Source organism: Bradyrhizobium retamae (genome assembly GCF_001440415.1).
In the GTDB taxonomy this organism is placed as follows: domain Bacteria; phylum Pseudomonadota; class Alphaproteobacteria; order Rhizobiales; family Xanthobacteraceae; genus Bradyrhizobium; species Bradyrhizobium retamae.
The window spans coordinates 1-83,408 of record NZ_LLYA01000161.1 but is presented as its reverse complement, the minus strand read 5'-3'; the positions used below and the strand labels follow the sequence as shown (position 1 = coordinate 83,408).

87 protein-coding genes, 2 tRNA genes and 2 pseudogenes are annotated in these 83,408 nt (G+C 62.2%); 38 read left to right on the top strand and 53 right to left on the bottom strand.

Annotated elements, in window-relative coordinates; all coding sequences use genetic code 11:
- Positions 1 to 133 (bottom strand): annotated as a pseudogene (locus CQ13_RS45795) (isovaleryl-CoA dehydrogenase); the annotation flags it as partial.
- Positions 134 to 318: 185 nt separating this feature from the next.
- Between CQ13_RS45795 and CQ13_RS22590 the strand changes: the two are divergent.
- Complete coding sequence (locus CQ13_RS22590) at positions 319 to 987, top strand: TetR/AcrR family transcriptional regulator (RefSeq protein ID WP_057845034.1); 669 nt, start codon at positions 319 to 321, stop codon at positions 985 to 987.
- 7 nt (positions 988 to 994) lie between these two features.
- Entirely contained in the window at positions 995 to 1,492 is a 498-nt protein-coding gene (locus tag CQ13_RS22585; RefSeq protein ID WP_057845045.1) for an Lrp/AsnC family transcriptional regulator, read from the top strand.
- A gap of 54 nt (positions 1,493 to 1,546) precedes the next feature.
- Here CQ13_RS22585 and CQ13_RS22580 read toward each other — a convergent pair whose 3' ends face one another.
- Positions 1,547 to 1,852, bottom strand: a complete 306-nt coding sequence (locus CQ13_RS22580; protein WP_057845033.1) for an ETC complex I subunit — start codon at positions 1,850 to 1,852, stop codon at positions 1,547 to 1,549.
- 229 nt (positions 1,853 to 2,081) lie between these two features.
- On the opposite strand from CQ13_RS22580, the gene CQ13_RS22575 reads away from it, so the two are divergent.
- Complete coding sequence (locus CQ13_RS22575; protein ID WP_057845032.1) at positions 2,082 to 3,227, top strand: OpgC domain-containing protein; 1,146 nt, start codon at positions 2,082 to 2,084, stop codon at positions 3,225 to 3,227.
- 30 nt (positions 3,228 to 3,257) lie between these two features.
- Here the strand turns inward: CQ13_RS22575 and CQ13_RS22570 are convergent, their stop codons facing one another.
- The 4 genes from CQ13_RS22570 to CQ13_RS22550 form a co-directional block, all read right to left on the bottom strand.
- On the bottom strand, positions 3,258 to 5,075 hold the full coding sequence (locus CQ13_RS22570; protein ID WP_057845031.1) for a carbamoyltransferase family protein: 1,818 nt from the start codon (positions 5,073 to 5,075) through the stop codon (positions 3,258 to 3,260).
- A 760-nt stretch (positions 5,076 to 5,835) separates the two neighbouring features.
- Positions 5,836 to 6,936 carry an amidohydrolase family protein gene (locus CQ13_RS22560; RefSeq protein WP_063800121.1) on the bottom strand — a complete coding sequence of 367 codons (1,101 nt, stop codon included), beginning with the start codon at positions 6,934 to 6,936 and terminating at the stop codon, positions 5,836 to 5,838.
- Between the two features lie 40 nt (positions 6,937 to 6,976).
- Positions 6,977 to 7,753, bottom strand: coding sequence for a cyclase family protein (locus CQ13_RS22555; protein ID WP_057845029.1), 777 nt, complete (start codon positions 7,751 to 7,753; stop codon positions 6,977 to 6,979).
- 47 nt (positions 7,754 to 7,800) lie between these two features.
- Positions 7,801 to 8,784, bottom strand: coding sequence for a fumarylacetoacetate hydrolase family protein (locus CQ13_RS22550; RefSeq protein ID WP_057845028.1), 984 nt, complete (start codon positions 8,782 to 8,784; stop codon positions 7,801 to 7,803).
- 87 nt (positions 8,785 to 8,871) lie between these two features.
- On the opposite strand from CQ13_RS22550, the gene CQ13_RS22545 reads away from it, so the two are divergent.
- The 5 genes from CQ13_RS22545 (at position 8,872) to CQ13_RS22525 (ending at position 12,837) form a co-directional block, all read left to right on the top strand.
- Entirely contained in the window at positions 8,872 to 9,795 is a 924-nt protein-coding gene (locus CQ13_RS22545; RefSeq protein ID WP_245309262.1) for an ABC transporter substrate-binding protein, read from the top strand.
- Between the two features lie 11 nt (positions 9,796 to 9,806).
- Entirely contained in the window at positions 9,807 to 10,505 is a 699-nt protein-coding gene (locus CQ13_RS22540; RefSeq protein ID WP_057845027.1) for a GntR family transcriptional regulator, read from the top strand.
- A gap of 3 nt (positions 10,506 to 10,508) precedes the next feature.
- Positions 10,509 to 11,312 (top strand): ABC transporter ATP-binding protein, encoded by an 804-nt coding sequence (locus CQ13_RS22535; RefSeq protein ID WP_057845026.1) that lies wholly within the window; start codon positions 10,509 to 10,511, stop codon positions 11,310 to 11,312.
- Complete coding sequence (locus CQ13_RS22530) at positions 11,309 to 12,073, top strand: ABC transporter permease (protein ID WP_057845025.1); 765 nt, start codon at positions 11,309 to 11,311, stop codon at positions 12,071 to 12,073. Before CQ13_RS22535 ends, CQ13_RS22530 begins: the two co-directional genes overlap by 4 nt.
- A gap of 137 nt (positions 12,074 to 12,210) precedes the next feature.
- The gene (locus CQ13_RS22525) at positions 12,211 to 12,837 is read left to right on the top strand and encodes an ABC transporter permease (protein ID WP_245309261.1); all 627 of its coding nucleotides are present in this window, start codon (positions 12,211 to 12,213) and stop codon (positions 12,835 to 12,837) included.
- Between the two features lie 24 nt (positions 12,838 to 12,861).
- On the opposite strand, the gene CQ13_RS22520 is transcribed toward CQ13_RS22525, so the two are convergent.
- From CQ13_RS22520 to CQ13_RS22485, 8 genes are all read right to left on the bottom strand, one after another.
- Complete coding sequence (locus CQ13_RS22520; protein ID WP_156433808.1) at positions 12,862 to 13,053, bottom strand: hypothetical protein; 192 nt, start codon at positions 13,051 to 13,053, stop codon at positions 12,862 to 12,864.
- 125 nt (positions 13,054 to 13,178) lie between these two features.
- Entirely contained in the window at positions 13,179 to 13,403 is a 225-nt protein-coding gene (locus tag CQ13_RS22515; RefSeq protein WP_057845023.1) for a hypothetical protein, read from the bottom strand.
- A 214-nt stretch (positions 13,404 to 13,617) separates the two neighbouring features.
- Complete coding sequence (locus CQ13_RS22510) at positions 13,618 to 14,160, bottom strand: CAP domain-containing protein (RefSeq protein WP_430649708.1); 543 nt, start codon at positions 14,158 to 14,160, stop codon at positions 13,618 to 13,620.
- A gap of 118 nt (positions 14,161 to 14,278) precedes the next feature.
- Positions 14,279 to 14,355: transfer RNA gene (locus CQ13_RS22505), tRNA-Pro, on the bottom strand.
- 62 nt (positions 14,356 to 14,417) lie between these two features.
- Positions 14,418 to 14,918, bottom strand: a complete 501-nt coding sequence (locus CQ13_RS22500; RefSeq protein WP_430649707.1) for a DUF192 domain-containing protein — start codon at positions 14,916 to 14,918, stop codon at positions 14,418 to 14,420.
- A gap of 130 nt (positions 14,919 to 15,048) precedes the next feature.
- Positions 15,049 to 15,714 carry a cold-shock protein gene (locus CQ13_RS22495; protein WP_057845021.1) on the bottom strand — a complete coding sequence of 222 codons (666 nt, stop codon included), beginning with the start codon at positions 15,712 to 15,714 and terminating at the stop codon, positions 15,049 to 15,051.
- 198 nt (positions 15,715 to 15,912) lie between these two features.
- Positions 15,913 to 16,674 carry an SIR2 family NAD-dependent protein deacylase gene (locus tag CQ13_RS22490; protein ID WP_057845020.1) on the bottom strand — a complete coding sequence of 254 codons (762 nt, stop codon included), beginning with the start codon at positions 16,672 to 16,674 and terminating at the stop codon, positions 15,913 to 15,915.
- Positions 16,675 to 16,842: 168 nt separating this feature from the next.
- On the bottom strand, positions 16,843 to 17,082 hold the full coding sequence (locus CQ13_RS22485; protein ID WP_057845019.1) for a hypothetical protein: 240 nt from the start codon (positions 17,080 to 17,082) through the stop codon (positions 16,843 to 16,845).
- Between the two features lie 38 nt (positions 17,083 to 17,120).
- Between CQ13_RS22485 and CQ13_RS22480 the strand changes: the two genes are divergently transcribed.
- The 3 genes from CQ13_RS22480 (at position 17,121) to CQ13_RS22475 (ending at position 18,584) form a co-directional block, all read left to right on the top strand.
- The gene (locus CQ13_RS22480; protein ID WP_057845018.1) at positions 17,121 to 17,423 is read left to right on the top strand and encodes a hypothetical protein; all 303 of its coding nucleotides are present in this window, start codon (positions 17,121 to 17,123) and stop codon (positions 17,421 to 17,423) included.
- Positions 17,424 to 18,006: 583 nt separating this feature from the next.
- Positions 18,007 to 18,249 carry a hypothetical protein gene (locus tag CQ13_RS44520; RefSeq protein ID WP_197427394.1) on the top strand — a complete coding sequence of 81 codons (243 nt, stop codon included), beginning with the start codon at positions 18,007 to 18,009 and terminating at the stop codon, positions 18,247 to 18,249.
- Positions 18,250 to 18,389: 140 nt separating this feature from the next.
- Complete coding sequence (locus CQ13_RS22475) at positions 18,390 to 18,584, top strand: hypothetical protein (protein ID WP_057845017.1); 195 nt, start codon at positions 18,390 to 18,392, stop codon at positions 18,582 to 18,584.
- 58 nt (positions 18,585 to 18,642) lie between these two features.
- Here CQ13_RS22475 and CQ13_RS22470 read toward each other — a convergent pair whose 3' ends face one another.
- Complete coding sequence (locus CQ13_RS22470; RefSeq protein ID WP_057845016.1) at positions 18,643 to 18,828, bottom strand: hypothetical protein; 186 nt, start codon at positions 18,826 to 18,828, stop codon at positions 18,643 to 18,645.
- Between the two features lie 137 nt (positions 18,829 to 18,965).
- Positions 18,966 to 19,121, bottom strand: a complete 156-nt coding sequence (locus CQ13_RS43230) for a hypothetical protein (protein WP_156433807.1) — start codon at positions 19,119 to 19,121, stop codon at positions 18,966 to 18,968.
- Between the two features lie 244 nt (positions 19,122 to 19,365).
- On the opposite strand from CQ13_RS43230, the gene CQ13_RS41310 reads away from it, so the two are divergent.
- Positions 19,366 to 19,524 carry a Flp family type IVb pilin gene (locus CQ13_RS41310; RefSeq protein ID WP_082637580.1) on the top strand — a complete coding sequence of 53 codons (159 nt, stop codon included), beginning with the start codon at positions 19,366 to 19,368 and terminating at the stop codon, positions 19,522 to 19,524.
- A 216-nt stretch (positions 19,525 to 19,740) separates the two neighbouring features.
- Here the strand turns inward: CQ13_RS41310 and CQ13_RS43225 are convergent, their stop codons facing one another.
- Complete coding sequence (locus CQ13_RS43225; RefSeq protein ID WP_156433806.1) at positions 19,741 to 19,878, bottom strand: hypothetical protein; 138 nt, start codon at positions 19,876 to 19,878, stop codon at positions 19,741 to 19,743.
- Positions 19,879 to 20,145: 267 nt separating this feature from the next.
- Between CQ13_RS43225 and CQ13_RS22465 the strand changes: the two genes are divergently transcribed.
- Both CQ13_RS22465 and CQ13_RS22460 read left to right on the top strand, forming a co-directional pair.
- The gene (locus CQ13_RS22465) at positions 20,146 to 20,598 is read left to right on the top strand and encodes a VOC family protein (protein ID WP_028346213.1); all 453 of its coding nucleotides are present in this window, start codon (positions 20,146 to 20,148) and stop codon (positions 20,596 to 20,598) included.
- A 357-nt stretch (positions 20,599 to 20,955) separates the two neighbouring features.
- Positions 20,956 to 21,615 carry a glutathione S-transferase family protein gene (locus tag CQ13_RS22460; protein WP_245309260.1) on the top strand — a complete coding sequence of 220 codons (660 nt, stop codon included), beginning with the start codon at positions 20,956 to 20,958 and terminating at the stop codon, positions 21,613 to 21,615.
- A 12-nt stretch (positions 21,616 to 21,627) separates the two neighbouring features.
- Here CQ13_RS22460 and CQ13_RS22455 read toward each other — a convergent pair whose 3' ends face one another.
- The gene (locus tag CQ13_RS22455; protein WP_197427392.1) at positions 21,628 to 21,858 is read right to left on the bottom strand and encodes a porin; all 231 of its coding nucleotides are present in this window, start codon (positions 21,856 to 21,858) and stop codon (positions 21,628 to 21,630) included.
- Positions 21,859 to 21,927: 69 nt separating this feature from the next.
- Positions 21,928 to 22,188: a PilZ domain-containing protein gene (locus CQ13_RS22450; RefSeq protein ID WP_057845013.1), complete on the bottom strand. Its 261-nt coding sequence runs from the start codon at positions 22,186 to 22,188 to the stop codon at positions 21,928 to 21,930.
- Positions 22,189 to 22,440: 252 nt separating this feature from the next.
- Between CQ13_RS22450 and CQ13_RS22445 the strand changes: the two genes are divergently transcribed.
- Positions 22,441 to 22,515, top strand: a tRNA-Glu gene (locus CQ13_RS22445).
- 698 nt (positions 22,516 to 23,213) lie between these two features.
- Here the strand turns inward: CQ13_RS22445 and CQ13_RS43220 are convergent.
- Entirely contained in the window at positions 23,214 to 23,375 is a 162-nt protein-coding gene (locus CQ13_RS43220) for a hypothetical protein (protein WP_156433805.1), read from the bottom strand.
- A 66-nt stretch (positions 23,376 to 23,441) separates the two neighbouring features.
- On the opposite strand from CQ13_RS43220, the gene CQ13_RS22440 reads away from it, so the two are divergent.
- From CQ13_RS22440 to CQ13_RS22405, 8 genes are all read left to right on the top strand, one after another.
- Positions 23,442 to 24,674, top strand: coding sequence for a Zn-dependent hydrolase (locus CQ13_RS22440; protein ID WP_057845012.1), 1,233 nt, complete (start codon positions 23,442 to 23,444; stop codon positions 24,672 to 24,674).
- Between the two features lie 18 nt (positions 24,675 to 24,692).
- Entirely contained in the window at positions 24,693 to 25,907 is a 1,215-nt protein-coding gene (locus tag CQ13_RS22435) for an MFS transporter (RefSeq protein ID WP_057845011.1), read from the top strand.
- A gap of 109 nt (positions 25,908 to 26,016) precedes the next feature.
- Complete coding sequence (locus tag CQ13_RS22430; protein ID WP_057845010.1) at positions 26,017 to 27,060, top strand: PrsW family glutamic-type intramembrane protease; 1,044 nt, start codon at positions 26,017 to 26,019, stop codon at positions 27,058 to 27,060.
- A gap of 107 nt (positions 27,061 to 27,167) precedes the next feature.
- Positions 27,168 to 27,746 (top strand): HdeD family acid-resistance protein, encoded by a 579-nt coding sequence (locus tag CQ13_RS22425; protein WP_057845009.1) that lies wholly within the window; start codon positions 27,168 to 27,170, stop codon positions 27,744 to 27,746.
- Between the two features lie 221 nt (positions 27,747 to 27,967).
- Positions 27,968 to 29,056, top strand: coding sequence for a 3-deoxy-7-phosphoheptulonate synthase (locus CQ13_RS22420; RefSeq protein WP_057845008.1), 1,089 nt, complete (start codon positions 27,968 to 27,970; stop codon positions 29,054 to 29,056).
- A gap of 213 nt (positions 29,057 to 29,269) precedes the next feature.
- On the top strand, positions 29,270 to 29,521 hold the full coding sequence (locus CQ13_RS22415; RefSeq protein WP_057845007.1) for a hypothetical protein: 252 nt from the start codon (positions 29,270 to 29,272) through the stop codon (positions 29,519 to 29,521).
- A gap of 717 nt (positions 29,522 to 30,238) precedes the next feature.
- The gene (locus CQ13_RS43215; RefSeq protein ID WP_156433804.1) at positions 30,239 to 30,415 is read left to right on the top strand and encodes a hypothetical protein; all 177 of its coding nucleotides are present in this window, start codon (positions 30,239 to 30,241) and stop codon (positions 30,413 to 30,415) included.
- Positions 30,416 to 31,352: 937 nt separating this feature from the next.
- Entirely contained in the window at positions 31,353 to 31,544 is a 192-nt protein-coding gene (locus CQ13_RS22405; protein ID WP_035725866.1) for a hypothetical protein, read from the top strand.
- A 557-nt stretch (positions 31,545 to 32,101) separates the two neighbouring features.
- On the opposite strand, the gene CQ13_RS22400 is transcribed toward CQ13_RS22405, so the two are convergent.
- From CQ13_RS22400 to epmA, 3 genes are all read right to left on the bottom strand, one after another.
- Positions 32,102 to 32,353: a hypothetical protein gene (locus CQ13_RS22400; RefSeq protein WP_057845005.1), complete on the bottom strand. Its 252-nt coding sequence runs from the start codon at positions 32,351 to 32,353 to the stop codon at positions 32,102 to 32,104.
- A gap of 247 nt (positions 32,354 to 32,600) precedes the next feature.
- Positions 32,601 to 33,692, bottom strand: a complete 1,092-nt coding sequence (locus CQ13_RS22395; protein WP_057845004.1) for a lysine-2,3-aminomutase-like protein — start codon at positions 33,690 to 33,692, stop codon at positions 32,601 to 32,603.
- A complete protein-coding gene (gene epmA / locus CQ13_RS22390) occupies positions 33,689 to 34,741 on the bottom strand; it encodes an EF-P lysine aminoacylase EpmA (RefSeq protein WP_057845041.1) in 1,053 nt (350 codons plus the stop codon). Before epmA ends, CQ13_RS22395 begins: the two co-directional genes overlap by 4 nt.
- Positions 34,742 to 35,215: 474 nt before the next feature.
- Between epmA and efp the strand changes: the two genes are divergently transcribed.
- Positions 35,216 to 35,782, top strand: a complete 567-nt coding sequence (efp, locus tag CQ13_RS22385) for an elongation factor P (RefSeq protein ID WP_057845040.1) — start codon at positions 35,216 to 35,218, stop codon at positions 35,780 to 35,782.
- A gap of 142 nt (positions 35,783 to 35,924) precedes the next feature.
- Positions 35,925 to 37,424, top strand: a complete 1,500-nt coding sequence (locus CQ13_RS22380) for a M23 family metallopeptidase (protein ID WP_430649706.1) — start codon at positions 35,925 to 35,927, stop codon at positions 37,422 to 37,424.
- Between the two features lie 129 nt (positions 37,425 to 37,553).
- On the opposite strand, the gene CQ13_RS22375 is transcribed toward CQ13_RS22380, so the two are convergent.
- Entirely contained in the window at positions 37,554 to 38,018 is a 465-nt protein-coding gene (locus tag CQ13_RS22375) for a carboxymuconolactone decarboxylase family protein (RefSeq protein WP_057845002.1), read from the bottom strand.
- A gap of 165 nt (positions 38,019 to 38,183) precedes the next feature.
- On the opposite strand from CQ13_RS22375, the gene CQ13_RS22370 reads away from it, so the two are divergent.
- Entirely contained in the window at positions 38,184 to 39,416 is a 1,233-nt protein-coding gene (locus tag CQ13_RS22370) for a lytic murein transglycosylase (protein ID WP_057845001.1), read from the top strand.
- Positions 39,417 to 39,471: 55 nt separating this feature from the next.
- On the opposite strand, the gene CQ13_RS22365 is transcribed toward CQ13_RS22370, so the two are convergent.
- The gene (locus CQ13_RS22365) at positions 39,472 to 40,233 is read right to left on the bottom strand and encodes an FMN-dependent NADH-azoreductase (protein WP_245309259.1); all 762 of its coding nucleotides are present in this window, start codon (positions 40,231 to 40,233) and stop codon (positions 39,472 to 39,474) included.
- A 37-nt stretch (positions 40,234 to 40,270) separates the two neighbouring features.
- Between CQ13_RS22365 and CQ13_RS22360 the strand changes: the two genes are divergently transcribed.
- Entirely contained in the window at positions 40,271 to 41,167 is an 897-nt protein-coding gene (locus tag CQ13_RS22360) for a LysR substrate-binding domain-containing protein (RefSeq protein WP_057845000.1), read from the top strand.
- Positions 41,168 to 41,213: 46 nt separating this feature from the next.
- Here the strand turns inward: CQ13_RS22360 and CQ13_RS22355 are convergent, their stop codons facing one another.
- Together CQ13_RS22355 and recJ are read right to left on the bottom strand one after the other, a co-directional pair.
- Complete coding sequence (locus CQ13_RS22355) at positions 41,214 to 42,023, bottom strand: SDR family NAD(P)-dependent oxidoreductase (RefSeq protein ID WP_057844999.1); 810 nt, start codon at positions 42,021 to 42,023, stop codon at positions 41,214 to 41,216.
- Between the two features lie 33 nt (positions 42,024 to 42,056).
- Positions 42,057 to 43,898: a single-stranded-DNA-specific exonuclease RecJ gene (gene recJ / locus CQ13_RS22350; protein WP_057844998.1), complete on the bottom strand. Its 1,842-nt coding sequence runs from the start codon at positions 43,896 to 43,898 to the stop codon at positions 42,057 to 42,059.
- A 305-nt stretch (positions 43,899 to 44,203) separates the two neighbouring features.
- On the opposite strand from recJ, the gene CQ13_RS22345 reads away from it, so the two are divergent.
- Positions 44,204 to 45,298 carry a methyl-accepting chemotaxis protein gene (locus tag CQ13_RS22345; RefSeq protein ID WP_057845038.1) on the top strand — a complete coding sequence of 365 codons (1,095 nt, stop codon included), beginning with the start codon at positions 44,204 to 44,206 and terminating at the stop codon, positions 45,296 to 45,298.
- Between the two features lie 3 nt (positions 45,299 to 45,301).
- On the opposite strand, the gene CQ13_RS22340 is transcribed toward CQ13_RS22345, so the two are convergent.
- The 5 genes from CQ13_RS22340 to CQ13_RS22320 form a co-directional block, all read right to left on the bottom strand.
- Positions 45,302 to 46,021 (bottom strand): haloacid dehalogenase type II, encoded by a 720-nt coding sequence (locus CQ13_RS22340; protein WP_057844997.1) that lies wholly within the window; start codon positions 46,019 to 46,021, stop codon positions 45,302 to 45,304.
- Between the two features lie 122 nt (positions 46,022 to 46,143).
- Positions 46,144 to 47,142, bottom strand: a complete 999-nt coding sequence (glpX, locus tag CQ13_RS22335) for a class II fructose-bisphosphatase (protein ID WP_057844996.1) — start codon at positions 47,140 to 47,142, stop codon at positions 46,144 to 46,146.
- Between the two features lie 75 nt (positions 47,143 to 47,217).
- Complete coding sequence (locus tag CQ13_RS22330) at positions 47,218 to 48,537, bottom strand: homoserine dehydrogenase (RefSeq protein WP_057844995.1); 1,320 nt, start codon at positions 48,535 to 48,537, stop codon at positions 47,218 to 47,220.
- 27 nt (positions 48,538 to 48,564) lie between these two features.
- The gene (locus CQ13_RS22325) at positions 48,565 to 49,785 is read right to left on the bottom strand and encodes an LL-diaminopimelate aminotransferase (protein WP_057844994.1); all 1,221 of its coding nucleotides are present in this window, start codon (positions 49,783 to 49,785) and stop codon (positions 48,565 to 48,567) included.
- A 262-nt stretch (positions 49,786 to 50,047) separates the two neighbouring features.
- Complete coding sequence (locus tag CQ13_RS22320; protein ID WP_057844993.1) at positions 50,048 to 50,341, bottom strand: hypothetical protein; 294 nt, start codon at positions 50,339 to 50,341, stop codon at positions 50,048 to 50,050.
- Positions 50,342 to 50,633: 292 nt separating this feature from the next.
- Between CQ13_RS22320 and CQ13_RS22315 the strand changes: the two genes are divergently transcribed.
- Positions 50,634 to 52,439: a PHA/PHB synthase family protein gene (locus CQ13_RS22315; protein WP_057844992.1), complete on the top strand. Its 1,806-nt coding sequence runs from the start codon at positions 50,634 to 50,636 to the stop codon at positions 52,437 to 52,439.
- Positions 52,440 to 52,520: 81 nt separating this feature from the next.
- Positions 52,521 to 52,919: an MAPEG family protein gene (locus CQ13_RS22310; RefSeq protein ID WP_057845037.1), complete on the top strand. Its 399-nt coding sequence runs from the start codon at positions 52,521 to 52,523 to the stop codon at positions 52,917 to 52,919.
- Between the two features lie 78 nt (positions 52,920 to 52,997).
- Here CQ13_RS22310 and CQ13_RS22305 read toward each other — a convergent pair whose 3' ends face one another.
- From CQ13_RS22305 to CQ13_RS22280, 6 genes and pseudogenes are all read right to left on the bottom strand, one after another.
- On the bottom strand, positions 52,998 to 54,413 hold the full coding sequence (locus CQ13_RS22305; RefSeq protein WP_057845036.1) for an outer membrane protein: 1,416 nt from the start codon (positions 54,411 to 54,413) through the stop codon (positions 52,998 to 53,000).
- Positions 54,414 to 54,587: 174 nt separating this feature from the next.
- Positions 54,588 to 55,181 (bottom strand): annotated as a pseudogene (locus CQ13_RS22300) (class I SAM-dependent methyltransferase).
- 11 nt (positions 55,182 to 55,192) lie between these two features.
- The gene (gene argC / locus CQ13_RS22295; protein ID WP_057844991.1) at positions 55,193 to 56,245 is read right to left on the bottom strand and encodes an N-acetyl-gamma-glutamyl-phosphate reductase; all 1,053 of its coding nucleotides are present in this window, start codon (positions 56,243 to 56,245) and stop codon (positions 55,193 to 55,195) included.
- The gene (locus tag CQ13_RS22290) at positions 56,245 to 56,931 is read right to left on the bottom strand and encodes an FMN-binding negative transcriptional regulator (protein WP_057844990.1); all 687 of its coding nucleotides are present in this window, start codon (positions 56,929 to 56,931) and stop codon (positions 56,245 to 56,247) included. The genes argC and CQ13_RS22290 overlap by 1 nt, the downstream gene beginning before the upstream one ends.
- A gap of 243 nt (positions 56,932 to 57,174) precedes the next feature.
- On the bottom strand, positions 57,175 to 58,164 hold the full coding sequence (locus tag CQ13_RS22285; protein WP_057844989.1) for an MBL fold metallo-hydrolase: 990 nt from the start codon (positions 58,162 to 58,164) through the stop codon (positions 57,175 to 57,177).
- A gap of 194 nt (positions 58,165 to 58,358) precedes the next feature.
- Positions 58,359 to 58,889: a DedA family protein gene (locus CQ13_RS22280; RefSeq protein ID WP_057844988.1), complete on the bottom strand. Its 531-nt coding sequence runs from the start codon at positions 58,887 to 58,889 to the stop codon at positions 58,359 to 58,361.
- A gap of 367 nt (positions 58,890 to 59,256) precedes the next feature.
- Between CQ13_RS22280 and parE the strand changes: the two genes are divergently transcribed.
- From parE to CQ13_RS22260, 4 genes are all read left to right on the top strand, one after another.
- The gene (parE, locus tag CQ13_RS22275) at positions 59,257 to 61,311 is read left to right on the top strand and encodes a DNA topoisomerase IV subunit B (protein WP_057844987.1); all 2,055 of its coding nucleotides are present in this window, start codon (positions 59,257 to 59,259) and stop codon (positions 61,309 to 61,311) included.
- 221 nt (positions 61,312 to 61,532) lie between these two features.
- Positions 61,533 to 62,333: an outer membrane protein gene (locus CQ13_RS22270; RefSeq protein ID WP_057844986.1), complete on the top strand. Its 801-nt coding sequence runs from the start codon at positions 61,533 to 61,535 to the stop codon at positions 62,331 to 62,333.
- Between the two features lie 310 nt (positions 62,334 to 62,643).
- Positions 62,644 to 62,829: a hypothetical protein gene (locus CQ13_RS22265; protein ID WP_057844985.1), complete on the top strand. Its 186-nt coding sequence runs from the start codon at positions 62,644 to 62,646 to the stop codon at positions 62,827 to 62,829.
- Between the two features lie 149 nt (positions 62,830 to 62,978).
- Positions 62,979 to 63,749 (top strand): SDR family NAD(P)-dependent oxidoreductase, encoded by a 771-nt coding sequence (locus CQ13_RS22260; RefSeq protein ID WP_057844984.1) that lies wholly within the window; start codon positions 62,979 to 62,981, stop codon positions 63,747 to 63,749.
- Between the two features lie 92 nt (positions 63,750 to 63,841).
- Here the strand turns inward: CQ13_RS22260 and CQ13_RS22255 are convergent, their stop codons facing one another.
- From CQ13_RS22255 to CQ13_RS22245, 3 genes are all read right to left on the bottom strand, one after another.
- Positions 63,842 to 64,627: an outer membrane protein gene (locus CQ13_RS22255; RefSeq protein WP_057844983.1), complete on the bottom strand. Its 786-nt coding sequence runs from the start codon at positions 64,625 to 64,627 to the stop codon at positions 63,842 to 63,844.
- Positions 64,628 to 64,813: 186 nt separating this feature from the next.
- Positions 64,814 to 66,070 (bottom strand): FAD-dependent oxidoreductase, encoded by a 1,257-nt coding sequence (locus CQ13_RS22250; protein WP_082637579.1) that lies wholly within the window; start codon positions 66,068 to 66,070, stop codon positions 64,814 to 64,816.
- 93 nt (positions 66,071 to 66,163) lie between these two features.
- Positions 66,164 to 67,660, bottom strand: coding sequence for a caspase family protein (locus CQ13_RS22245; RefSeq protein ID WP_057844981.1), 1,497 nt, complete (start codon positions 67,658 to 67,660; stop codon positions 66,164 to 66,166).
- Between the two features lie 384 nt (positions 67,661 to 68,044).
- Between CQ13_RS22245 and CQ13_RS22240 the strand changes: the two genes are divergently transcribed.
- Both CQ13_RS22240 and CQ13_RS22235 read left to right on the top strand, forming a co-directional pair.
- On the top strand, positions 68,045 to 69,529 hold the full coding sequence (locus tag CQ13_RS22240; RefSeq protein WP_057844980.1) for a DEAD/DEAH box helicase: 1,485 nt from the start codon (positions 68,045 to 68,047) through the stop codon (positions 69,527 to 69,529).
- Positions 69,530 to 69,655: 126 nt separating this feature from the next.
- A complete protein-coding gene (locus tag CQ13_RS22235; protein WP_057844979.1) occupies positions 69,656 to 70,726 on the top strand; it encodes a GGDEF domain-containing protein in 1,071 nt (356 codons plus the stop codon).
- 4 nt (positions 70,727 to 70,730) lie between these two features.
- Here the strand turns inward: CQ13_RS22235 and CQ13_RS22230 are convergent, their stop codons facing one another.
- The 10 genes from CQ13_RS22230 to CQ13_RS22185 all read right to left on the bottom strand — a co-directional run bounded on the left by CQ13_RS22230 (position 70,731) and on the right by CQ13_RS22185 (position 78,912).
- Entirely contained in the window at positions 70,731 to 71,165 is a 435-nt protein-coding gene (locus CQ13_RS22230) for a TfoX/Sxy family protein (protein ID WP_057844978.1), read from the bottom strand.
- 26 nt (positions 71,166 to 71,191) lie between these two features.
- On the bottom strand, positions 71,192 to 71,578 hold the full coding sequence (locus CQ13_RS22225; RefSeq protein ID WP_057844977.1) for a HesB/IscA family protein: 387 nt from the start codon (positions 71,576 to 71,578) through the stop codon (positions 71,192 to 71,194).
- Between the two features lie 129 nt (positions 71,579 to 71,707).
- Positions 71,708 to 72,121, bottom strand: coding sequence for a VOC family protein (locus CQ13_RS22220; RefSeq protein WP_057844976.1), 414 nt, complete (start codon positions 72,119 to 72,121; stop codon positions 71,708 to 71,710).
- Between the two features lie 9 nt (positions 72,122 to 72,130).
- Complete coding sequence (locus CQ13_RS22215; protein WP_028346267.1) at positions 72,131 to 72,502, bottom strand: SUF system Fe-S cluster assembly protein; 372 nt, start codon at positions 72,500 to 72,502, stop codon at positions 72,131 to 72,133.
- Positions 72,499 to 73,746, bottom strand: coding sequence for a cysteine desulfurase (locus CQ13_RS22210; protein WP_057844975.1), 1,248 nt, complete (start codon positions 73,744 to 73,746; stop codon positions 72,499 to 72,501). The genes CQ13_RS22215 and CQ13_RS22210 overlap by 4 nt, the downstream gene beginning before the upstream one ends.
- Positions 73,743 to 75,068, bottom strand: a complete 1,326-nt coding sequence (gene sufD, locus CQ13_RS22205; RefSeq protein WP_057844974.1) for a Fe-S cluster assembly protein SufD — start codon at positions 75,066 to 75,068, stop codon at positions 73,743 to 73,745. The genes CQ13_RS22210 and sufD overlap by 4 nt, the downstream gene beginning before the upstream one ends.
- A gap of 17 nt (positions 75,069 to 75,085) precedes the next feature.
- The gene (gene sufC / locus CQ13_RS22200; RefSeq protein WP_057844973.1) at positions 75,086 to 75,838 is read right to left on the bottom strand and encodes a Fe-S cluster assembly ATPase SufC; all 753 of its coding nucleotides are present in this window, start codon (positions 75,836 to 75,838) and stop codon (positions 75,086 to 75,088) included.
- Positions 75,839 to 75,861: 23 nt separating this feature from the next.
- Positions 75,862 to 76,191 (bottom strand): hypothetical protein, encoded by a 330-nt coding sequence (locus tag CQ13_RS22195; RefSeq protein ID WP_057844972.1) that lies wholly within the window; start codon positions 76,189 to 76,191, stop codon positions 75,862 to 75,864.
- Positions 76,188 to 77,669 carry a Fe-S cluster assembly protein SufB gene (gene sufB, locus CQ13_RS22190; RefSeq protein ID WP_057844971.1) on the bottom strand — a complete coding sequence of 494 codons (1,482 nt, stop codon included), beginning with the start codon at positions 77,667 to 77,669 and terminating at the stop codon, positions 76,188 to 76,190. The genes CQ13_RS22195 and sufB overlap by 4 nt, the downstream gene beginning before the upstream one ends.
- An 88-nt stretch (positions 77,670 to 77,757) precedes the next feature.
- The gene (locus CQ13_RS22185) at positions 77,758 to 78,912 is read right to left on the bottom strand and encodes a cysteine desulfurase family protein (protein ID WP_057844970.1); all 1,155 of its coding nucleotides are present in this window, start codon (positions 78,910 to 78,912) and stop codon (positions 77,758 to 77,760) included.
- Positions 78,913 to 79,189: 277 nt separating this feature from the next.
- On the opposite strand from CQ13_RS22185, the gene CQ13_RS22180 reads away from it, so the two are divergent.
- Complete coding sequence (locus tag CQ13_RS22180; RefSeq protein WP_025589847.1) at positions 79,190 to 79,837, top strand: alpha/beta hydrolase; 648 nt, start codon at positions 79,190 to 79,192, stop codon at positions 79,835 to 79,837.
- Positions 79,838 to 80,028: 191 nt separating this feature from the next.
- Here the strand turns inward: CQ13_RS22180 and CQ13_RS22175 are convergent, their stop codons facing one another.
- Positions 80,029 to 80,709 carry a glutathione S-transferase family protein gene (locus tag CQ13_RS22175; protein ID WP_057845035.1) on the bottom strand — a complete coding sequence of 227 codons (681 nt, stop codon included), beginning with the start codon at positions 80,707 to 80,709 and terminating at the stop codon, positions 80,029 to 80,031.
- Positions 80,710 to 80,826: 117 nt separating this feature from the next.
- The gene (locus CQ13_RS22170) at positions 80,827 to 81,927 is read right to left on the bottom strand and encodes an anhydro-N-acetylmuramic acid kinase (protein WP_057844969.1); all 1,101 of its coding nucleotides are present in this window, start codon (positions 81,925 to 81,927) and stop codon (positions 80,827 to 80,829) included.
- Positions 81,928 to 82,103: 176 nt separating this feature from the next.
- On the opposite strand from CQ13_RS22170, the gene tyrS reads away from it, so the two are divergent.
- Complete coding sequence (tyrS, locus tag CQ13_RS22165) at positions 82,104 to 83,357, top strand: tyrosine--tRNA ligase (RefSeq protein WP_057844968.1); 1,254 nt, start codon at positions 82,104 to 82,106, stop codon at positions 83,355 to 83,357.
- Positions 83,358 to 83,408: the final 51 nt, after the last annotated feature.

Here is an 83,408-nt window from a genome sequence, read left to right as displayed (position 1 = left end):
ACTGATTGCTGCGGTCGATTTCGGCGGCGCGCGGGGCGATCTCGTTCTGCGAAAACGCATGCACCGTCTCGCGGATCGCGTCAGCCGTCTCGCCGAGGTCGAAGTTGAGAAGCAGCGCCCTGTTTGAGGCCATTGTTCCACCCTTGCATTTCTTCGAATTAAACGATCATACGTTTTTTTAATATTCCCGCAAGCGGGACATGTCGAGGCTCAAATGAACGCCGCAGCCGATTGAAATTACTATACTTTCGTGCCAAGATTATACGGCCGCTTGCTCGTTTCCAGAAGCGGCGAACACCCTCCAATCTCAGAGGCCCCATGGCGCGGACGATCGGCTCACACGGCCCCAAGACGATGGAGGCGATCCGCAAAGCCGGGCTGCGCCTGATCTTCGAGCACGGCTACGCGGCGATGAGCCTGCGCCAGCTTGCGGCCGAAGTCGGTGTCCAGTCGGGCTCGCTCTACAACCACATCTCGACCAAGCAGGAATTGCTGTTCGTCCTGATACGGGACCACATCAACGAGCTGCTGCGCCAGCTCGATCGCGCCCTGCAGGGGAAACAGGGGCCGGCCGACAAGCTTCGTGCCTTCGTCGCGTTTCACGTCAGCTACCACATGACCAAGAAGCGCGAAGTCTTCATCGCCAATTCCGAGCTGCGAAGCCTGGAGCCGAAGAACTACGAGGAAATCGTGGCGCTGCGCGGCGCCTATGAGCGGCGGCTTGCGGAAATTCTCACCGAGGGTGTCACGCAAGGCGAGTTCGAGGTCGTTGACATCCAGGTGGCGACGTTTGCGATCCTGTCACTCCTGACCGGCCTCACTGCCTGGTACCGGCCCGGCGGGCGGCTCACCAAGGAGGCGATCGTCGCCGCCCATGAGAAGCTGGTACTATCGGGCGTCGCTCCTGGCGCGACGCCTGCGCGGGCGCAAACCAAGCGCGCGCCCTCCCCTGATGTTACGGCTCGCGGCAGGCCGGAGGGCGGATGAGGTGCCGATGACAGAACGTCAACCCCTCGACGAATTCGACTTGAAAATCCTGTCTGAGTTGCAGAAGGACGGACGCATCCGCAACAACGAACTGGCGGACAGGGTCGGCCTCTCGGAGCCCCCGTGCCGGCGGCGCGTTCGGTCCTTGCGCGAGCGCGGCTATGTCAGCGCCATCCGAGCCACGCTCGACGAAAAGCTGCTTGGTTACGAGGTTATTTCCTACGTATTGATTCAGTTGCAGAGCCAGGCTCAGACGACGTTGCAGGCGTTCGAAAAATCGATCACGGCAATACCGCTGGTCCAGCAGAGCTGGCGCATTTCGGGCGACGCCGATTATCTGCTCAAATGCGTGGCGCGAAACGTCGAAGGCATGCACCAGCAGCTTCTGCAATTTTCAGCGATGCCCGAGGTCCGCAATATCAGAACCTTCCCGGTGCTAGGCGTCGCCAAGAATGCGCCGCTGCCCATATCCCCAAATCCGGCGACATCCGACCCGGCACCATAGCCTCGCCCGCAACGCGGCCGCGTCGCGACCGAAAAGCGTGCCGGCCAGGCTCTCTCAGTGGGTCCACGGCTCGCCGCGCTTGAAGGCGAAATTGTCAGCGTAAGCGGCCGGCCGGCGCACCGAATCCTTGGGCTCGATCACCTGGTAGGCGATGCCCTTGCGCTCGCAATAGGCGATCGCATCTTCCTTGGTGTCGAAGCGCAAGGTGAGCTGCTGCTTCATGTCGGAGGACGAGGTCCAGCCCATCAGCGGCTCGATCGCCTGCGGCTGCTCGGGCTCGTAGTCGAGCTGCCATTCCTGGGCCGTGGCCCTTCCCGATTGCATCGCGTTCTTGGCAGGCTTGAAAATGCGGGCGGTCATCGGATGGTCGGGTCCTCAAGCGATATGCGACATGGAAGCGTTTGGTGGAAACGGCCGGGATAGTATAGAGACACCTTTCAGGAATTTGATCGGTGATTCCGGAAGCCCGGATGTACCATTTCCGTACCGGTATAGTCATTATGCCGTACTGTGACAATCCAGGGCCATCCGGCGCCCGGGACCCGGTCTTGCGGCGCGATCTTCCCGAAAGCATCACGAAGCGGCACCCATGAAAATCAACGCCACCCTGCCCGACAAAGGACGCGACCTCCGGCTCGACCTGTTTCGCGGGGTCGCGAACTGGTGGATCTATCTGGATCATATCCCGGATAACGTCGTAAACTGGATCACCGTCCGCAATTACGGGTTCAGCGACGCCGCCGACCTGTTCGTCTTCATTTCCGGCTATACCGCCTCGTTTGTCTATGCGCGGATGATGCTCGAACGCGGCTTCATTGTCGGCGCCACGCGGCTGACCAAGCGGGTCTGGCAGCTCTATGTCGCCCACATCATCCTGTTCGTGATCTATATCGCCTCAATCAGCTACCTCGCCTTGCGCTTTGGCGACTCGGAGCTGGTCAACGATTTCAACGTCGCTGTCCTGGTCGACAATGCGACCGAAACGCTGCGGCAGGGATTGTTCCTCAAGTTCAAGCCGGTCAATCTCGACGTGCTGCCGCTCTACATCGTGCTGATGGGGCTGTTCCCACCGGTGCTGTGGATCATGCTGCGGCAGCCCAATTGGACTCTGGCGGCCGCGATCGTGCTGTGGCTGGTGTCACGGCAGACCGGATGGAACCTGTCCGCCTACCCGGTCGGCACCTGGTACTTCAACCCGTTCGCCTGGCAGTTGCTGTTCGTGTTCGGCGCATGGTGCGCGCTCGGCGGCGCCCGCAAGAACATGCACATCATCAACGCGCCGGTCACGCTGTATGTGTGCATCGCCTATCTGCTCTTGGCGCTGGTCATGACCATGGCCGGCAGGTTTCCGACGTTCGGCGAGCTGTTCCCGCAGTGGCTCTATTCGATGTTCAACCCGAACGACAAGACCAACCTCGCGCCCTACCGCTTCCTGCACTTCGTGGCGATCGTGATTTTGGTGATCCGCTTCGTGCCGAAGGAATGGCCGGGGCTGGAGTGGAAGATATTCGATCCGCTGGTGGTCTGCGGCCAGCAGTCGCTCGCCGTGTTCTGCGTCGGCGTGTTCCTGTCGTTCGTCGGGCACTTCGAGCTGTCGATGAGCTCCGGCTCGCTGTTCGCGCAGATCTTCGTCAGCGTGACCGGCATCGCCATCATGACCATCGTGGCCTATTACATTTCCTGGTCGAAGCGGCAGGACAAGCCGCTGAAGCCGGCAGCGCCGAAAGCCGCCTGAGCGGCTTTCCACTGAACCGCGGCAGTTGGTTCAGGCCGGTTGCGCGGTCGATGCCACCAGCGTTCGCACGTCGGTGTAGATATTGACCAGCGGTGCGACCACCTTGTGCATCGCGTTCTTCGATACGATCGTGTCGTGCATGACGAGATGATCGACGCCGGTGGTCAGAAAGCAGTTCACGGCATCCTGCGGCGTTTCCACGATGGGCTCGCCCTTGATGTTGAATGAGGTGTTGATCAGCACGGGAACGTCGGTCAAGGCCTCGAATTCCTTCAGCAGGCGGTAGAGCATCGGATTGGTTTCTTCGCGCACGGTCTGGACGCGTGCAGTGCCATCGACATGCACGATCGCCGGGATCTTGTCGCGCCATTCAGGGCGAACCGGCTTGGCGATCAGCATGAAGGGCGAGTCCTCCTCGCCTTCAAAGATTTCCTTCATGCGCTCGGCCAGCACGATCGGCGCGAACGGCCGGAACGCCTGCCGGTGCTTCACGCGGCTGTTGAGGATGTCCTTCATCTCGGGCTTGCGTGGATCGGCCAGCAGGCTGCGGTTGCCGAGCGCGCGCGGCCCGAATTCCGAACGGTTCTGAAACCAGCCGATCACCTTCTGGTCGGCGAGCAGTTTGGCGCTGTCGCGGCAGACATTCTCACTTCTGACGGCATCGACCTGGATTCGCACCAGAAACTTCTTTAACTCCTTCGCGGCATCCTGGTCGCTGTAGCGCCTGCCGACATAGGCGTGATCCATTACGAAGGCGCGGCGTTGCTTCAGGATTTCGAGCCAGCCGTAGTAGGCGCAGCCGATTGCAATGCCGTCATCGCCGGCCGCCGGCTGGACCCAGACGTTCTCGAAGCCGGCTTCGCGGGCGACGCGCCCGTTCGCCACGCAATTCAGTGCAACGCCGCCGGCCATGCAGAGGTTCTTCGCGCCGGTGGTTTCGCGCAACCAGCGGGCGCGCGCCAGCAGCACGTTCTCGGTGTCGTCCTGCGTGCGCCAGGCCAGGTCTTCCCAGTGCCGCATCGCGGGGTGTTTTTCCCAGTTGCCGGCGACGTCGAGGACATAAGGTTGCTTGAAGTCGGTGGCGTTCCAGTGCGGCACCCGCAGCTTGCCATCGTCGGTCAGTTCGAGCAGATGCTTGACCTGGTCGCGGCGGCCATAAGGCGCCAGTCCCATCAGCTCGCCGCACTTGTTCCAGTCGCCGAAGATGTAGGTCGAGGCGCGGCTGTAGAGCGCGCCGAGCCCGGGCATGGTGTAGAATTCGTCGCTGAGGAAGCCGCGGTCCGGCTCCATCCAGACCTTCTTCAGGCACTCGAGCGTCGTCCCGTTGAACCTGTAATAACTTTCGGATTCTCGTGCCAGCGCTGTCGCCGTGTCGCTGGCGGGAAACGATTCCATGACGTCGGACCGGTAGCTGCCGACGCCATCGACGATCATCACGACGCCATCCCCGAACGGCGACACCGCGAACGCGCTGTAGGCGTGCGCGAGATGATGAGAGATCGTGACCACCTTGTCCGAATGTTTCAGATACAGCGGATGCTTGGCCGCCTCGTCGCGCTCGAACTCCGGCAGGAAGCCCGGCGCGTCGAAATAGACCAGCCGCTCTTCCATTTCCGAAACCGGCAGGATGTAGCAATTGCGCACCACCAGATCGACGTCGTCGAGCGTAATGCCTTCGGCTTCGAGGCAATAATCGATCACTTCCTTGTAGAAGCCCGAGGCGTGCTTGGCCCGCGTGATCCGCTCCTTGGCGATCGCAAACGCAATGGCGCCGTCGCGCAGCAGGCAGGCGCTGACATCATGGTCATAGGTGTTCAGACCAAGGACATAAGTGTGTTTTTTTGGCATGGGTACTCGTCAGGAGAGGGTCGTCTTGCGCTGAAAAATGGAGATCGTGTCGACATCAAGTCCTTGGCGTGGCCTTGCGGATTTTTTCAATCGAGGTTCTGCAGCGCACCATCCTAAGTGTTCATCCAACATTCAGGAAGATGAATGCGCGCCGCAGGAATCTGCAGCAAAACCACCGTAACTTGACCTTACCTGCCCTTCTCAATAAAGTCCCAACAGCTCGAAAGAACCTTATGAAAATATTGTGTTAGCGCATCTGAACGGAAAGCATTCTCGCGCGTCTAAGTGAGATAGTGCGGAAGTCCAGGTGTTTCGGAAGTGACCGGGAGATTCTCGAATGGCTAAACGCTACAATATCCTGACCCGCTGTCTTGCAGCGCTGGCTTTGTTATTCGTCTACGTGGCCAGCACGTCTGCGATTCTGGTGGGTGCGACGACCACGTCAGCAGAAGCGCAACGAGGCAGAGGTAGAGGCAGAGGTTATGGTCGCGGTTACGGTCGCGGCTACGCGCGTGGTTATGGCCGGGGTCGGGGCTATGGCCGGGGTTATGGCTTCTATGGCGCGCCCCTCGTTGTTCGCCCGGGTCCGCGCTGCTATTGGAATCCCTACGGCGTCCGCGTCTGCAGGTGGTGATTTAGGCTCGATCGCCGTCGCCTTAGACGGGACCGGAGATAAGATAGAGGCGCACCGGAAAGCCGGTGCGCCTCTTCTTTTTTTAACGAATCGTTCCGCGACGCGACGAGAGCCTCGGCTCCCAAACTAGCTTGCAAGCCGCGGCAGCAGCTTGAGCGCATTCCCCCGCTCGATCGCCGCCATCTGCTCCTCCGTGAACACACCCGCCTCGCGCAGCCCCTTCACATGGTCGATGCCGGTCCGATACGGAAAATCCGTTCCGAACACGATCTGCGACGGCGGAATGATCGCCGCCAGCGCCGACATCGCACCACGGTTGGATGTTTGCGCGGTGTCGTAGAAGAAGCGCTTGAGCTCAGTGAGCGTGCCGTCGGGCACCGTCTCCTTGGCCTTCGGCGCCAGCAGAGGGTGCCGCACGAAGCGCTCGATCAGGAACGGCATCGTTCCGCCGGCGTGCGAGAATATCCATCGGATGTCGGGAAACCGCCGCGCATTGCCGGAGAAGACGATGTCGGCGATCGTGCGCGTCGTGTCGGTGCCGAACTCGATCATGACGGGCGGCTGCGTCGGCGCCAGGTTCACGCAGCAATTGGCCGCGGTGGGATGGGTGTAGACCAGCGCCTTGCGGCGATTGAGTTCCTCCATGACCGGCAAGAACAGCGGATCTCCGAGCCACTTGTCGCCGTAGCTCGTCATCAAGGCGATGCCGTCGGCCTTGAGCGTGTCGAGCGCATAGGCGAGCTCGCGCAGGCTGCCTTCGGCGTCGGTGAGCGGCAGCATCGCGAAATTGCCGAACCGCCCCGGATAATCCGCGACCAGCTTTGCGGCATATTCGTTCGACTCGCGGCAAAGCCTTCGTGCCGTATCGCCTTTGGTGAAATTGACCGCGGGCGTGGTGACGGACAGCATCGCAGTGGCGATGCCGGCCTTGTCCATATCGGCGAGCGATTTCTCGATCGTCCAGTTCTTCATCAAGGGATCGCCGAAGCCGCTGTCGTTCGACGCGGTCACGTAGGTTGGCGGCGAGAGATGATGGTGAACGTCGATCCGGAACGGCTTTGCGTCGGCAGTTTGTGCCCGTGCCTGCTGGCCGCCACCGACCGCCGTCGTCAGGGCCAGCGCGCCGGCACCGAGCATGAAGCCACGCCGGCTTGGTGCGGCGAATGGCTGATACGATTGACCACAGCAGAAGCATCCCCGCAGCGGGGCCGTGCGCAAATCCGTCATTCGTTCTCTCCCCGATCTTGCTTGTTGTTGCGGGCAGCCTTCAGCCGTCGAGAATGGCGACCGCGCGGGTCCAGCCGGCGGATGCGCGCTCGATCTTCACCGGGAAGCACGACACCATGAAGCCAGTCGACGGCAATTGTTCGAGATTGTGCAGCTTCTCGAGGTGGCAATAGCCGATGTGGCGCCCGGCCTTGTGGCCTTCCCAGATCAGGCTGGCGTCCTTCGTCTCGGCATATTTCTTCGCGGTGTAGACGAACGGCGCATCCCAGCTCCAGCCGTCGATGCCGGTCAGGCGCACGCCGCGCTCCAATAGATACATCGTCGCCTCGTAGCCCATGCCGCAGCCGGAGGTGACGTAGTCCTGCCGCCCGTATTTTGCGCCGGCGCTGGTATTGACCACGACGATCTCAAGCGGCGACAGCGTATGGCCGATGCGCTTCAATTCCGCTTCGACATCCTTGGCGGTGGCGACGTAGCCATCCGGCAAATGCCGGAAGTCGAGTTTCACACCCGGCTGAAAGCACCATTCCAGCGGCACCTCGTCGATGGTCCATGAACGCTCGCCGCGGTTCATGGTGGGATGGAAATGCCAGGGCGCATCCAGATGCGTGCCGTTGTGGGTGGAGAGCGATACCTGCTCCACCGCCCAGCCCTGGCCATCAGGCAGATCTTCCGCCTTCAACCCTTCGAAGAACTGCAGCATCCGCGGCAGGCCTTGCTGGTGATCAATGTACTGGATGGTCGGGTGGTTGCCGGGCGGATCGGCCGGCACGTCGTTTTGCAGGGGGACGGAAATGTCGATCAATCTACGCGCCATGGCGGTTCCTCGCTGGATGTTCTTTTGTGTAGCGTGGTCGCAAACGGCTATTGCCGCTCGACCCGGTTCTTCAAGATGCCGATCTTTTCGACTTCGAGTTCGATGGTGTCGCCATGTTCGAGATACCAGCCGAGTTCGAGCCCGCATCCATTGCCGACGGTGCCGGATCCGATGAATTCGCCGGGCATCAGGGTCTCGTCCTTGCTGACATGGGCGATGATCTCCTCGAATGAGAATAGCATGCCCTCGGTCACCCCTTGCGAGCGCGTCTCACCGTTGACGCGCGCTTCCATCTTCAATTTGTAGGGATCGCCGATATCGTCTGGCGTCACGATCCACGGGCCCATCACGTTGCCGCCATCAAAGCTCTTGCCTTTCGCCGGGCCTAGCCGTCCTTCCATCTCAATGCGCTGGGCATCGCGTGCGGAAAAGTCATTGAAGATCGTGTAGCCAAAGATGTGGTCTTTGGCCTTGGCGGCGGAGATGTTGGCACCCTTGTTCCTGGTGATGACGCCGAATTCGAGCTCATAGTCCATCACCTGGCTGTAGCGCGGCCACTTCACCGTGGTGTTGGTGCCGCGCACGCTGAAGCGGTTTGTGATGTAGTAGATCGGCTGCTTGCGATAGACCTCCGGCAGTTCGCCGAGCGGCTCGGCCTCGATCCGCGCCAGCTCGGCCATGTCGCCCTTGGCGCGTGCGGCCAGCTTGAGCTGCCCGCGGGGGGCCTGCAGGATATGCAGCGGAAATGACATGCCGTCCCGCATCTGTCGCGGCACCGGGACCGGCGCGAGAATCTCAGTGGCATCCACCGATACTGAAAGGCTCTCGTCCTCGCCGTGTTTGTCGAACACCTTCGCAGCCTGTTCGAGCGCGGCGTCACCGGTATCGATGAGCGCCAGCATCGAAGCGAAGGCAGGACTGGCATCTCCGTTGCGGCTGGCCGCTGCCGCGAGATCAAAGAGCAGCCTATCGCCGCTATGCACGATGGCGACCTTTTCCTGACCGCCCGACTTGATTGTTGCGAGTTTCACCTGACGCCCTCTTGTTTTCAGATGAAATATATGATCAAAAAAAATATCGATAAACAAGACAGAAAAATGTGTCATGGGGAGATTGTCGTGAAAAAGGTCCTAGCCGCCCTTGCGGTCAGCGTGGCGCTGACCGGCACCGCCTTTGCGCAAGCCAAGATCCAGGTCGGCTGCACGGCGACTTCGGATTGCGCCTCGGCAATGATCGCGATCGACGAAGGCATTTTCAGAAAGCACGGCCTTGAGGTCGAGATGACGCCGATCGGCATCAACTCGAACATCCCGGCGGCGATCCTGTCGAATTCGATTCAGATTGGCGGGCCGACCTCAACGGTGTTTTTGCAGGCCGTCGACGGCGGGCTCGATCTGGTCGCTATTGCGGGTGCTACCATCATGAGCCCGGTGTCGAACGGCAACATCACCGCGTTCGTCCGCAACGGCATCACCATCAAGGAGCCGAAGGATTTCGCCGGCAAGAAGGTCGGCGCGCCCGGGCTGAATGCCTTCCTGCACGTATTGTTCGTGAAGTGGCTCGTGGAGAAAGGCGTCGACCCCAAGAGCGTCAATTTCGTCGAGGTCACCTTCCCGACCATGGCCGATATCATCAAATCCGGCGGCGTCGATGCCGTGCTGACCGCCGAACCGTTCGTGACCCGCATGACCAATGCCGGCCTCGGATCGGTCGGCGCACGCTACGCGGTCGAACTGGCGCGCACCGATCCCATCATCTTCTACGCTGCGTCACGCGAATGGGCTGACAAGAACGCCGCGGCGATCAAGAAATTCCGTGACGCGATCGCCGAGTCCGCCGTCATCGTCAACAACGACCGCGAAAAGGCATCGAACTCGATTGCCAAGTTCACCAAGCAGCCGATCGAACTGGTCAAGGCGACGCCGCCGAACCGCTCCGAACCGGCGCTGAAGCCCGAGCAGCTCTCTTGGTGGATCGAGGTGATGTCGTCGCAGAAGATGCTGCAATCCAAGCTCGACACATCGAAGCTGGTCATGAAATAGCAGATTGCGCGATGCCTGCTTCCGAACGCCAACTGAACCGACCGCTAGCCGAGGCCGCTACCTTGAGCGAGCGCGCGGCCATGCTGGTCGAGCAGGACATCCTTGCCGGCCATCTGGCGCCGGGATCGCGGCTCGGCATCGTCGACCTCGTGCAGCGCTACGAGATCGGCGCCACCCCCTTGCGCGAGGGCCTGTCACGGCTGATGTCGCGGGGACTGATCGTCGGCATCGGACAGCGCGGCTTCCGCGTCGCCGACGTTAGCCGCGAGGATCTGCTCGACATCACCACGATGCGCACGGCGGTCGAGGTCGAGGCCATCCGTTTGGCGATCATCCATGGCGACGATGCCTGGGAAGCCGGTATCGTCAGCGCATTGCACCAGATGCGCCGCCACATCGAGCGGACCGGCGATGAATTCCGCGAGGGCGCAGAGGATTTCGACCGGCTGCACAAGGGCTTTCACACCGCCTTGCTGGCGGCGTGCGGCTCGAAGCGTTTGCTGGCAGCCCATTCCGATCTCTACGACCAGGCCTACCGCTACCGCCGCGTGATGATGCGTTCCGTCGACAGCGGCAAGAAATTCGTGCGCGCGCATCAATTGCTGGCCGATCGGGCGATCGAGCGCGATATTCCCGGCTCGCAGGCAATGCTGGAAGCGCATCTGCGCTCCACCCTCAATTTCGTCTATCCTCCCGGCAGCGAGAGTTGAACCATGGCAAGCGCCGCAAAACGCCTCGAAGCCGTATCCGGCACCCCTGCGTCGCAGATCGCATTTGACGGAGTGACGCTTGTACTCGGCGGCAAAACCATCATCGAAAATCTGAGCCTGGGGGTGCCGCCCGGCGAATTCCTCTGCATCGTCGGCGCCTCTGGTTGCGGCAAGACCACGGCGCTGCGGCTGGCCGCAGGCCTTTACCAGCCGACCAGCGGCAAGGTGAATTTCGACGGCCAGCCGATGCACGAGCCGCGTCGCGAGATCGCGATCGTGTTCCAGGACTACGGCAAGGCGCTGCTGCCGTGGCGCACCGCGGCGGGCAATGTCTCGCTGGCGCTGGAAGCGGGCGGCATGCCGTCAGCCGAGCGCCTTGCCCGCATCGAGGAACTTTTGCGCACGGTCGGCCTGCCCGGCCATGCCGGCAAATACCCGTCAGAAATGTCAGGCGGCATGCAGCAGCGCCTGCAGATCGCCCGCTGCCTGGCGCAGGAGCCGAAGACGCTTCTGATGGACGAGCCGTTCGGCGCGCTGGATGCGATGACGCGGCAGGGACTGCAGGATGAGGTATTATCGCTGGTGGCAGCCAGCGGCGCTACTGTGATCTTCGTGACCCACGACCTCGACGAAGCCATCTATCTTGGCGACCGCATCATCGGCCTGCTGCCGCATCCGGGACGGATCGGCATCGAGCTTTCGGTCAACCTCCCGCGCCCGCGCGATCAATTGTCGACCCGCGAGCATCCGGAATTCCTGCGACTGCGGCGGCAATTGTTCGATTTCATCAAGGCCACCGAGCAGTGACGGCGAATTCCGCCAAGGCGCTCGTTCTGCCGCTCGCCGTGCTGGTGGCGTTCGAAATCTGGGCACGCGCCACCCATCTGCAGAGCGACAGCCTTGCGCCGCCGAGCGAGATCGTGATGGCGCTGTTCGGCGCCTTCGCCGATCTCTCGATTCTGGCGGCGACGCGCGACACGCTGTTTTCAGCTTTCGCAGGCCTTGCGATCGGCACCACCATCGGCTTGGCGTTCGGCATCGCCTTCGGGATTTCAGATACGCTCGATCGACTGATGGAAGTAACGGTCGAGGCCATCAGGCCGATTCCCTCGATTGCGCTGCTGCCGATCGCGCTGATCGCGCTCGGCTTCGGCTACCGCATGGAGATCGTGATCGTGGCGTTCGCCTGCGTCTGGCCGGTTCTGATCCTGTCGCGCGCGGCGGTGCGCAGCATCGAGCCGCGGCTGATGGAGGTGGCGCGGGCGTTGCGGCTGCCGCCGGCGCAGCGGGTCTGGAAGATCATCATCCCGGCGGCGCTGCCGCGGATCTTCGTCGCGTTCCGCCTGTCGGCCGGCATCGCGCTGATCGTCGCCGTGACGGTCGAAATCGCGATCAACCCGCTGGGCCTCGGCGCCGGCATCATGCTGGCGCAGCAGGCGCTGCGCCCGGACCTGATGCTGGCCTATCTGGTCTGGATCGGCGTCATCGGCTACGCACTGAATATCCTGCTGGTCGTCGCCCAGATCCGCCTGTTCGGCCGCGCCGCGTTGAGCGGAGACAGCGCATGATCGGGCCCCGGCAGGAACACCGGCGAGACCAGTTTTAAATTGGCGATCAATTGCCATAGCGCGACGAACCCGGCCGCAACCGCAAAGCTCGCCACGCGCCACAGGATGGCCGCGCGGTTCATGCCTGGGCCTCGCTGGTGCGCGGGTTTTCCTCCGGCGATCTCTGGAGCAAGCTCGCCGGCACGCTCGAACACATGGCCTATGGCTGGCTCGCCGCCTCCATTGCCGGCATCGCGATCGGCGCGATCATCGGATCGTCGCGCAGGATGCGGACCTATGTCGCGCCGTCGCTGGAGTTCTTACGGCCGCTGCCGGTCTCGGCGATCATTCCGGTGGCGATCGCCATGCTGGGGCTGACCCAGGCGATGGCGCTGTTCGTGATCGCCTTCGGTGCGATCTGGCCGATCATGCTGGCGACCATCCATGGTTTTGCGGCGGTCGAGCCGCGGCTCTACGAGGTCGCGCGGTCGCTGCAGATGTCACGCCTCGCCGTGATCTTCAAGATCGCGCTGCCCTCCGCCAGCCCCGACATTCTCGCTGGGATGCGCCTCAGCCTGACGGTGGCGCTGATCCTGTCGGTGGTCTGTGAAATTCTGGCCGGCCTCGACGGGCTCGGCCATTGGGTTCTGCTGTCAGCCCGCGCGTTCCGCTCGGCCGACCTGTTCGCCGGTGTCATCCTGCTTGGCGTCACCGGTTACGTGACGTCGGTGGCGATGTCGCTAGCGGAGCACAGACTGCTGGCGTGGCAAGCGGCGCAACGGTGATCGCCGGCAGCCGAGCAGTTGCGGCTACGTGTCTGCGACAGGCCGAGCCGAAACCTCCGGCTTCTTCGACGCCGTCATAAGGCGCCGCCAACCACGTCCGACCCAGCGCCACAACGCCCGGAGACTGAAGGTGACGAGCACCTCATGGTGCCGCATCCCCTTGCCGCCCTTGACCAGCCCGAGATCGCGAATGATGCAGTACGTCCCGCTGCTCATGCGGGCGAACTTCGCATCTCGGAAATGATTGCGCACACGCGACAACATGCACGCAGCATGCACCGCGGATCGATTTCGTCAATCTTGACGGCCGTCGAATCAACCTCGCCGGGATACGAAAGCCGTCAGACCGTTGCGTTGTTGTTGCGTTCGCAGATGCGATACAGTTGCGCGGTCCGAACCGGCACGCGCCCCAGCACCGCGCGCCGCTCGTTCATGCGCTCGCTCGGCGAATCCGGCTGCGCAAAGCACTCAAGGATCTGAATGCGGATTTCCTCCGCGAGCGGGCCTTCGACCCGACGCATGCGATTCCAGAGCCGGATGATTTCGCGTTGCTTCTCGACATCCATTGGTCACCTCCGAAGAACGACCAAAAGGAACATAACAGGAACGAAATTGCAAGCCACGAATTCGCGGCGATGTCACAAGTCATGAAAGCGAAATTGCAGTATCGAAAGGTCGCGCGCACGCGCAGGCGTTATCGACAATGGCGTCCGCCACGCCTCGCATAAACCATCGCTGAGCGCCGCGGAAGGCAGCCACTCCGATATCTCGATTTCAACTCTAAATGCAAAGGCCGAGAATCTTCAGTCGGCAAGCCTCAGCCGCGCCCGATTTGGACTTCGCAGCGTTTGCCTGCTTTGAATCCTTCGGCGAACTCTTTGGCGAACTCTTCGGCGCCTTGGGACGCTCATAGTCGCCTGCGATCACCATGGCCCAGTACGTACGACCGGTCCGCGCGCTTTTCACGCTGGCAACACCTACGCGCGTCGCACCGGGCAACAGGAGGTTCTTCCGGTGCCCGGACGAATTGATCCACTGGTCGAGGGTCTTGGGAAAACCGTCGTAGCCGTACGCAATGTTCTCTGCGGCCCGGCCTGCGCCCGCCGGGCCGACACGCGTATTGAACCGGCCAAGGACATCGTGATCCAGTTTGTCCTTTGCGGCCATCGCCTCGGCTTGATCGTGTGCAATCCGTGTGAGAGTCGCATCCAGGGTTACGCGCTTCTGCCCGTGCTTTAGCCGAAAATCAGAAATCATCTGCGCGGGATTGGCCGCCGCCGGCCGGCTCGCGGCGGCGGCAAAACAAATCACCAGCCCCAGCAAAAGGGCCTGCCGCACCAGAATGACTGTCTTCCTACCAGCCACAACTGTTCCCCTGCCCCTTTCGAATTGTGCTGGGAAGATTCAATCCGAAAAAGACGTCGCAAGTCATTGATTTTATTGGTCGGGGCATCAGGATTCGAACCTGAGACCTGCAGTACCCAAAACTGCCGCGCTACCAGGCTGCGCTATACCCCGATCTGACGCTGGAAATGCTCGATACACGCTAAACCCGCAGCCATCAAGGCGATGGAAACCGGTCAGCGCTTGTTGAACAGCGGGTGGGCCACCCGGTCGCCGGGCTGAATGCCGTATTTTTGCGCCGTGCCGGCAATCACTTCCAGGACCCCCCTGGCAAGTCCGCCCGAGGAGATGATCTTGGTGGAGAGCGGCTCGGTGTTCTCAGCGATTCGCAGGATGCGGCCGTCGGCGCGGATGAAGATCATGTCGAGCGGGATGTAGGTGTTCTTCATCCACATCGAGATCTGCTGCTCCGGCGAGAAATCGAACAGCATGCCTTTGCCGTCGGGAAGCTCTTTTCGGTACATCAGCCCCTGAGTCTTCTCCTCCTCCGTCGTCGCCATCTCGACCAGGAACACGCGAACGCCTGACTTGGTGGCGATCTCGAGCGGCTGAACGCTCGCGGCCTGCGCGGCAGGATTGGCGCAGAGGATGAAGAGCACAGCAGACGCAGCGGCCAGCGACGACGTCACCAGGCGGCCCGGGATGCGAAGCCGCGCAACCATCAAAGCGAAATTCATCAAAGCACTCACGCCGGATATCTCAGGAGAAATTGCCGGGAACCCTAACCGGAGAATTGCGGCAAATGCCAGAGGCCGCCGCGCTGAGGCGCGACGGCCGGCTCACGTTTGCGTCAGTGGTACGGCAGTATCAATGCGACGACAGCGCCGACGGGCCGGTCTCCGGATGAATTTCCGCCGCCATCATGCCCTTGGATCCGGGCCCGTAGCGCACCAGCACGTACTGGCCCGGCCGCAGTTCGGTCATGCCGAAGCGGCGCAGCGTTTCCATGTGGACGAAGATGTCAGGCGTGCCCTCGCCGCAGGTCAGGAAGCCGAAACCGCGCAGCCGGTTGAACCATTTGACCTGGGCCCGCTCCAGACCGCTGGTCGGCGTAACGCTGACATGAGTCCGCGGCGGCAGCATCTGCGCCGGATGGATCGCGGTGGACTCGTCCATCGAGACGATCCGGAACGCCTGATAGCCCTTGGCGCGCTGCACGCATTCGACCACCACCCGCGCGCCCTCATAGGCGGTCTGGTAGCCGTCGCGCCTGAGCACGGTGACGTGTAGCAGCACATCGGGCCAGCCATTGTCCGGCACGATGAAACCGTAACCTTTCGAAGCATCGAACCATTTGATGATGCCCGATATTTCGACAAGGTTAGCTGCGGCATCGCCGAGCCCCGACAGCGCGTCCGCCGCCGGATCGCGCTGTGCGCCGGCTGCGTATTCACCCGGTCCAAGCCTGTTCTGCCCTGTCCCGCCTGTCGGCGGCCCCCCGAGCTTCTTGGACCCAAATTCGTCCGACCCCATGACCCCGGACCTCACACTTCAAAAAGCGGTCCACTGTCGCCGTAGCGGACCGGAACACGCGCCCTATCATGACCATCATGATAACGCAGCGCGAATCTCTCGAATCAAAGATAACACTCCCGACTGTGGCGCATAGCTAAAAAACAATTTGGCCGAGAACTATAAACAGGCTTGCAACGGCCACGAATCAATTGGCGATCAATTGCCTACGAACGGTCCGAGCGTTTCTCCGATGTCGTGACGGATGACAAGATCGGCCACGTCGTCCTGTTCCGTGCTCTCATTATTGATGATCACGAGCTTCGCGCCGCAGTTCTTGGCCATCAGCGGAAAACCTGCGGCGGGCCAAACAACTAGCGACGATCCGACTGCAAGGAACAGGTCGCAATGCTGGGCCAGTTCGGTAGCGCGGCGCATCGCGTCTTCCGGCATCGCCTGTCCGAACGAGATCGTGGCCGTCTTTACCGGCTCGTCGCAGATAGTACAGTCGGGTGCGCTGCCGGCTTCCTCGAAACGCTGCTTTACCCAAAGAAGATCATAGGCATGTCCGCAGCCGATGCAGCGGGCATAAGTCGTGTTGCCGTGCAGTTCGATCACGTCATCGGCCCTGAAGCCTGATACCTGGTGCAAATTGTCGATGTTCTGGGTGATGATCGCCGGCGTCTTACCGGCTTTGTAGAGCGAGGCCAGCGCGCGATGCCCGCGGCCGGGCCTGGCCGCGGCAAAGGTTGCCTCCATCGCAAAGCGTCGCCGCCAGGCCTCGGCCCGCGCGTCGGCGCTTGCAACGAATTCGTCGAACGCGATCGGGCGGTTGCGCGTCCAGAGGCCGCCCGGGGAGCGGAAATCCGGAATGCCGCATTCAGTGGAAATGCCGGCTCCGGTAAAGGGAACGACACATGCGGCTTCGGCAATCATGTTGCCGAGCTGCTCGACGCCGCTGCGCAAATCCTTGGCGATCACCGCTGATATTTCCGAATTGTTGGGCCGCGCGGATTATAGCACGGTCGTTCGGATTGCCAGACCGATGCGCGCTGCCGGGCAGCGCCGCACGCAGCCTCCGGCAAGGCGGCCTTATCAAGCCGCCTTATGCCGCGCCGCCTTGTAACACCGGCGCGTTATGCTGCCTCATCATGCTGCCTTGGCCACCGATTCCTTCGGCTCCTTGGCTTCTTCCGACTTCTTCGCCTTGGGCACGGGTGCGCTTTCCGTCTTCTTCACCGGTAGCTTGCCGTATTGCGCAAGCTTTTCCAGTTCCGCTTCGAGTTCGGCGCGGCGTGCAGCGACTTTTTCAAACAACTTGTCGGTGGCGTGCTCGCGCAGGCCTGCGAGTTCTTCGATGCTCAATGAATCCAAATCGATCTTTGCCATTGGAACCTCCCGTTTGTCTTTCGCTAACGGGAACCCGCATGAGCGACAAGAATGCGGCACACCTTATCCACCGCCTTCGCTTCAGGCGGCGCGATCACAAGGCTTCCCCATTCATGCCCCATTCGCGCGCGCCAATCATGGCGGGGCGCGAATCAAACAACAAACGGATGGCGATGACGGAGAAGGAAGAAAGACTCGCGCGCGACCGTGCCGAAATAGCAGCACGCGTCGCGAGCTTCAGGAAAACCCAGCAGAAGTTCGAACGCGAGCGCAAAGAATATTACGAAACGACCTTGGCCAACGCGCTGAATGGATCCAGCCGGTCCACGCTCTGGCGTTGAAGCGGAACGGCAACAGCACTGCAAAAACTGCCCGGCATCCTCTCGTTATCGCCGACGAATACGGCGCGCGAAGCCAGCCGGAGAATTCCGCAACGGCAGGAACGAAGCCAGTGCACGACGTTTTTCTATAAGTGCAGCAACCTTGCGAGAGGTGAAGCACGAATAACCCCGCCTACATCGTCGGATGTGGGCGGGTTTTCGTTACCGAGCGGATGCTGTGGCCGCGCGCGCGATCGCGAGCCATGCGATCGGGCAAGTCTGATCGTCGGATTGCGCGGGGAACTAATGGGGCCCTTGCGGAGTTTCGGCGCAGGGAAAAGGTGCGTTCATGCCTGCATGGATGGAAATTCTGATCAATGTGATCGGCTATGCCGGCTTCGTTGTCATCGCGACCTATCATAAATCGCCGAGCGAAAAATTAGGCGAAAAATTTCCGGACCGCTGACGGTTGAGTCCTCGCGTTTCTGGTCTGCGCTTCGAAAACAGCCATGCTGGCGGCCGCACGGGCGCTCACAGTTCGGCCTTCATCCATCGCAGCGGAGAAGACTCCCTTTGTTCTCCTGGAACGAACAGGGGGTGCGTCTTGAGCACGATTGCCTTCTTAAGATACCGTTACTCGTCCTCCCCGGCCGTCGAACCTTTTTGGTGCAGCCCGTACCTATCTAAAAAAGGTGCTGCGATGACCCAGGCCGACCACTATCGAGAACAATCCGACAGAGCCCGACGGCTTGCCGAAGCCGTCAAGGATCCGGAAGCTTCGAAGAAATTGATCGAGATGGCCGAGGAATTCCGCCTCTATGCCGAGCGACTGGAACAGATGCATTAGCGCGATTGCGCGGGGCATGCAGGCATAGAGACTTTAAGCTTCTGTTTACCTCTTTGCACTGTAGCATCCGGCCGTTAACCCAACCTCTTTACAAGACGTAAACGCGAGCCTGACAAGTTTCGATCAGGAGGGTTGCACCCATGGTCATTTACCCCATACCGGTTGAACTGACACAAGCCAGAATCCAGCTCGTCGTCGATCAGGCCGCCAGGGCGCCGCCACATACGATCAATCAGGATCTAAGGGCCGTCGACCACGCCAAGGCAGCCGCCATCGAAGCGGCCCTGGCCGATTTACAGACCGACGAGCCGTCGCTGGTGGACGTTAAAGTCTGACTTGACAGGAAGTATCAATCTTGCGCGCGAGGGCCAGACGGCGTCCAGCCCTGCTCTCTCACGATCGCCAAGCGAGCCGTTGCGCGTGCACGACGCCAAGCGTCAGCAGACCGCCGATGCCGGCGAGCACGGCCAACCCTGCGAACCAGACCCATTGCGGCCTTTCCTTGTAAGCGCGGAAGGCAGGGCGAACCGTACACACGATCGTCGGCATATTCGCGACCAGTAAGTCCCACGCGAGCATCTTAAGCCTCCCAGGAAGAAAGCGGATGCGCAAAGGCTAGCGATCGTCGCTGAACGAGACTGTGCGGGCAGTCACATCCGCATCCCAGCAGCAGCGCTCGACATGCTCGTTGCGTATCGAGGCAAGCATATCCCTCGTTAATGCATCAGGCGCGGCACGATAACCGATACCGCCAGCAAGGCGCCGAGGCTGCTCACCACGGACAATTTCATCCGGGCCGTCCTGGCATCGGTAATGGGAAGCACGAAGAAGAAAACCATCGCAACTATGAGCACGCCATAAAGCAGGTACATGGTCGATCCTCCGTTGCCGCCACAATGGACGGAGGAGCCCAACCGCGTATGTGTAGGGCGTCACGCTGGTAACGCGGCGTTCCGGTCGGCAAAAGAAAGCCGACAACAAAGCCGCGGCTCCCGCGATGAAGTCACTTTCCGCCCGCAGCCGCAGCTTCAACAAGCCTGCAATTTTACGGTCTTGGTTTCCTTGAAAGCAACTTGCGCGTGCGACAAGATTTGATCAAAGCGTGAGAGAAAAGAAATGCTCGGGAAGTATCTGCGCAACGAGGGCGGCGCCACCGCAATCGAATACAGCCTCATCGCCGGGTTTATCGCCTTGGCCATCCTCGCCGCCGTCGGAATGACCGGCGAGAGGCTCGTGGCGTTACTTGAGAGTCTCATTTCCGCATTGAACATTTAGGTGCGATTAAAATGTCACGGCAAGCGAGGATCGCGAGCCCTACCAGTATCCAGAGCGCGCATCAGCGAGCGAAAGCCAGAACAAGCACCAACGCGGCAGCGCCGATAAACCCTGCTAAGAATATCGCTCGGTAGCGGGAGTGTTCGGGACAATTTTGCCTCCCGCGCCGTTTCGGCTGGGTAGGGACCCTGTCGAGCGGGACCTTCGCGCAGATGGCTACGCGATCCAATAAATTGCTGTTCCAACGACAACGAGAGCAATGGCACCAGCGGTCAAAGTCCCGAGCTTTCGCTCGGACCTTGTCGGCAAATCCTCCCGCGCCGCATTCTCTTCAGCCGGATGATCTTGTTTCATGGGGTGTCTCCCTCGATTCAAAACCGGCGTAGCGGTTTCGTTCCTCGGAACCAAGGTACCGTTGAGCAACGAGCGCTTCCAATCTTTCGCATTCGCCTGCATCGATGGCCTTCTGAGGCCACAGAGCGCTCGGTGCGACCGGCTGCAGAACGAACCCGCATCTTGTCCGCACGTTCTCGGTGACCTCTGGTGCACTTTGCTGCTATTTTCCGCCCGAACCGCCCAACCCAGACAAGATCTCAACACGCTCTCAGGAGGACAACAAACATGCGCTATCTCCACACCATGCTGCGAGTCCGCAATCTCGATACCGCGATGAAGTTCTACCGGGACGCGCTGGGGCTGAAGGAAGTACGCCGGGTCGACAACGACAAGGGCCGGTTCACGCTGGTGTTCCTGTGCGCGCCGGAGGACGAAGGCCTGTTCAAGGCCGCTCCCCAGAACCGCGGCGCGCCGCTGGTTGAGCTCACCTATAATTGGGACGAGGAGAAATACGGCGAAGACCGCTATTTCGGTCACCTCGCCTACGAGGTCGACGACATCTACGCGACCTGCGACCGCCTGATGAAGGCCGGCATCACCATCAACCGCCCGCCACGCGACGGGAACATGGCTTTCGTCCGCTCACCGGATCTGCATTCGATCGAGCTGTTGCAGAAGGGCGAACCGAAGCCGCCGGCCGAACCGTGGACCTCGATGCCGAACACCGGTCACTGGTAGGCCTCGTACAATTTCTTCGTCCACGTCCGTCATCCGAGCTGGCATAAACGTTCCTTCACTCGGGTTCTTTTCTGCATAAGGAACGGGCCATGACATAACGCGTTTTCTCTTCAATGCATTTTGAGGAGGAGATAATGGGACGAGGAATTCTGCTTTGGTTGCTGGGCGTGCCTATTCCGGTGATCATTCTGTTGTGGCTGTTCTTCGGCAACTGATTGGCCGACGCGGAAATCGGGGCTCTGTCGCACTGCGGCGGAGCCTCGATTTTTGTTGGGCTTGAGCCCTCGCAAGAGCGCGCTTTTTTGCCGATCTTCGGCTATTAACGGCCAATCGGAAAAATCAGCGGGAGCAATGCGCGTGGCCGACAACAACAAACAACAACTCACCATCTGGGGCCGGGCCAATTCGGTCAACGTGCAAAAAGTACTGTGGTGCCTCGCCGAACTCGATCTCGCCTATGAGCGTATCGATGCCGGCATGCAGTTCGGAAAGAACGACGAGCCTGCTTATCTGGCGATGAATCCGAACGGCCGCGTACCCACGCTGATCGATGGCGACTACGTGCTGTGGGAATCCAATTCCGTGATGCGCTATCTCTGCATGGCCTATGGCCAAGGATCTGAACGAGGTTCGTCGATCTATCCCTCGCAGCCGAAGGCGCGCGCCGGCGTTGATCGCTGGCTCGACTGGACGCTGTCGACGCTGCAGCCGCTCGACCGGCCGGTGTTCTGGGCGTTGGTGCGCACGCCCATCGAAAAGCGCGACATGGTCGCGATCCAGAAGGATGTCGATGCCGAAGCCGCGGTGTGGCAGATCGTCGAGGCGCAACTGGCGACGCGGCGCTTTATCGAGGGCGATCAGTTCACCATCGCCGACATCGCGCTCGGCGCCTTTGCGCGGCGCTGGTTCGGCGTTGAAGGCGTGACAAAACCGAAACTGCCGAACCTCGAACGCTGGTTTTCGCAGCTCGCCGTCCGCCCAGGGTTCACGCAGTTCATCGCGCCGCCGATGACGTAAGCGCGAATCGTCTCAACGCGAGCCGCCGGACACCCCCGCTCCGACGCTCACCGCGCCGCCGATTTTCATGCAGGTGTTGGTGCCTTCGATTCTGACGAAGCCCGCGCCGTATTCCGCGCATGCATTGGCCGACCTTGGGCGCTTCAGCGGCAGCGACTTGCCCGACGCGGGAGCTTTGTCGAGCTTCTGAGGACGGGGTTGTTCCGCGACCGAGGCAACCGAAGACAGCGCCACGGCGGTCATTATGGCGATCATTACCAGGAGGGATTTTCGCATCCCGCCTTTTATCGTTTCTCGCGGATCGGTGCCAGATTAGCGGGTGAACTTGATGCCGACCGATTTGCCGCGGCGCCAGACCACTTCGCAGCGGCGCCCGGTCCTGGCGTCGCGCGAAAACGCCAGCCGCAATTTCGCCGGCAACGTGTTGGGATCGTCGATCGTGACCTTCGCCCCCGTTGCGGACAAATCCTGCACCACGCATTGGCGCGCGGCAAAACCGCCTTCGAACGTGATCCACCCGGGTTGACTCAATGATTTGCGCGCGTCGCGCTTCTTGCTTGATAGCAAAGTCATGTCGAAAAGGTCCCCCCGAGACAGCCCTACACCATGCGGCTTTAGAATCCGTTGCTCGGCGCGGCGTGCCTCGTGGCGCGGCCGGGACTCCGATGGAGGCGCAAAGCGGCTGCAGAAACGTCTTTCCGAGCGGCTTGCCCACCCGCTCAAACGCCACTATACGTTCGCCCGTCGCCGCCCCCATCAAGCATGGACGGCCGGCGGCCAACACGGCCCATCAAGCGCTAACACCTTGATTTTCCTGTTGTTCTTGCTCCCTTCGTCTATCGGTTAGGACGCCACCCTTTCACGGTGGAGAGAGCGGTTCGATTCCGCTAGGGAGCGCCATCACGTTGCAAAGCCCAAGCCGACCACGTTCAAGGCTTAAGGCAACCATTTTCACAGCTCAGGTTCCCCATCGTCCGCAGGTTCCGGCAAACGGGCCGCGGCGCGTATGTAATGAGGGACAGGGAAATGGATACGGCTGCTATTGCATTCACAACTTGTGTCGCGCTTTACCTCGCACTCCGCTTTACGTTGCGGTGCTACTTCCCGCCGGATACCTGACGGACGGTCGACGCGAATTTATGGGAATTATCCTGTGCGGCGAAAAAAGCGAAGCGCATCGTCGTCGGCGCGATCAAGTTGCTGACGACCGAAAGAACTTCGAAAGGCCGCCACTTGTGGCGGCCTTTTCGCCAATGGACGGCCCACGAAAGTTAACCCCAGCGAAGCCATCGAAGGCATTGCCCGGCATCGACCGATCCTGAAGGTCCGGCACTAATCCATCCTCAAATTGCGTTCGCAAACGATGTCGTCGCCGCCATGAAAAACCGCGTGAGCGAAAACCCACGTCCGGCAGACAGCTAAGCGATCTCTCTTAGCCCGTCGGCGCGACTTTCGACGCCTGAGACGCAAGGCGCCTTTCGATTCGCCCCGAACCAGGCTGTCGAGTTTCCCGGATCGGAAAGGTCGAAACGGCCATCGCGATAATTGCTGCAGCCATGATAATCATATTCGGCGATTCTCCGACGCAAGGCGTCTGGTCACTCCACAGCTTGTGCGGAAAGAATGCATGACTGCACGTTTAAGGAGAAGACCAGAACAGCAGATGGCGCGGTGACGGCGTTCGTGAACGTGGCATCGCCAGCAAACATTGCATTGGCTTGGCTTTCCGGAAGATAAGTAAAGCTGCTGGCGACGTTCACGGAACTTTGTTCTACTCCGAGAACGGCAATGGGAACTTTGTTCTACTCCGGAGAACTACGGGAAGCATGGCTGACATTTCCTCGCGCGTTGATAGCGACCGCGTGCTCGCCGATCTCAACGCGCTGCGCGCCATCGGCGCCTACAAGACCGGCGTTCACAAGCCGACTTTCTCCGAACCGCATCTGCGCTCGCTGGCGTGGCTGGTGCAGCAGCTTCCCGAGGCCGGCCTCGCGGGCGAGATCGACGGTATCGGCAACGTGCTCGGCACCAGCACGAAAAGCGGGCCGAAGCTGCTGGCGGGATCGCATCTGGAAAGCCAAAACCACGCGGGCTGGCTCGATGGACCGCTCGGCGTGGTCTATGCGCTCGAAGCCGCCCGCGTCATCAATCCCGACCCGAATATAGAGGGCGTCGTCGAAGTCGCGGCGTGGTGCGACGAGGAAGGCCATTTCGGACACTTCCTCGGCAGCCGGTCCTATGCCGGCGGCGTCACCGAAGCCGATATCGACGCCGCGCGCGATCGCAACAATGGCAGGAGCATGCGTGACGCGCTACGCGACGCGGGCCTTGCCGGCCGCGTCCGCGTGCGGTGCGAACAAGGGCGGCATATCGGCTATCTGGAAGCCCATATCGAGCAGGGCGAGACGCTGGAAAGCAGTGGCCTCAAAATCGGCATCGTCACGTCCATCGTCGGGATATGGCAATACCGCATCACCTTCACGGGCGAACAAAACCACGCCGGCACCACGCGGATGGCCATTCGCCGGGACGCCGGCCTCGCACTCGCCAGATTTTGCGTCGATGTCGACAATCGTTTCCCCGCCGCCTGCGGCCCACGCACGGTGTGGACCACCGGCCGCATCACGCTCGATCCCGGTGCGCCCAGCATCATCCCGGGCGCGGCGGAAATGCTGTTCCAGATTCGCGACGATGATCCTGCCGTGATTGCGCGGCTGGAGGAACTGCTCCACAGCATGGCCGCAGAGGTCAACGCCCAAGGCCGCTGCGCCGTCGCGGTGGAGCGCATCCGCACCGGGACGCCCGCGCGGATGGATGGCTCATTCCAGCAGGCCATCGAGGCTGCCAGCGCAGCTTTCGCCGATGGCAAGTCGCTTCGCATGCCGAGCGGCGCCGGCCACGACGCCCAGATTCTCTCAACCGTCATGCCGGCCGGCATGCTGTTCGTGCCCTCGATCGGCGGCATTTCGCATCACTGGACCGAGAACACCGCCGACGCCGACATCGTTACCGGGGCAGAGGTCTTCGTTGACGCCTGCCGGCGGCTGTTGGCGCAATGAGGCGACGCGAGATGCGACATGGTTGCTGAAACCAGGCCGGCCTATTCGATCAGGGACATTCCGGCCAGCGTATGGGTGCTGGGCTTCGTCTCGATGCTGATGGACATCTCGTCGGAGATGATCCACGCCCTGCTGCCGATCTACCTGGTCTCGGTCCTCGGCGCATCGATGGTGACGGTCGGCGTCATCGAAGGCATCGCCGAGGCGACCGCCTCCATCACAAAAATCTTCTCCGGCGCGCTCTCGGACTGGCTCGGCAAACGCAAATGGTTAGCTGCCATCGGTTACGGTCTCGCGGCCTTCACCAAGCCGGTGTTTCCGCTGGCGCCATCCGTCGGCTGGCTGGTGGCCGCGCGTTTCGTCGACCGGATCGGCAAAGGCATTCGCGGCGCCCCGCGTGATGCGCTGGTGGCCGATCTCTCGCCGGCTGATCTGCGCGGCGCGAGCTTCGGGCTGCGCCAATCGCTCGACACGGTCGGCGCCTTCGTCGGCCCCCTGCTCGCCATCGCCCTGATGTGGTGGACATCGGACAACTTCAAGGCAGTGTTCTGGGTTGCCGTAATTCCTGCCTTCCTGGCGCTGGCGCTGATCGTCTTCGCCGTGCGTGAGCCGGAGCGGCCGCGGGCGCTGCGCACCGTGCGCAATCCGATCAGCCTGGCCGAGATTAAAAACCTGGGGCCGGCCTATTGGTGGGTGGTGGCGGTCGCGAGCGTGTTTACGCTGGCGCGCTTCAGCGAGGCCTTCCTCGTTCTCCGCGCCCAGAATGTCGGAGTGCCGATCGCGCTCGTGCCCGCCGTGCTGGTGGCCATGAATATCGTCTATGCCCTCGCAGCCTACCCCGCCGGCGTCATCTCGGATCGCATGAACCGCACGGCCGTGCTGGCGAGCGGCATACTGGTGTTGGTTGCCGCCGACATCGCGTTGGCGTTGCTGCCGTCGGTGGGCGGTGTTGCGCTGGGCGTCATTCTCTGGGGCCTGCACATGGGACTGACGCAGGGACTGCTGGCCGCGCTCGTTGCGGATACTGCGCCGGCCGAGTTGCGCGGCACGGCTTACGGATTCTTCAACCTGGTCGGCGGCGTAGCGATGCTCGCGGCCAGCGTCGTTGCCGGCGCACTCTGGGATATTGCAGGGCCGCAGGGCACGTTCCTGGCCGGCGCCGGCTTCGCGCTGGTCGCGCTGGCAGGATTGCTGGTGGTACAGGGCAAGATCGGCCAACGGGCCGCAGCCTGAGCGATGCCGGATTCGGCCGGGTTCCTTGGTGACAAGGAGTCGCGTCTGACTTTCTTGCAAACGGCTGGATTTGCGGCCATTTACGCTCACATGAGGTAAATTTCCGCAGATGTTGTTGCTTCAGGCCCTCCCCACATCGATCGGCGTTGCCGCCATCGCGCCGGCGTTGCTGGTGCTATGGCTTGTTATCGCCGCCGATGAGCGCCCCGGCCCGCCGGCGCGGGTGTGGCTCGCTTTCGTACTCGGGGCCGCCAGCATTTCTCTGTTGGGCGTTGCGCGCGCTCCGTTTGCCGCGATCCTTGCGGTGCCGGGAAACCCCTGGATGACGCAAGGCCTGCGTTCGATATTCGGGGTCGCCGCGCCCGAAGAGATCGTGAAGGTCCTCGTGATCATTCTAGTGTCATTGCCGGTGCGCCGCCGTGCGTTTGCGGACCCAATGGACACGGTGGTCTACGGTGCGGCCGCAGGCCTCGGCTTCGCGGCCTACGAAAACCTCGCCTATCTCGTGCAGCACGCCGACATGTGGCGGTCGCTGGCCGCTTTGCGCAGCGTGTTGACGGTGCCGTTTCACGGCGCACTCGGCATCATCGCAGGCGCCTATATCGCGATCGCGCGCGCCGGCACCGCGCTGGGTGCACATCGCCATCATCGCGACTGGGCGCGGATCTCGAGCTGGGCGCTGGCGCTGTTCGCGCCGGTCGCGCTGCATGCAGCATTCGATTTTCCGCTGCTGACGCTGCAGAAACATCCAGATCTCGGCCCCAACGTGCGAATGCTGCTGGGGGCGGCAAGCCTGCTCATCGGTTTCAGTTCGATCGGGTTTGCCATTCGGCTGGTACGGCGCGTCGGCCGCCATCATGCCCCGCGCACCGAGATCGCGCGTGAGCGGCTGAGCCAGTTGCGGCGGATGTGGGCCCTGCTGCTCGTGGGCAGCGGTGCGGGCTTCGCGGGCGCGGCTTTCGTCCTGACCTCGCTTCATCATTGGTTCATCAGTCCGGAGCGCAACGCCTCGCTGCTTCTCATTCCGCTCGGCATGACCTCCATCTTGATAGGCCTGGCGCTGTTGCTGGCGACCTCGGCTGTCTATGTGTTCGGCCGCAATCGCATCAGAACGTCCTCGGACGGATTTTCGTCCGCGCCTGAGCCGGGCTGAACGTCATCCGTCAGTCGTTGATCTCGCTTAAAAAGCTGGCAATTTTACCCACAGGCGGCGTACCGGGTATATTGGATACTCGGCGCGGCAGGCATGGGGAGTCTCCAATGACCCAAGATATTCCCCCGGACATCGGAAAACTGCAGTCCGAAATGAATGCCGCGGTGAAGGCGCACTGGAAGGCCTTCCTGTTCGAAGGCATCGTGCTCGCCCTGCTCGGCCTGGCTGCGATGATCGTGCCGCCGCTGGCAAGCCTCGCCGTTACCATCTTCCTCGGCTGGATGTTTCTGATCAGCGGCATTGCCGGACTGTTCGTCACTTACTGGGCGCGGCAGATGCCGGGCTTCTGGTGGTCGCTGCTTTCGGCGGCGCTGGCCGTTCTCGCCGGCGGGATTTTGCTGGCGCGGCCCGCGCAGGGCGTCCTCACGCTCACCATCGTGGTCGGCGCGTATTTTCTGGCCGAGGGCGTCGTCAGCATCATGTACGCATTGAACCACCGCCGCGAATTGTCGGAGCGCTGGTCCTGGCTGCTGATCTCAGGCGTGATGGACCTCCTGATCGCATTCATCATCATCGCCGGCCTGCCGGGTTCGGCGGAATGGGCGATCGGCCTCCTGGTCGGGATCAATCTCGTGCTCGGCGGCGTGTCACTGGTCGGCATAGCGCTCGCCGCGCGCAAGTCCTGACGCCGCCGATTATGGGATGACAAGACCCGGCTGGTGCGCTATAGAGCCCGCCATGATCGTGATCGCCGCCAGCAACTTTTGGTATTTTAGCTACGACAGCTCGCTGGCGGTGGGAGGATCGCGCTCAATCTGACGAATTGAAGCCAAGAAGTCCGAACAGCCGCCAAACCTGGCGGCTTTTTTGTTGGCCGGCAGGTTTCCTAGAAACAGGAGCCACAGCCGTGTTGAGCACCACCGACGACCTTCGAATTAGCGAACTGAAAGAGCTGAGTACGCCGCAGGAGGTGATGGGCGAGATACCGCGCACCTTGACCGCGACGCGCGTCGTAATGGCGGCGCGCAATGCCATCCACGCCATCCTGCACGGCACCGACGACCGCCTGCTGGTGGTCGTCGGCCCCTGCTCGGTCCACGATCCCGCCGCGGCCGTTGATTACGCCGAGCGGCTCGCCGCCTTGCGCGAAAAACTCGCCGACCGCCTCGAAATCGTGATGCGTGTCTATTTCGAAAAGCCACGCACCACGGTCGGATGGAAGGGACTGATCAACGACCCCAATCTCGACGGCTCCTTCGACATCAACAGGGGCCTGCGGCTCGCCCGCAACGTGCTGTCGGCGGTGAACAATCTCGGCCTGCCGGCCGGGACCGAATTCCTCGACATGACGACGCCGCAATACATTGCCGACCTGATGGCATGGGCGGCGATCGGAGCGCGTACGACCGAGAGCCAGATCCATCGCGAGCTCGCTTCCGGTCTCTCCTGCCCGGTCGGCTTCAAGAACGGCACCGACGGCAATATCCGCATCGCGACCGATGCGGTGAAGTCGGCCTCGCACCCGCATCATTTCATGGCTGTCACCAAAGGTGGGCGCTCGGCGATTGCGGCAACCACCGGCAACGAGGACTGCCACATCATCCTGCGCGGCGGCAACAAACCGAACTACGACCGGGAAAGCGTCGATGCCGCTTGCGTCGAACTTGCCCGCGCCGGCGTCGCCCCGCGCATCATGATCGACACCAGCCACGCCAACAGCAACAAGAAGCCGGAGAACCAGCCGCTGGTCGTCGCCGACATCGCGCGCCAGATATCGGAGGGCGAGCAGCGCATCAGCGGCGTCATGATCGAGAGCAATCTGGTCGCCGGCCGCCAGGACGTCGTGCCGGGCAAACAGCTCGCCTATGGGCAGAGCATCACCGACGGCTGTATCGACTGGGAGACGACAGTGTCCGCGCTGAACATGCTGGCTGATGCCGTGGCGATGCGCCGGAACGTGCCATCGCGCAGTTTCCGGGAGGAGCGCTTGGCGTAGCCACCCGGGTCGAATGATGGCGAAGCAGGGCGCGATCGGTGCGCCCTGCCCCAGCTTTGATTGAAGCTGCACTACGAAGCGTACACACCCGCGCGACGCCGTCAAAGCTGCGCCTGGCAGCAAAAATCGGCGGGCCTGTGGCATACTTCACATGTACGAAATTGAACGTCGCAATATTGCTTTGCCGGGGCTCCGATTTCGAACGAGGTTTCGATGAAGCAATTTCCGAGCAACCAGCAATTTCCCAGCAAACTGAGTGCGAACGACCTGCGCACCTACCGTCGGTGGACTGGCGGCTTATACCTCACCTATTTGGCCGCGATCATCGTCGCGATCGGTCTCGTTCTTACAAATGGACCTGCGCGCGATCTCAGAGCGTCGAACGAAACTCAGATGGCACGCCTGAAAGGTGGGCCAGCGTCGATCGATATTCCGACAACCGCCAAGCCTGTTATCAAGCGGTAGCGGCCTCGGACCAACAACTCAAATGACATTTTTTGGAATAGTGTGATGATTAAACCATTCTTTCGATCGATCTTGATTGCAACTCTGATTGCTCCGAACTTGGCAATTGCAGACATTGCGCAAACTCCCGTTCAATTTTGTTGGGCGATGGGAAAGTTCGACATACGATCTACCTTGCCGAAGTCGGGAAATCGCGAGGATCGGCAGGCAAGCTTCGACACGCCGATATTCGGGCATCGATCATCACGCGGTGAGATGCACGACTTCAGACATTGAAGCGCATCGTCTGGCGCGTGCGCAGTTGATGAAAGTTTGGTCCGACTCTGAGTTCGAAATCGTGAACACTACATTCCTGTCGGATCTCGATTACTGACAATTCAGGGCGACAAGATCGCGACCGGGGTTGCAGATAAAAGACCCGACGCAGTCGTTCCTTGTGTCAACTTGTGATCTGCGGCTGACGATTCATGCTCATACTTGGTGGCTGTTGTCCCTAGACCTTGTGGAAGCCGAACGTGAGTTCCGGTGGACAAATCTCCCACACGGACATTGGTAAATTTCTCCGAGACGGTGCCAACGGCCCAGAACACCAAGCGCTGCTGAAGCTTATCGGCTCCCTAATCGATGACTAAACGGCATGAGCCAGCCAGCTCTTGACGTGGGACCACAGCACTAGGATGCTCGCCCCGCTAGAGGCAGTGCTCGGGGGATGCCGACATGGCGATCATTTCAGTTCTGATTGGGGTTCTGGTCATTGTTGTCGTGGGGGCAATTTGTTTTTGGGCTATCGAAAGGTTTGCCCCCGATAGGAAACTAGCAAACCTTCTAAAATTACTGGTTGTTCTCGTCTGCTTAGGCGCGATTGTGCAACGACTGCTGGTCTTGACTTACTAGGTACGCCGCGCAGCTTCATGACGATCCTGACCGGTCGTAACCTGCCGAAGGTCCAGCAGCCGCGGGGAAGCTGAGCCCTCACTCATTGCCCGCGCCCTTTCTTGGCAGGTGGCGGCGGGCCGGGTGGCGCTGCTGCATTCGATCCTTGGAGACTATCCACGCGAGCGGAAAGCCCACCCAACTGTTCCGAAAGCAACTTACGTTGGCCCTGCTCAGCCGATATCTGCCGCTGTAGACCGCTGATCTGTTCCGCGGCACGTTCCTGTGCTGCCTGGAGCTCTTGGATCGTTTGCTGGAGATTGGCCACAGCATGTCTAGCCGTCTTGTCAGCGATTTCGGCAGCCAGAGACGGCTCAGCATTGGGGTGAACAGCCGCTGATGGCGGGGACTCGGATCCGATTCGATTGCCGGCCCAAAGCACTGCAGCAATGGCAACCGCGAGGAGAATAAGTAAAACCCACGGTAGTATGCGGCGCGGTTGTCCTGGCTCGCTGTTGATGCGGTTCTTGGGCGTGAAGTCACTCATCATTTGGCTACTAAGCCGACAATGATCGATTCGTTCCCATCAACGGATGATAGCCGTGGCCTTGGCCGTTCTCGCTTGCGCCTTCCCCTCGCCTGCGATTGGATGGTTCGCAGGCCAGGGAGATGTCTAAACGCAAATCGGGCTGGGGTCGTGAGAGCCGGCCCGCTACCGGGGGCAGCAAGCTCGTCACCTCGTGCGATGCTGCCAGCTACATCACAACGTTGCCGGAAAAAGCCACTCTCCCCGGAATGGCAGGCCGCGATCAAGGCGCTAAATGCTGTTGGCGGACTCGGCGGCCCGACGATGTTCGCGCGTCGGTGTCATGAAAGCATTGAACCGGGGCCACGTTCGGGAGTTTAACCTATCTCGCAAGGACCCTCACTGGGGAGGCCGCAAGCTGGCGCGAGATCGATGAAAACGGTCTGGATTTACGTCGATACAAAGAAAAAGGTCGGCGACCGTGACCATCTCAAGGTGTTTGCAAACTCGGACCTCGCCGATGAGTGGTTCGTGGTGAACGATCCAGAAGGCATCGTCTTCGAGTACGAGGTCATAGGCGTTGCAGATGACGAAACCGGGTCGGGACGTCAACGGCATCGCTAGGACAGAGGCCGACCACCACACGAAACTCCCGGGCGTGCGGGTAGTGGCTCCACATGTGCGATCTGGGGCAAGTCAAGCCTGAACTTTAGCACGAGCTTGTTTGGGTTATTTACCTGAGACCTTGCGCTTAATTTGCCGCGCAACATTCGCATACGAATGCCTGACATCGACTCAAATTAAAAGCCGGACGCGTCGCAGCCTGGTCCGCCCGAACGTCAAAACATGGTCGAGGAATTGGCCGAACAACTGGGCGAACGGCAGTAGCGATGCCGGTACGCTACCTCCAGCGCGGCTGGAAGCGGTTTTCCTCGTCGGCGGTAAGCTCGCCAAAGGGCGAGGCGAAAAGCCGGACGGCCGGTTTTCTCCCGGCGATAGCCGGTTCAGTCATCTTCGCGGACTTCCGACCTGTGAGCCGGTCCGTGAACTAGCGAGCGAAGCGAGCCCTGAAGGATCAATGGCCCGGCTGGTGGCCGTCGCCCTTCGAGGGCCGCGCTACGCACAGCCGCCTCAGGGTGACGGATCACATTGAGTCAGGCTTGCTTCATCAGCCTAGCAGCCTAGCAGCCGCGACAGATGCTCTTGATCTTGCGGTCGAGCGCGGCGTTTTCCTTGCTCAAGGGATCGTTCGGGTCGGGCTGGTTCTTTTCGGGCACGTCGCTGCGGCGGGGCTGACGGTGTCCGATCGGCGCCTCCGGAATCTTTCCGGCACTCGGGCCATTCTTTGGCATTGTCGACGTCCCGCCCTGCGCGAACGCAGCAGGCATGCCGATCAGGACCATCAGCGCGACTGACAAGATTGTTCTTTGCATCCCGATTCTCCGCCTTTTAGATTCCTTTATCGTGTCCGTTCGGGCACGTCGATCGTTGCGCAGTTTCGCCGTCCCTGGGCAGCGCAGTCCTGTGCCTTTCGTACATCTGCCATGGTGCCGAGCAACCAGATTCCGGCGGCCACAAGCAGCACGAAGAAGCCGAGCAGAACGGCGTTTTCGATTCCGCGATGGCCCTCGTCTTCCGGCGGCTCCCGTTTTCTCCTCGCCGTGCTCCGTCATCGCCCGATCACGGCTTCGGCGGATAGAGGTGAACGTCTCCGCAATAGTCGACGATACGATACTGCGCTTCAGAGGATAGTTCACATTCCCCGGAACTTGCATGCGACAAATAATTCGGTCCAATCGGCGTCTTTCCATGGCCGCCGGGAATGTCGAGCACGTAATCCGGCTGGCACAGGCCCGAAACGCGGCCGCGCAAGTTGCGCATCAGTTCCCGTCCCTCTGCAATGGTAGTGCGCAGATGTCCGGTCCCCGGCGCCAGATCGCCATGATGCAGGTAATAGGGCTTGATTCGGTTTTCAACAAAGGTCCGCATCAGCGATTCCAGCGTTGCGACATCGTCATTGACGCCCCGAAGCAGCACCGTCTGGCTCACCAGCGGAATGCCGGCGTCGGCCAGCCGCGCGCAGGCGGCGCGGGCCTCGCCCGACAGTTCGCGCGGATGATTGGCGTGAACGGCGATCCAGGTCGTTGCGCCGTCAGCTTTTAACGCCCTGATCATATCGCCATCGACGCGCGCAGGCGCAGCCACTGGCACGCGGGTGTGGATGCGAACGATCTTGACGTGATCGATGGCGGCGAGATCCGTCATGATCTCAGCCAGCCGCCGTGGCGACAGCATCAGCGGATCGCCGCCGGTCAGGATGACTTCCCAGATTTCACTGTTCTTGCGGATATAGTCCAGCGCGTCGCGATAGGCGGCCTCGGACAGCGCCGTTGCCTTGCCAGGCCCGACCATCTCGCGGCGGAAGCAGAAGCGGCAATACACCGCGCAGACATGTACCAGCTTAAGCAGTGCGCGATCCGGATAGCGATGGACGATGCCGGTGACCGGCGAATGCGCGTCGTCGCCGATCGGATCGGCATTTTCACCGGGCGCATTCATTAGTTCGAGCGCGCTCGGAATGAATTGCCGCGCGATCGGATCGTCAGGATTTTCCGTGTCGATCAGGTTCGCGATATCTGGCGTCACCGCGATGGCGTAGCGCGCGGCAACCCGCTCGAGGTCGGCGAGATCGGCCGTCTTCGCCAACCCCCTCTCGATGAGATCGGCGGGCTGCCGCAGCGTTGTCAAAAGTTTCGGATCGATCCTGTTCATGTCTCTCCTGCCGGTGGCGTCCACACCACCTGGTCCACCCGCAGCGCGCCGCTTGCCAGCATCACCAGCCGATCGAAACCGAGCGCGACGCCGCTCGACGGCGGCATCGCGGCGACCGCTGCGAGAAAATCCTCATCCAGCGGATAGCGCTCGCCGTAGCGCCGCTCCTTCTCGTCCATATCAGCGGCGAAACGGCGGCGCTGCTCGCCGGCATCGGTCAATTCGCCAAATCCGTTGGCGAGTTCGACGCCGCAAGCATAGACCTCAAAACGTTCGGCGACGCGCGGATCGGACGCTTTCGCCCGAGCGAGGGCTGCTTCCGGCGCCGGATATTCGAACAAGATAGTCAAACGCCCCTGCCCCAGATTCGGTTCGACATGCTCGACCAGCACTTTGCTGAAAATATCCGACCAGGTGTCGTCATCAGTGATCCGCACCCGCGGCCTTGCTGCCGCCGCAAGCGACGCGCGTTCGCCCTCGCCATCAGTGATTGTGGCCAACAGATCGATCCCGGCAAAGCGGTCGAACGCGGATGCCACCGTCAGCAGTTCCGGCTCGGCGAAGGGATCGGCCGTTCTGCCCCGGAACGAAAACTGCCCCGTCCCGGTCGCCTGCGCCGCATGTGCGATCACGGCGATGGTGTCGGCCATAACGGCATCATAGCCTGCGTCGGCACGATACCACTCCAGCATCGTGAATTCGGGCAGATGCAGATCGCCGCGCTCACGGTCGCGGAACACGCGCGCCAATTCGAAGATTTTGGCTTCACCGGCGGCGAGCAGTTTCTTGGCGGCAAATTCCGGCGACGTTCGCAAATAGCGCGTCGCGCGGGTGCCATCGTGGCTGATGATTTCAGTGCGTGGGGCATGCAGATGCGTCTCGTTGCCCGGCGAGACCTGCAGGATGCCGGTTTCCACCTCGGTAAAACCCTGCTCGTCGAACCAGCCTCGCACTGCCCTCGTGATCGCGGCACGCGCCATCAGGAACGGCTTTCGATCGGCATGCCGCGTGGGCGACCACCAAGGCGAGACCTGGTCGATGTCAGCCATCACAGGCGGTTCCGAATCCACCGAGCATCCTCCGCGGAGCCAATCAAGGCGCTCAGGAAAACGGCAGATATCATTGATATTATTCGACTTTCTTTGCGTTCGACATGGCGAGCCGGAGGAAGCGGCAAGATCCAGCTCCAGCTTCGTCATTTCATGTCGAAAGACGCTCTCCTTGTCCATTCGCCCGATCGATGTCGCCGCATCCCGCTGAAGCTGCGGATCTTCGCGAACCGCTTAAACCATTGCTTTCAAGCCCATCAGCAACGGTCGACCCATCGTTCAATTGCTTGCCGCACGCGTCATTATAACACGACGAAATCCGGCTATTTGCAGCTTCAAGCAGCTCGCCGGGACGGCCGTAAAACGCTGGCATCGACGGGCAAAATCAGTATGTTGCAGCCCGAAACCGCCTGATTGGCCCTGCGGACACAAATGTCCGGTTCGGTCAAAGGCCAGAAATTCGGGAAAACAGCTTTGAAAGTCATCGCCAGTTCTATTCGCAAGGGCAACGTCATCGAGCAAGACGGCAAGCTCTATGTCGTGCTGTCGGCCGAGAACATCCATCCCGGCAAGGGAACCCCGGTCAGCCAGATCGAAATGCGCCGCATTGGCGACGGCGTGAAGGTGTCGGAACGCTACAAGACCACTGACCAGGTCGAAAAGGCCACCGTCGAGGACCGCAATTTCAACTACCTCTACGAGGATGCCGACGGCTTCCACTTTATGAATGCCGAGACCTATGACCAGGTCCAGGTCTCGAAGGAGATCGTGGGTTCGTCCGCGCCTTACCTGCAGGAAAACATGACGGTGAAGCTATCGATGCACGACCTGAATCCGGTCGCCATCCAGTTGCCGCAGCGCGCAACCCTGGAAGTTGTGGAGACCGAGCCGGTCACCAAGGGTCAGACCGCGTCTTCCTCCTACAAGCCTGCTATCCTCTCCAACGGCGTGCGGACCTCGGTGCCGCCGCACATTGGAACGGGAACACGGATCGTGGTCATGACCGAGGACGGCTCCTACGTCGAACGCGCAAAGGATTAAGACCGCGCCATAGGAGCATACGCCGGGGGGCGATGCATTGGGTACGAAGGCTGTCCGCTTGCTCTCGCGTTGGCTGGCAGCCTTTTGTTTGCTTCCCGCCGGGATATCAATCGTTTCCGCCAATGAGTTCAGAACGCCGTCGATGTCGGCCGTTCGCGTCGAATGGCGCGCCGTTCTGGATCAGCTTCGCAGCGAGATCAGTTCACAGCCGGCGATCCCGCAGCGCTTTGCCTTCGCAGGCCAGCGGCGGGTGCCGGCATGGGATCCGCGCTCTGCGCCCGCGCTGGTGCAGTTGAACGCGATCAATTCGGCGATATTCGCCGGGATCGGCCGCAGTCCGGTGCCGGTGCTGTTGCCCTTTGATACCGCGGCCTATCTCGAGGCCGAAGCCGGTGGTACGCACCATCCGTCGGTGTCACGCCACCAGGCCGGCTTCCGCCCCGTCGACTTGTTTTACGCCGGCCCCTCCGGCTACGACGCGGTGTTTTCGTTGGACCCCGGCGCCGGTGACGGCCTGCCGTCTCGAACTTTCGCCCGGCCGGTCGAGGTGCAGATTACGGGCTCGGTCCTGGTCTACGATCTCGCCGATCCGCTCAGCGGCCGTGGCGAGCCGGTCAGGGCGCTGGCGTCGCAATTTCCGGACATGCGCCGTTTCATTCGCGAAGGTTATGTGCGCTACGCCTTCACCCGTTTCGGCGTGCCCTATGTGGTGTCGATCCAATGCCTCGATTCGGCGCCGCGGTCACGGCGGCTGGCCTGCCGCGAGGCTTACCCGATTGCCGAGCGCTTTCTGAAGGCGCTGCGCATCGCCGGAGGCCAGCCGGGGCGACCGCGCTTCGACGTGCCCTCTGAGGTTGCCGAACGGCCGGCCACCCTTTCGCCCGACTTCAGCTATCGTCCGAGCGGTGACATCATTGCCAACAGCGGCGCGCGCAGGCGCGGCGGCCGCGCCGACCTCGTCGCCTATTCGCAGATCCGCTTTCCGCTGGAGAAAGCTCCGGCCCGGGTCAGCTCGCAGCAGTTCGCCAGGCGCAAATCCGGCGAACGCCAACGCACCTATCAAGGCGTCTATCCGTGGCGGGACAATTTTTGCGAAGCCCGCAGCTTCCAGGTCGGCCAATGTGCAGCCGGCTTCGGTCACCAGGGCCAGGACATCCGCCCCGCGCCCTGCCCGCCGAACAGCAGCGCCGACAACGCCTGCCATCCGAGGAAGCAGGCGGTCGTCGCCGTCCGCGACGGCGTCGTCATCCGGTCGCTAAAGCAACAGGCGGCAACGCTGCAGATCAATACAGGCAACGAGCACATCCGTTTCCGTTACATGCACATGAACCCGTCAGCCATGGATGCGGACGGCATCCTCAACGGGCGTCGGGTCGCCGAGGGCGAGAAGATCGGCGTGGTCTCCAACTATCTCGATTTCCCGAACGGCACGTCATACCACCTCCACTTCGACGTGCAGGTGTTCACGCGTGACGGCTGGATCTGGGTCAACCCCTACACCACCCTGATCGCCTCCTACGAACGGCTGATTCGCGGCCGCGGCCACGAAATCGGGACCGAGCCGCCGGGCGCCGTCGCGCATGCCTTGCCGAAGGATGTACTGCGTCACGTCGCGCGACAAGCGGAAGGCCGCGCCAACTAATCGCAAAGCGGTTCGCTTCCAGCCGCGGAACCGTTCAAATCTCCGCAATGGATTCCGTGGGCATTAACCGCTGGCGGCCGGTTCGGACGCGATCCGCTCGCCCAAAACGGTATCTAGCGCCCTTGACGCTCAGGCGACCTTCTTCCGCGCCGGCGGCGTCCAGCGAAACGCCGCGCCGAATCTGTTCCAGACATTGATCGAGGCGACGGCGGAGGTGAGATAGGCGAGCTCCTTCTCGGAGAATTCCGCGCTCGCCTGCGCATAGATATCGTCACTGACGCCGTCTGCGAGCAACGTCAGCGCTTCCGTCCAAGCCAGCGCGGCACGCTCGCGCGCGGAAAACTGCGGCGCCTCGCGCCAGACCACCACGAGATTGAGTTTGTCGGTGGGCACGCCGAGCTTCTCGCCCTCCAGGATATGATACTGCACGCAAAAGGCACAGCCGTTGATCTGCGAGGCACGCAGCTTGACCAACTCGAGCAGTTGCTTGTCCATGCCCGCCTTGCCCGCGACCTGACTGAGCGCCAGCACCGCCTCGTAGGCGTCCGGCGTCAGCGACATGAAGTCTCTGTATTCCTTGCGGGCGTGCGACATTCTTCCTGCCTTCTGTTGTCAGTACTCTGCTTGATTATAAGAGACCCCCGCACCCCGTCCATGGCTAACCGCACCGGCAAATTTGCCGCGGATTCTCCCGAAAAAGCCGGTTCCCGCGGCGTCATAGCTTTTGGCGCAGGCACGCAACGCCGCTAGACTGAGTGCATGAAACAGCCTGATTCCAAGACTGCGCCGACCCGCCGCGCCCTGCTGCGAGGCAGCCTCGGCGCCGGCGCCTTGCTCGCGACCGGCCTTCCTGCATTTGCCGCGCCGGCCGGCTTCGACCAGTGGCGCGATAATTTTCGCGCTCGTGCCCTGGCAAAAGGCATTTCGGACGCGACCTGGACACGGGTGATGGGGCGGATCGAGCCTGACATGACCGTGTTCCGGCAGATGCAGAAGCAGCCGGAATTCCATGAGCAGATCTGGCAATACATCAATCGCCGCGTCTCGGACTGGCGCATCATCAACGGCCGCGAAGCATTGAAAAAGCACGAGCCGCTGTTCGCGCGGATCGAGCAGGATTTTGGCGTCGAGCGCGGCACGCTGCTCGCACTGTGGGGAGTCGAGTCGGCCTATGGCGATCCTTTGGTGCAGCAGAACCATATGCGCCCAATCTTTCCGGCGCTCGCAGCGCTGGCCTGGAATGAGCCGCGTCGCCGCTCCTATTGGGAGACCGAGCTGATCAACGCGCTCAAGATCGTCGATCGCGGCTGGGGCACGCCGGAGGAAATGCGGGGATCCTGGGCCGGCGCGATGGGGCACACGCAGTGGATGCCGGAAGTCTGGCTCAATGTCGGCATGGACTACGATAAGGACGGCCGCGTCTCGCCGTTCGGCAAGCCCGACGATGCGCTCGGCTCCAGCGCGCGCTATCTGCTCAACCGCGGCAAATATCACCGCGGCGAGCATTGGGGCTATGAGGTGCGCGCATCCGGTGGGGCTTCGAGCGGCAGCCGTACCTACGCGGCATGGGCTAGCGCCGGCGTTACGCGCGCCGACGGCAAGCCGTTCCCGCAACCGAACGCGTCGGCGCAGATGTGGGTGCCCGTCGCCGGCGGACCTTCGTTCCTGCTGGGTCCGAATTTTTATTCGGTGAAGAGCTACAACCCCTCGATGAACTACGCGCTCGCGATCTGCCATCTCGGCGATCGCATTCTCGGTGCGCCGCCGTTCATCCAGCCCTTCCCCGGCTCCGAACGCGCGCTGACGCTTCCCGAAGTACAGGAACTGCAGACGCGATTGACAAAGGCCGGTTTCGATACCGGCGGCACCGACGGCCGCGTCGGCAACGACACCATGAAGGCGGTGAAGGATTATCAGACCAAGATGGGCCTGCTGCCGGCGGATGGCTACGGTGGACTGAAGGTGCTGGCGCGGTTGAGGCAGGGCGGATAGCGACGCAGCTTCAACCTCGCGCGGTTCGGCCGCGTCCTCTCCATCGAGTCTGCAGTCAAGCTGCTTCCAGCGGTTCGGCTTCCTTCGCCAGCCGATCCACAAGATTATCCACTGCGCGTTCGGCCGCAGCGATCGACGCCTTCAAGCGTTCATCCCTGAACTCGTCATATTCGATGGCGATGCTGTGGAAGTCAGTGACGCCGAGGAATCCGAACACGTCCCGCACCGGCCCTTCGACATGGTTGATGTGCGCGATCCGTCCGCCCGGATCGTAGCCGTAATCACCCCGCGAACTGAGCATGATGAGACGTTTACCCTTACCAGCCAGTAGCTGCGAATAGGGATCGTCTGGCCGGGCACGGTCAAAGCCGAAAGTGCGACCGACCCGCACGACATTGTCGACATACGCCTTGAACTGCGCCGGCATTCCAAAGTTGTACATCGGCACGCCAGCCACGATCAAATCTGCGGCGATGAGTTCATCGACCAATGCGTCGCTTTCCGCCAGCACATCATTCATCCACGGCTCGCGCAGCTCAGGTTTCGTGAAGGCCGCACCGATCCATTTCTCGGTGACGGGATGTGGTGGTGATTGGCCGACATCCCGATCGGTCACGAGGTCATCCGGCCGGCATTGCAGCCAACGCTGCACGAAGCGTTCGGTGAGGCGGCGCGTGTGCGACCCGCGAGGGAACCGGTCCGATCTGTCAGGTCGCGCACTGGCGTTAATCCGTAGCAGGTTCATGGCATATTTCCTTTCATCTTTGTTCGAGTAGATGGATCGGGCAGCATGCATTGACAAACGCAAATTGCTCATCACATGGATGAGCTGTACTCATCTATAAGGCCTGCCGATGAGACGTCTTCCACCGCTGTCGGGGCTGCGGGCGTTCGAAGCCGCCGCGCGGCATCTGAGCTTCAAGCGTGCGGCTCAGGAGCTGCACGTGACGCCGACCGCCATCAGCCATCAGGTTCGGCAGTTGGAAGAGGTGATTGGCGTGACGCTGTTCGAGCGGCGGACGCGTCAGGTCCTGTTGACCGCGGAAGGGCAAGTCTTGCTGCCGGTTCTGCGCGACGGCTTCGACTCCTTCGCACGTGTCGTCGAAGGATTGAGCCGCAGGCAGCGCCGCGCGACGGTGACACTTTCGGCCACTCCCGCGTTCACCGCCAAGTGGCTGGTGCCGCGCATCGCGGGCTTTCACAACGCAAGACCTGACATCGATCTCACGCTGCTGGCGACCCTGGAGGTCGTGGACCTTAATTCAGGTGTCGCGGACCTCGCGTTGCGCTATGGCCCTGGCCCTTATCCCGATCTGACCGCCGAACCGTTGGCCATCGATCGTTTTGCGCCAGTGGCAAGTCCGCGTCTTGGTCTGAAAAAGCCGGCCGATCTGCACTCAGCGACCCTGCTGCATTTTGACTGGCGCCGCAGCGATAGCGGCAATCCGACCTGGCGGCGCTGGCTGAAGATCGCGGGCATGGACGGTATCGATGCACGGGCCGGGCTCCGCTTCAGCGATGAGACCCATGCGATCCAGGCCGTCGTCGCCGGCACCGGAGTTGCGTTGCACAGTCTGCTGCTGGTGTCGGAGGAACTCGCGACCAAAACGCTGGTCGTGCCGTTCGGCCCGGAAATCGAAGGCTTCACCCTGCATCTTGTGCGCGGCTCCCGCAGACCCCTGACCGAACCGATCGAAGCAACGCAAGCCTGGTTGCGCGCGCAATTCGCCAAAAGCTCACCTCCACGCTGATGTATGCGCGCGTGGCGCAGTCGATCACTGCTGCCCGCGTTTTCGTCTATGCGCGTCGCGCCACCCCACCCGCGTTCATGCCGCCGTCGATAACAAGCTCCGTCCCCGTCACATAGCGCGAGGCATCGGACGCCAGATACAGCACGCCCTGCGCGATTTCCGCCGCCTGTCCGGCGCGGCCGAGCGGCGTGGCCAGTTTCGCGCGCTCCTCCGGATCGATCGGCGCGTTCTGCCAGCTACCTGTGGCTGCCCCCGGAATCTTGCCCCAGATCGGCGTATCGATAATGCCGGGATGCACCGAGTTGACGCGGATGCCGTCGCCAAACGTTGCGCATTCCATCGCGATCGACTTGGCGAACAGCCGCACACCGCCCTTGGTCGCGGAGTAGCCGGAAAGCCCGGCCGCGCCACGCAGGCCCGCCAGCGACGACATCATGATGATGGAGCCACCGCCGGTCTTGCGCATCACGGGCAGGCAATGCTTCACCGACAAAAACACGCCGTCGAGGTTGATCGCGGTCTGCCGCCGCCAGTCCGCAAGCGACATCTCGGTGATCGACGGCACTGAAATGCCGATGCCGGCGTTCGAGACCAGCACGTCGAGCCGGTCATAGCGCTTCATGACATCGGCCGCGACTTCGATCCAGCGTTCCTCGCTGGTGACGTCGTGAGGCCAGAAGCTCGCCTCCCCACCCGCCTTTTTGATCCGCTCAACGACCTCGGGGCCTCTCAAATCGTCGACATCGGTCACGGCGACGGCCGCGCCCTCGCGCGCCAGCAATTCGCAAACCGCTTCGCCAATACCGGATGCGCCGCCCGTCACCAGCGCGACCTTGCCCTGAACCTGCCCTGTCATTTCTTCTCCCGCTTGTTGTTATTGGTTGTCGAATTACCTGATGACGGCCGGTCCCGGGTCCGGCACCGCGACGTCGAGCACGCGAAACTGCACGCGTTCCGATCCTTGAAAACGATCGACCGCGAGCGATCCCGCCACGTGCAAAGGCTGGCCACGGTTCTGCGTCAGCGCGTGGCCGAGCTTCTGTCCGACCGAGCGGAACGCGATGCCGTTGACGATGGCGCCGTCGCCGGACTTGAAGCGCACGCGCAAATGCGCCTGCCCTACTTCATCGGCATAGACGAGCTGATGCGCCGGCAGCGCGATCACCGGCTCCGGATTGGCCGCGCCGAACGGCCCGGCGCGGTTCAGCGTATTGGCAAATTCCACGGTCACGCTGCGCGCGCTGACGGCGCCATCGATGAACAGCTCGTTCTCGTGACGGGAATTGGCGACATCCTCGGCCAGCGCGCTTTCCATGAAGGCACGAAATTCCGCGAGCTTCTCTTTGCGCAGCGTCACGCCGGCAGCCATGGCATGGCCGCCGCCCTTCATTAAAAGCCGCTCCTTCACCGCCTGCCGCACGGCCTTGCCGAGATCGACGCCCGAGATCGAGCGGCCCGAGCCGGTGCCAATGCCGCCCGGCTCCAGCGCAATGGCAAAGGCGGGACGCGCAAACTTCTCTTTCAGCCGTGAGGCGACGAGTCCGACGATGCCGGGATGCCAGCCTTCGGCGGCGGTCACGATCACCGCGCCCTTGTCTTCGAGCCCGAGCGAGGCCAGCGCCTCGGCCTCGGCCTGTGCTTCAGCCGCCTGCTCGATGACGCGGCGCTCGCTGTTGAGGCGATCGAGTTCGGCCGCGATGCGCGCAGCCTCCGAGACGTCGCCCTCCAGCAAGAGCCGCACGCCCAGATCGGCGCGACCGATCCGGCCGCCCGCATTGATGCGCGGCCCCAGCATGAAGCCTAGATGCCAGGCTTCCGGCGGGCCGTTCAGCCGCGCCACATCCATCAGCGCGGTATGCCCGACATGGTCGCGGCGGCGCATTGCGATCAGGCCCTTGGCGACGAAGGCGCGATTGAGGCCTATCAGCGGCGCGACATCGGCTACGGTGCCGAGCGCCACATGGTGCAGCATGCCGAGCAGATCCGGCTCCGGCCGCTCAGGAGTCCAGAAGCCGCGGCCGCGCAATTCGCGGTTCACAGCGACCAGCGTGATCAGCACGAGACCGACAGCGGCGAGATGGCCGAGGCCGGAGAGATCGTCCGGGCGATTCGGATTCACCAGCGCGTCGACCTCGGGCAAATCATCGCCGGTCTGGTGATGGTCGATGACGACGACGGATAGGCCGAGCTTTCGCGCTTCCGCCAGCGGCTCGGTGCTGGTGGTGCCGCAATCGACGGTCACCAGCAGCGTTGCGCCCTTGGCGGCCAGCGCCCGCACCGCCTCGACATTGGGGCCATAGCCTTCAAAGATCCGATCCGGGATGTGGATCAGCGGATCCAGCCCACAATGGCGCAGATGCCAGGCCAGCAGCGCTGCGGACGTGGCACCGTCGACGTCGTAGTCGCCGAAGATCGCCACTTTTTCCCCACGCATGGCCGCGTCAGCGATGCGTTTGGCCGCCAATTCCATCTGCGTCACGGTGTGTGGATCGGGCATCAGTTTGCGGATGGTCGGATCAAGGAAGTCCTGAACCTCGTCGACCCCGACATCGCGGCCCGCCAGCACGCGGGCCAGCATTTCCGGCAACTGGTAGCGCTGGGTGATCGCCAGCGCCCGCGCAGCTCCCCTGACGTCGAGCCGGTCGCGCCACAATTTGCCCGTCGCCGAACGCGCCACGCCGAGAAACGCCGGCGGTAGTTCAACGGGAAGTGCGGATGCGGGAAGGATCATGATGCCTTCGAGAGATAGGGGCTATGCGGGCTGTCGGCAAACGCAAACGGCGACGATGGCAGGCCAACGAATCGCATGCGGCAACGCCGGCACAGCCTCGGGGCTTCGCGGCCCTGGGCCATGCCGACAAATGCGACTTGCACAAAGAAGATGCAACTTCATCAGGCAAAACTACCCGCAAGCCGCCGGAACTTAAACCAATCGTTAGCCATGATCCCCGACAAAGGAGTCGAATACGCACGCATTTGAGTCCCGCCGATCCGCAGAAGATCGACATCCGCACAAAGACTGAGGAATTCCCGCCAATGTCCGTCGCGCTTCGCTCCCAAACCGCAACGACCGCAAAGCAGCCGGCCAAATCAGCGGGCGCCGAGGACGAATCCGACGTTTCCGCGCTGATCGCGAGATTGACCGCCGAGGTCAACCAGGTCGCCTGCGAGAAGACCAAGTCGATCCAGAAGATCACCAACCAGATGAAGATGCTGGCGCTGAACGCGCTGATCGAGAGTTCGCGCGCCGGCGCGCAAGGTGCGGGCTTTGCGGTGGTGGCGCAGGAAGTCCGCAACGTCGGCCAGCAGGTCGAGACGATTGCCCGCGAGCTCGAAAGCCAGCTCACCAACCGCACCGGCAATCTGATGAATTCGATCGCGCAGATGGCCGACCGCTCGCGCGGCGAGCGCATGGTCGATCTGTCGCTCAACGCCATCGAGCTGATCGACCGCAACCTCTATGAGCGCACCTGCGACGTGCGCTGGTGGGCAACCGATTCCGCCGTGGTCGATTGCGCGGCCGCGCCGCAGGCTGCTGCCGTCAGCCATGTGTCGGAACGGATGTCCGTCATCCTCGGCGCCTATACCGTCTATCTCGATCTCTGGCTGTGCGATCTCGACGGCAATGTGCTGGCCAACGGCCGCGCGGATCGGTTCAACGTAATCGGCCAGAACGTGGCGCAGACCAAGTGGTTCCGCTCTGCGCGCGCCTTGCGCTCCGGCGACGATTACGCCGTCGGCGACGTCGAATGCCAGCCTTTGCTCGGCAACGCTCAGGTCGTGACCTACTGCGCCAGCGTCCGCGAAGGCGGCAAGGCGCACGGCAGACCGACCGGCGTGCTGGCGATTCATTTCGACTGGGAACCCCAAGCCCGTGCCATCGTCCAGGGCGTACGCGTCGGCGCGGCCGACAAGGCGCGCGTGCTGCTGGTCGATTCGAATTTCCGGGTGATCGCGGCGTCCGACGGCCAGGGCCTGCTCACCGAACGCGTCTCGCTGTCACTGGAGGGACGCCGCTCCGGCTTCTACCAGGACCGCTTCGGAACGATGGTCGCGTTCCACGCCGCGCCCGGCTACGAGACCTATAGGGGCCTCGGCTGGTTCGGCGCGATCCAAGCCAGTGCGGGGTAGCCTCTAACACCCCAGCCGGTCGGCAATGCCGCCAAAATCCTTGGCGACGATGTCCCAGTCGCCCGTCGCCTCGTAATCATACTTCTGCAGCGGGCCGTATTCGGTGGGCCGGGCGACGAACGCGGTCTTGAGGCCGTTCTGCTGCGCGGCTTTCAGATCGCCATTGTGGGCGGCGACCATCATGACCTGCTCCGGCGGCAGGCAGAGCAGTTTGGCGGCGCCGAGATAGGTTTCGGGATCGGGCTTGTAGTGCTCGAACAATTCCGCTGACATGATGAGGTCCCACGGCAGCCCTGCAAACTTCGCCATGTTGGTCAGCAGCGCGACATTGCCGTTGGAGAGCGGCGAGATGATGTACTTCCTCTTCAGCCGCGTCAGGCCCGGCACGCTGTCGGGCCACGGATGCAGCCGATGCCAGCCCAGCGTCAGGTAATGCAGGTCGGCTTCGCTCAAGCCTTGTATCGAAAACTGCGCCACCAGTTTTTCCAGCGACCGCCGGTGCAGCGCATCCAGGATCTGGTAGCCGCGTTCGGGATGTTTGCGCACCTCGTCCATCGAGGCCATGTAGACGGCGCGCCAGCCGTCGACCAAGGCGGTCCAGTCCGCCTCGATGCCTGAGGTTTTCGACCACTGCGTGAAATCGTTGATGAGGCTGGTGCGCCAGTCGACTACCGTGCCGAACACGTCGAACACCAGCGCCTTCACTGCTGATACGTCGGACATGCGAGCCCCTCCCCGTTTTCTTTTTTGAGAGACGTTGTTCCGGGATGGTGCGTAGCACCAGACCTCAGATGCGCAATTGCGCATCATGGTTCATGCTTCGCACGCCCCGGAATGACGGCTCGCTAGTCCAGATGAAACTTGTCCAACTGCCGATGCTCCGCCTTGATGTAGCGCACCGTGCCCGTCACCGAGCGCATCACCACCGTTTCGGTCTCGATGACGTCTTTGCGGAACTTGACGCCCGAGAGCAGCGAACCCGTGGTGACGCCGGTGGCCGCGAACAGGCAGTCGCCCCGCACCATATCCTCGATGCCGTAGATCATTTTCGGATCGGTCACGCCCATCTTGTGCGCGCGCTCACGCTTCTCCTCGCTGTCGAGGATCAGCCGGCACTGCATCTGGCCGCCGATGCAGCGCAGCGCCGCCGCCGCCAGCACGCCCTCGGGCGCGCCGCCGGTGCCGATATACATGTCGACGCCGGTGTTATCGGGATCGGCGCAATGGATGACGCCGGCGACGTCGCCGTCGGTGATCAGCCGCACCGCAGCGCCGGTAGAGCGGACCCCTGCGATAATTTCGGCATGGCGCGGACGATCGAGCACCAGCACCGTGATCGCGGACGCCTCGACGCCCTTGGCCTTCGCAAGCCGCAGGACATTGTCGGCGGGCGAAGCGTCGAGCTCGATCACGCCCTTGGCGTAGCCTGGGCCGATGGCAATCTTCTCCATGTAAACGTCGGGCGCATGTAGCAGCGTGCCGCCATCGGCCATCGCCATGGTCGCGATCGCGCCCGGCATGTTCTTGGCGCACAGCGTGGTGCCTTCCAGCGGGTCGACGGCGATATCGACCTGCGGACCGGCATTCAGCCCGACCTTCTCGCCGATGAACAGCATCGGCGCCTCGTCGCGCTCGCCCTCGCCGATCACGATGGTGCCTTCGATCGGCAGCTTGTTGAGTTCGCGGCGCATCGCGTCCACTGCCGCCTGGTCCGCCGCCTTCTCCTGGCCGTGGCCGCGCAGCCGCGCGGCCGAAACGGCTGCACGTTCCGTAACCCGCACGATTTCAAGCGTGAGGATGCGCTCGAGCAGCAATTGCGGCGGAACGGAAATATGGGTCGACATAGCGAGCACTCCTTAAATCTTCACACCGGGCCCCCGGCCCGTCCGTTGGACGCGCAATCCATTGCAAATTGCGCGCTAGTTTTTCTCGATCCGTATCACCTGCGGCCGGCCGCTGATCACCTTATCGCGCTGCACGGCCTCCAGCGCACGGTACACCGCATCCTCGGAAGTGGCGTAGGTAATTAGAATGACCGGAACCGGCGCGCCTTTCTTCGTTGCGCCGTTCGCATCGACACCTTCGGGGTGGCGCTGCACGATCGATTCCAGCGAAATCTTCTGTTCGGCGAGGCGGGTGGCGATGGTGGCGGCGGTGCCGGCGAGGTCGCGTGCCATCAGGCGGATGTAGTAGCCGCCCTCATGCCGCTCCATCGGCGCCTTGGTGGTGTCGCGCAGCCGCTCCACCGGGCGTCCGAACGGTTTTGCGCGAATGCCGCGCGCCACGTCGGCGATGTCAGCGACGACGGCGGACGCCGTCGCGGCACCACCGGCGCCCGGCCCCACCAGGGTGATCGGGGGAATGCCCTCGCCGTCGACGGTCACCGCGTTGGTGACGCCCATCACCTGCGCGATCGCGGACGATTTCGGCACCATGGTCGGATGCACGCGCTGCTCGATGCCCTTGGCGGTGCGCACCGCGACCCCGAGCAGTTTTACCCGGTAGCCGAGCTCTTCGGCGGCGCGAAGATCCTCCGGCGCGATCGAGGAGATGCCTTCGACATAGACTGCGCTCTGCGCCACCTTGGTGCCGAAGGCAAGACTCGCCAGGATCGCGAGCTTCTGCGCGGTGTCATGGCCATCGACGTCGAAGGACGGATTGGCTTCGGCATAGCCCAGCCGCTGCGCGTCCTTCAGGCATTCGGCGAACGACAGGCCTTCCTGCTCCATCCGGGTCAGGATGTAATTGCAGGTGCCGTTGAGGATGCCATAGACGCGGTTGACGCCGGTGCCCGCAAGCCCTTCGCGCAACGTCTTGATGACGGGAATGGCGGCGCCGACCGCCGCCTCGTAGTTGAACGCGCCGCCGTGCTTCTCGGCCGCCTTCGCCAGCCGCACACCGTGCTTGGCGATCAGCGCCTTGTTGGCTGTTACCACCGACTTGCCGGATTTCAACGCGGCCTCGATCGCCGACAGCGCCGGCTCGCCGGAGCCGCCCATCAGTTCGACGAAGCAATCGACATTGGCGTCGCTTGCCAGATCAAGCGGGCTCTTGGCCCAGTTTATGCCGCGCAGATCGAGCGAACGCTTCTTTGCTTTCGAGCGCGCGGTGACGGCAACGACCCGGACCCCGCGCCCGCTGCGCTCGGCAAGCATCCGCGACTGCTCTTCGATGAGGCGGACGACTTCGGCGCCAACAGTGCCGAGCCCCGCGATACCCACTCTCAGGGGTGCGACCATGAATGAGAGAACCTGCAATAAAAGGAATTAGCGCCGATTGGCGAGAGGGACCACGTTGTGCAACGTTTCAATGCCGCTTTCAAGGAAGCGGCGCACCCCGCGCGCGGCCTGGCGGATGCGCTGCTCGTTTTCCACCATGGCGATGCGGACATAGCCTTCACCATGCTCGCCGAAGGCGACGCCGGGCGAAACCACCACGCCTGACTTCTCCACCATCAGGGTCGCGAACTGCATGCTGCCGACGCCTTCAAATGCCTTGGGCAGCGGCGCCCAGGCGAACATCGATGCCTGCGGCGGCGGAATCTCCCAGCCCGCCCGGCCGAACGATTCGACCAGCGCGTCGCGGCGCCTGCGGTAGGTGTCGCGCATCTCTTTGATGCAATCGTCCGGCCCGTTCAGCGCGGCGGTGGCCGCGACTTGAATGGGCGTGAACGCGCCGTAGTCGAGGTAGGATTTCACCCGCGCCAGCGCCGCAATGATCCGCTCGTTGCCGACGGCAAAGCCCATGCGCCAGCCCGCCATCGAGAACGTCTTCGACATCGAGGTGAATTCAACGGTGACGTCGATTGCGCCGGGAACCTGCAGCACCGAGGGCGGCGGATTCCGGTCGTCGAAATAAACTTCAGCGTAGGCCAGATCCGACAGGATGAATATCTCGTGCTTCTTCGCGAACGCCACCAGATCCTTGTAGAAATCGAGCTCGGCGACATAGGCGGTCGGATTAGAGGGATAGCAGACGATCAGCGCGATCGGCTTCGGGATCGAATGAATGATCGCGCGCTCCACCGCCTCGAAAAACTGCGGCGTCGGTTCCGAGGGAACCGAGCGAATTACGCCGCCCGCCATCAGAAAGCCGAAGGCGTGAATCGGGTAGCTCGGATTGGGGCAGAGCACGACGTCGCCGGGCGCGGTGATCGCCTGCGCCACATTGGCAAAGCCTTCCTTCGAACCCAGCGTCGCAACGACCTGGGCATCCGGATTGAGTTTTACGCCGAACCGCCGTCCGTAATAGGCGGCTTGCGCCTTGCGCAGGCCATTGATGCCGCGCGAGGCCGAGTAGCGATCGGTCCGCGGCTTGCCGAGCGTGTCCTTCAGCTTCTCGAGCACATGGGGTGGCGTCGGCAGGTCCGGATTGCCCATGCCCATGTCGATGATGTCGGCCCCGGCATTGCGCGCGGCCGCCTTGGCCTGGTTGACCTTCTCGAACACGTAAGGCGGCAGACGGCGAATGCGATAAAAATCTTCCATGGGACCCTTGCTCCGACAACCGGCAGGACAGAATCGGACGGAACCTGCGCGTGCTACGAAACCCGATCGGCTTCGTCCAAAAATCGCGTCCAATCAAGGATTTGGAGCGAATTCAGGCGCGAGGTCTCTAAGACCTGGACCCGCAATGCGGTTGAATTGGGTTCTTTTACCATGGGAGCCCGGCAGCGCCAGTTTTTATAGCGTTTTCAAGCGAAGTGGTGACCGGTTCGCGTGAAGAAACCGCGTCCAGACTAAAGCTATCTCACTTCTTGGCCGGTTTTGGCGGGGTAGCGGCGGCCGCCTGACGGTCGCGAGCAGCGGTCAATTCTGCCTGGATTTTAGCCAACTCGGCCGGCTCCATCGCCTCCTCGTTGCGGTCCGGCGGCAGGTCGTGAACCGGTAGATAGCCACCAGCTTCCTTCGGACGCTCTGGCGCGTCAGCCGGCAGGCCGAGGCCCGGCATATCAGCGATCTGGGTCGAGCAGCCGCCAAGCGCAAGCGCCGCCGCAAGCAGCGTGGCAACCGACCACAGCCTTATCGTTCGATCCACCGCCATCCGTCCCGGAAATCCCCAACTACCTGATGCAGTGCACACGCATCGCGACGACATCTATGCGCTGGTACGAGCCTTGCAACGTCAAATCGTCCCGCGGCGTTGATTTCGCTAGAACCGTTCAAACCATTGTCGCCCGAAACGATTAAAGCCCAAAGAGCAAATTCGACAGGTGCGGCCTCAATGTGTCGGTCAGAGCACAGAAATTTTATCGCAGTGCAACAGGGTTAACCCAAACCCATTGCCACCAATCCACGCGGTGACGAACGCGAAATGAAACGATAGTGTCCTTGATATGAGTGACGTCAGCACCGAAACCCAGGCTCCGAAAACATTCAACGCCGAAGCCTTCGCCATGAACATCGCCAAGGCGATGGAGACGAGCGGCCAGGCACTCGCGGCCTATCTCATGCCGCGCGAGGACGGCGAACCAAAGGACAAGCCGCCGAGCGAACTCGGCGAGGTCATCAAGACCTTCACCAAGGTGGCGGAATACTGGCTGACTGACAAGGAGCGTGCCGAAGCTCTGCAGACCAGGATGGGCAAAGCCTATCTCGATCTCTGGGGCTCTGCGATGCGCCGCATGGCCGGCGAACAGGCCAAGCCTGCGATCGAGCCGTCGCCGCGCGATAAGCGCTTCAAGGATCCGGAGTGGAAATCGAATCTGTTCTTCGATTTCGTGCTGCAGCTCTATCTGCTCACCGCGCAATGGGCGCAAGAGCTGGTGAAGAACGCCGAAGGCGTCGATCCGCACACGCGCAAGAAGGCCGAGTTCTACGTTCAGCAGATCGCCAACGCGATCGCGCCGTCGAATTTCGTGCTTACCAATCCGGAAGTGCTGCGCGAGACGCTGGCCTCTAACGGCGACAACCTCGTTCGCGGCATGAAGATGCTGGCCGAGGACATCGAGGCCGGGCGCGGCATGCTCCGCATCCGTCAGTCCGATCCGTCGAATCTCGAAGTCGGCGTCAACATGGCGACGACGCCGGGCAAGGTGATCTACCAGAACGAGCTGATGCAGCTCATCCAGTACACGCCGACCACGGAGACGGTGTTGCGCACGCCGCTCCTGATCGTGCCGCCCTGGATCAACAAGTTCTACATACTCGATCTCAAGCCGGAAAAATCCTACGTCAAATGGTGCGTCGATCAGGGCATCACCGTGTTCGTGATCTCCTGGGTCAATCCGGACAAGGAGCTCGGCAAGAAAACCTTCGACGACTACATGAAGGAAGGCCCGCTCGCCGCGATGGACGTCATCGAAAAGGTGACGGGCGAGATGAAGGTCCACACCGCCGGTTACTGCGTCGGGGGCACCCTGCTGGCGTCGACGCTGGCCTGGCTCGCCGAGAAGCGGCGCCAGCGCGTCACCTCCGCGACGTTGTTTGCGGCGCAGGTCGACTTCACCCATGCCGGCGATCTGCTCGTGTTCGTCGACGAAGACCAGATCGCGACGCTGGAGCGCGAGATGGAAGCACGGGGCGTTCTCGAAGGCAGCAAGATGGCGATGGCCTTCAACATGCTGCGCTCCAACGACCTGATCTGGTCCTATGTCGTCAGCAACTATCTGAAGGGACAGCCGCCCTCCTCCTTCGACTTGCTGCACTGGAACTCCGACGCCACGCGGATGCCGGCGGCCAACCATTCCTATTACCTGCGCAACTGCTACCTGGAGAACCGGCTCTCCTCCGGCAGCATGGTGCTCGATAACACCTTGCTCGACCTGTCGAAGGTCAAGGTGCCCGTCTACAATCTGGCGACGCGCGAGGACCACATCGCGCCGGCGGACTCGGTGCTCTACGGTTCACAGTTCTTCGGTGGCCCGGTCAAATATGTGCTGTCCGGCTCGGGCCACATCGCAGGCGTGGTCAACCCGCCGGCCGCGGGCAAGTACCAGTACTGGACCAACGACAACATCAAGGATGTCACGCTCGCCGACTGGATGAAGAACGCCACCGAGCACAAGGGATCGTGGTGGCCCGACTGGCTGCAATGGCTGGAGGGCCTCGACGCCGAACGCGCGCCCGCACGCGCCGTCGGTTCCGAGGAGATGCCGCCGATCGAGGACGCGCCCGGCAGCTACGTCAAGGTGCGCGCGTAGCACGGAAGCGCGTTGTTGAGTATATTTGGCCATCCCGTGCCGGGAATCGAAATAGTTTGAGGGGAACCAATGACGCAACCAATAACGCGCGAGTTGTTCTGGCTGACTCTGACCGTGATTTTGACCGGGCTGATGTGGATCCCCTACATCATCAATCGCTGTCAGGTGCGCGGCCTCTCCGGCGCCATGGCCAACCCCTCGCGCAACGACAAGCCGCACTCGGATTGGGCCAATCGGATGATGTTCGCACATGACAACGCGGTCGAGAACCTCGTGATCTTCGCGCCGCTGGTCCTGATCCTCAACGTAATCGACTATTCCGACCGATGGACCGTACTCGCCTGCGCCGTGTATTTCTGGTCGCGCGTCGCGCATCTGATATTCTACACGCTGGGCCTGCCGGTGTTCCGAACGGTAGCCTTCACCGTCGGCTTCCTGGCGCAAGCCGTCCTGGCGCTGGCGATCTTCAGGGTGGTTTGAAAGCCCTCGCCCGCAACGAAAAGCAAACCCCGGAGCTCGGCTCCGGGGTTTTGTCGTTAGCGGCCTCTGAAGCAGCGCTCAGTATTTCGCAACAACAGGCGAATTGAAGTGATAGTTGATGCCGGTGCGGAAGACATGCTCGGTAACCGAACGGGTTGTCGTCGCCGGAACCGCGCCAAAGATGAAAGAGTCCGACGTCGAGCCGAGGTCGACGTAGAGATATTCGGTCTTCGTCGTCCAGTTCGGGCCCAGCAATCCTAGGAGTGTAAAGGGCGTCTCGATGCCCGCACCCGCGGTCCAGCCGGCATTGGTGTGCGAGAACGATTGCGTCACCGGGCCAACGAAGGAGTTCGTGTCGATCTTGGTCTTGATGCTGCCATAAGCGAGACCGCCGGTCGCATAAAACAAGGTCGAGCCGACCGAGTAACCCAGCCGTCCGCGAACCGTGCCGAACCATGGCAGGGTGGCATCGTAAGCCGCGCTCACTCCTGCTAATCCGCAGCCCAATACGCAAGTCTTGTCGTCTTGCAAGGTCGAACCCTGGATATCCGCCTCCAAGCCGAACACCCAGTTAGCGGCCTGCCAGTTGTAGCCCGCCTGCACGCCGCCAATGAAACCGTCGGGGGCCAGGTTGAAGGTGTCCACAAACGGGCCCGGCACGCTCAGCGAGCTTCGGTCACGGCCGTATCCGGACCCGAAATTGCCGCCGAGATAAAAACCGCTCCAATTGGCCGCAGCCACCGGCTGATAATTCGAGTTGCCGCCGATCCGGTAGTTCAGGCCGGCGCGGAAGATGTTTTGGCGAATCTCGGTATTCACGTTGCCTGGGAAGAACAAGGGCGCGGCGAAGTCGGTCCGGTTGCCGAGATTCAGGTAGAGATGTTCGATCTTTCCGGTCCAATTGCCGCCGAGCGCAGCCTCCAGACCACTGCCCACCACCCATCCACCCTGGGTGCGATCGGTTGAAAACGTCGCCGGAACCGGACCCGGCCCCGATTGAGTTATCGTGGTGTTGACGTTGCCATAGGCAAAGCCGGCCGTGACGTAGCTCAGTACCGGTCCCTTGGCCAGGCCGATACGCCCGCGAACGGTTCCAAACCAGTCGAGCTCCTGGCTGTAGTTCGTAAGCAAGCCGCCGGCGAAAGTCAGATTGGTGCGGTCGTCGCTGAGGCCGGCTCCCTGGAGATCCGCTTCAAAACCAAAAACGATCGGCCCGAGGACGGAATTCGTCTGCCAGTTGTATCCGATCTGCCCGCCACCGAGCCCGCCTTGAGGCTGCAGGTAAAGCGAATAGTTTTGCCCCGGAAGCGGCTGATGTTGCATCCGATCGCGTCCGAGCCCCCCTCCGGCGTTGACGCCGACATAGAAGCCGGTCCAGTCGTAGACGGCTGCGAGTGCTGGGGCTTTGGCGTAGGGACGGGCGGCGAGGTCTGCGGCGAGCGTCGGAGCGGCCCCCAGGCCAACGAGAGCGGTTGCCAACAGGTACTTCTTCATTTTCATTTACGGCATTCCCAGTCCGGCATTACCAGAACATCCGACACACGCGCTGTCAGCAGTCGGAGGGCACCTTTACTGGATTCTCATAACAACTCTGTAGCCCGGCAGCCACATATCCGGGGAATTCCCCCCGCGCGACGGGCGGCAACTTCGATGTCTGCAAGATGGCAATCAGCCGGCTTTTTTGGCCACCACGAACAGCATCGACGCCATCTTGTCGTCGAATCCTAAGACCTCGCCGGTCTCGATCGACAGCGAATCCCATCCGCCCGCGTCCGCGTAGGTGGCGCGCAGCCAGTCCGGCGACGGATAATTCTAATAGCGATTGAGCGTATCGCGGCCGTCGCCATCGCCTTCCTTGTAACTTGCGAAGAAATAGCCTGTGGGCTTCAGCGCGCGCCAGATCAGTCTGACAACATCGGCAAGCTGGTTACGGGGAACGTGAAGCAAGCAGGCATTGGCCCAGACGCCATCGTACGCCTCGACTGCGTCGAGATCATGAAACAGCAGCGTCTCGACGCTGCGGTTGAGATGCTTTGAGGCGATGGCCGCCATTTCTGGCGACCCGTCGGTCGGACGGACATCGAACCCACGCGCCAGCATTTCCGCGGTGTCGCCGCCGGCGCCGCAGCCGAGCTCGAGGATGGAAGCGCCCGGCGGCAGCAGCGCCAGAAAGGCCGTCAGACGCGCCTGCCGCGAGGTGAACGTGCGCCTAGCATAGGCTTCCGCGTTGCCGCGGTAGAATTGCAGCGTCACCTCGTCCACCGCACCTCGTGTCACGGGAACAGCGCGATCTGCTGCAGGCCCGCCGTCTCGGGCAATCCGAACATCAGGTTCATGTTCTGGATCGCCTGCCCAGCCGAGCCCTTCACCAGGTTGTCGAGCGTGGAAATCACGATCGCCCGGTTTTTGATGCGGTCGGCGACGACGCCGATCTGCACATAGTTGGAGCCGCGCACGTTCTGGGTCTGCGGCAGCACGCTCTTCTTGGCGACATGCACAAACGGCTCGTTGGCGTAGGCCTTCTCCAGCGCGGCCCGCAGATCGTCCGGCGTCGCGCCGCCGTTGAGCCTGACATAGGACGTGCAGAGTTCGCCACGCGCCATCGGGATCAGATGCGGCGTGAAGTTGACCGTCACCGCTGTACCAGCGGCAACGCCGATCTCCTGCTCGATCTCGGGCGCGTGCCGGTGGGTGCCGACCGAATAGGGCGACAACCCCTCGCCCGCTTCGCTGAACAGCGTGTTCTGCTTCAGGCCGCGCCCGGCGCCGGTAACGCCCGACTTGGCGTCGATGACGATGTCGTCGACGTCGATCAGTTTTGCCTTGGCGAGCGGCACCAGCGCGAGCAGCGCCGCGGTCGGGTAACAGCCGGGACAGGCGACCAGCCGCGCGGCCGCGATCTTCTCGCGGTAGAATTCGGTGAGGCCGTAGACGGCCTCGCCCTGTAGTTCGAGCGCCCGGTGCTCATGGCCGTACCATTGCGCATAGGTGTCCTTGTTGCGCAGCCGGAAATCGGCGGACATGTCGAGCACCTTGATGTTGGGATTGGCCCTGAGGACGGCGGCGATGATCTCCTGCGTGGTGCCGTGCGGCAGCCCGCAGAATACCGCGTCGAGGCCGGTCCAGTCGACCTTCTCCCACTCGACCAGCTTCGGCAGATCGAGCATGAAGAAATGCGGGAACACGTCGCCCATCGACTTGCCGGCGTGGGTGTTGGCGGTGAGCGCGGTGATCTCGGCGTTCGGATGCCGCGCCAACAGGCGCACCGCGTCGGCTCCGGTGTAACCGGAGGCACCGAGAATGCCGATCTTCTTTTTCGAGCTCATCACGCGTTCCTTTCTTCAAGCGTCGTCGTTTGCATGTCTTGTACTGTAACCGCCGCGAACGCCAGCGGCCTTGCCGCGCGCATCAGGGCCGCGATTTCGCGCGCGTCGGCGTCGCCTTGCGAGGCGAGCGCCTGGGCCAGCGCGGTGTAGTCGGCGTCCGACTTGTGCTGGTTCAGCTTGAAGCTGCCCTCCACCTCTTCGACCGTCATCTCGAGTCCCACGATCGCCTTCTTCATCGCCGCCAGCCGCCCCGCCGTCATCTTTGACGACAGCCACGGCTTCTTCGGCAACAGCCGCTCCTCAAACTTCGCGCTCAGCGTATCGATCTGCTGGGCGAGTTCATCGTCCGACATCACCCGCACCGGGCCGGTCAGATGCACGGCCTGATAGAGCCAGGTCGGCACCTGATCCGGCGACACATACCAGTCCGGCGACACATAGGTATCGGTGCCATTGACGGCCAACAGCCACGGGGTCGCGCCACCGGCGAGCTTCACCAGCGGATTTTGCCGCGCGACGTGAAATGCCGCGCGCGGCGTGCCGTCATTGGCCGAGGTCAGATAGAACGGCAGCGACGAGGCGACCGGCTTGTTGCCATCCCACGCGCAGGCCAAACCAAAGCCGCGCGCTTCTGCAAACGCCAGGCTCGCGGCGCGGTCGGACTTGAACGGTGGTGGCGTATACATCTTAAACTCCTGCTTGACGTAGGAGCCGCCAGTTCAGACCGCGTTTTCTGGAAAAGGGAGAAGCCGCGGGACCGGATCCGGCGGCAGAGGCGACAATCTCAAACGCAGACGTCCGCCCATACCGCGACGATGGCGCGGCGGCGGCGAGCGATGGTGATGGTCGCGGCGATAGTCATGGGCGCGGCTATAAGGCCGCGCCCACCGGACGTCAAGTTATGACTGCCATTCCGGCAGGGTCTGGTGTCAGATCACCGGACTCCACGGCGCCGGGATCAGCCGGTAGCTATTGCCGTCCTTTTCGACAAAACCGTTGGCCGGGAACGGGTAATGGAAGCCCTGGACCCGCATCTTGTCGGCGACCAGCATGTCGTAGACCCGGCGGCGGGTCTTTTCCGCCAATGCCGGATCCTGGTCGAACATCAGGTGCCAGCCCGGATTGGCGACGAACAGCGCCGGCAGATTGGTGACATCAGATTGGATGAACACCTTGTCGGAGCCGGATGCGAGAACATAGGACGTGTGGCCCGGCGTGTGGCCGATGGTTTCCACCGCCGTCATTCCGGGCGCTACTTCCTTGCCCCACTCATAGGGCGTCACCTTCTTCTTGAGGCCTGCCTCGAGCACGCGGCGGGCGTTCTTGAACACGGTCTGCATCCGCCCTTCCGGCGCACGGCTCATCTCGCCGTCGTCCATGAAGTATTTCCATTCCGCCGCCGGCACCAACACCTCGGCATTGGGGAAAGTCGGCGCGTTCTCCGCGGTCAAAAGGCCGTTGATGTGGTCGCCGTGGAAGTGCGAGATCACGACGATGTCGACCGCCTTCGGGTCGAAGCCCGCGGCGACCATGTTGGCGCCGAACTGTCCGACATTGCCCTTGCTCGATGCAAAGGCCGCGGCGCCGTTGCCGGTATCGACCACCACGAGCTTGCCACCGGTATTGATGACCAGCGGCGCGAACTGGATCGACATCTTATCCTTCGGCATGAAGGCCTTTTCGAGCGCCGCGTTGACTTCGTCCTTCTTGGCGTTGAGCACGAACGTGTCGGGCAGCGCGAAATTGTTGACGCCGTCAGAAATGGCCGTCACCTGGGCATCGCCCACCTTGTAGCGATAGAAGCTCGGCGCCTGCTTGTCCGCCACAGGGGCGGCCGCCCTGGCGGGCGCCTGCGGCAACAGCGGCGCGGCGGCGAGCGCCGCGGCGCAAGTGAGTGCGTGACGACGTGTCAGTTCCATGGTGATGTTCTCCCCAGTGAGATGATGGACACGAGGGCGGGATTCACCCCGCTTCGATGCGTGCCCTTGGTTCGGTTGCCGCTGGACCTATCCGCACTTCTGCAATAGCGCGACGACACGACGGCAATGCGAAGAGGCTGTTGTCTACCGATGTTGGGGCTAACACCCCCGTCATCCACTTATTCCGTTCGATGCTACACCACCCGCCAAAGCCATTCGGCGATCTTCCCCATGACGTCGCCCACCAGCAGCAGAACGGCCGACCAGACCAGCGCCGAGACAAAATTGGCGATCTGAAAGGGCCAATATGACATCTCGAAAATGCCGGCGGCTAGCGGCACCGAGGCGCGCAGCGGCCCGAAGAATCGGCCGATGAAGATCGAGGGCACGCCCCATTTTTTCACGAATTCCTCGCCGCGCGGCAGGATCTCGGGATAGCACGACAAAGGCCACATCTCTGCGACATGCTCCTTGTAGCGGTAGCCGAACCAGTAGGAGACCCAGTCGCCGAGCGCCGCGCCGATGCCGCCGGCGAGCCAGACCGGCCAGAAACTGATGCCGCTGACGCCGATCAGCGCGCCGATCGCGACCAGCGCCCCCCAGGCCGGCACCAGCAACGAGACGAAGGCAAGCGACTCGCCGAATGCCAGCACCAGGACAATCGGTGCGGCCCACGCCTGGTTGTCGCGCACGAAATCAGCCAGGGCGCGCACATAGTCTTCCATGTCTTGAGTGCCTTCCCCGCCCGTTCACACCCTTGAACTTTCGTCTGATTCAAGGTTATGCGACAACTAAGCCAGCCCCTTGCGTGACTTCAAGTCACAAGGGCTGGCACGGGATGTGATAGCACCGTGTCGGCTTGCCGTAGCCGCGATCAATGCCCGCGAAAAACCCCGATCTGTCCAAGTGATAGCCGAGGGCGTTGCGGTTCTCTGTTCAGAGGCGCACGAGACTGGTATGGCCTTGCAGTCCGGTGCAACAGCAGGGAAGAAGCGCATCGCGCTAGCCCGCCGTCACCTTTTCAGCCCATCCGTGGCATAGTCACAGCGACCGATTCGCTCGCGCGAGATCGCGCGCAACACCTAAAGAGACATGTCCAAGTCATTGAAATCAGCTACAAAAGCCAAATCCGCCAACGATCTGTTCGCCGCGGAAGGGAAAGGCCGCGCAGCGCCCAAGGCCGCTTCGCGCGGCACCAGCGCCGAGGCAGGCTATACTGCGGCCGACATCGAGGTGCTGGAAGGCTTGGAACCGGTGCGCCGCCGCCCCGGCATGTACATCGGCGGCACGGACGAAAAGGCGCTGCACCACCTGTTCGCCGAAGTCATCGACAATGCCATGGACGAGGCGCTGGCAGGGCATGCCTCGTTCATCGAGGTGGAACTGAGCGCCGATGGCTTTCTGACCGTCACCGATAATGGCCGCGGCATCCCGGTCGATCCGCATCCGAAATTTCCGAAGAAGTCGGCGCTCGAAGTCATCATGTGCACGCTGCATTCCGGCGGCAAGTTCGACTCCAAGGTCTACGAGACATCGGGCGGCCTGCACGGCGTCGGCGTCTCCGTGGTCAACGCCCTCTCCTCGCGGCTCGAGGTCGAAGTCGCGCGCAGTCAAAAGCTCTACCGGATGAGTTTTGAACGCGGCCATCCCAAGGGCAAGCTCGAGGACCTCGGCAAGATCAACAACCGCCGCGGCACCCGCATCCGCTTCAAGCCGGACACCGACATCTTCGGCGTCAAGGCGGCCTTCAAGCCGCAGCGCCTGTTCAAGATGACGCGCTCGAAAGCCTATCTGTTCGGCGGCGTCGAGATCCGCTGGCGCTGCGATCCCACGCTGCTGAAGGGCATCGAGGACGTGCCGGCCGAGGACAGTTTCCACTTCCCGGGCGGCCTGAAGGACTATCTCGCCGCCGCCATTCACGCCGATACGCTGGTGCATCCGGATATCTTCTCTGGCAAGTCGGGGCGCAACGGCGCCCATGGCGCCTGCGAATGGGCGGTCGCGTGGACCGCGGATGCCGACGGCTTCCTCTCCTCTTACTGCAACACCGTGCCGACGCCCGACGGCGGCACCCATGAATCCGGCATGCGCAGCGCGATGCTGCGCGGCTTGAAAGACCACGCCGAGCGCATCGGCCAGGGCAAGCGCGCCGCGCCCGTCACGTCGGAAGACGTCATGGTGGGAGCTGCGGTGATGCTGTCCGTGTTCGTGCGCGAGCCGGAATTCCAGGGCCAGACCAAGGATCGTCTCGCCACCGCAGAGGCCCAGAAGATCGTCGAACAGGCGATCAAGGATCCGTTCGATCACTGGCTGTCGGGCAATCCGCTGCAGGCCAACAAGCTCCTGGATTTCGTCATCGAGCGCGCCGACGAGCGGTTGCGCCGACGCGCCGAAAAGGAAATCTCGCGGAAGACCGCGGTGAAGAAGCTGCGCCTGCCGGGCAAGCTCACCGACTGCACCAATACGGCCGCGGAAGGCTCCGAGCTGTTCATCGTCGAGGGCGACTCGGCTGGCGGCACTGCCAAGCACGCCCGCGACCGCAAGACCCAGGCCGTTCTGCCTCTACGCGGAAAAATCCTCAACGTTGCATCCGCCGGCAAGGACAAGCTCACCGCCAACGCCCAGCTCTCCGACCTGATGCAGGCGATCGGCTGCGGTACGCTTGCGCATTATCGCGAAGAGGATTTGCGCTATTCCCGCATCATCATCATGACCGACGCCGATGTCGACGGCGCGCATATCGCCTCGTTGTTGATTACGTTCTTCTACCGGCTCACGCCGCGGTTGATCGACGAGGGCCACCTCTATCTGGCGGTGCCGCCGCTGTACAAGCTGACCCACGGCAGCAAAACGATCTACGCCCGCGACGACGCCCACAAGGAAGCGCTGCTGAAGAGCGAGTTCAACGCCAATGCCAAGGTGGATGTCAGCCGGTTCAAGGGGCTTGGCGAGATGATGTCGGCCCAGCTCAAGGAAACCACCATGGACCCAGCCAAGCGCACCTTGCTGCGGGTGGTGTTGCTGGCCGACGACCGCGAAGGCACGGCCGATTCTGTCGAGCGGCTGATGGGAACCAAGGCGGAGGCCAGATTCGCCTTCATCTCGGACAAGGCGGAGTTCGCCAGCGACGAGCTGCTGGACGTCTGATTCATTCGGAACCGGGCGATTTTCGAGCAATTTCCGGCCATTCTGGCCGGTAATTGGCGAAATCTGCCCGTCTTTCGAGCTTTTGCCAGCGTTCCTTTTCGGCCCAGTGTGCTTCCCCCGCAACAGCAATTTGGCCGGAACTGCGTATAGTCACGCTACTGGATTTTGGGAATCGGCGCTCGCGCACCTCGTCAAGCGAACGAGAAGTTAAGGAACTGGACATGAAAAAAGTACTGCTCGCTCTGACCGCGGTTGCGGCATTCACCGGATCGGCCTCGGCGGCTGATCTCGGGGCCCGCCCCTACACCAAGGCGCCGGCTCCCGTCGCCGCAGTGTATAACTGGACCGGCTTCTACATCTTCGGCGGTGGCGGCGGCGGGCTCTGGAGCGCTGATAGCAACGTGGTCGACTTTCCCAGTGGCGTTGCGATCACCCGCGACCAGCGGAATGGCGGCAGCGGCTGGTTCGGAACGGTCGGCGCCGGCTATGATATGCAGTTCGCCGGTCGATGGGTGGCCGGTATTTTCGGTGACGCGCAGTTCGGAGATATCCGCGGCTCCCTCAGCGATCCTTTCTTTGCCACCGAAGGCCGCATGAAGCTCGAGACGAGCTATGCCGCTGGTGTGCGACTGGGCTATCTGGTTGCTCCGAATGTGTTGTCTTACGTTAATGCTGGCTACTCTGGTTCAGAGTGGTCGGGTACTACCCAAACCACTATCGCCGCTGGCGGCGGCCCTGGTATCTACACCACGCCCTCCTTCGATCGGAATGGCTGGTTTATTGGCGGCGGCGTCGAGAACAACCTGGACCTTTTTGGCATCTCGGCTCCCGGCTGGTTCATGAAGACAGAGTATCGCTCTGCTTTCTATGATCGCGTCACCTTGCCCGGGACGGTTACGCCCGCCTTCGGCGGCGGTCCGACCGGCACGGCAGTGACCTTCAAGCCCTGGACACAGACCATCAGCACCTCGCTGGTCTACCGCTTCAACTGGGGCGGTGCTCCGGTCGCCGCCAGGTACTGATCTCTGCTAACTCGACAGCTCAAAAGCCCCGGCATCGTCCGGGGCTTTTTTGCGTCTGCGGGGTGCCGCGCCACACCGACCGGTCACGAATGAGGGCGGCGGCGATCGCCAGGGCAAGCGTGAGAATGACCGTCCGGCGCTCCATTCATGATGACCGTCGAGATGGCGACGCCGCGACTTCCAGCCTTGCGAAGGCCGCTGGCTTTGTATTCGATCGGAAGCTACGGCCCCCACCGGCAACGGTTTCCTGCCGGGCCGACTATAGATCCGCGGGGCGTCCAGTGGCCGAAACGGCAGCAGGAGGAAATCCATGGCCAGATCGCTTTCGATCATCGGCTTTCTGGCGCTTGCCATCGGCCTGTTGTGGATCGGTCAGGGCACGGGTGCCATTCGCTGGCCGCCATCGAGCTTCATGATCAATCAACTGCAATGGGCAGGATATGGCGCAGTGCTTGCCGCCATCGGCCTGATCCTGATCTGGCTAGGCAACCGCTAGGCTCGTAGATTCGTAGGATCGGTGGAGCGGAGCGATACCTATCAACTTGATACGCTGTGATTGATGATGGGTATCGCGGAGCCTGTCATCGGGCGCGCATTCGCGCGACCCGTTGGTTCCACCCATCCTAACGAAACTGGACAACAACAATGACCACAAAACTCTTCGACCTCACCGGCAAGGTAGCCATCGTCACCGGCGGCAATGGCGGCATCGGGCTCGGCATGGCCCGGGGCCTCGCAGAGGCCGGCGCGGCGATCGCAGTCGTAGGCCGTAACGAAGCCAAGTCGGCCGACGCGGTCGCGGAACTTACGCAAGGGGGCGCCAAGGCGATTGCGGTCGCGGCTGACGTCACCGACAAGGCAGCGGTCACCGCCATGGTCGAGCGCGTCGTCCGCGATCTCGGCCGCATCGATATCCTCGTCAACAATGCCGGCATCAACATCCGCAAGCCGCCGCATGCGCTCGATATCGCCGAATGGAACAGCGTGATCCAAACCAACCTCACCAGCGCCTTTCTGTGCTCGCAGGCGGTCTATCCGGCGATGAAAGCGGCCGGCGGCGGCAAGATCATCAATATCGGCTCGATGATGTCGATCTTCGGCGCCAGCTTCACGCCAGCCTATGCCGCGAGCAAGGGCGGCATCGTGCAGTTCACCCGTTCCTGCGCCTGCGCCTGGGCAGCCGACAACATCCAGGCCAACGCCGTGCTGCCGGGCTGGATCGACACTGATCTCACCAAGCGCGCCCGCCAGGAGATCGACGGCCTGCACGACCGGGTGCTGGGGCGCACGCCCGCGGCGCGCTGGGGCGGGATAGACGACTTTGCGGGCATCGCGGTATTTCTATCCTCGGCAGCGTCGGATTTCGTCACGGGCACGGCGATTCCAATTGATGGCGGGTATTCGATCATGGGGTAGACAAAGAGGGCTTGCCGGATCCGTCGCCTGCACGAAAAAAGCCCCGGCCAAGGCCGGGGCTTTTCCATCGTCTCTGGATTTCAGTACGTGGATCAGTACCTGGCGACGACCGGCCCGGTCGGCCACGGATTGAACTTGTAGCTCAACCGAGCCATCACAGCGTCCACATCCGCATCGACGTTCCGATTGTTCACCGGAGCGCAGGTGAGGACCAACGCCGCGTTACAATTGTGCTGCTTGCTGTCGAACTCGTAGTGCTTGTAGTCGATGCCGAGGATCAGGTTGTCGAGAACCGCGTATTCGGCACCAACGCCGGCATACCAGCCGCCATGCGAAGCACCGGCATGGTCAAACGTAGCGCCGGTCGCATTGACGAGGGTTTGGGTGTCGATGTCAGCTTGCGCGTAGCCGCCCTGGCCATACACCATGAAGCGGTTCCAGGCATAACCGACCCGCCCACCGATATACCAGATGTCATTGACGCGGCTTTGGCAGGAAAAGCCAACGCCCAAGGCGCAGCCAGAGCCGAGGAGGCCAGTGCCAGCGGTGGTGTTAAAGCCGTTGTCGAGGGCGTTGTAGCCGCCTTCGATACCGAGGACAAAATTGCCCCACTGCTTCTGGATTCCGGCAAAGCCGCCGTAGATCAAAGCGGTGTCGCTGTTACCCGTGTGCCAAAGGGCACTCGGAACATTGTAGAAGTTACCGGCGGTGTCGTGCCAGGCGCCGCCAACCGCGCCGCCGACATAGATGCCGGACCAGTCATAGGTAACGACCGGGGGCACCACGGGCGCCTTCGCGATGCGTGCCGGCATGTCTGCGGCGAACGCGCTCGCGGCGCTGGCGGCAAGGATGGAAGCAGCAAGTACCAGTTTCTTCATTGCATTTGCCCCTTTAGTGAGCACTGCGCGGATAAGCAGCGGGTGAGCATCAAATCGAAATCATGACCTAAATTACCCGGATTCCAGCCCATTGGCTGTCACCCGAAAGCTACAGTTGCGCGCAATGTTATCTCCGGTTGAGGATACCAAAACACAACTTTCGGGTTGTTTCGGCAGGGCCCCAGCTCAATTGCCGGCGCTGCGTGGCGAATGCACATGCTCAGGGCGCACGCCTAGGCCCACAAACCGCGCCGTGACGCCCTGCAGCCAGGGCACCGCGGTGACCAGCCGCATGACCAGCGGGACCTTCAGCGGCTGATTGCCCGGCTTCAGCGCCGCGTTCACGACGTTGTTCTGCACGACGACCTGCATCCGCTGCGTCATCCGCACCGGAAACGCGCGCCGCCGGCGTACCGCGTCGAGTTCGTCTTCGGACGGGCAGCCACTTACCAGCTTCGGCGCCAGCAGATTCGCCGTCGCCACGGCATCCTGCACCGCGAGGTTGACGCCGACGCCGCCGATCGGCGACATCGCATGCGCGGCGTCGCCGATGCACAAGAGCCCCGGCCGCGTCCAGCGCTTCAGCCGGTTGACCGCTACCGTCAACAGCTTGACGTCGTCCCAGCTCTTCACCTCGGCAAGTCCCGGTTTCAGGATCGGCGCCATGCGCGCGATGTCGTCGAGCAGCGCGGGCAGCCCCCTCGCCTTCACCGCGTCGTATTGTCCTTTGGGAATGACGAACGCGCATTGCCAATAGTCGCCGCGGTCGAAGGTCACCATCATCTTGCCGGGATCTACCCGGGCAAACAGGCTCTCGTTTTCGTTCTCCCGCTTGCCGGCGCGAAACCACAAGACATCCATCGGCGCGCCGATTTCCTCGACCTCAAGGCCGGCGCGTTCGCGCACCAGCGAATGGCGCCCGTCGCAGGCAACGGTCAGGTCGGCCTCGATGTCGATGATGCCTTCCGGCGTCTTCGCCTTCACGCCCCTGACGCGCTCGCCATCTCGAACGAGATCGATCGCTTCCGTCGACATCATCACCTTGAGCGAGCCGAGCCGCTTGCCGCTTTCGCGCAGGAAATTGAGAAAATCCCACTGCGGCATGAAGGCGATGAAAGGGTATTTGACGCGAAGCCTGCTCAGGTCGGCGATCCGCACCGTTTCCCCGCCGAACATGCCTTGCATCTTCTGCAAGCGCTGGTGCGGCAGTTTCAGGAAGCCGTCGATCAGTCCGAGTTCGTCCATCACCTGCAGCGTCGAGGGATGCACGGTGTCGCCGCGAAAATCGCGAAAGAAGTCGGCGTGCTTCTCCAATACCACGACATCGATGCCGGCGCGGCCCAGCAGATATCCGAGCATCATTCCGGCCGGCCCGCCGCCGACGATACAGCAACGTACTTTCACCGCTCGCTCCTGTCGCCGATTTTCCCGGCAAGGCAGCATCGATCATCTGCCAGGCATCGGCAATGCAATATGCGGCGCGATATTGCCCCGCACGCGCGGGGCATGACGTCGAAGACGGCGGCCTCGCGTCCGCTACCGCCTAAAACTCTTGATCTCCGACACGCTGCCGTCACGATAGGTCAATTCCACTGAGACCGATTTAGTCACCGGCGCAAGCTTCAAATAGGGCTGCGCATCGTGCGGAATGACGCTGGGATCGCGAGTGTTGCAAGGCGGCATTTTCAGCACCTTGTCGGGCACCGCAGTGTCGATGCCGACGCGCACTTCGCGGATCGCGCAGCGGTACGACATCAGGTGCGTATAGTAGACCAAAAGCCCGTTGTACTCGCGGAACGACAACCAACTCGTCGCGGTCATATCGAGAATCTTGCGCTGGTCGCGGATCAGCGCAGCCTCGGGATCGAACCGGATCGGGAACGGCCCCTGCAACTCGCCATTGGTATCGACATAGCGTACCTGGATGACGGCCGCCGAAGTATCGGCCGGCAGTTCGACCGACGGGTTGGGCATCCGCTTGCGGGTACGCGGATCGAGCGTATCCATGAAGCCGGTCTCGCGGAAATCGCCGCTGTCGCCGATCCGCCAGGAAATGCCGAGCGTCGGATCGGCGATCGAAAACACCACGGTCCAGCCGCCATTGTGGCGCGAGAACATCGCAATCGGCGCGTTGACGGAATCGTTCTGCGGCTGCAGGCGCTGTACCGGAGGCAAGGCTGCAAGCTTTTGCAGCGGCTCGGCGGGCTTCGCCGCCTCAGGCTGGGCGTTCGCCAAACCATTCAGGAAAACGTCGTCGACCATCTGGTCGAAGTAAACCGGGATCTGCTTGTGACGAACGGTCTCCGCCAGTTCGCTGACCGCGCGCCGCGTGCGTTGCGCGACCTGCACGAGATTGACGCCGGGCTGCGTCAATTCCTTCGCGAAGGTTCGCGTGAACACCGAATTGGGGTTGGCGTCGTCATTGGAAAGCCGGTCGAGCGCGGTCTGCCGCGGCCCGGCCGAGAAGATCGAGAACACGCCTTCCGGCAATTGCGTCATCGGCGCGAGACCGCCGCCACCGGCAACCGCACGCGTGCCGGCGCGCTCGAACGGATTGTTGCGGCAGGCATCGAACACCAGGATGGCGGTGCGCACCTTGCGGTTCTGCATCCGCTCGATGATGCGGTCGGCGAGGATCGAGGCATCGCGCACGAGTTCTTCCTGGCCTTCGGTCGCCGCCGGCACGTCGGTCGGCAGCAGGAAATTCTGGCCCGCGATTTCAAAACCGTGGCCGGCATAGAAGAAGAATGCCGTATCACCGGCGTCGACCGCCTTGTCGAACGCCAGCAACGTCTGGCTGAACGCCTGCCGGTTCTGGTTTTCCGCCACCATCACCGTGAAGCCGAGCTGCTTGAGCGTATCGCCCATGGTGCGGGCGTCGTTGACCGCCTTCTGCAGCTTGGGCACGTTCCGGTAGTCGTTGTTGCCGACCACGAGTGCAACGCGCTTCTCGGCATAGGCCGGGACGGCGAAGGCCGCCATGCACACTGCAAGGCTCGTCACCGCGAGCAACCTGGAAAGCCAACCCTTCATCGAAATCCCCCAGCGCACGAATCGTCCTGGTTTGGGCCGTGCAAAGCCGCTTCATGCCATAGTCGGCACCCCGATGCCCACGGTTCAACGGCTCCGGTTGATAGGAATACAGCGGCTCGGTTTGACGGCCAAATGACGTTTTTCGCCGTTATTTGTGCGAAAACGTTAAGCTTTTTCGCTATATGGTCAGTTCCCAGATTGACTTTGGCCATTTCGACCCTATGTTCGCGCTCAACGCGGCCTTGGATCGAAACGCGATTCCCTAGGTTAGCCGCTCGTCTGCGTAAGTCAGAGCCCCCAGCTTTTCAAAGCGCGCCGTTTCGGGGCAAAACGCGACAGCCTTTTTACCTGCGATTCCGAACGGCGGTGTCGACTTGAGGCTCAATGTCTTTTTCCCATCTCGGTCTTTCCGATAAGGTCCTCGCCGCAGTTGCGGCCAGCGGTTACACTACCCCCACTCCCATCCAGGAACAGGCGATCCCTCCCGTTCTGGCCCGCCGCGACGTCCTCGGCATCGCCCAGACCGGCACCGGCAAGACCGCCGCCTTCGTCCTGCCCATGCTCACTTTGCTGGAAAAGGGCCGCGCCAGGGCACGAATGCCCCGCACCCTGATCCTCGAACCGACCCGCGAACTTGCGGCACAGGTGAAAGAGAATTTCGACAAGTATGGCGCCGGCCAGAAACTCAACGTCGCGCTTTTGATCGGCGGCGTCTCGTTCGGCGACCAGGATTCCAAGCTGACACGTGGCGTCGACGTCCTGATCGCAACTCCGGGCCGGCTGCTCGACCACACCGAGCGCGGCGGCCTCCTGCTCACCGGCGTCGAACTGCTGGTCATCGACGAAGCCGACCGCATGCTGGACATGGGCTTCATCCCCGATATCGAACGCATCTGCAAGCTGGTGCCGTTCACGCGCCAGACCCTGTTCTTCACCGCGACGATGCCGCCGGAAATCAGCCGCATTACCGAAACCTTCCTGCACAATCCGGAGCGGATCGAAGTCTCGAAGCCGGCAACCACGGCAGCCGGCGTGTCTCAGTTCAAGGTGACCGGTGGCCGAGAGCCGCACGAGAAGCGCGAGCTCCTTCGCCGCCTGTTGCGCGACGCCAAGGACCTCAACAACGCGATCATCTTTTGCAATCGCAAGCGCGAAGTCGCCGTCGTTCACAAATCGCTGCAGAAGCACGGCTTCAGCGTCGGCGCCCTGCACGGCGACATGGACCAATCAGCGCGCACCGCGGCGCTCGATCAATTCCGCAAGGGCGAGATTCCGCTGCTGGTGGCCTCCGACGTCGCCGCGCGCGGGCTCGACATTCCCGCCGTCAGCCACGTTTTCAATTTCGACGTGCCGCATCACGCCGATGACTACGTGCACCGCATTGGCCGCACCGGACGCGCCGGGCGCGCCGGCACCGCGATCTCGATCGTGACCCCGCTCGACAGTAAATCGATCGCTGCAATCGAACGACTGATCGGGCAAACCATTCCCCCCGCCGAAGGTGACTACGCCGTACATTCGGACTCATCCGAGGAGTCCGATCAGCCGCGCGAACATCGCGCGCGGGAAGGCTCACGCGGCGGGCGCAAGCCGCGGCGCGAACGCGAGCCACGACACGCCAGGGATCCTGACAAGCGCAGCGACAAGCGCGCCGATCGTGAACCGCGGCATGCCAAGGCCACGGGCCGCAGTGCCAGGCCGCAACCGGAGGTCGCCGGCTTCCCGCCACCCGCCCCTGCGCAGCCTTCGCGCGTGCCCTCGATCGGGCGACCGGAACCGCGGCGCGCCCACCGCGAGGTCGAATCGGAGCCGGCCGATCACTCGCACCTTCCTGCATTCCTGTTGCGGCCCATTCGCGCCCGCGTCTGACAAGCGTCGATTTCCTGCGGCCGGAACTGTTTACCGGCCGTTCATCCTCCTCCGTTAACCTGCGGCGATAATTTAATCATTGCCGCACGGCAACGACCGGCGCTGCTCGCTATTGGGGACGGATCAGTGGTCAAGCTGCTGGACGAGCACGAACGCACGATGGCGTTTGCCGAAGTCGCGTTGGGCCAGATCAAATCCCTCAGGCAGACCGCCGTCCCACGCAACTATGAAATCTGGTACGTCTACGCGACCGGATACAATGCTCCCCTCAACAAGATCATCAACGAGACGCTGGCGCGCAACGGCAAGCTGAGCGAGTCCGATCTCGAACAGATCTACGAAACCTACCTCTCGCACATCAAGGCCTCCGACCGCATCGACAAGGTCGGCGCGCGTGTGATCGGCGAGATCGACGACGTGACGACCCTCATCACCGAGGCACTCGCCACGTCGGAGAGCTATGACGCCAAGCTGAGCGGCGCGAACGAAAAACTCAGGAACGCCAAAAGCCGCGATCAGATCAAGGCGATTGTCGACGGCCTGGTAAAATCGACGCGCGAGATGCGCGAGACCAACAAGGCGCTGGAGAGCCGGCTCGCGCTGTCCAGGACCGAGATCAGCAATCTACAGCACAGCCTCGAAGCGATCCGCGCTGAGAGCTTGACCGATCCGCTGACCGGATTGGGTAATCGCAAATATTTCGACCGCTCGATCGAGATGGCGGTGCGGACGGCGCTGGCGAGCGGCGAACCGCTGTCGCTGATGATGTTCGACATCGACCATTTTAAATCATTCAACGATTCCTACGGCCATCTTACCGGCGATCAGGTGCTGCGGTTGGTAGCGATGTCGCTGAAGCAAACCATCAAGGGCCAGGACATCACAGCCCGCTATGGCGGCGAGGAGTTCGCGGTGGTGCTGCCGAATACCGGGCTGCGTCAGGCGCTGACGGTCGCCGACCACGTCCGCCGCGCCGTCATGGCCAAGGAGTTGAAGAAGAAATCGACCGGCGAAATTCTCGGGCGCGTCACCATCTCGGTCGGCGTCTCCATGCTGAAGCCGGACGACGACACGGATTCGCTGATTGAGCGCGCTGATGCCTGCCTCTACGCCGCCAAGCGCAACGGCCGCAACCGTGTGGTCTGCGAACTCGACCCCGAATACGCCGCCGAGACCCGCAGCCAGGTCGTCGCCTAGTCAGCTACTTGCGTGGCGCCTTCCCGGCCTTGACCGCCGGCTTGCGCGCGGTAACGGCCTTACCCGCGGCCTTGCTCGAAACCTTCGGCTTCGCCGCCCTGCGCACCTTCGGCCGCTTGAGCAGGGCCGCGCGCTGCGCCGCTGCCAGTGCAGCCCGCGCCCATTCGGCCAATTCCTCAGAATCGTCGAACAAACGCGCCGGCAATTGCCAGTACGAATTCACCGTGACGGTCTTCGCTCGCGTCTGATACTGAAATGGGGTTGATCCCTCGGCCTGGAATTGCGGGATCGTTTGCTCGTCGGCACGAAGATAGAGTCCCGCCCGCAGCGCGAGCGCGAAATTGGTGCCGTCGGCGGAAATGCCGAAACCTGAAAACATCCGGCGGATGGTGACCGGCCCGAAATCGGCAAACAGGTCGATCAGGAAATCGCGGTCCATGGCTCACCGCCCCGGCAATGCGGTCGTTAACCCTTTGCCGGGGTCAGTTGAACCGACTCGCCGCAGCCACAGGCGGAAACCTGGTTCGGGTTGTTGAAGATGAACTGCGCCTGGAGCTTGTCGGCCTTGTAGTCCATCTCGGTGCCGAGCAGGAACAGGACCGCCTTGGGATCGACCAGGATCTTGACGCCTTTGTCCTCGACGACTTCGTCGGTCGGGCGGATCTCGTGGGCGTATTCCACCGTATAGGATTGCCCGGCGCAGCCACCGTTTTTGATGCCAACGCGCAAGCCCACGATCTCGGAATCGGCGCGCTTGGTCAGCTCCGTGATCCGCGCGGCGGCGGCCTCGGTCAGCTTCATCACCTGCGGGCGCGGCCGCGGCTTCGGCTTGGACTGGACGGTGGTATCCATTGCAGTCGATCTCCGGCGTCGCAGGGTGGCGACGAATTATCATGCCACTAAAGTAACAACGAAATTCCCACTGTGAAGGTCTCTCGTCATGAACTCGATCAGAACCCCTCGAAACGCTCCGCACGCCCGCTAGTAAATCTTCCAAATTCCCGGCGTCGCCAGTTCCAGCAAATGATTGTCCGGGTCGCGGAAGTAGATGCTTTTCCCGCCGCGCGGCCAGTCCGTCCTGCCTTCGATCGCGACATTGTGCTCGCCGAGTGTCTTTTCCCACAGCGGCAGCTGGGCCGCCGGAATGGCAAAGGCCATATGAATGGGCCCGCTGCCATCATGCGGCGGAATGGTGCCGCCGGGGAGTTGGATCGTCTCAGGCGCCGAGCCGCGGCGAAACAGCAGCAGCACGCTTCGACCACCGACATCGAAAGCAACGAACCGTGGATCCGCCGTCAGCGCTTCCAGACTCAGCACCTCCTCGTAGAACGCGCGGGCGCGGTCGAGGTCATCGACGTAGAGTGCAGTCTCGATGACGCCGAATAGCTTGGGCAATAGGTCCCTTCACCACATGTTGAGGACGAGGCGCGCCTCGTCGGACATCCGATCCGGCGTCCAGGCCGGATCCCACACCAGATTGACATTGACGACGCCGACGCCCGGGACGCTGGCGATCGCGTTCTCCACCATGGTCGGCAGTTCGCCGGCCGCCGGACAGTTCGGCGTAGTCAGCGTCATCGTCACATCGACGCTGCGGTCATCCTTGAGGTCGACCTTGTAGATCAGGCCGAGTTCGTAGATGTCGGCCGGGATTTCCGGATCGAACACCGTCTTCAGCGCGGCAACGATTTCGGTGCCCAGCCGCTCGGTCTCCTCCGGCGGCAGCGCCGAGTTGGTTTCCATGTTGGCGGTTTTGACTTCGGCCGTATCACTCATGCGAACAAATCCTGCGCCTTGATAAGCGCCTGTGCCAGATAGTCGACTTCTTCCCGGGTATTATACATCCCGAACGACGCCCGGCAGGTGGCTGTGACATTGAACCGCTCTAAAAGCGGCATCACGCAGTGGGTGCCGGCGCGCACCGCGATTCCCTGCCGGTCGATCACGGTTGCGACGTCGTGGGGATGGGCGCCCTTCATCTCGAAGGAGATCACCGGTCCCTTGCCGCGCGCGGTGCCGATCAGACGCAGCGAATTGATTTCGCGCAGCCGCTCCTGGGCATAGCTCAAAAGATCGTGCTCGTGGGCGGCGATGCGCTCCTTGCCGATCGAGTTGACGTAATCGATCGCAGCGCCCAGCCCGATCGCCTCGACGATCGGCGGCGTCCCGGCTTCGAACTTGTGCGGCGGATCGCCATAGGTGACCCAGTCCTTTGCCACCTCGCGGATCATCTCGCCGCCGCCATTATAGGGCCGCATCGCGACCAGGTGCTCATGCTTGGCGTACAGCGCGCCAATCCCGGTCGGACCATAGATCTTGTGGCCGGTGAAGGCATAGAAATCGCAATCGAGGTCCTGCACGTCGATCGGCAAATGCACAGCGCCTTGCGCGCCGTCGACCAGCACCAGAATGCCGCGGTCATGGGCGAGCTTCACGACTTCCTTGACCGGGACGAAGGTGCCAAGCGCGTTCGACATCTGAGTGATGGCGACGAGCTTGGTACGCGGTGTCAGCAGCTTCTCGAACTCCTCGATCAGGAAATTGCCGTCGTCGTCGACCGGCGCCCATTTGATCACGGCGCCATGGCGCTCGCGCAAAAAGTGCCAGGGCACGATGTTGGAGTGGTGCTCCATTATCGAGAGCACGATCTCGTCGCCCTGCTTGATGTTGGGCTCGCCCCAGGAAGATGCCACCAGATTGATGGCCTCGGTGACATTGCGGGTGAAGATAATTTCTTCACTACGCCCTGCGTTAATGAATTTCGCCACCTTGGCGCGACCGCCCTCGTAAGCCTCCGTCGCGGCATTGGCAAGATAATGCAGGCCGCGATGTACGTTGGCGTATTCGCTTCTGTAGGCTTCCGTCATGCGATCGAGCACGGCGGTCGGCTTCTGCGCGGAGGCGGCGTTGTCGAGGTAGACCAGCGGCTTGCCATAGACCGTCATCGCCAGCGCGGGGAAATCCTCCCGCACGCGGGCCACGTCATAGGCGCCATTCTTGACCGCCGGATGCTGGGTCATGCCCGTGCCTCCAGCCAACGCTGCGCGGCGGCAATCGCAAGCTCGCGCAGATCGTCGTTGACGATGGATTCGATGGCCTCACCAACAAAGGCCTGGATCAGCAGCGCCTGGGCCTCCTTCTCGGAGAGGCCGCGGGCGCGCAGGTAGAACAGCAAGCTCTCGTCGAGCGCACCGGTCGTGGCGCCATGGCCGCAGGTGACGTCGTCGGCGAAAATCTCGAGCTCCGGCTTGTTATCGGCTTCGGCGTCGTCGGACAAAAGCAGCGCCCGCGTCATCATCTTGGCGTCGGTCTTCTGGGCATCGGGACGCACGATGATGCGGCCCTGGAACACCGAATGGCCACGATCGTCGACCACGGCGCGGAACACTTCGCGGCTGGCGCAATGCGGCACCGCGTGATCCATGAACAACGTGGTGTCGGCGTGCTGGCGCCCGTTGAGCAGATTGACGCCGTTGGTCTCGACGCGGGATCCTTCACCGGCGAACGCAATCGTCGCCTGATAGCGGCTGACGGCGGCGCCCGAGGTCATGCCAAAGGTGTTGAAATGCGCATGCGCGCCCAGCGTGATGACGGTGGAGGAGATGTTGAACGAGTCGCGGCCATCCTCGACCAATCGAACATGGTCGAGCCGCGAATTGTCGCCGATTGCAACGATCAGCGAGTCATGCGCCTGATAGGCCTTCGCACCCTCGGCCGCGATGTAGCTCTCGACCAGCGTCGCGCCGGTATCCTTGCCGAGACGCAGCAGCGAACGGGTAAACATTGCAGCCGGCGTGGCGCCGCTCGCGACATGAATGACCTGCAACGGCTGCTTCAGCACGACGCCGTTGGCGATCTCGATCACCACGCCATCGGTCATCATCGCGCTGTTGAGCGCGACCATCGGATTGGCATTGTCGGGCGTGAATAACTGCGTCTGCAGCGCAGCGTCCCCGGTTTCCAGCACATCGCGCAGGGTGCGGACGGCAAGCCCCTTCTCCAGCCCCTCCAGTTCGGAGAGCTTCGGCGCGAACACGCCGTCCACCAGCACCAGCCGGCGGGCACCCTTGATCGCCTGCAGCTTCACAGCGGCAGCAGCCTGCTTCAGCGCGGCCGCATCCGGTGCGGCCGCCAGCGGCAGCACCTCGCGCATCAGCGCGCGCAGATCGGTGTATTTCCATTCCTCGAGCCGCCGGTGCGGCAGGCCGACGCGCTCATAGGCCTCGAAGGCGGTATTCCGCGCCTCGGCGACCTTGCCGCCGCCCGGCAGCCGATCGCGCGCCACCGCAAAGCTCTCGCTCAGCGCGCGCCCGGTCTCGTTTTTTGCCAGAACTACATTCATCACAAATCCGCCCGCAGTCAGGCTGCGTCTTCGAACTGGGTGTAGCCGGAAGCCTCGAGCTCCAGCGCCAGATCCTTGCCGCCGCTCTTCACGACGCGGCCCTTCGACATCACGTGCACGAAGTCCGGCACGATGTAGTTGAGCAGCCGCTGGTAGTGGGTGATGACGACCATCGCACGATCCGGCGAGCGCAGCGCATTGACGCCGTCGGCCGCGATGCGGAGCGCGTCGATATCGAGGCCGGAATCCATTTCATCGAGAATGCAGACGGCAGGCTCGAACAGCGCCATCTGCAATATCTCATTGCGCTTCTTCTCGCCGCCGGAAAACCCGACATTGACGCCGCGGCGAAGCATATCCTGCGGAATGTTCAGCGACTTTGCGACCTCGCGCACCTTCTTCAGAAAGTCCGGCGTTGAATATTCGCTCTCGCCGCGCGCCTTGCGCTGGGCATTCAGCGCGGTGCGCAAGAACGTCATGGTGGCAACGCCCGGAATTTCAACCGGATACTGGAACGCCAGGAACACGCCCTTGGCGGCGCGCTCGTCCGGCTCCATCTCCAGGAGGTCCTCGCCCCTAAACAGGATCTGGCCGTCGGTGACTTCATAACCCGGCTTGCCGGCGATGACGTGCGACAGCGTGGATTTGCCGGAGCCGTTCGGCCCCATGATCGCGTGCACCTCGCCCGGGTTTACGGTCAGCGACAGCCCATGGAGAATTTCGTTATCCTCGACACGGACCTTCAGGTTTTTGACTTCGAGTAATGGCATTGCTTTCCCTTGTCGAAATTCGTTTAGTGGCGCTGCCGGATCGGGCGCTCATAGGCGACAATCGCGGCGTCCGGGCACGCGTTTTCCAGACTTGCGATCTCGCCAAGCTTGGCCGCATCGAGTTCCGCCGCTGCGATCAAATTGCAAAGTCCGTCGCCGACAGCCGCGCGGCAGTTCGCTAGATAGGCCATTAGATAAACACCCATCCTGTCGGCGGCGGCCTCAAGGCGGCGCGCCTGCGCGGCGCTTGGCCGGAACCACTCTGAACTGTCGAGCCGCGACAAACTGATTTCGTCGATCTCGTTCAAGATCGGCAACAGCCTGCGCAGCTCGCTGATATCAGGTGCGATCATCCCACGCTGCCTTCGAGCGAGATCGAGATCAGCTTCTGCGCTTCGACCGCGAACTCCATCGGCAGTTGCTGCAGCACATCCTTCACAAAGCCGTTGACGACGAGGCCGACGGCTTCTTCCTGCGACAATCCGCGCTGGACGCAGTAGAACAGCACGTCCTCGGAAATCTTCGACGTCGTCGCTTCGTGTTCGAAGGTCGCGGACGAGTTCTTCGCCTCGACATAAGGCACGGTGTGCGCGCCGCATTTGTCGCCGATCAGCAGCGAGTCGCAGGCGGTGTAGTTGCGCGCGCCGGTGGCTTTCCGGTGCGCGGTGACGAGGCCGCGATAGGTGTTTTGCGAGACGCCCGCCGCGATGCCCTTGGAGATGATCCGGCTGGTCGTGTTCTTGCCGAGATGAAGCATCTTGGTGCCGCTGTCGACCTGCTGGTGACCGTTCGAGATCGCGATCGAGTAGAACTCGCCGCGCGAATTGTCGCCGCGCAGGATGCAGCTCGGATATTTCCAGGTGATCGCCGATCCTGTTTCGACTTGGGTCCAGGAGATCTTCGAATGGTTGCCGCGGCAGTCGCCACGCTTGGTGACGAAATTGTAGATGCCACCCAAACCTTCGGAATTGCCGGGATACCAGTTCTGCACTGTCGAATATTTGATCTCGGCATCGTCAAGCGCGACCAGCTCAACCACGGCGGCGTGCAGCTGATTCTCGTCGCGCTGCGGTGCGGTACAGCCCTCGAGGTAGCTGACGTAAGCGCCCTTGTCAGCAATGATCAGCGTGCGCTCGAACTGGCCGGTGTTGCGCTCGTTGATGCGGAAATAAGTCGACAGCTCCATCGGGCAGCGCACGCCCGGCGGCACGTAAACGAACGAGCCGTCGGAGAACACCGCCGAGTTTAGCGTCGCGAAATAATTGTCCGAGGTCGGCACCACCGTCCCAAGATACTTCTTCACCAGCTCAGGATGCTCGCGGATCGCCTCCGAGATCGGCATGAAGATCACGCCGGCCGCCTTCAGCTCCTTCTGGAACGTGGTCGCCACGGAAACTGAATCGAATACGGCGTCGACCGCGATCCTGCGCTCGCCTTCCGGCTTCACGACGCCTTCGAGCACCTCGACTTCCCGCAAGGGGATGCCGAGCTTCTCGTAGGTCTTGAGGATTTCCGGATCGATCTCGTCCAGCGAGCCGATCTGCTTCTTCGGCTTCGGCGCCGAGTAGTAATAGAGTTCCTGATAGTCGATCTTGGGATAGTTGACGCGGGCCCAGGTCGGCTCGGTCATGGTCAGCCAGCGGCGATAGGCCTCCAGCCGCCATTCCAGCATCCAGGCCGGCTCGTTCTTTTTCGCTGAAATGAAGCGGACGGTGTCTTCCGACAGCCCCTTTGGGGCCTTGTCGGACTCGATCAGCGTCTCAAATCCATATCGATATTGATCGACGTCGATGCGCCTGACGCGCTCGACCGTCTCTTGAACGGCTGGCATTCTATCCTCCGCTCGCGGTTTCAAGGACCGCGGTGGAACAATTGCAAATCAGTGACGAAGGGTTCCGGCGAAACTTACTTAGAACGTTTCAAGCCGTGTTTCGTCGCCCTCTAAGTAAGGCATCGGCAAGCGTTCGCCAAGCCTCAAGGGCCAAATCAATGTCTGTCTCCGTGGTAGACCAGCCCAGACTGAGCCGCACCGCTCCCTTCGCCAACTTGCCATCGAGCCCCATGGCGGCCAAAACGTGGGACGGCTGCACCTTGCCAGAGGAACAGGCGGAACCGGACGATACCGAAATACCGCTGAGATCGAAGCCGATCACCGCCGTCTCGGCTCGAAGCCCGGGAACGGTAAACAGCGTCGTATTGGGCAGGCGCGGCGCATGCTCTGAAAACACAATAATTTCAGGCGTTTGGTTCAGCCCTTTCTCAAGGCGCTCACGTAGATCCTGCTGCCGGATGGCACTGGCCGGCAGCTCGGCCATGGCCGCCTTGGTCGCTGCGCCAAAGGCCGCGATACCAGCGACATTCTCGGTTCCCGCCCGGCGGCCCAGCTCCTGGCCACCGCCACGGAGCAGCGGCTCCAGCCCCTGCATCTCCTCGGTCAGGACCAGTGCACCAATCCCCTTGGGGCCGCCGATCTTGTGCGCAGACAACGTGAGCAGATCGGCGCCTATCGATTTGATTTCGAACGGTATTTTACCGAATCCCTGGATCGCATCGACATGCAGCAACCCACCCGCTTCATGCACGATGTCAGCGACTTCGCCGACCGGTTGAATGGCGCCGGTCTCGTTGTTGGCCAGCATCACCGACACCAGCGCTGGCGGGCCATCAGCGAGCAAGGCACGCAAATGATCGAGGTCGACTAGGCCGGAGGCAGTGACCTTGATCGTCTGGATCGCGCCTGCGGAAAACCGTCCCCCTGACAGCACCGAGGTATGTTCGATAGCCGAGACCAGCAATCGTCGAACCGGCTCTCCCGAGGTCCGGCGCAGCCCCGGCGTCAGCGCCAGCGCGTTCGCCTCCGTCCCGCAGGACGCAAACACCACATCCTGCGACCGGCCGCCGACGGCCGCCGCGACCGCGGCCCGTGCGTCCTCGACCACCCGGCGTGCCTGACGCCCTTCGGCATGCACCGAGGACGGATTGCCGGCCGTATCCCAAGCGGCCGCCATCGCCTGCCTCGCTTCGGGGCGAAGCGGTGTCGTCGCATTCCAGTCGAGATAGATCCGGTCGGACATGGTTGTATGATATTACCTACACCGGAAGCGGCCAGCGCGAGCTTGGGCCTTGTGCTTTCCCAAATGCCTTATGGCAATTGGGGATCGTGCCGTCTCGTACAATCGCAAGCTAACGCCTTGAACAACCTTCGAGATGTTCAAGATGCTTGCTTTTTGCCCCTCGCCTCATGCTAGAAGGCCGCAACCAGTTCACGGGAGCGCCCGTTCGCGCATCGCCCAACGACGCATGATCACATGCTTTTCCGCTCGGATCACGTCCGTTGCCTAGGGATCATCAATGCCTGAAGTAATTTTCACCGGCCCCGCAGGCCGCCTCGAAGGCCGTTATCATCCGGCCAAGCAGAAGAACGCGCCGATCGCGATGATCCTGCATCCGCATCCGCAGTTCCACGGCACGATGAATCACCAGATCGTCTACCAGTGCTACTACGCGTTTGCGCATCGCGGCTTCTCGGTGCTGCGTTTCAATTTTCGCGGCGTCGGCCGCAGCCAGGGCTCATTCGATCACGGCACCGGCGAGCTCTCGGACGCAGCCTCCGCGCTCGATTGGGCGCAGACTATCAATCCTGAGGCGCGCGCCTGCTGGGTCGCAGGCTTTTCGTTTGGCGCCTGGATCGGCATGCAGCTTCTGATGCGCCGGCCCGAGGTCGAAGGTTTTATTTCGATTGCGCCGCCTGCCAATCTCTACGACTTCTCCTTCCTCGCACCCTGCCCGTCTTCGGGCCTGATCGTGCACGGCGAGAAGGACGCGGTGGTGCCGCCAAAGGACGTCAATACGCTGGTCGAGAAGTTGAAGACGCAGAAAGGTATCGTGATCGATCAGCAGATCATCCCGGGCGCCAATCACTTCTTCGATGGCAAGCTCGAGCCGCTGATGGAGACGGTGACCGGCTATCTCGACATGCGGCTTGCCAACGTCCGCTGACGTCTGGTCCCCGGACGCGGTGCAGGATGCACCGCAGAGCCGGCCCTATCTTTTCTGTTGTTTTCCGTTACCAGCCTGGGTCCCGGTTCTGCGAAGCAGCGCTACGCGCTACGTCGCGCCCGGGAAACGCGGCCTTCACCACATTGCAACTCGCAAGATGGGTTGAGCCCTTCGCGAAACTACCCGCTACGCTACGCCGCCAATTTCAGCAAATGCGCGTTATGGCGCACCAGGAACGCGTGCAGCAATTGCGGATAGTCGGGACCCACCGCCGTGCCTACGCTCGGCCGCTTCGCCAGCGTCTCTCGCCATGCGCGGACCTTCGGCGTGTCGGCAAACACCGAGAGATCGGTCAGTTGATCGAACAGGTCGAAATAACGGAAAATCGGCGCGAACACCGCGTCCACCAGGCTAAAATTTTTGCCGGCAAACAACGGCCCGCTACCCAGCGCCTCCTCGACACGCGCAAATTTTGCAGCGACCGCCTGCCGTTTGCTCTCGAAGATCGCAGAATCGCCCGTCGTCTCCAGGCCCCAGAGTTCGCTCAGAATGGTCGACCCGAACTCCATCCAGGCGCGATGCTGCGCGCGCTGGAGCGCATCCTGCGGATGCAGCTTTGCGCCGCCTTGGGCGTCCTCAATGTATTCGCAAATCACGTTGCTTTCGAACAGCGCGACCTCCTTGCCGTCGGCGCCGGTCACGACCAGCACCGGCACCTTGCCAAGCGGCGAAATCTTCAGGAACCAGTCCGGCTTGTTGGCGAGATCGATGTCGACCCGCTCGAACGGAACGCCCTTTTCGTTCAGCGCGATCACGGCGCGCTGCACATAGGGACAAAGCTTGTGGCTGATCAATGTGAGCTTCTGCGCCATAACGACCTCCAACCGAAGGCCGGCCGGCCCTCGCTCCATGCATCTGCATCTAAATTAGATGCATCTGCATGCAGTCGTCAAGGTCGATGCAATTGCATCAACTTATCTTGAACCGCGTCACGGTCGCGCGATGATGCCGCCGGTCATCGGGAGCGGCACCCCGGTGGTGGCAGGATAGCTTAGCGGCAGACCCTTCAGGCCTCGCGCCGCCAGAAATCCGAAAGCCTGCGCCTCGATGGCGTCGGAGGCCCAGCCCAAGGTGTCCGCCGCCCGGACGGTTGCAGGCGCCAGACACTCACGGAGCATCCGCAGCATGGTCAGGTTGCGGGCGCCGCCGCCGGCCACGATCCAGTTCTTGGGTTCGTTCGGCAGCAACGGCACCACCCGGGCAATCGCAGCGACGGTAAAGGCGGTCAACGTGGCCGCGCCATCCTCAGGCGGCATATCGCGGAGCTTCAGCCCCGCAAAATCGTTGCGATCGAGCGATTTCGGCGGCGGCAGCGAAAAGAACGGCATCTCCAGCGCACGGTTGATCCAGGCCGCATCGACCCTGCCCAGCGCGGCGGTGCGGCCCTCGGTGTCGAAGCGCTGGCTCATGCGGCGGAACATGTGGTCGTCGAGCAGCGCGTTGCCCGGCCCGGTATCGCAGGCGATCAGCGTGTCGCCGTCGATATAGGTGATGTTGGCGACCCCGCCGATGTTGACCACGACGGTCGGGCCCTCCCACTCCAGCGATTGGGCGAGCGCGCGATGATAGACCGGCACAAACGGCGCGCCCTGCCCGCCGGCTTCGACATCGGCAGCGCGGAAATCGTACATGACCGGAATGTGGATCGTTCTGGCGAGCGTCAGCGCATCGCCGATCTGGACCGTCAGCTTTTTCTCGGGCCGGTGCAGCACGGTCTGGCCGTGAAAGCCGACGATGTCGATATCGTCGAACCGCATCCGGTGTTGCGCGGTAAAGGCGGCCACCGCCTCCGCATGCGCTGACGTGACGACCCGCTCGGCCTCGCGCAGGCAGCCGGGCCGCGCCGCGCGATCGGCCAGGTCGGCGGCCTCATACAGCGCCTGCCGCAACAGGCCGCGCTCCGCATCGGTATAGGGCCGGTATCCGGACGGTCCGAGCGCATTCACCCGGCGGCCATCGGTTTCGATCAAAGCGACATCCACCCCATCGAGCGAGGTGCCGCTCATCAAACCTAATGCCGTCAACATCATGGTCGATTGTGCCTTTGAAACGCCCTGCTCGATACGTCCCGCCGACGACGACCAGCTTGTGCCAAACACGCACATCTTATAATGCCACAGCGCCCGGCCTTGCGGCAGCCTGTTCCGCCATGGTTCCGCAACTCGCTACAATTACAGTGAAAATAGAATGATCAAAGCGCCCGCCCATGACCAAATTTAAATCAGATTTCCTGAACATTTTACAGGAACGCGGCTTCATCCACCAATGCTCCGATTTCGAGGGTCTCGACGCGCTGGCCGCCAAGGGTCAGGCGACCGCCTATGTCGGCTACGACTGCACCGCGCCGTCGCTCCATATCGGCAATTACCTCACCATGATGATGCTGCACTGGCTGCAGCAGAGCGGCAACAAGCCGATCACCCTGATGGGCGGCGGCACCACCATGGTCGGCGACCCCTCTGGCAAGGACGAAACGCGCGCCATCCGCACGATCGAAGAAATCGAGGCCAACAAGGCCTCGATCCGCGGCGTGTTCGCGAAGGTACTGCGCTACGGTTCGGGCCCGAGCGATGCCATCATGCTCGACAATGCCGAGTGGCTAACGAAACTGAACTACATCGAAATGCTGCGCGACGTCGGCCGGCACTTCTCCGTCAACCGCATGCTGACGATGGACTCGGTGCGGCTCCGGCTCGAGCGCGAGCAGGAGATGAGCTTCATCGAGTTCAATTACATGGTCTGCCAGGCTTACGACTTCGTCGAGCTGGCGCGGCGTACCGGCTGCCGGCTGCAGATGGGCGGCTCCGATCAATGGGGCAATATCGTCAACGGCGTCGATCTCGGCCGCCGCATGGGCACGCCGCAATTGTTCGCGCTGACCACGCCGCTGCTCACGACCGCGTCGGGCGCCAAGATGGGCAAGACCGCACAAGGCGCGGTGTGGCTCAACGCCGACCAGTTCTCGCCTTATGACTTTTGGCAATATTGGCGCAACGTCGAGGACGCCGACGTCGTGAAATTTCTGAAGCTGTTCACGACCCTGCCGATGAGCGAGATCGAGAAGCTCGGGGCATTGCAAGGCGGCGAGATCAACGAAGCCAAGAAGGTGCTGGCGACGGAAGCGACCGCGCTGTTGCATGGCCGCGACGCCGCGAACACCGCCGCCGAAACCGCCCGGCAAACGTTCGAGCAAGGCGCGATCGCGGAGAACCTGCCCACGGTGGAGGTTTCGCGCGGCGAACTTGAGGCCGGCGCGGCTGTGCTGGGGCTGTTCGTGAAAGCGGGTCTCGTAACCTCGAATGGCGAGGCGCGGCGCCAGATCAAGGGCGGTGGCTTGCGCGTCAACGATGCCGCCGTGACCGACGAGAAGATGGTGCTCACGCCGTCCAACCTCACCCCGGAAGGCGTCATCAAACTTTCCATGGGGAAGAAAAAGCACGTCCTGCTCAAGCCGGCCTAGGGTCTGTTGGGATTCATCGCGAGTTTATCACGGCAGCGGCGAGGTGGATCA

What these genes read in the sequence shown, in the direction of transcription:
- CQ13_RS22480 (WP_057845018.1), top strand. Translation starts at nt 17,121, where the DNA reads ATGAGCGACAAGAATGCGGCACACCTTATCCACCGCCTTCGCTTCAGG.
- CQ13_RS22325 (WP_057844994.1), bottom strand. Translation starts at nt 49,785, where the DNA reads ATGGAAGATTTTTATCGCATTCGCCGTCTGCCGCCTTACGTGTTCGAG.
- CQ13_RS22230 (WP_057844978.1), bottom strand. Translation starts at nt 71,165, where the DNA reads ATGGACCGCGATTTCCTGATCGACCTGTTTGCCGATTTCGGGCCGGTC.
- CQ13_RS22305 (WP_057845036.1), bottom strand. Translation starts at nt 54,413, where the DNA reads ATGAAGAAGTACCTGTTGGCAACCGCTCTCGTTGGCCTGGGGGCCGCT.
- CQ13_RS22345 (WP_057845038.1), top strand. Translation starts at nt 44,204, where the DNA reads ATGTCCGTCGCGCTTCGCTCCCAAACCGCAACGACCGCAAAGCAGCCG.
- CQ13_RS22250 (WP_082637579.1), bottom strand. Translation starts at nt 66,070, where the DNA reads ATGCTGCCTTGCCGGGAAAATCGGCGACAGGAGCGAGCGGTGAAAGTA.
- CQ13_RS22375 (WP_057845002.1), bottom strand. Translation starts at nt 38,018, where the DNA reads ATGTCGCACGCCCGCAAGGAATACAGAGACTTCATGTCGCTGACGCCG.
- CQ13_RS22180 (WP_025589847.1), top strand. Translation starts at nt 79,190, where the DNA reads ATGCCTGAAGTAATTTTCACCGGCCCCGCAGGCCGCCTCGAAGGCCGT.
- CQ13_RS22475 (WP_057845017.1), top strand. Translation starts at nt 18,390, where the DNA reads ATGGTCATTTACCCCATACCGGTTGAACTGACACAAGCCAGAATCCAG.
- CQ13_RS22455 (WP_197427392.1), bottom strand. Translation starts at nt 21,858, where the DNA reads ATGACCGCCGTGGCGCTGTCTTCGGTTGCCTCGGTCGCGGAACAACCC.
- CQ13_RS22245 (WP_057844981.1), bottom strand. Translation starts at nt 67,660, where the DNA reads ATGAAGGGTTGGCTTTCCAGGTTGCTCGCGGTGACGAGCCTTGCAGTG.
- CQ13_RS22425 (WP_057845009.1), top strand. Translation starts at nt 27,168, where the DNA reads ATGACCCAAGATATTCCCCCGGACATCGGAAAACTGCAGTCCGAAATG.
- CQ13_RS22320 (WP_057844993.1), bottom strand. Translation starts at nt 50,341, where the DNA reads ATGGCGGTGGATCGAACGATAAGGCTGTGGTCGGTTGCCACGCTGCTT.
- CQ13_RS22485 (WP_057845019.1), bottom strand. Translation starts at nt 17,082, where the DNA reads ATGGCAAAGATCGATTTGGATTCATTGAGCATCGAAGAACTCGCAGGC.
- CQ13_RS22215 (WP_028346267.1), bottom strand. Translation starts at nt 72,502, where the DNA reads ATGAGTGATACGGCCGAAGTCAAAACCGCCAACATGGAAACCAACTCG.
- recJ (WP_057844998.1), bottom strand. Translation starts at nt 43,898, where the DNA reads ATGATCCTTCCCGCATCCGCACTTCCCGTTGAACTACCGCCGGCGTTT.
- CQ13_RS22555 (WP_057845029.1), bottom strand. Translation starts at nt 7,753, where the DNA reads ATGGCGCGTAGATTGATCGACATTTCCGTCCCCCTGCAAAACGACGTG.
- CQ13_RS22535 (WP_057845026.1), top strand. Translation starts at nt 10,509, where the DNA reads ATGGCAAGCGCCGCAAAACGCCTCGAAGCCGTATCCGGCACCCCTGCG.
- CQ13_RS43225 (WP_156433806.1), bottom strand. Translation starts at nt 19,878, where the DNA reads ATGAAACAAGATCATCCGGCTGAAGAGAATGCGGCGCGGGAGGATTTG.
- sufB (WP_057844971.1), bottom strand. Translation starts at nt 77,669, where the DNA reads ATGCCAGCCGTTCAAGAGACGGTCGAGCGCGTCAGGCGCATCGACGTC.
- CQ13_RS22170 (WP_057844969.1), bottom strand. Translation starts at nt 81,927, where the DNA reads ATGATGTTGACGGCATTAGGTTTGATGAGCGGCACCTCGCTCGATGGG.
- CQ13_RS22330 (WP_057844995.1), bottom strand. Translation starts at nt 48,537, where the DNA reads ATGGTCGCACCCCTGAGAGTGGGTATCGCGGGGCTCGGCACTGTTGGC.
- epmA (WP_057845041.1), bottom strand. Translation starts at nt 34,741, where the DNA reads ATGGCTGACATCGACCAGGTCTCGCCTTGGTGGTCGCCCACGCGGCAT.
- CQ13_RS22185 (WP_057844970.1), bottom strand. Translation starts at nt 78,912, where the DNA reads ATGTCCGACCGGATCTATCTCGACTGGAATGCGACGACACCGCTTCGC.
- CQ13_RS22380 (WP_430649706.1), top strand. Translation starts at nt 35,925, where the DNA reads ATGTCGGCCGTTCGCGTCGAATGGCGCGCCGTTCTGGATCAGCTTCGC.
- CQ13_RS43230 (WP_156433807.1), bottom strand. Translation starts at nt 19,121, where the DNA reads ATGTACCTGCTTTATGGCGTGCTCATAGTTGCGATGGTTTTCTTCTTC.
- CQ13_RS22175 (WP_057845035.1), bottom strand. Translation starts at nt 80,709, where the DNA reads ATGGCGCAGAAGCTCACATTGATCAGCCACAAGCTTTGTCCCTATGTG.
- CQ13_RS22405 (WP_035725866.1), top strand. Translation starts at nt 31,353, where the DNA reads ATGAAAACGGTCTGGATTTACGTCGATACAAAGAAAAAGGTCGGCGAC.
- CQ13_RS22400 (WP_057845005.1), bottom strand. Translation starts at nt 32,353, where the DNA reads ATGCAAAGAACAATCTTGTCAGTCGCGCTGATGGTCCTGATCGGCATG.
- CQ13_RS22340 (WP_057844997.1), bottom strand. Translation starts at nt 46,021, where the DNA reads ATGTCCGACGTATCAGCAGTGAAGGCGCTGGTGTTCGACGTGTTCGGC.
- CQ13_RS22365 (WP_245309259.1), bottom strand. Translation starts at nt 40,233, where the DNA reads ATGAGCAATTTGCGTTTGTCAATGCATGCTGCCCGATCCATCTACTCG.
- CQ13_RS22470 (WP_057845016.1), bottom strand. Translation starts at nt 18,828, where the DNA reads ATGCTCGCGTGGGACTTACTGGTCGCGAATATGCCGACGATCGTGTGT.
- CQ13_RS22500 (WP_430649707.1), bottom strand. Translation starts at nt 14,918, where the DNA reads ATGAATTTCGCTTTGATGGTTGCGCGGCTTCGCATCCCGGGCCGCCTG.
- tyrS (WP_057844968.1), top strand. Translation starts at nt 82,104, where the DNA reads ATGACCAAATTTAAATCAGATTTCCTGAACATTTTACAGGAACGCGGC.
- CQ13_RS22450 (WP_057845013.1), bottom strand. Translation starts at nt 22,188, where the DNA reads ATGACTTTGCTATCAAGCAAGAAGCGCGACGCGCGCAAATCATTGAGT.
- CQ13_RS22580 (WP_057845033.1), bottom strand. Translation starts at nt 1,852, where the DNA reads ATGACCGCCCGCATTTTCAAGCCTGCCAAGAACGCGATGCAATCGGGA.
- CQ13_RS22240 (WP_057844980.1), top strand. Translation starts at nt 68,045, where the DNA reads ATGTCTTTTTCCCATCTCGGTCTTTCCGATAAGGTCCTCGCCGCAGTT.
- CQ13_RS22520 (WP_156433808.1), bottom strand. Translation starts at nt 13,053, where the DNA reads ATGAGCAGCGGGACGTACTGCATCATTCGCGATCTCGGGCTGGTCAAG.
- CQ13_RS22575 (WP_057845032.1), top strand. Translation starts at nt 2,082, where the DNA reads ATGAAAATCAACGCCACCCTGCCCGACAAAGGACGCGACCTCCGGCTC.
- CQ13_RS22355 (WP_057844999.1), bottom strand. Translation starts at nt 42,023, where the DNA reads ATGACAGGGCAGGTTCAGGGCAAGGTCGCGCTGGTGACGGGCGGCGCA.
- CQ13_RS22540 (WP_057845027.1), top strand. Translation starts at nt 9,807, where the DNA reads ATGCCTGCTTCCGAACGCCAACTGAACCGACCGCTAGCCGAGGCCGCT.
- CQ13_RS22255 (WP_057844983.1), bottom strand. Translation starts at nt 64,627, where the DNA reads ATGAAGAAACTGGTACTTGCTGCTTCCATCCTTGCCGCCAGCGCCGCG.
- CQ13_RS41310 (WP_082637580.1), top strand. Translation starts at nt 19,366, where the DNA reads ATGCTCGGGAAGTATCTGCGCAACGAGGGCGGCGCCACCGCAATCGAA.
- CQ13_RS22415 (WP_057845007.1), top strand. Translation starts at nt 29,270, where the DNA reads ATGAAGCAATTTCCGAGCAACCAGCAATTTCCCAGCAAACTGAGTGCG.
- CQ13_RS22430 (WP_057845010.1), top strand. Translation starts at nt 26,017, where the DNA reads ATGTTGTTGCTTCAGGCCCTCCCCACATCGATCGGCGTTGCCGCCATC.
- parE (WP_057844987.1), top strand. Translation starts at nt 59,257, where the DNA reads ATGTCCAAGTCATTGAAATCAGCTACAAAAGCCAAATCCGCCAACGAT.
- CQ13_RS22265 (WP_057844985.1), top strand. Translation starts at nt 62,644, where the DNA reads ATGGCCAGATCGCTTTCGATCATCGGCTTTCTGGCGCTTGCCATCGGC.
- CQ13_RS22370 (WP_057845001.1), top strand. Translation starts at nt 38,184, where the DNA reads ATGAAACAGCCTGATTCCAAGACTGCGCCGACCCGCCGCGCCCTGCTG.
- sufC (WP_057844973.1), bottom strand. Translation starts at nt 75,838, where the DNA reads ATGCCATTACTCGAAGTCAAAAACCTGAAGGTCCGTGTCGAGGATAAC.
- CQ13_RS22315 (WP_057844992.1), top strand. Translation starts at nt 50,634, where the DNA reads ATGAGTGACGTCAGCACCGAAACCCAGGCTCCGAAAACATTCAACGCC.
- argC (WP_057844991.1), bottom strand. Translation starts at nt 56,245, where the DNA reads ATGAGCTCGAAAAAGAAGATCGGCATTCTCGGTGCCTCCGGTTACACC.
- CQ13_RS22280 (WP_057844988.1), bottom strand. Translation starts at nt 58,889, where the DNA reads ATGGAAGACTATGTGCGCGCCCTGGCTGATTTCGTGCGCGACAACCAG.
- CQ13_RS22435 (WP_057845011.1), top strand. Translation starts at nt 24,693, where the DNA reads ATGGTTGCTGAAACCAGGCCGGCCTATTCGATCAGGGACATTCCGGCC.
- CQ13_RS22270 (WP_057844986.1), top strand. Translation starts at nt 61,533, where the DNA reads ATGAAAAAAGTACTGCTCGCTCTGACCGCGGTTGCGGCATTCACCGGA.
- CQ13_RS22225 (WP_057844977.1), bottom strand. Translation starts at nt 71,578, where the DNA reads ATGGATACCACCGTCCAGTCCAAGCCGAAGCCGCGGCCGCGCCCGCAG.
- CQ13_RS22195 (WP_057844972.1), bottom strand. Translation starts at nt 76,191, where the DNA reads ATGATCGCACCTGATATCAGCGAGCTGCGCAGGCTGTTGCCGATCTTG.
- sufD (WP_057844974.1), bottom strand. Translation starts at nt 75,068, where the DNA reads ATGAATGTAGTTCTGGCAAAAAACGAGACCGGGCGCGCGCTGAGCGAG.
- CQ13_RS22560 (WP_063800121.1), bottom strand. Translation starts at nt 6,936, where the DNA reads ATGACGGATTTGCGCACGGCCCCGCTGCGGGGATGCTTCTGCTGTGGT.
- glpX (WP_057844996.1), bottom strand. Translation starts at nt 47,142, where the DNA reads ATGTCGACCCATATTTCCGTTCCGCCGCAATTGCTGCTCGAGCGCATC.
- CQ13_RS22465 (WP_028346213.1), top strand. Translation starts at nt 20,146, where the DNA reads ATGCGCTATCTCCACACCATGCTGCGAGTCCGCAATCTCGATACCGCG.
- CQ13_RS22285 (WP_057844989.1), bottom strand. Translation starts at nt 58,164, where the DNA reads ATGGAACTGACACGTCGTCACGCACTCACTTGCGCCGCGGCGCTCGCC.
- CQ13_RS22210 (WP_057844975.1), bottom strand. Translation starts at nt 73,746, where the DNA reads ATGACCCAGCATCCGGCGGTCAAGAATGGCGCCTATGACGTGGCCCGC.
- CQ13_RS22495 (WP_057845021.1), bottom strand. Translation starts at nt 15,714, where the DNA reads ATGGGGTCGGACGAATTTGGGTCCAAGAAGCTCGGGGGGCCGCCGACA.
- CQ13_RS22360 (WP_057845000.1), top strand. Translation starts at nt 40,271, where the DNA reads ATGAGACGTCTTCCACCGCTGTCGGGGCTGCGGGCGTTCGAAGCCGCC.
- CQ13_RS22515 (WP_057845023.1), bottom strand. Translation starts at nt 13,403, where the DNA reads ATGGATGTCGAGAAGCAACGCGAAATCATCCGGCTCTGGAATCGCATG.
- CQ13_RS22590 (WP_057845034.1), top strand. Translation starts at nt 319, where the DNA reads ATGGCGCGGACGATCGGCTCACACGGCCCCAAGACGATGGAGGCGATC.
- CQ13_RS22290 (WP_057844990.1), bottom strand. Translation starts at nt 56,931, where the DNA reads ATGTATACGCCACCACCGTTCAAGTCCGACCGCGCCGCGAGCCTGGCG.
- CQ13_RS22570 (WP_057845031.1), bottom strand. Translation starts at nt 5,075, where the DNA reads ATGCCAAAAAAACACACTTATGTCCTTGGTCTGAACACCTATGACCAT.
- CQ13_RS22585 (WP_057845045.1), top strand. Translation starts at nt 995, where the DNA reads ATGACAGAACGTCAACCCCTCGACGAATTCGACTTGAAAATCCTGTCT.
- CQ13_RS22440 (WP_057845012.1), top strand. Translation starts at nt 23,442, where the DNA reads ATGGCTGACATTTCCTCGCGCGTTGATAGCGACCGCGTGCTCGCCGAT.
- CQ13_RS22395 (WP_057845004.1), bottom strand. Translation starts at nt 33,692, where the DNA reads ATGAACAGGATCGATCCGAAACTTTTGACAACGCTGCGGCAGCCCGCC.
- CQ13_RS22260 (WP_057844984.1), top strand. Translation starts at nt 62,979, where the DNA reads ATGACCACAAAACTCTTCGACCTCACCGGCAAGGTAGCCATCGTCACC.
- CQ13_RS43215 (WP_156433804.1), top strand. Translation starts at nt 30,239, where the DNA reads ATGGCGATCATTTCAGTTCTGATTGGGGTTCTGGTCATTGTTGTCGTG.